The following is a 108,153-nucleotide window of genomic DNA, read 5'->3' on the forward strand; positions in this document are numbered from 1 at the left end:
CGCAGGGACGCTCCCGGTCTCCATGTGCGCGAGCAGGGTGAGCAGGCGCGTGTCCTGGTACTCGTCGCTCGCGGGGTCGACCCGGCCGTCGGGGGTCGACAGGCCGACCGCGAATCCGGCGTCGACGAACCCGACGGCGACGCTCGCCGCGGCGTCGGCGACGTCGTCGACCCGACCGCCGTCGGCCTCCGCGACCACCTCGACCTGGGCGCGGTCGTCCTCGGACCGGAACTCGCGGACGAGCAGGTCCTGGTCCGGCCGTTTCGCGCTCGACTTCCAGTGGACGTCCCGGAGCGGGTCGCCGCGCCGGTACGCGCGCAACTGGTCGAACTCGCGGTCGTCGGGGACCGCCGACTCCTCGCGGAGCGCGGAGACGGCCGTCGGCGTCGACACCTCTCGGACGGTCGGGAACACGAGCACCGTCTCCCGTATCCGGTGCGTGAACTCGCGGCGGAACAGGCCGAACACGTCCGTCGCGACGACGCGGACGGGACCGACCCGTCGCTCGCCGCGCTCGGCGAGTTCGACCTCGAACTCGACCGTCGTCTCGCCGACGTTCGTCTCGACGGTCTCGTCGGCGACGAGGCCGTCGTCCGTCTCCAGCGTAACGCTGGCGGCGAACGGGTTCGCCGCGGAGAACTCCAGCGCGACCGTCGCCGTCTCGCCCCGGAACCCGTGGGTCGGGACCGTCGTCGTCAGGTCCGGGTGGTCAGTGCGTTTCACCTGGACGAACCCCACCGCGAGCGCCACGACGACGGGTCCGACGACGGCGTTGAGCGACCGCGCGCCGAACGAAACCGCCATCGCCACCGAGAGCACCGCGACGCCGAGGAGGGCGAATCCGCGTCGCGTCAGCATCTCACTCCACCGGAACGCCGTCCAGGGCGTTCTCGACGACGGTGCGGCCGTGCTCGCCGCCCATCGCGCCGGACTCGCTGCGCACCCGGTGGGAGAGCACGGTGGGGGCTTCCGCCTTCACGTCGTCGGGGACGACGTACTCGCGGCCGCGAAGCACCGCCCGGGCCTGGGCCGCCCTGAGAACGGCGATGGAACCGCGGGGACTGACGCCGAGGCGACTGTGGTCGCGGGTGTAGTTCGCCAGTCGCGTGACGTAGTCCCGGACCGGCTTCTCCACCGTCACGTTCGCGACGGTCGCCTGCGCGCGACGCACGTCTCGCACGTTCGCGACCGGGTCGAGGCTCTGGATGGGGTGCTCGCCGACCATCCGGCGGAGCACCTCCGACTCGTCGTCGGGACTGGGGTAGCCCAGCGAGAGCTTCTTCATGAAGCGGTCGACTTCGGCGACGGGCAGTTCGTAGGTGCGGTCCTGTTCGACGGCGTTCTGCGTGGCGACGACGGTGAACGGTTTCGGCACCTCGTGGGTCTGGCCGTCGATGGTGACCTGCTCTTCCTCCATCGCCTCCAGCAGGGACGACTGGGTCTTCGGCGGTGCGCGATTTATCTCGTCGGCGAGGACGACGTTCCCGAACACGGGTCCGGGCTGGAACTCGAACTCGCGGGTCTTCTGGTTGAAGACGTTCACCCCGGTCACGTCGGAGGGTAACAGGTCGGGCGTGAACTGTACGCGGTTGAACGAACAGTCGATAGAGCAGGCGAGCGTCCGGGCGAGCATCGTCTTCCCGACGCCCGGAACGTCCTCGAGCAGGAGGTGGCCCTGTGCGAGCAGCGTCGTCAGCACCTGTTCGGCGACGTCGTGCTGGCCGACGATGACCTGCTCGATGTTGTCGATGACGCGATCGGCCAGGTCCGCTGCGTCCTCGACCGAAAGCGGGTCGGCGTACTCGTCCGGCGGTCGTTCCATCGATGTCGGCTTTGGGTCAGTGTTTGCTTCCGTCATACTCTGGGAACGCGTCGGGACGACGCTGGACGGGGACGGGCGGCATCCGAACCCGTGCGACCGGAATGCCCGTTTCAGCGACCAGTCCGTCGTGGGCGTCTACCTCGTTACTCGTACCTATGCGTACGTACCTTTGTAACTTTTGTCACTAACGAGACGGGTGTTTTTGCCTATCACCGATCGGAAAAGAACCGGCGGTGCGGACGGGGACGGCGGGACGCCGTCGCCCGCGTCGAACGCCCGCGTCGGGAATCGGACTCCCGTGGCGACTCACTCGTCGCTCGGTGCGAACTCGACGAGCGTCAGGTCGCGGTCGAGCATGCAGTAGTCGTGCGGCGGGTCGCCGACGACCTCGCTGATGCGGTACTCCTCGTCGAACTCCGCGCCCGCCGGCTCGCAGAACTCGTGGCTCGGACAGCCGGTGTGCGGGCAGGCCCCTTCGAGTTTCGCCTTGCTGCCGGCGTAGGCGTTCCGGGCGGCGACGTTCGCCCGCACGCTCGCGGGTTCGACTTCGACCGCCGTGACGCCGTCGTCGTGGACGCCGCAGGGGAGCGTCTGGGCACCGTCCCGGACGTCCGTGACGCGATACTTCACCCCCTCGGTGAGATTGAGACACTGGTCGCGGTAGGGACAGCCCTCGCAGGCGCTCGCCTCGCCCTGGTAGACGAACTCCCGACCCGCCTCGGCGAGGCGGGTCCCGACGAGCGTGATGGTCGACATGCCCGCCGGTAGGTGGCCACGCGGGTTAAGGCTCTCGCTCGCCCGCCCTCGCCGGCTTCCGCTACGCGGTCAGTGCTCGGCGTCGCGGCCCGTCAGCTCGTCGAGGCGGTCGAGATACTCCTCCCGGGGGACCTGGTAGGCGTCGCGGTAGTCGATTTCGCCCGCCGCGAACTCGGCGGCCAGGTCGACCGCGCCGTCGACGGCCGCCTCGCGGGAGTCGAACCGTCGCGTGCCCGGCAGTGAGACCTCCGGTTCGAGGTAGAACGTGACGTACCAGGCCTCGCCGGACCGTTCGCCCGGCGGCCGGTTCGGCGACCCCGGCGTGAGCGAGATGGTCGGCATGCACGGTGCGGGAAACGCCTGCGCGTCGAACACGTCCGGCCGGTACGCGAGGACGCACCGACCCTCGTGTTCGTCGTTCCAGACGGTCCACGACTCCGGGAGGTCCGACAGCGACATGCGCGAGGGTTGGCGACGGAGGCGGGTAAGCCGTGCGGTCCCGGCGGGATCGCGTCGGTCGGCGGGCGGGTGCAGGACTCGGACGATGGGCGCGGCGACCGCCGGAACGTCCCGCAGAACTTTGTCGAACGACCCCGAAACCCGCTCACATGGAGTTCCGAGTCGTCCAGGGCGACATCGCGGAACAGAGCGCGGACGTGCTGGTGAACGCGGCGGGCACCAGCCTCCGGATGGGCAGCGGCGTCGCGGGCGCGCTCCGCCGGGCCGCGAACGGCCCCATAAACGACGAGGCGACCTCGAAGGGTCCCGTCGACCTCGGCGGCGTCGCGGTGACCGACGCCTACGACCTGGACGCCGCCCACGTCGTCCACGCCGCGGCGATGCCCCACTACGGCGACGGCGAGGCGACCGCCGAGAGCGTCCGCGACGCGACGCACAACGCGCTCGAACGCGCCGACGACCTCGGTGCCGAGTCGATGGTGCTGCCGGCGCTCGGCTGCGGCGTCGCTGGCTTCGACCTCCGGGAGGGCGCGCGCATCATCTGCGAGACGATAGCGGGCTACGAGCCGTCGTCGCTGTCGGACGTGCGGGTCGTCGCCTACAGCGACGAGGAGTACGAGACGATATCGCGGGTGGCGTCCGAGGTGCGGGCGTAGCCCGACGGCACGTCCGGTCCGCGGGGAAAGCGCCCACGCGGTCGACACGACGCGCTGGCGGCAGGAGATTACGCGCGGCTCCGACCGTCGGCGGCGAAGCGACCCGAAAAATCGAGCGAATCGCGGAGAATCGGCGCGGGCCTTACAGCAGGTCCTCGACGTGGTCGGCGACCTCGTTCGGCGTGTCGCCGACGGGGACGCCCGCGTCGTTCAGTGCGTTGATCTTGGACTCGGCGGTGCCGGTCCCGCTGCCGGAGACGATGGCGCCCGCGTGGCCCATGCGCTTGCCCGGCGGGGCGGTGCGGCCGGCGATGAAGCCGGCGACCGGGGTGTCCATGTTCTCGGCGATGTACCGGGCGGCCTCCTCCTCGTCTTCGCCGCCGATTTCGCCGCACATGACGACCGCGTGGGTGTCAGGGTCGTTCTCGAACAGTTCGAGCGCGTCGGTGAAGTCCGTCCCGATGATGGGGTCGCCGCCGATGCCGACGGCGGTGCTCTGGCCGAGGCCGCGGTCGGTCAGGTTGTCGACGACCTGGTAGGTGAGGGTGCCCGAGCGGGAGACGAGACCGACGTTCCCCTCCGAGAAGATGTTGCCGGGGAGGATGCCGAGTTTCGACTCGCCGGGAGTGATGATGCCGGGGCAGTTCGGCCCGATGAGGCGGGTGTCGACCTCCGAGAGGCGCTTGTACACCTTGCTCATGTCCTGGGTCGGGATGCCCTCGGTGATGGCGACGACGAGGTCGAGCGGCGCGTCCAGCGCCTCGAAGCAGGCGTCGCCGGCGAACGCGGGCGGGACGAAGACGACGGAGGCGTCGGCGTCCTCCTCGCGGGCCGCCCGGTCGACGGTGTCGTAGACGGGCACGCCGTGGACTTCCTGGCCGCCCTTGCCCGGCACCGCGCCGGCCACGACGTTGGTGCCGTACTCGATCATCTGCTCGGCGTGGAACTTGCCCTCCCCGCCGGTGATACCCTGCACGATTACGCGGGTGTCGTCGTCGACGAGCACGCTCATGCTTCCACCTCCTCGGCGTTCTCGACCGTGCGCTGGACGGCGTCCTCCAGCGTCTCCTCGACCTGCACGAGGTCGGTGTTCAGTATCTCGCGACCCTCCTCCGCGTTGGTGCCCGCGAGGCGGACGACCACGGGCTTGGGAATCTCGTCCATTGATTCGAGTGCTTCGTTGATGCCGCGGGCGACCTCGTCGCCGCGCGTGATGCCGCCGAAGATGTTGAACACGACGGCGTCGACGTTCTCGTCGGCGAAGACCATGTCCAGCGCGTTCGTCACGCGCTCGGCCTTCGCGCCGCCGCCGATGTCGAGGAAGTTGGCTGGGTCGCCGCCGTAGTGGTCGACGAGGTCCAGCGTCGTCATCACCAGGCCGGCGCCGTTACCGATGATACCGACGTTGCCGTCGAGGCGGACGTAGTCGAAGCCGTACTCGTTGGCCTTGGCTTCGAGGTCGTCCTCGGCGGCCTCCTCCTCCATCTCGGCGATGTCGGGATGGCGGAACAGCGCGTCGTCGTCGACGTTGAGGACGGCGTCCGCGGCGACGACCTTGTCGTCGTCCGTGACCATCAGCGGGTTGATCTCGGCGTCGCTGGCGTCCTTGCTCTCCCAGAGGTCGTACAGCGTCGTCAGGACGCCGGCGACGTCGTTCGCCACCGCGCGGTCGACGCCGGCGTCGTAGACGGCCTTCCGGGCCTGGTAGGGATGCATCCCGAACGCCGGGTCGACGTGCTCCCGTGCGATGGCGTCGGGGTCCTCCTCGGCGACCTCCTCGATGTTGACGCCCCCCTTCGAGGAGACCATGGCGACGGGTTTCCCCTCGCCGCGGTCCATCGTCACGCCGACGTACAGTTCGTCGGTGAAGTCGACGGCCGCCTCGACCAGCACGCGGTCGACGTGGTAGCCCTTGAGGTCCATCCCGAGGATGGACTCGGCGGCGTCCTCGGCCTCCTCGCGGTCCTCCGCGAGCTTGATACCGCCGGCCTTGCCACGTCCGCCGACGTGTACCTGCGCCTTCACGGCGACGGGATAGCCGATGTCCTCCGCCGCACTGACGACCTCGTCGACGCTCTCTGCGAGCGTCGCGTCGGGCGTCGGAATCCCCGCGTCGGAGAACACCTCCTTCGCCTGGTACTCGTGTAGCTTCATGCACTGGGAAGGGGGTTCGCACGCCGCTTAAATCCCGTCGGTTCAGTTCGGACGCGGACGCGACGGTCGGCCGTGGTCCGGGAACGTTTATCCCTCTCGGTCTCCTCCGTCTAGGGAACCGATGGGCCTCTTCGAAAAGCTCGGGCGACAGGTCGAGCAGTTCAAGCAGACCGCGAAGAAGACAGCCGAGGAGAACGCGAGCTACCGGTGTCAGGCGTGTAACGAGCGGTTCGACGCCGATTACGACCGATGTCCGGAGTGCGGGGCGGAGCAGGTGACGCCGACGGAGACGGCGGAGTGAACGCCGACGCCGTCCGTATCGCTCTCGGACCGTAGCTCGCGGTAGAGACGACATCTGTATTCGGCGGGAGCCCGTCAACTGCTGATGATTCCGTTGCCAAACGGCGGTCGAGCGCTCCCGGGACCTCCGTAATCCATCCGTGCGCGACGCTTGCCTGCCGTCGCCCCACAGCTTCGACTGGGCCGACACGGTGGACCGACCTCGTTAGCCAGGCGCTTCGTCCCTGGAGATCCACTCCACCGCCGGCGTCGCGGTGACGCCGTGGACGAGCACCGATATCAGGACGACACAGCCGACCAGCGCCCAGAGGCGGTCGATGCCCGAGAACGATGCCTCGTTCATCGCGTAGGCGAGATAGAAGAACGACCCGAGTCCGCGGACGCCGAGGAAGGACATGACGGTCCGCTCGCGGATGTCGCGCTCGAACCCGAGGAGACCGACGAGACCGGACACCGGGCGCACGAGGAAGACGATAGCGAGCGCGACGACGACGTCCATCGGCGTGAGCGGGTCGAGGAGTCCCGTAACGAGTGCGCCGCCGAAAAGGATCATGAAGAACGCCATCATGACGTGTTCGCTCTTCTCGGCGAGGTCGTGCAGCGTCTTGTTGTACTCGTGTCTTCCCTCGTAGTGGCGGAGCACCAGCGCGCCGACGAAAACGGCGAGGAATCCGTAACCGTTTATCAGTTCGGTCACCCCGTAGATGAAGAGCGTCGCCCCCAGTGCCTCGAGTCCGCGAACCGACTCGGCGATGCGCCCGCGCACCGTGACACGGAAGACGAGGCGTCCGAGCGCCCATCCGAGAACGACACCCGCGACCAGCCCGACGGTGAGTTTGTAGAACACGTACTCGCCGACCCACTTGTCGATCCAGTTGGAGGGGTGGACGCCGTACTTGCTCATCACGATAGCGAGGTACGTGAACGGGAACGCGAGGCTGTCGTTGAGGCCGGCCTCCGAGGTGAGCGCGAACTGGACTTCCTGTCGCATCCCGGCCTCCTCTTCGAGCGGTTCCTCCTCCGTCCCTTCCATCGGCTCCTCGACCTGCACCTCCGAGGCGAGCACTGGATCCGTGGGGGCGATGACGGCCCCCAGGAGCATGGCGGTCGGAATCGCGAACGCAGCTACCCCCAGCCCAAAAGCGCCGCAGCGGCGATCGAGAGCGGCATCGTGAGCCCCAGCAGCCGCCACGTAGAACTCCACTCGCGGACGCTGGGGCTGCGGTCGAGTTTCAGTCCCGCACTCATGAGCGCGAGAATGACGCCCAACTCCGTTACTTTCTCTACCAGCACGCCGTTGCTCAACGGGTCCGGAATCTGGAGGATCTGCGCGCCGCCGAACACCAGCGCGCCGAATCCGACGTAGAAGATGGGAAGCGAGAGCGGTTGATTCGCAACGAGGCGAGGGATTATGACGATACCCAGTACTGCGAGACCGACCACTGCGAGAAAGAGCAGATACGGGTCGGGACTGAGTACTATGGGCTCAAATGCCATCACATCGACGCATGGCACTCGCGTAAATAGGTGTAGTGTTTGCGCAGCCAAGCGCAGCGGTCGACGGTCTCGATGCGCCGGTTTCTCCGAGGACGAGGAAAGCGAGTCGGCCCCGTCGGCTCCGCCCGAGCGTGAGTACCCCCTACGGAGCGAACCGGTCGTCGCGGCCCACGACTGCCCGGGGGACGCAAGTCTTATGTACAACTTAGTCCGTCAATGTACGATAATGGAGTCAACCAGCGACCTCGCACCCGCCGTGCGGTCCATCCTCCGGGCCGCCGAGACGCGGGCGACGCCGGACGAACGCGTGACGGTACGCCCGCGTTCGTTCCCGGACGCGCTCGCCGCGGCGACGACGGACGGTCGGGTGCCCGTCATCGCAGAGGTGAAACCGACGAGTCCGACGACGGACGGCGAGCGAGCGGACGACCCCGTCGAACTCGCGGAGGCGATGGTCGACGGCGGCGCGGCCGCGCTGTCGGTGCTGACCGAACCCGAGCACTTCGGCGGGTCGACCGATGCCCTCCGACGAGTGCGCGAGGCGGTCGACGTCCCCGTGCTCCGGAAGGACTTCCTGCTCCGCGAGGCGCAACTCGACGCCGTGGAAGCGGACCTCGTGTTGCTCGTCGCGCGGTTCGTCGACGACCTGCCCGGGCTCCTCCGGGCGGCCCGCGAGCGGGGCTTCCAGGCGCTCGTGGAGGTCCACACGCGCGAAGAACTACGTGAAGCGGTCGACGCCGGTGCCGAGATAATCGGCGTGAACAACCGCGACCTCGCGAAACTCGACGTGGACCTCGCCACGTTCGAGTCGGTCGCGCCGCACGCCCCCGAGGACGTGACGCTGGTCGCGGAGAGCGGCGTCGGGTCGCCGGCCGACGTCCGCCGGATGTGCGACGCCGGGGCCGACGCCCTGCTGGTCGGGAGCGCCATCATGGACGGGGACGTGACCGCCAACACCAGGAGGCTGGTGGACGCATGAGCGAGGACGGCGAGGCGCGAAGCGCCTCCGAACGAGCGGGCGGAGAACGGAGGACCGGCGAGCGCGCGACCGGGGACGGCGCGGGCAAGTTCGGCGACTACGGCGGCCAGTACGTTCCGGAGGTGCTGATGCCGGCGGTCGAGGAGCTGACCGACGCCTACGAGCGCTACGTCCTGGAGAACGAGGACGGCTTCATGGACGAGTTCCGCCGCCACCTCCGGGAGTTCGGCGGGCGGCCGACGCCGCTCTCGCACGCTGCGAACCTCTCCGAGCGCTACGGGTTCGACGTGTACCTCAAGCGCGAGGACCTGCTACACGGCGGCGCGCACAAGCTGAACAACGCCCTGGGGCAGGTGCTGCTCGCGAAGTACATGGGCAAAGAGCGCATCGTCGCCGAGACCGGCGCCGGCCAGCACGGCACCGCGACCGCGATGGCCTGCGCGTACCTCGACGTGCCCTGCGAGATATACATGGGCCGCACCGACGTGAACCGCCAGCGCCCGAACGTGTTCCGCATGCGCATCCACGACGCGGAGGTCACCCCCGTCGACGTGGGGTCGGGGACGCTGAAGGAGGCCATCAACGAGACGATGCGCGACTGGGCGACGAACGTGGAGGACACCCACTACGTCATCGGGAGCGTCGTCGGCCCCCACCCGTTCCCGGCGATGGTGCGGGAGTTCCAGTCGGTCGTCGGCGAGGAGGCCCGCGAGCAGAGCCTCGACCGCCTCGGTCGCCTCCCGGAGGCCGTCGTCGCCTGCGCCGGCGGCGGGTCGAACACGATGGGCGCGTTCGCCGAGTTTCTCGAAGACGAGGACGTCGACCTGCTGGCCGTCGAGGCGGGCGGGTCCGCCCTCGGCGTGGACGCCGAGGAGGGCTACGCGCCCAACTCCGCCTCCCTCTCGACCGGGACGGAGGGCGTCCTCCACGGGGCGCGCACGAAGCTCCTCCAGACCGAGGAGGGCCAGATAGTCGAGTCCCACTCCGTCAGCGCGGGGCTGGACTACGCCGGCGTCGGCCCCGAACTCGCCCACCTCGTCGACACCGGGCGCGTGACGCCCGTGAACGTCGACGACGACGCAGCGCTCGAGGCGTTCCACCGACTCTCCCGCGAGGAGGGCATCATCCCGGCGCTGGAATCGAGCCACGCCGTCGCCTACCTGGAGGAGTACGACGGCGACGGTCCGGTCGTGGTGAACGTCTCCGGGCGCGGCGACAAGGACTTAGACACCGTCATCGAGGAGTCGGACGCCCGCGACATCGAGAACTCGCCGACGATGGAGGTGTTCGAGGAGTGAGTCGGAGCAATCTCGCGGACGCGTTCGACGGCGACCCCGCCCTCGTCTCGTACGTCGTGGCGGGCGACCCGAGCGCCGAGGCGACGAAGGCCTACGTCGAGGCGCTCGTCGAGGGTGGCTCCGACGTCGTCGAACTCGGCCTGCCGTTCAGCGAACCGGTCGCGGAAGGCCCGACCATCCAGCGAGCCATCAAGCGCTCGCTCGACGCCGGGATGACGCCGGACGCCTACCTCGACCTCGTCGCCGACCTCGACGTGGACGCGCCGATAGTCTGCATGACGTACTACAACCTCATCCACCGGTACGGGGCCGGCGAGGCGGGAAGCACCTCGGGCCCAGGGCCGGAGGCGTTCGTCGCGGCCGCTGCCGAGGCCGGCGTCTCGGGATTCGTCGTCCCCGACCTGCCGGTCGACGAGTCGGGCCCGATGTACGAGGCCTGCCGCGAACACGGCGTCGACCTCGTCTTCATCGCCGCGCCGACGACGACCGAGGAGCGCCTCGAACGGATGCTCGACCGCACTTCGGGGTTCGTCTACGTGCAGGGTCGGGTCGGCACGACCGGCGCGCGCGAGGACGTGAGCGCCGACACGCACGGTAGCCTCGACCGCCTCGCGGACGCGGACGTGCCGAAGGCGGTCGGGTTCGGCATCTCGACGGGCGACCACGCCCGCGAAATCGTCGCGGGCGGCGCGGACGGCGTCATCGTCGGAAGCACGTACGTCGAGCGCATCGCCGAGGGCGTCGACAACGACCTGTCCACCGACGAGGTGGCCGACCGCCTGGAAGCGAAGGCGGCGGAACTCAAGTCCGGGGCGCGCGACGGAGCGGACGAAGGAGGGGACGCCCCGAGAGAAGTACCGGAATCGGAACGCACTTCATAACTGATTGCTACACTCTCACATACTATGAACGTCGGAACTGCGGCACGACTCGACCGCATCGGACGCGACGGGCGATACGTCGTCGTACCGATGGACCACGGTATCACACTCGGAGCAGTACGCGGGCTGAAAGACATCGAGGGGACCATCGACGCCGTGACGCGCGGCGGCGCGGACGCCGTCCTCACGCAGAAGGGCATCGCGCCCCGCGTCCACGACAACAAGAACGACGCCGGCTACGTCGTCCACCTGAACGCCTCGACGACCATCGGCCCGGACACCAACGACAAGCGCGCGACCGGCACCGTCGAGGAGGCCATCCGCGCCGGTGCCGACGCCGTCTCGTTCCACATCAACGTCGGTAGCGACCACGAACCCGACCAGATAACGGAACTCGCGGAGGTCAGCGAGGTGGCGAACCGCTTCGGGGTTCCCGTCCTCGCCATGTCGTACGCCCGCGGCCCGGGCGTCGACGAACACGACGCCGAGAGCCTCGGCCACGCGGTTCGCCTCGCCGAGGAACTCGGCGCGGACCTGGTGAAGACCGCCTACAGCCAGGACAGCGAGAGCTTCGAGCACGTCGTCGAATCGACGCGCCTCCCCGTCCTCATCGCCGGCGGCGAACCGGAGGGCGACCGTGCGACCCTCGACGCGGTCCGGGGTGCGATGGACGCGGGCGCGGCGGGCGTCTCCATCGGTCGCTCGGTCTTCCAGCACGACGACCCCGAAGCCATCGCCCAGGCGGTCGCGAGCGTCGTTCACGACGACCGGTCCGCCGCGGACGCGCTTCGCGAAGCGGGGCTGGCCGTCGAGGCGTAGCGGGAGTCCGGGGCGCGGCAACAACACGTACGGCGCTCGGCTACGTTGGGGGAGACGTGACCGACGACGTACGACGCGGCGTCATCGGGGCAGGGGTCCTGGGGTTCGGATTCAGCGCACTCATCGACGTCGTCGTCCTCCACCTGATACTGCGACTCCACCACCTCGTCTCGAACCGGTATCCCGTCTCGACGGTTCCGGGTCTGCGGACGAACGTGCTCGCGGACGGCCTCTTCTCGCTGGGAGCCATCCTCGTGATGGGCGTCGGTGCCGGCCTGCTCTGGCGGGCCGAGCGTCGCGCCGACCGACCGCTGCCGGTCCGGTCGCTGGCCGGCGCGGCGATAATCGGCATCGGCGGCTTCGACCTCTTCGACGTGGTCGTCAATCACGCGCTGCTCGGCCTCCACCACTCCACGCACGGGTCGAGCTACTACGACCCCCACTGGTTCGTCGTCAGCGTCCTGGTCGTCGTCGCCGGCGTCCTGGTGTACCGCGGCGGCGACCGCGCGGGAGGGTCCGGGGCGTGATCGGGGCTCCGTCCGTCGTCGCCCTGCACGGGGTCACGCCCCTCCCCGACGTTCCGCACTGGGCCGCGCTGTTCGCCGCCGTCTTCTGCTGCTGGACCGTCGTCGCCGTCGGCGCGTGGTGTGCGGACGCGCTGCTCGACCGTCTCGGGTGGTGACGCCGTCGCCAGCGAGGGCCGTCCCGCCCGCTGACGAGGGGTCGGCGACGAGAACGGGTTCCGCGACGCTCAGTCGAGTTGTTCACGCGTGCCCGGATACGCGACGAGGAGTCCCCCGACCAGCGTGACGTAGATGCCGCTTCCCGCGAAGTTCGTCATGTCCGCGAGCGCGATGAAGGTGATGACGCCACCGATAGCGGCCGTCCCGATGCTGCTCTTCCGGTCCCAGGGTCGGGCGTACGCTACCGCCGCCGCGACGATGCCGAGGACGAGCGTAATCGAACCGTCTACGTCGATTCCGGTGACCGACTGTCCCAGTATCGTGGCCCACGGCAGGAACGCGCCCGCCACGCTGAGCGCGCTTCCCGCGTACAGCGGGGTCAGCGACGGCTGTCCTATCCGACGTTCGGGGTCCGTCGCCTGAGCGTCGGAAACCGGGGTCTCGGCGGCCATCCCTCCGGCGTCACAGTCGGTACACGTGCTCAGTCCGTCGGCGATCTCCGTACCGCACTCCGTACAGTATGACATTACACACCAAATATAAGATAGGAATTATAAAAGATTGTATACTCCTCGACTCTGGAGTTCGTGGCGGAAAGAGAGTTAGAGGACGCTGGGAAGGTCCGCGAGCGACGAGAGCCGGTGCGTCGGTTCGTGGTCGAGCGCCCCTTCGACCGGTTGCGAGGGCGGAACCCACGCCGAGTCGATACCCAGGGCGTTCGCGCCGGCCACGTCGGCGGCCAGCGAGTCGCCGACGTGGAGCGTCTCCGCCGGTTCGACCCCGAGGGCGTCGAGCGCGCACTCGAACGGCGCGGGGTCGGGTTTCGCGTGGATTCCCGCTGCAGGGTCGCAGAACACCGTCGCGTCGAAGGCGTCGGTGAGGCCCAGCGCCTCTAGCTTCTCGGTCTGGGTCTGCTCGCTCCCGTTGGTGACCAGGGCGACGCGTCGGTCGTCGACGGCGGACAGCGCCGCCTCCGCGCCCGGCCGGAACGAGACCGCCGAGTGGTCGAGCAGGTCGTCGTACGTCGCGGCCAGCGTCGGTGCGTGGTCCGCGTCCACGCCCGCCCGTCGGGCGGCCTCGGCGAAGCAGAACTCGAAGAACTCGCGGTCGGATTCGACGGTCGGCGCGTCGTCGACGACGGCGTCGACGTCCGACGGGGTACAGTACTGCTCGACGCCCGCTCGCTCGAAGGTCTCCGCGAGCAACTCGTCGTGCGACTGGTCGTGTTCGCAGAGGGTGTGGTCGAGGTCGAACGTGACTGCGGCGGGACCTGCCATGGCCGTTCCTATCGAACAGGTGACCAAAAACGTTCCGAGACGGTCCACCTCGCCCGCCGCGTCCGGCGAGCGCGGAGTCGGCGTCGCGTCACGACCCGTGACCGCCGTCGGCGGCGGAGCGGGCCGGCACGCCGCCGGGCAACCGCTTCCCGGTGCTGACGAGGAGGTCGGTGGCGTACCGCGCGACGTCTATCTTGTCGTCGAGCATCCGCTCGCGCCGGCGCTGGTACGTCTCGAAGTCGGCCTCGCGGACGAGCGCCTTCGCCCTCGCGACGGCCTCCTCGTCGTCCGGCGTGGAGTGCAGCAGGCCGTACTCCTCCAGTTCGACGAAGTTCGTCATGTCGCCGTCGCCTGCGAACGACTGCGCGCGGACCGCTGGGGTGCCGAGCACCGCCGCCTCCGTCGCCATCGTCGCGGAGTCGCCGACGTAGCAGTCCGCGTAGTACAGCAGGTCGTGGACGAGGTCCGGCGTCACCGGCAGGCGGTACTCCGCGAACTCCTGCGGGAGGGCCGACTCGCTGGAGACGTACACCTCGCCGTGGTCGTCGAGGAAGGAGACCAGGTCGCGCTTGGCGGCGGGCGAGAACCCCGCCTCGCCCACGTCGTGGAGCGCACACCACTTCCGGAACCGGACGAAGAAGAAGCGCTCGTCGGGCTCGACCCCGTGCTCGCGCAGTCGCTCCGGGTCGGGGTCGAACCGCTCCGGGTGGAGGTAGGCGAGTTCGTGGTAGCCGTCGTAGCGGACGTGCTTGTCCCCGTAGTCCTCGCGGAACCGCCGCGGCGTGCAGACGAGATGCGCGAACGGCGTCGTGATGCGGTGGGACTGTGCGCCCTCGTTGTCTATCCAGACGACGCTGCGAGACCCGACCAGCGGCGCGACGTGCGCGACGGCGACGCCGCCGATGGCGGTCATCACGTCGGGGTCGATGCGCCGCGCCTCGCGGAACAGCCGGTACTCGTAGGTCAACTGGACCGTCGCCAGTTCCGCCAGCGAGTCGGCTTTCCCGGCGAGGACGGTGTGGTCGATACCGTACCGGTCCAGCAGGTCGAGCGCGACGTCCTTGTCGCGGGCGAACACGTGGACGTCGTGGCCGCGCCGCTTCAGTTCGGCGACGATGGGTCGGTAGAAGTGGACGTGGGCCGGATGCTGGATGGTGACGACGGCTCTCATTCGAGGACGCTCTCGTACACGTCGCGCAGTCGTTCGCCCATGCGTTCGAGGCTCACGTCGCGGGCGGCGGGACGCCCGTTCGACCGCCGCGGGTCCGCGAGCACGTCGACCAGGCCGGCGACGAGTTCCTCGTCGGAGTCGCAGACGTGCGACGGTTCGACGCCCGCCAGGCGTTCGCGCACGTCGCCCACGTCGGTGGTGACGACCGGTAGATTGCAGGCCATCGCCTCCTTCACCGAGTTCGGCGACCCCTCGCTCTTCGAGGGCAACAGGAGGACGTCGGCCGCGTTGTAGTAGGTCGACATCTCGTCGTGGGTGACGCCGGACACGGTCTGGAGTTCGACGGGGGCGTCGACGCGCTGGCTGGCGGCCTCCACGACGCGCTCGGCCCGCGGGAAGTCCTTGACCGTCCGCGACGGTGGGTACGGGAAGAGGACGTGGCGGGTCGACCGGTCCCAGCCCACCCTGTCGCGGGCCTGGGACTTCGACCCTGGACGGAACCGCTGGCAGTCGACGCCGTGGGGGATGACGTGGCAGGGAACGTCGAGCTCGGTCGCCATCTCCTCGGACATGACGACCACGGCGTCACAGCGGTGCGCACAGCGACGGCTCAGCCATCCGTACTCCCCGAACAGGTCGGACCCCCAGAGCGTGAGCACGACCGGTAGGTTCGGCTGGGCGAGCGCCATCGGTGCGGTCAGCCCGTAGTTCGCGTGTAGCAGGTCGTAGTCGTCGAACGCCGCCCGGAACACGGTCGGGAAGAATCGCAGGTAGTCGGTGGGCGAGCGTCGAGTGACGGACTCGTCCACGGCGTGGGTGTGCGTTCCCGGTGGTGCCAGCGTCTCGCTGCGGACGCCGTGGCCCCGGAGCACTCGCAACTGCTCCTTGTAGAAGCGAGCCTCGGTGTTCGTCACGAGGTTGAGCACCCGCAGAGAGTCGACCGTCGGACGGGTGTTCGACCCGGTAACTCCTCTCGACACGTTGGCCGTAGAATGGCCCGAGACGGCCTTTGTTATCCACCGCCTTCCGGCGGCCAGGACCGGCTTATTCGGCGCGTTGATGCGGCTTAAGTGGGAAGTTCGGTGCCCCGCGCCGGAAAACGACGGAAGCGACCGTGCGACGGACGAATGTTTTATCCCGGTTCGGCGAAGGCCGGAACGTTATGCCCGGTCCCCCCGGAAGAGATCCGAGGAGCGCCCGGAGCAACGAACGCCAGTCGTTCGCCGGACACGGGACCCGCACGACCGTCGAAAAAGACGGAATCGGACTCTTCATCGACGACGCCGTCTACGCGTTCGCCGACGTCTCCATCTCGTGCCGTCCGGTGCTCGCCGCGGACTACCGGCGCGACACCGACGCCACGCGGTCGACCGTCTCCTCGCTGCGCGTTGGGACGGCGTGCTCGGCCACGTCGACGATTATCTCGGTCAGATTCACCTTGTCGGCGACGTAGGCGTCGCGTTTCTCGCGCCAGCGCGCCTTCGCGGTGTCGTCCTCGACGAGTTCGACGGAGCGTTCGAGCACGTCGGAGAACGCTTGGCGGTTGTATATCAGCCCCTGGCGTTCGAGTTCGAGGAAGTTTCCCATGTCGGAGTCGCCGACGAACGAGTTCGACCGGATGGCGGGCGTCCCCAGCAGCGCGGCTTCGGTCACCATCGTCTGCGTGTCGGCGACGAGCAGGCTGGCCTCCGCCAGCGCGTCGTGGAGGCGGGCCGGGTGGAGGTCGAAGGCGCGCGCCCGCTCCGGGACGGTTCCGTCCGCCTCGTCGGAGACGAAGACGGTCGCGCGCTCGGCGAGTTCGGCGACGAGCCGGCGGCGCTTGTCCCGCGAGAACCCCGACTGCCCGACGTCGTGGTGGGAGCCGAACGCGTTGAACCGCAGGACGACGTAGCGCTCGTCCGGCCCGACCCCCAGCTCCTCGCGGATGCTCGGGTCGGGGTCGTACACCGCCGGGTGGAGGTACGCGAGCTCTTTGAACCCCTGGAACTCGTAGTGGTTCGTCCCGAGGTCCTTCCCGAACGTGTGCGGCGTGAGGAAGGTGTCGACGAACGGCCGGGCGGCCAGGTGGTCGAGCGTCGTCGGTTCGGAGTCGGCGACGACGACCACGGGCGTCCGCGATATGGCCCCGGCGTGGGCGGCGTACGACCCGACGCCGAAGACGAGGTCGGGGCGGTACTGCAGCGTCCGCCGGAAGATGGCGAGGTAGTGCTGCGGAAGCTCCCGGAGCAGCGAGTACTTCGTCGTGTCGCAGGCTCCGTACAGTTCGTGGGGCAGGTCGTAGTAGTCGAGCAGGGCGGCGGTACAGCCGTAGTCGCGCCCGAGGACGAGCACGTCGTGGCCCCGGTCGCGGAGTCGCTCGACCGCGTGCCGATAGAGGTGAACGTGTGCTGGGGTGTTCGTGAAGAACAGGTATCTCATCCCTGGACGAACTCGTAGGCGCGCTTCGCGGCGGCCATGGTCGTGCCGGACGACTCCACCAGGTAGTAGGGAACGAGGTCCGCGCCGAACTTCGCCTTGTACCGACAGAGCCGTTCGGTGTTGGCCCCCATCAGGTCGTACTCGGTCACGGAGTCGACCGGCGGGTCGTCGAGTATCTCCTCCACGATGCGCCAGTGGACGAGACTGTTGACGCTCGTCCCCTCGTAGACTGCGCGCGCGCCGCCCTGCCAGAAGTACGCCGCGTCGTTCGAGTAGAGGGCGGTGATGCCGCTGAGATACTCGCCGTCCCCGTCCCGGGCGACGTACGTCCGGGCGCGGTCGTCGAGGCCGCGCCAGAGGTCGCGGACGTACGGCCAGGGAAGCCCCAGATGCTCGTCCTGCTCGTCGTAGCGCGCGACGGTGTGTTCGTACACCGCCTGCGCGCCGTCGATCCCCTCGCGTTCGACGGTCACGTCCAGGTCGCGGGCGTCCCGTATCTCGCGGCGGAGGCTCTTGCTGAACGACTTCAGGACGGCGTCCGCGGTCGTCTCCGCCAGGTCGAGCCGGTAGGTGAAGTACGGTTCGACCCGGAGGTCGTCCCAGAGGTACGGTCGAGGGTCCCCGTACGCCGTGCCACAGAGCATCCGGAACAGGGTGAGGCCGTCGTCGACGCGCTCGCCGACCCGCGTCGCGAGGCCGTCGTCGACGCCGGCGCTCGCGAGGCGTTCGTCGAGCGCGAGGTCGGCTCCGACGCGGTCGAGCACCCGTTCGGTGAACTCGCGGTTGACTTTCTCACGCTTGCGTCGCTTGGGGCTCGTCGGCATGAGGATGGGGCCGAGGCGGGGTATCGCCAGTCCGGGCGGCGGCGAGAGCACGGCGGTCCCGAGCGACCGTTCCCGAACGACGAGCGGGAGCAGGCCGACGGCCTGTTGTCCCTTGAAACCGCCGAACAGTCGCAGGTCACCGGCAGCGTGGCTGTCGATGGCCGACAGCGCCGCCGGCAGGTGGAACGGTTCGAATCCGTCCGCCGGAAGCGCGTCGGCCCATTCGTCGAGGTCCAGACGTTCGACTCTCATTCGTCGTCTCGTTTCCAGATAGCCCCGGTTTCGACTTTGTTATCCCCCGCCTGCGGAAGAGAAGGGCGTCTCAGCGGAAGTTCAGGAGGCGGCTACGCCACCGAACCGGGAACGGAGACGGCGTCGACGGTCGACTACCGGTCGTTCACGCTGGCGACGCCGGCCGGTTCGTGGCGCGTCTCCACCAGTCTGTCGTGGAGGTCCGCCGGCGGACCGACCCACGCGCCGCGGTCCAGCGCTCCCTCCACCAGGCGGCGGTAGAGTCGCCGGTGGCCGGAGAACTCGTCGGCGAACATCCGCGGATGCCAGAGCGCGGTCATCACGGCGTCGTTCGCGGCCGCCTCGTCGAGCAGGCGTTCGCACTCGCGCCAGGCCGCCTCGAACTCCGCGTCGGGGTCGGGGAGCGCGATGTCCATCACCGTCAGCGGGAAGACCAGGAAGTCGTCGTCGAACGGGCGCTTCGGACGGTAGCCGTACTGGAAGCCGTACTCGCTGCTGGATCCGAGGCTGGTGTCGTAGTCGAGACCGACGGCGTCGTAGTGCTCCCACGTCTCGTCGCCGAGGCGGAGGTGGTGCTGGCGACCGCCGCGCACCTCGTGGCCCAGCGCGGCCTCCAGCGCTATCTTCTGCTCGCACAGCGCCTGGCGGTCGTCGCCGGAGTCGTAGGAGCCGTGGAGACCGATCTCCCACCCGCCGTCGTCGAGGTCGTGGAGGACCTCGAGCAGGTCCGCGTCGAAGATGTCGTAGCGCCCGAAGTGTTCGATCCAGTAGCGCGGCCGGAGCCACTTCCCGGGGGACTTCGCGAGGATGGACTCCTCCTGGAGCACGTAGAACGCCGACCGGACGCCGAGGTCGTCCTCGAGCGTCTTCACCGTCTCGAACTGCCACCAGGGGTTGTTGCCGGGCGCGAGCGCGGCGAGGTGGCTCGGGTCCCGGTCGGCGAGCGCGTAGTACGGCGCCTGCAGGCCCTTGTACGGCCGGTCGACGTCGTGCGTGAGACACAGCGCGAACTCGTGGTCGGGGAGGATATCAGCGGACACGGTCGCGTACCTCAGACTTCTCGACGGAGGTTTCCAGTATCTCGACGATGCGCTCTGCGGCGTGGCCGTCGCCGTACGGCTGTGGCTTCTCGTCGGGCGCGGTGGCGTCCGCGAGCGCGGCCCGGATTCGGTCGGCGTCGGCCCCGGCGAGCACGTTCCACCCGCTCTCGACGGTCTCCACCCACTCGGTCTCCTCGCGGAGGGTGACACAGGGCGTGTCGAGGAAGAACGCCTCCTTCTGGACGCCACCGGAGTCGGTGGCGACGACCGTGGCCGCGTCGAGCAGGGCGACGAACCGCCGGTAACCCACGGGGTCGACGAGCGTCAGTTCGCGGGCGGCCCGCTCGTAGTGACCGAACTCCCGGAGGCGGTCGGTCGTCCGCGGGTGAGCCGGGAGGACGACCGGCCGGGGGTCGTCCGCCAGCGCGTCGACGATGGCCGCGAGGCGGTCCGGGTCGTCGGCGTTGGCCTCCCGGTGGACCGTCGCGAGCACGAACTCGCGGTCCGTGACGCCGAAGTCGCCGAGCACGGAGCGGTCGGCGCGCTCTCGCGCCCACAGCAGGGCGTCGTACCCCACGTCGCCGGTGACGTGGACGCCCGCCGTGATGCCCTCGTCGCGGAGGTTCGACGCCGCCTCCCGCGAGGGTGCGAAGCAGAGGTCGGCGGCGTGGTCGGTGAGGACGCGGTTCGTCTCCTCCGGCATGTCGCTGCCGGAGCGCATCCCGGCCTCGACGTGCGCCAGCGCCGGGTCGAGCTTCGACGCGGCGATGGCGGCCGCCAGCGTCGAGTTGGTGTCGCCGTAGACGAGCACGACGTCGGGCGCTTCCGCCTCCACGGTCGCCGCCAGCCCCTCGAGCATCCGAGCGGTCTGGCGGCCGTGCGTGTCCGACCCGACGCCGAGGTTCTCGTCCGGTCGCGGGATGGCGAGCTCTTCGAAGAACACGTCCGACAGCGACTCGTCGTAGTGCTGGCCGGTGTGGACCAGCGTCTCCTCGTGGTCGCGGCGCAGTTCGCGGGAGACGACCGCGGCCTTGACGAACTGCGGACGCGCCCCGACGACGGTGAGCACCTTCATGGTTCCTCCCGGACGTGGAGGTCCTCGTCGTCCAGTCGGTCGAATATCGTCGCCAGCGCGAGCGTCAGCAGGCCGACCAGCGTCCGGGTCGCCGCGTCGCTCGTCCCGTCGTTGCCGTCGTCGCTGGCTCCCTCGCTATCCCCGCCCCGTCGCAGGGCTGCGACCAGCCCGGCCCCGGTTCCCACCGCCCCCAGACCGTACAGGAACGCGAGCGGGTGGCAGTCCCGTACGAGATACTTCGTCTTCAGCCGCCACAGGAAGTTGTGTGCCAGCAACGCCGAGAGCTTCGGAACGAACGTCGCGTACCGGATGTGGCTCTCCTCGTCGCCGTACACCGCCGGCATCGCCACGTCCGCGACGCGCATACCGGCGACGTTCAGGCGAACGAGCAGGGCGTTGGCGAAGCCGTAGTCGTCGTACACGTCCTCGACGTCGACGGCCTCGAGCGCCCGCAGCGAGATGGCGGTGTAGCCGTTCTGCGGGTCGACCACTCCCCAGTAGCCGCTAGCGACCTTCGTCAGGTAGGTGAGCAGCCAGTTGCCGAACGAGCGCCACCCCGACATCTCGCCCCGGTACTCGGGGTACGAGAGCCGGTCGCCCTTCGCGTAGTCGGCCCGACCGTCCACCACGGGTTCGACGACCCGTTCCAGCATCGCGGGGTCCATCTGGCCGTCGCCGGCCATCACCGCCGTCACGTCCATCCCGTCGTCGCGAGCGGCGCAGTAGCCCGTCTTGATGGCCGCGCCGACGCCGCGGTTCCGGCGGTGGCGGATCGGGACGACGCGGGGACCGTTCGCCACGCCGCCGTCGGACTCCACCTGTCGTCCGTCCGCGTCGTCCGCGACGTCCACCTCGCCCGCTCCGTCCACGAGTGCGCCGACCCGTTCGCGGTCGTCGTCCGCGCGAGCCGTTATCTCCGCCCACGTGTCGTCGGTCGAGCAGTCGTCGACGGCGTAGACGCGGTCGACGAAGTCGGGTACCGTGTCGATGACCCCGCCGACGAACGCCTCCTCGTTGTACGCCGGAACGACGACGGCGACCGTCTTGTCCTCGTACATCACTGCCCTCCGATGGTGTAGACGCGGTGGTCGGTCGCTCCGAGGTCCAGGGCCTGCCGCCCGTCCACGACGACCATCGGGTCGAAGGCGGTCCAGTCGACGCCCTCGAACTCCTCGTGGGCCGTCACGAGCACCGCGGCGTCCAGGTCGCGCTCGTGCAGTTCCGGCAGGCCGACCATCGTCGCGTCGAACCCGCCGGCGTCGGCGAGCATCGGGTCGACCGCCAGCACGTCGGCGCCGCGCTCCGCGAGGTCCGCACAGATGGGGCGGGCCGGCGTCGCTCGCGTCTCCTCGACGCCCGGCCGGTAGGTCAGTCCGAGGACGGCGACGGTCGCCCCCGGAAGCTCCCGGTCTTCGGCCGCCATCTCCTCGGCGAGCTTCTCGACCGTGAACGCCGGCATCGCGTCGTTGACCGAGCGGGCGGTCCGGAGCAGTGGCGTCTCGCGGTCGAACTGCGCCATTATGAAGTAGGGGTAGTAGGGGATACAGTGACCGCCGACGCCGGGCCCCGGTCGGTGGATGTCGCAGAACGGCTGCGTGTTCGCCGTTTCGATGGCGGCGTTGACGTTCACGTCCATCGCGTCGGCGAGCGTGGCGAGTTCGTTCGCCAGCGCGATGTTCACGTCGCGGTAGACGCCCTCGAACACCTTCACGGCCTCCGCCGCGGTCGCGGAGGGGACCTCGATGACCTCGTTGCTGGTCAGTTCGCCGTAGACGAGCGCCGCGACGCGCCCGCTCTCGTCGTCGACGCCGCCGACGACCTTCGGGTACGCCCCCCGGATGTCCTTCAGTGCGCGCCCGCTCGACGTCCGCTCCGGGCAGACCGCGAGGCCGAACTCCCCGCGGTCGAGGTGGCTCTCCTCGACGAGGAGGGGAAGCAGGCCCTCGCGCGCCGTGCCCGGCGGCACGGTGCACTCGACGACGACGAGGTCGCCCTGCTCCAGTCCGGCCGCGACGTCCTCGGCGACGGCCCGGAGGATGGCGAGGTCGGGTTCGCGGTCGTCGGTGATGGGCGTCGGCACGACGACGACGTGGACCGACGCGTCGCGGGCGGCCTCGGCCGGCGATTCGGTCGCGCGGAGCGCGCCGGACTCGACGGTCTCCGCGACGAGGTCGTCGAGGCCGGGTTCGCGGTCGACGTGGCAGTCGCCGCGGTTCACGCTCTCGACGACGTCCGGGTCGACGTCCGCCCCGACGACGTTACCGCAGGTCTCCGCGTACACCGCAGCGAGCGGTAGTCCCATCTTGCCGAGGCCGTAGACGGCCACCGGAATCTCGCCGGTGCGGAACGCGCCGCGCTGCTCGGCGGGCGAGGCGTCGCTGCCGTAGAGCGTCTGCAGTTCCCGCAGGCTCACCGGGGGCGCACCTCCGTCTCGGCCGCGACTCGCTCGCCGCTCGCCGCCAGGCCGTCGACGCGCCGGGCGAGTTCGACCACCCGGAGGCCGTCCTCTCCCGTCACGACCGGCGTTCCGTCCGTCGTCGCCGCGCGCACGAACGAGCGGAGTTCGTTCTTCAGCGGTTCGCCCGTCTCGACCGTCGGCCGCTCGACGATGCTCTCGTGGCGGTAGCGCAGGTCGCCGTTCTCCTCGATGTACTCCGGCGTCGAGTGGCGGTGTATCTCGACCGTCTGGTCGGTGTAGTCGACGTTCACCCGGCAGTCGGCCGCCGTGATGGAGAGGGTCCGCACCTTCTCCTGGGTGACCCTGCTCGCCGTGAGGCCGGCGACGACGCCGCTCTCGAACTCGATGTTCGCGCTCGCGTAGCGGTTGTCGCGCGCGCCCAGCGCCGCCACGGACTCGACGTCGTCGTCCACGAGCGACAGCAGCACGTCGATGTCGTGTATCATCAGGTCCATCACGGCGCTGTCGTCGACCGAGCGTCCCTCCGGCGGCGGTCCGAGTCGCCGGGCGTCGACCGCGATGATGTCGAGGCCGGAGACGATCTCGGAGAGCGTCCGGACCGCCGGGTTGAACCGCTCGATGTGGCCGACCTGCAGCGTCACGTCCGCGGCGCTGGCCTCGGCGAGCAGTTCCTTCCCCTCCGCGGGGTCGGCGACGAACGGCTTCTCGACGAGCGCGTCGACGCCGTGGTCGATGCAGTCACGGGTGACGGCGTAGTGGTACTCCGTCGGGACGGCGACGGAGGCGACGTCCGCCTCCAGGAGCGCCGCGTCCATCCCGACCGCTCGCGTCCCGTGGTCGCGCGCGACGGACTTCGCCGTCTCCTCGTCCGCGTCGTGGACGCCGACGAGGTTCACGTTCGGCAGTTCGCTGTACACCCGGGCGTGGTGGCGGCCCATGCTTCCGACGCCGAAGACCGCCGCGTTCACTGGCTCACTCATAGTCCTTGACTGCCCCCGCGATGGTCCGCACGTCGTCGCCGTCCAGCCCCGGATGGACCGGAAGCGACAGCACCTCGTCGGCGAGTCGCTCCGCGACGGGGGCCTCGGCGTCGACGTGACTGTACGCCGGCTGTTCGTGGATGGGCGTCGGGTAGTAGACGCCCGTGGCGACGCCCTCGTCCTCGAGGTGGTCCCGGAGCGCCGCGCGGTCGTCGGTCCGCACCGTGTACTGGTGGTAGACGTGTCGGCGACCGTCGGGTTCGACCGGCGTCGTCACCGACGACCGCTCCAGGCGGTCCGTGAGGTAGGCGGCGTTCGCGCGCCGCGCCTCGTTGAACTCCGGGAGACGCTCCAGCTGTGCCAGGCCGATGGCGGCCGCGACGGAGGTCATCCGGAAGTTGTGCCCGAGACGGACGTGGTCGTACGACGAGTGGTCGTCGCCCGTCGGCCGGCCGTGGTTGACGAAGCTCGCCGCGCGGTCGGCTACCTCGGGACGGTCGGTCGTCACCATCCCGCCCTCGCCCGTCGTCACGTTCTTCGTCGGGTAGAAGGAGAAGCAGGCGGCGTCGCCGAACGAGCCGACGCGCCGACCGTCGTACTCCGCGCCGTGGGCCTGGGCGGCGTCCTCGACCAGCGCGACGTCGTGGGCGTCGGCCACCTCGGCGAGCCGGTCCATCTCCGCCGGGAGGCCGTAGAGGTGGACGACGAGCACGGCGTCGGCGTCGTGCTCGCGGACGGCCGCCTCGACCGACTCGGGGTCGAGCGTGAACGTCTCCTCGTCGACGTCCGCGAAGACGGGGTCGGCCCCCGCCAGTCGGACGGCGTTCGCGCTGGCGACGAACGAGAACGGCGAGGTGACGACCGTGTCGCCCTCGCCGATTCCCAGCGCCTCGAACGCGGCGTGCAGCGCCGTCGTCCCGTTGTTCGTCGCGACGGCGTGGTCGGTTCCGCAGTAGTCGGCGAACGCCGCCTCGAACGCCCGGACCTCCGGACCGTCGGCGAGGTACCCGCTGTCGAGGACGTCGACGACGCGCTCGCGCTCGGCGTCGCCGATCTGTGGGTCCGCGACGGGAATCAAATCTCGTTCCCCCCCTGAAGGGAGTCGGGGAGCGGTCGGTGTTCGGCCGGCGCGCCGACCGCCAGCGTCTCGGACGGTACGTCGCTGGTGACCACCGCACCGGCGGCCACGAACGACCCCTCGCCGACCGTGACGTCGGGCAGGAGCGTGGCGTTCGCGCCGACCGAGACGTGGTCTTCGAGCGTCGGTCCCTCCATCTCCGACTCCTGTCGGATGGGGTAGGCGTCGTTCGTCAGGACGGCGCAGGGGCCGAGGAACACCTGGTCGCCGATGGTGGTGTTCGTCGGGACGTAGACGTTCGTCTGCATGCTCACGTGCGAACCGATACGACAGTGTCCGTCGACGACGGTGTTCGTTCCGACGACGACGTCGTCGCCGACGACCGTCTTCTCGCGCACCAGGGCACCGTGCCCGGTCGTGAAGCCGTCGCCGATTGCCACGTCGTCGTAGATGACCGTTCCCGACCGGATGGTCGCACCGTCGCCGATGACGGGCGGCTCGGAATCGTCGGCGTAGGAGTGTCCGACCGTCGCCTCGGGGTGGACGTCGTGGTTCTCGTCCCGGCGTTCGCTCACGGGCGATCACCTCGTCGTGTGTGCTGCTCGCGGGGTGTGACAGGGAATCGTTGGTTCATGGATGCTGGTCGTTCGGCCCGAATCCGTCGCCGTGGGGCGACGGGCGGCCGTTACCCTCCCCATGCCTACCTGTCCTCTTTGTTATACGCTGCCTGTCCGGCGGTAGCGCAAAACTAGCGCCGGAGACGTCGTGCGAATCGGCGGGGTCAGCCGACGAAGACCGAACCGAGCCGACGACTGGAGTAACCTCGGCGTGCGGCGTCGAACCGGTGAGCGTACGCGAGGCGTATCGCCCGCGAGCGGTCGGCTGACGCGTACGTACGGGCCACGTACCGACAGGGAGCGAGCGGACTAACGTCGAGCGGGGCGGTTTGGTCCGGTTTATCGACCGCGCCGAGACGGGCGTACGCGGCACACGTCCGGGCTACCGACCGACAGTACCTTGGTAACAAAGTAGGGAAACCGCGACAGACGGTGTATGCGGTGGTGGAACCCGTGACTACAGGGTGGTCACGATCCGGAACGGGGGTGTACTGTTTCCGATGATAGAGCGACAGTCTCGGTGCAATGGCTAGTTCCGGGCTCTCGCAGGACCAGGTATTCGAAGTTCTCAAGAGTCCCAGGCGGCGATACGCGCTCTACTACCTTCGGCGCGAAGGAGGGTCGGCCGAGCTATCGGACCTGACGGAGCAGGTCGCCGCGTGGGAGAACGACACCACGCCCGGCGAGCTGACGACCGAACAGCGCAAGCGAGTGTACATCTCGCTGTACCAGACGCATCTACCGAAGCTCGACGACGCCGACATCGTCGACTACGACGAGGACAGCGGCGAGATCACCCTGTCCAGACGTGCCAGAGAGCTCGACACCTACCTCGGCGACGTCTCCAGGCGGGAACTCCCCTGGGACCGATACTACCTGGCGCTCTCGCTGGCGAGCATCGCGCTCGTCGCTGGCGTCTGGCTCGAGGTGTACCCCTTCTCGACGCTGTCGGGGCTGACGGCGACGGCCATCGTCCTCGTCGTGTACGGCGCGTCGGCGCTCTTCCAGTATCTCTACTACCGTCACGGGGCCGGCCAGGAGACGCCACCCGAACTCCGGCGGGCTGACAGTCAGTGACGAGTCGTCGTCCGTGGCGCGGCGGTAACGTCGCGCAGGTCGTCGTTCGCGGGAGACCGCTGAATCGCGGGTCGACGCGGTCGAGAGGAGAGGCGGTGGGGCCGAAGCGAAGCGGGACCGAGTGGGTCTACAGCTGGTGTTCGAGGTTGCAGACCGCGTCGTCGTCGGCGAGGACGAACGCCTCGTCGCGCAGCATCTCCTCGTCGGCCGGGAGGAACATCAGCCTGTCCGGTCCGCTATCGCGCGTCCGGACGACCTCCCAGTCGTCGAGTTCGTAGTCGAGGTCGCGTTCGAGGTCGGGGTCGTCCGGCACCCGCCGCCAGTCGTTCCTGGAGGCGTTCCGACCGGGTGAGGACTCGTAGACCATCTCAGTTCTCACCCGGTTCGAGCGTGACGGTCGCGGGTCCGTCGACTTGGAAGCGAGTGAGCCGACCGGAGAAGCGGTAGCCGTCCTTCGCGTCGACGATGCGTCCGCTCACGCGCTTGCTCTCGACGGTGTCGTGGGCCTCGATGCGACCGGAGTCGCCGCTCCCCCGCACCTTGCCGCTCACGTCGAACGAGTACTCGCTGACCGCGTTCGGCGACCCCGAGCCGTCGACGACGAGTGCGTTCGGCAGTCCGGCCTCGCCGGACGCGACCTGCTCGCCGTCGATGAAGACGGTCGCCCTCCCGTCGATGTCGAGGTTCGTGACCGCGCCGCCGAAGCGGTAGCTGTCGGTGCCGCCGGCGACTGCTCCGGTCGCCGTCCCGTTCTCGACGTCGTCCTCGGCGTCTTTCGTCGCGCTCCGGTCCGTGCTCTTGCGGAGCTTGCCCGAGACGGTCAGCTCGTAGTTCGTCGTGGTTCCGGCGTCGGAGCTGGCGATGCTGATGACGTTCGGTAGTCCACGCCCGTTCGCTACCCTCCGTACGGTCGCCTGCGCGGCGTTGCCGGACGAGGAGCCGTCGGCGGACTGCTTGCCGGACCCGTTTCCGGACGACCGCTTGCCGGAGTTGCCACCGGTTCCGCTACCGCTGGCGGCCGCTTTCGCCGACATCGGGACGCCCTTCGGCGGTGTGAGGTCCGCGTCGTCGCCCGTCCGGGTGTTCGTCTTGGTCACCGAGCCGCCCTTCGCGGTGGCGACGGAGCCGACGACGTCGCAGTTCCGGAGGTGAGTTTCGCCGTACCACGACCAGATGGCGCGGGTGGTCGTCGAACCTGGCGCGGAGCAACCCTCGCCGCAGGGGTCGTTGCCGGTCGCGTCGACCACGGTGTCGGTCACGTTGCAGGGTCGTTCTTTCGCGTTCAGGCGGACGTTCGAGATGGTGTTCGCCGCGAAGTACGACGACTCGACGTGGAGGTTGCCGCCGTGTCCCTGCGCGCCGGGACCGGAGCCGTACAGACCGTTGTCGATGAACCCGGCGACGTGGACGTTACGGAACGTGATGGTGCCCTGGTGCGGCAGGTTGGCGTCCACCCAGATGCCGCCAGAGCCGCTGCGTGCGACCTGGCCGTCGCCCATGTAGACGTTCTCGATCAGGCCGGTGCCCTCCGCGGCGGCGACGCCGGGCGTCATGAGGTAGTGGCCACCCGGGTGCGTGCCCTTGAACCCGACGTTGCGGATGGTCCAGTTCGACCCGCTGGTGGTGACGAGGGCCGACGCGCCGTCGGCGGTCATGTCGATGAGTTTGTTCTCGAACGTCTCGCCGTCGCCCACGTCGATGGTCTTCGTCTCGCCCGCGGGGACGGTGATGGTGTCGTAGTTCGCCGCCGTCGCGGCGCCAGCCGCCGCGGCCGAGACCGCCGTCGCACCGGCGAGCTTCAGATACGAACGGCGGTCGATGAGACGGTCTCGTTTCGAATCGCGTACCGTTTCGTCGCGTGCCATGCGGCTTCAATGCTACGTTACTGATTCAAGAAGATACCGATTCCCACTCAATGCTAACGGGTCGATTTAAATAAAAACGGGAAAGAAGGATAGGCTCGTTATGCTCGCGTTTCGTCGAGAAACGGGGGATTACTTCCCGTTCGCCGCCTGCTCGGCGCTCTGGGGGACCTTCTTCGGAATCTTCGTCTTGGGGTTGCTACTGACGCCTGTCGTCGAAACGCTACCGCTGGTCGGTCCCTTCACCTCGGAGTTCTTCACGGCGACCTTCCCGCCGTGGAAACCTCCGTTGACGGCCTCGTACTCGGTGACGTTAACGTCGCAGTTCTTCACGGTAATCGGGACGTACCAGCCCCAGATTCCGCGCTTGTTCGGACCGTTGGAGTGGTGGATGGCGGCACCGTTGTTCTCGATGACGCTGTCTTTCACGTACGACCCCGGCGTCCCGAGGCGAACGTTGGCGATGTCGTTGCTCGCACAGTAACAGCTCTCGACCTTCACGGGACCGCCGGCGCCAGCGCCGTGTTTCGCGCCCGGTCCGCTGGCGTACAGTCCGTTGTTCGCGTACTTCTGGATGTTGCAGTGCCGGAAGGTCAGTTCGCCCTCGTGGGGCGTGTTGGCGTTCACCCAGACCGCACCAGGTTCGGCCTCGTTCGCGCTGTTCGTCTCCACGCCGTCGCCCATGTAGACGTTCTCGACGACGGCCTTGCCGCCGGACGAGACGCTCGGGATGAGGCTGAAGAAGCCGAAGGAGCTCGCGCCGCACTTGCCCTTGAACCCGACGTTGCGGATGGTCCAGTCGGAACCGGAGGCGTCGATCTTCGCCGCAGCCCCCTCGGCGCTCTGGTCGATGAGTTTGTTCTCGAACGTCTCGCCGTCGCCGACCGTGATGGCCTTCGTCTCGCCGGCGGGGACGGTAATCGTCTCGTACTGGCCCGCGTTCGACAGCCCGGTCGTCACGTTCGCTCCCACCGCGGCCGCCGTCGCTGCGCCCGCAAGACGGAGGTAGGACCGCCTGCTGACGGTGTTCTCGGATCGCTCGCTCGGGTTGCGATTCGTTTCGTTTCCGCGTTCGCTTTCCGTTCGCTCGCGTGTCGTTTCGTCGCGTGCCATGCAGCTTCAATGCTACCTTACTAGTTTAAGTAGATGACGATTACTGCCCAACGCCGGATTACGAATTTTAAAGCTACCGGCCGAATCGAAGACACCCCCGGTAGGACATCGTTACCGGACGGCTGAACGCTGAGCACCAGCCGGTACAAGTGAAGATGCTCCTGCTGGGGGCTCTCCCGGCGACAAGGAGCCCATAACAAAACGGACACGGGTGGTTTCGAACGTTAGCGGCCCGTTTCGAGGAGACAACCGATGAGCGTCGCCCAGAAACTTCGCAACGCGACCGTCGAGAGTACAGCAGCGTCCGAACGAAAGCGACACGCAGCCGCCCTCTTACCACCCGTCGCGGCAGCTCTCTCCGTGTATCTCGCCTACCTCCTCACCCATCCGCTTCCGGGGTACGGTGCGGGACTGTACGGTGCGATGGCCGAGGCGATACTCGCGAACGGGTACCGGCTCCCCGCGCGCGTCCCCCACTACACGTCCGGCGGGATTCCGTTCGCCTATCCGCCGCTGGGGTTCTACGGTCTGGCCGCGCTACTGGATCTGACCGGCCTCGACTACCTCACGCTCGTTCGCGTACTCCCCGGACTGTTCGCGCTGGGGTACGTCGTCGCCGCGTACTTCCTGGCGTACGAGCTGCTGGGGACGCGCCGCCGGGCGAGCGTCGCCGCCGCCGTCGTCGCCACCAGTCCGACCATCACGACGATGCATCTCACCGCAGGCGGCGTGGTCCGCGCACCCGCCTTCACCGTCCTCACGGCGGGACTGTACGCGGGGGTCCGCCTCTTCAGGACTCACCGTCGGCGCTGGCTCTACGCCGGCGTCGCCTGCTTCGCCGTCCTGTTGCTGACCCATCCCGTCAACGCCGCTTCCTTCGCGTTCAGCTACCTCTTCCTCTACGCCGTCCTGGACCGCACCCGACGAGGCCTCGCGTTCGGTGCCACCGTCGCGGTTGGCGGGTTCGTGCTGACGAGTCCCTGGTGGGCGACGGTCCTCGCGCGTCACGGTACTTCTGTATTCGCGCGCGCGAGCGGAACCCACGGCGGGCTCGGTCTCGAACCGCTCGGCCCCCTCCTGTTCTGGTACACGCCCAACCTCCCGTTTCCCTCGCTCTGGCACCTGCTCGTGCTGCTCGGCGGTTGTTACCTGCTCGCTCGCAGGAAGTTTCTCCTGCCGGGCTGGCTCGCCGTCTCCCTCCTCGTCTTCCCCGGCCGGGTGACGATGCTCGTCGGCGCGATGGTCGCCGCCGTCGGTCTCTGGGGCGCTGCGAGCGTCGCCACGACCCGGACGCGCTCGCTTCCGGTCAGCGCCCCCACGGTCGTCGTCGCCCTGCTCTGCCTGTACGGCGCGGGAACCGGCGCGATGCACGTCGCGAACTATCCGGGCGTCGACGACGCCACCGCGACCCAGTCGTACCTCGACGACGGCGACCTCGAGGCGATGCGGTGGGTCCAGTCCGAGACGCCGCCGGAGGCCTCGTTCGTGGTCGTCGGCGACGTCGGCGAGTGGTTCCCGCTGTTCGCCGAGCGGACGTCGCTGGTGAGCTACCGCGGGACCGAGTGGGAGGGACGGGCGACCCAGCAGCGCCACCTGCAGACGAAGCAGGCGCTGACGGACTGTCGCGACGCCGACTGCCTGACGGCGACGCTGGCCGAGCGCGGACTCTCCCCCGACTATCTCTACCTGCCCCGCGGGCAGTACTCCTCGCTGTACCGGATGCACGAGCAGTCGCCCGGGATGCGTCCGTCGCTCGCCGCCTCGGACCGCTATCGCATCGTCTACCGGAACCGCGACGCCGTGGTCGTCCGCGTCACCGACCTCCCTGCGGAGACGTGACGCCCGGCGTTCCGAACTGGCGACGGTCCCCGCGTCGCGCGACCGCTGCACCGGGGCCGGACCGGGCGCGCGGAAACGACCCGAACGCTCCGCGCCGACGCACGGACGAACGGCGCCGCCAGACGCGACGACGTCCGCGACCGGCGCCGGATATCGACGACGGCGGCGCGACAGTACGACTTCTCTACCGGAATTCCAGCGAGTGCATAACAAAGGCTGAAGCCGGGGTCTGAACGGACAGGATGGACAGCCAACCGTTGCAGACGCTGTTAGTCGGCATCGACGCCGGCTGTCGGTCCGTCCTCGACCCGCTCTTCGAGGACGGCGCTCTCCCGAACCTGCAGTCGATCTTCGACGACGGCACCGCCGCCCCACTGGAGTCCCAGGTCCCGCCGTGGACGCCGAGCGCGTGGCCCTCGCTGTACACCGGCGTCAATCCCGGCAAGCACGGGGTCTTCGGGTTTCTGGACTTCGACGGGTACGACTGGGACGTGGTCAACGCGACCTGCGTCCGCGAGCACGCCCTCTGGGAACTGCTGGACCGCTGCGGCCACTCGAGCGTCGTCGTCAACGTGCCCGTGACCAATCCGCCACGGGCGTTCGACGGCGCGCTCGTCCCGGGCTACACCGCGCCGGAGGACCCCACCTGCTACCCCGAGGGCGTCCTCGACGAGGTGCGCGACGCCATCGGCGACTACCGGGTGTACGCACCGCGAAACGTGGACGAAGACGAGGCGGTCGCGTGGTACCGGCGACTGGTCGGGATGCGCGGCGAGGCCTTCCGCTACCTCGTTTCCCGGTTCGAGCCGTCGTTCGGGTTCGTCCAGTTCCAGCAGACGGACACCGTGTTCCACGAGTATCCGGACGACGACGCGAAGGTTCGAGCGGTGTACGAGGCGGTCGACGAGCAGGTGGGGGCGATTCTGGACGACTGCGACCCCGACACCGTCCTCGTCGCCAGCGACCACGGCATCGGGCCGTACTCGGGGTACGAGTTCCGGGTCAACGACTTCCTGCGCGAGCAGGGGTACGTCGAGACGGCGCGGGGCGGCGACGGGATGCCCTCGTGGTCGACCATCGCCAGCGACGAACTCCAGCAGGGCGACGCCGGGAACGACCGCGGCCACGGTCTGCTGGAGCGCGGACTGGCCGTGAGCGCGAAGGTCGGCATCACCAGCCAGCGCATCGGGGCGGCGCTGGAACGCGCCGGCCTCGACGAGTTCGTCGCCGAACGCGTCCCCGAGAACCTGGTCCGGGCCGCCACCGAGCGCGTGGACTTCCCCTCGTCGAAGGCGTACGTCCGCGACCGCATCGAGTGCGGCGTCCGCATCAACCTCCGGGGGCGCGAACCGGACGGCGTCGTCTCCCCCGAGCGCTACCGATCGGTGCGGTCCGACCTCGTCGACGCGCTGGAGGGCGTTCGCACGCCCAGCGGGAACCGGGTCTTCGAGACGGTCGCGACCCGCGAGGCGTTCTTCGACGGACCGCACGTCGACAATGCCCCGGACGTGGTCACCGTCCCCACCGACTTCGACCAGTTCCTCTCCGCACAACTCCGGGGCACCCAGTTCGGCCAGCCCCGAGAGCCGTGGAACCACAAGCGCGACGGCATCGTCGCGGCGGCCGGCGCGGGCGTCGACCCCGACGCCGACCTCTCGGACGCCCACCTGTTCGACGTGGCTCCGACCGTGCTGGCCACGCTCGACGCGCCCGCGAGCGACCGGATGGACGGCGAGACGCTGCCGGTCGTCGAACCGGCGGGCGAGCAGAGTTACCCCGCGTACGACGCGGGCGAGACGGTCGCGACCGACGACGGCGACGTGGAAGCGCGGCTCGCCGACCTCGGGTACATAGAATAGATGAGCGTCACCATCGAACGGAACGGAATCAGAGTAGAGCGCGCGGACGAGGACCTCCTCGGCCGCTGGAACGACCTCGTGGAGCGGTCGCCCCAGGGCGACCTGTTCCACCGCCTGGACGCCCTCCGCGTCCAGGCCGACCACACGGGCGCCGACCTCCACCCTCTCGTGGGGTTCAAGGGACAGGAGCCGGTGGGGCTCTTCCCCGCCTTCACCATCACCAGGGGCGGCGTGGCGACCGCGTTCTCGCCGCCGCCGAACCTCTGGGTTCCCCACCTCGGTCCCGCCCTGCTGAACATGGAGAAGCTGAAGCGCCGGAAGGCCGAACGCCGCCACCGCCGGTTCGTCGACGGCTGCCTCGACTGGCTCGACCGGGAGTGCAACCCGAAGTACGTCCACGTCCGCACGGGCGGGCGATACGAGGACGTGCGCCCCTTCGAGTGGAACGAGTTCCAGGTCCAGCCCCGCCACACCTACGAGGTGGACCTGACGCGGAGCGAGGACGACCTGCTCGCGAGTTTCAGCAGCGACGCCCGGAGCAACGTCCGCACCGACGACGACCGCTACGAGATCCGCGTCGGCGGTGCCGACGCCATCCGGCGCATCGTCGGGCAGGTCGAGGCCCGCCACGAGGAACAGGGCGAGCCGTACACCCTCGATGCGGAGTTCGTCGTCGCGCTCCGCGACCGCCTCCCCGAGGGCGCGGTCCGGCCCTACGTCTGCGAGGTCGACGGCGAGTTCGCGGGCGGGATGGTCGCGCTGGCCGACGACGAACGCGTCTACCGCTGGCAGGGCGGCGCGAAGCACGACGCCGACGTCCCCGTCAACGACCTCGTCGACTGGGCCATCATGACCGACGCGATGGACGACGGCATCGCCCGGTACGACCTCGTCGGCGCGAACGAACAGCGCCTCTGCAGCTACAAGGCGAAGTTCGCGCCCGAACTCGTGCGCTACTACAGCGTCGAGCGCGGCACCCGGATGATGAACCTCCTCTCGGACGTGTACAAGCGGTTCCGCTGACGGTCCCGATTTTTTCGAGCGCAGCGTCGATTCTCTTCGACGACGATAGCTCGTCGGTCGTCGCGTATCGGAACTGCGGCGAGGTCGACGAAGGTAGCCGGGACGCCCGTCGCGACTCCGGGACCAGGCTCGGCCGGTAACGGTGTGTCAGCGCCGAGTGACGCGCGCCCGTCCCGGGAGTCCCGGCATTCCGTCGTAGAGCCAGAGGAGAAAGACTGCGCCCAGCAGCGCCAGTTCGAGCGCGACGTAGCCCGACAGCCCGGACTCCCCGAGACGCGCGAGGTAGTCGCCGAAGTACCGCGAGAACTGCGCGAGCAGTCCGGGACTCTCCGTCTCGGGCGGCGCGGGGACGACCGGCCAGAGGAGGAAGGCGACGTTCGGCGGTCGGCCGAGCAGTGCCGGGTAGACTACGTCGCCCACGAGGTGGGAGCAGTAGCCGACCGCGAACGCCACGCCGACGTCGGCGCGGTTCGCGCGGGCCGCCAGCGCGAGGGCGAACGCCGACAGCGGCGCGGCCGTCAGCAGGGAGTGCGCCAGCGAGTGCCCGCTCGGCAGCACCGACAGCGACCACGCCAGGGGCTTGTCGACGAGGTCGGGCAGTTGCGTGGCGACCACGAGGACGACGACCGCGTCGCTCCGGGGGGAGTGGCGCGCCACCAGGTGGCTGTACGCCGAGTAACAGAGATAGCCGACGGCGAGGTGTTCCCAGGGCCACATCGTCACCTCACCTCCGTCTCGAAGGTCGCGGTCACTGCTCTCCTCCGGACGCCGCGGTCACGTTGATCCAGATGTGGGCGTGCTGGTCGGCGTTGCTCTTCGACGGGTCCGCGGGCGGTTCGCCCTCGTAGAGGAGGTACGTCAGTCGCAGGTCCTCGCCCGTCATCGTCGGCTCGATGTGGTCCCGGGTCCGCCACGTCTTCCCGGCCGCGACGCTGTGCTGCGTGCGCCGGAGTTCCGTCTGTTCGACCACGCGTCCGCCCCCGCCCGCGGCCTCCTCGACGCGCTGGAGTTCGACGACGAGCGTGTACTCGACGGTGCGTCCCTCGTGGTTCTCGACGGCGACCGTGAGGTGCTCGTCCTCGCCCGCCGTGACGTTCTCGGGGTAGCCCGCCTCGACGAGGTCGCCGTCTTCCCCGCGCGTGAGCAGCGAGAGGTGCGAGAACCGCTCGCCGTCGGTCGGGACTGCGACGGCGAAGCCGATGCTCGCGGTCGCGGCCACGATCGCCAGCGCGAGCGCGACGTTCAGCGCCGCGTCGACGTCGTCCTCGTTGTCGGTGACGCTCTCGCGGAATCGCCCCGCCAGCGAGCGCAGCGGTACGTCGTACCGGTCGCCCGGGGGGATGCGCGCCCGCCGCACCGCACCGCCGACGACGCCGACGAACGTGAGACCGCTGACCGCCGCCAACACCGTCAGCGGGGTAAAGTCGACGCCGGCGAGCGAGAGCGCGACCCACAGCGGCGGGAGCAACGCGACGCTCGTCCCGAAGGCGAGCGCGAGCCGCTCGCCTGTGGTGATTCCCTGTTCCCGTCGCCCGGCGACCGTCCGCACCCAGCCGTCGACCTTCCCCGGACTGGACCCGGGAAACAGCGCGGCGAGAACGGCGTACCCCGGCGCGAAGAAGACGAGCGGCAGCCCGAGCGCGACGGCCAGCGGCGTTCCACGGACGAGCGGTTGGGAGAGCGCGAAGTTGACGACGCCGACGAAGGCGACCAGCGCGGCCAGGTCCAGGGGGAACGCCGCGAGCGCGCCGAACCGTTTCACCCCGGAGTCGGCCGCGTCGTGACTCATGGTCCCCCCCACCGACGCCTCGTCCTCGCTCGATGCAGCGTCCTCGCGCCGTGCTGGTCCGTCGTACGTCCGGGAGCCATGTCGTTCAACTCCCGTCGGCCTACCCCGGGACGGCACTTTGTTATCCTGCACGTACTCCGCGCAGCGGTGCGCTGAGGCGGTCGAGAGACGCTACACTGGCCGGACTCCGGGAACGCCGTTCGCGCAGTTCCGCCGACGCAAGTGGTGCTTACCGAGCGAAACGGAGCACATAACAAAGAGAGGTACCCGTGTATCCCCGTTGCAACCCCGGCGTGGGGTAACGCGAAACGACGGTGATCTCCCCTGAATTGGACACGCACGACCGACGACGGAGAGGTACAGGATTCCGAAGACGACGTCATGTTCGCGGTGGACACCGACGAGTGCGGTGGACGGTTCGCCGTCATCGCCGACGTGACCCGAGACGACGCCTGGATAACGATGCCCCTGTCCGAGACACAGTCTCTCTCGCAGTCCCGCTAGTTCGAGCGCTCTCCGCGTCGTCGGGGCCTCCCCGGCGAGTCGGCGCGAACGTGCTCGCTTCCCGTCTCGGTTCTGCGAACCAGGACTGGCGACACCGTCGGGGTCTCGCTGTCGCCGTCCGAAACCGTTTCCACGCTCGCTACCGAACGGTCGCGCGTGGACGTCGGAAACCCGGCGTCCGTGCTGACGGTTCATGGAAGGGTGGCTCAGTGGTAGAGCACCACCGTTTGACGGTGGGAGCCTGACAGGCTTCGCGTGGTTCGAATCCCGCCCCTTCCGCTGGCTGCGACGAACCCGAAGCGACAGCGACCGAAAACGAACGACTGGCTCGGAGCTGCGACGATTATCCCCGCGACTATCCCGGTCTGAATCGCCAGGTCGAGATTACCGGGTCCGGTTCGAGGAGTACGGGAGGAACGTCATCCCAGGAGATACCGAGTCCACGGATACCGCTCGACGAGCGGCTTCCCACCGACTTCGTACTGTTCGATGTACCGGTCGAGGCCGAGAATCCGGCCAGCACCGAAGGCAGCGACCGAGAGGAACACGAGCATGTACGCGAAGTCACCGTTGATGTAGCCGTGGGCGACGTCCCAGTTCCCGAGATAGAACAGCAGCATCATGAACGCGCCGAAGAACGCTGCGAGGCGCGTGACTGCGCCGAAGAGCAGACCGAGGCCGATGAGAACCTCTCCCCACGGCACAGCGACGTCGACGAAGTCCACGAACCACGGGGTGTTCCCCATCGCAACGAAGAGGTCGGCGACGGGGCTGCCGTTCGCCGGTGGTGCGTTCTGGAGATAGCCACTCGCGGAGAACTCGCCCGAGAGAACCTTGTCGAGACCGCTCTGGAAGAACGCCAGCCCTATCATGAGTCTCAGCGCGAGGATGAACCACACGCTCAGCGTGTGGAGTTTCCCTTCCGCCGTGAACCCTGCGACCGTGCTCCGGAGCTCTATCTCTCGAGATGCCATCATAGTGTCAACACGGACCATCGTTAAAGGTACTTCCCCGTTCGGTACGAAATCTAGGAGGTGTCTGTCGACCGGCGCGGTCGCCGCCACCGACCCGGCGGTGTCGTCGTCCGGTTCGCGCGGCGACGACCGGCGAAACGACGGTCGACCCGTCTCAGCGCGGGCCGATCGGCGTCCGTTCCGTGACCGGGTCCTCGGGTCGCAGGTCGGCCGCCACCTCGCCCATCGTCCGAACGGCGAGGTCGGTCGCCTCGCGCACGGCGTCGACGTGTTCGAGGACGGCGCGCAGTCGCCGGAAGTCCCGCTCGGCGACGAGGTCGCTCGGATGCAACCAGAGGTGGAAGACGCCCTCCTCGTCGGCGGCGCGGTCGATGCCGCGCTTGGCGGCCCTGAGCATCGGGTCGGCCCAGGTACGTTCGAGGACCGTCCGCGGCCACCCCTCGAAGCCGAAGAGGTACATCGACGCCGGGACGTTGACGAGTCCGTGGTCGTCGACCGTCGGCTCGACGAGTGGCGGCGTCGTCCCGCTCACCGTCAGGTCGACCGTCTTGGCGACGGACCGGAGCATCGCGTCGTCGTACCAGAGCGTCGGCCGGGTGCCGCGATAGCAGGTGAACCCGTACGCCGCGAGCACGTCGCGGTGCCCGACGTCGTTCCCCGGAAAGACGAACGACTGGAGCGAGAAACCGGCGTCGTCGGCGGCTTCGACGCTGGCCCGCGTCTCGGCGATCGCGACGTCGCGGGTCGTCCGCTCGTCGCCGAACTCCACGTGGGAGAACGTGTGGCCGCCGATCTCGTGGCCGGCGTCCGCGTCGGCGACGGCCTCGACCAGACCGTCGCCGAACCAGGGCGGCGCGGAGGCCGCCGACCCACCGGGGTCGTCGTCGAACCAGTCGTCGGTCGGCGTCGCGTGGTCTCCGTGCTCGCCGTCGCACTCCCGGAGGAACAGGTGGCCGACGATGGCCCACGTCGCGGGTACGTCGAACTCGTCCAGCAGGTCCAGCAGTCGTTCCCACGTCTCGGAAGCGACCGCACGGCGTTCGGGGACCTCCGACGAGTCGTGGAATCCCCACGCGAGTTCCGCATCTACGGAGAGAACGACAGCAGTCATTACTCGAGTGAGTGCGACCGGTCTGCGATTAAACCGCACAGACCGTTCACGCCGGTTCGGCCACGTAAGCCAAAGTTGTCCCCGGTCACTCCCCGGTTACGGGTCACCGTTCACTCCACGGTGACGCTCTTGGCGAGGTTGCGGGGTTTGTCGATGGATCTTCCGAGCAGGTCCGCCGCGTGGTACGACAGGAGCTGGAGCTGGACGTTGGCGAGCACGCCGGCCACGTCGGGATGGGTCTCCGGGACGGTCAGCACGGACTCGGCGTGGTCGAACGCCGCTTCGTCGTCGTCCGTCGCCACCGCGACGACGGGCGCGCCCCGGGCCTCGACTTCCTTCACGTTGCCCAGCGTCTTCTCGTGGTCTCGACCGTTGAAGACGGCGAACACGGGCGTCTCCGGCGTCACCAGCGCCAGCGGGCCGTGTTTCAGTTCGCCGGCCGCGAACCCCTCGGCGTGCTCGTAGGATATCTCCTTGAACTTGAGCGCGCCCTCCAGCGCGACGGGGAACCCGGTGTCTCGGCCGATGAAGAAGTAGGCGTCGCTGTCGCGGTACCGCTTCGCGACGCGGCGCGCCTTCGTGTAGTCGAGCACCTGCTGGACCTGGCCCGGCAGGTCCGAGAGCGCGGCGAACAGTTCCTCGACGTCGTCGCTTCGGCTCCCCGTCACGTCCCGCACCAGGCGCTCGCCGAGGAGAGTGAGTGACACGACTTGGGAGGAGAACGTCTTCGTCGCGGCCACGCCGATTTCCGGTCCGGCGCGGATAAAGAGCGCGTCGTCGCACTCGCGAGCCGCGGTCGACCCGACGACGTTCGTCACCGCGACGGTGCGCGCCCCGGCGGCCCTGGCTCGGCGGAGGGCCGCCAGCGTGTCGGCCGTCTCGCCGCTCTGGGTGACGCCGACGACCAGCGTCTCCCCGTCGACCGGCGGCGGCGACGTGGCGTACTCGCTGGCGAGGAAGGCCCGTGCAGGGACGTCGCGAGCCCCGAGGAGTCGAGCGCCGACGATACCGGCGTGGTAGGAGGTGCCGCAGGCGACGAACTGGACCCGGGAGACGTCCTCGAACGTGCCCGGCGGGAAATCCTCCAGCGCGACTTCCCCGGTCTGTGCGTCGATGCGCCCGCGGAGCGTCTGCCGGAGGGCCGTCGGCTGTTCGTGTATCTCCTTGAGCATGTAGTGGTCGTACCCCCCTTTGCCGGCGTCCTCGGGGTCCCAGTCGACCGTCTGGACCGTGCGCTCGACCGCGTTCCCGTCCAGGTCGGTGATGACGTGGCCGTCCGGTCGCGCGATGACCACGTCGCCGTCGTCGAGGTAGATGACGTCGTCGGTGAAATCGAGAAACGCCGGCACGTCGGACGCGAGGAAGTACTCACCGTCGTCGACGCCGACGACGAGCGGCGACCCGCTCCGGGTGGCGTACACCGCGTCGCTCTCCTCGACCAGCATGGCGACCGCGTAGCTCCCCGACAGCCGGCGGACCGTCCGCCGGAACGCCGTCTCGGGCGAGACGCCCTCGGCCAGATGTTCCTCGACCAGGTGCGGGATGACCTCCGTGTCGGTGTCGCTGTCGAAGACGTGGCCCCGCGCCCGGAGCTCCTCGCGGAGCGCCCCGTGGTTCTCGATGATGCCGTTGTGGACGACGGCGACGCGGTCGCCGCAACCGGTGTGCGGGTGGGCGTTCGCGTCGGTCGGCGGGCCGTGGGTGCTCCAGCGCGTGTGACCGATGCCGAGGCCACCGGAGGGCGTCTCGTCGGCCAGCACGTCCTTCAGCCGGGAGATCTCCCCTTCGCGCTTGAAGACCGCGGGGTCACCGCCGTTCTTCACCGCCAGTCCGGCCGAATCGTACCCCCTGTACTCCAGGTTCTCGAGACCGACCAGCAGTTCGTCGACCGCGTCGTCGGAGTCGCCGACGCAGGCGATGATGCCACACATCAGGCGACCACCCCCTGCGAAGCGGAGTCGTTCGAGCGCTCGGACGGCTCGCGGTTCGAGCGTCCAGACGTCCGGTCGACGGTGCTTCGGGCCGTTGCTGTCGTTCTGATGACTATCACTGCGTTCGAATGTGGAAAGATACGTTCAAACATACACACTCACCCCCCTGAGACTCCCTTCGATGGCACGCTCGACGACGGCGCTCTCGGACCGCCGTTCGCGACGGCGGTGTAGTCGTGCTGGACCGCTCATGGATACTCGACCGGTCCTGATTCGTACTGGTCCAGTGCGACCCGACTGAATAACGTTCGCCTAGCGTTCGGGAATCTCATAGGTAACTCGCCTCCGCTGTGTCCAGAGCACCTCAACAGGCCACTGTCGAGGGCCGAACGGTATCTATGAAACCCCGGTAACCACCTTTGTTATACGCTTGCTGAACTGTCCGCAGGGCCGGCCTATGAGCCATAGCTCCGCCGTACCCCGGCGACGGCGTCGGCCGAACGCCCGGCCAGTCCTCGCGGTCGAACGGAAAGAAGACGGCCTCAGGCGTGGATAGCGGACGGCTTGAGCCAGACGACGAAGTCGTCGCCCCGACGGACGACGCCGTCGACCGACTCGCTCTCGACGGACTCGTCCAGTTCCTCCTCGTCGACGCTCACGACCTGGCTCACCTCGTCGATGAGCCACCCAGTGCTGCCCTCCCCCTCCGTGTCGAAGACGACGACGCGGTCGCCCGTCTCGGAGTCGTCGAGTTCGAGCACGGTCTTCGGGTTGACGATGGTCGTGGTCGTCCCCCGGAGGTCCATCACGCCCTCGACGTGCGGTTTCGAGTTCGGTAACTGGGTCAGTTTCTCACGATCGACGATCTCGTCGACGTGCGCGATGTCGACGCAGTACCGTTTGTCCTCCAGACGGAAGACGAGCACCTGGACGTCTGCAACGCTTTTTGACATACCACCTCTTCCCCACGGTGCCTACTTTACTGTTCCGCCGTCCGGTAGTTCACCGGCTGCAACTCGCTCACCCGACCACATCTCTGTCCTCTTTTTGAACTCTTTCGATGTTGGTTCCGTCGAGTTAGTGGCGGTATCTTTTTATGGGGCGGTTATCAAACCCGATAACCGATGGGGTCCGTGGAACTGCTCCGGGTGCTCGGCAACAAGTACAACGCCGAAATCCTCAGCGCCACCAACGAGCCGAAGTCCGCCCAGGAGCTCAGCGACGAACTCGACATCCCGATCGCGACCAGCTACCGCCGCATCGAGGAACTCACGGAGGCCGACCTGCTCGAACTCTCGGGTCGGGAGTTCTCCGACGAAGGGCGACGAACGAAGGTGTACCGGCGCGACATCGACAGCCTCCAGGTGACGTTCGAGACCGACGACATAGACGTCACCATCGAGGACCGCCCCGAGGCGGAGAACTCGCTGGTCGACGTCTGGCGCGACCTCAAAAACGAGTGACGATGCAAACCATAGAACTACTCTACGTCGGTTTCAGCCTCACCCTCACCGTCGCGGGGCTCTCGATGGTCGGCTTCGCCGTCCGCGCCTACCAGCGGACGTCGCGTCGTGCGCTCTTGCATCTCTCCATCGGATTCACGCTCATCGTCGCAGCCGCCACCGCGACCACGGTGAGCGCGTTCCTCACGGGTTTCGAACGGACCCCCGTTCTCCTCTCGGTGAACTACCTGCTCACGACCGCCGGGTTCTTATCAGTTATATTTGGAATACTGTCGGACTGATATTCTACTGCTTCCAGCGTGAAGAAAACGGCCGCCCTGGGGCTGGAAACGTCTGTTCTAACGACCTGAGGACTCCTCCCTTCGAGCGCGGAGCGCATCGTCACACGAAAGTTATATTTTTGGCGCACGACACCAATCGCAAGCCGTGACCTCGCTGTTCACCCTGGAGAAGGAAAACGACGTCGACGAACTCACCTCGGTGCTCGAAGCGAGCGACAACGAGGGCGTCCGGCGTCGTGCCGCCGAGATACTCGGCGACGTCGACGCGCCGGACGAGGAGGTCGTCGACTCGCTGACCGTCGCCGCCCGCGAGGACGACGACGCCAGGGTGCGGGCAGCGGCCATCGACGCGCTGGACCAGCGCGAGGCGGTCGAACAGCTCATCGCCGCCATCGTCGGCGAGGAGGTCGACGGCGGCCAGGCGGAGTGGGCGCGAGCCGAGGAGCTGACGAACGCGCTCACGTCGAAGCAGCCGGAGCTGCGGATGGCCGCGGCGAACGTGCTCGGCCGCATCGGCAGTCGCTCGGCGACCGACGACCTCGTGAACCAACTCTCCGACCCCGACCATCGCGTCCGGGCCCGAGTGGCGAGAGCCCTCGGGCGACTGGAGGACAGGCGCGCCGTCTCGGCGCTCGCAGAACTGCGGAACGACGAGCAGGCCGAGGTGCGACGGGAGACCGCGGAGGCGCTCGGTCGGACGAAAGGCGACGAGGCGCTGGCGGCGCTGCTGGCGATGCTCGACGACTCTAGCGAGGCGGTGCGACGCATCGCCGCCGGCTCGCTGGGCGAGTTCGGAAGTCCGAGGGCGCTGGACGCGCTCGTGGGCCTCCTCGGAGACGACTCCGACACGGTCCGGCGAGCGGCGGTGTTCTCGCTCGTCGAACTGCTGTCGAACGTGCCCGCGGAACGGAGTCACGAACTGCGCCAGACGATGGTCGAGCGGTTGAGCGCGACCGACCACCGCGTCGTGGTCTCGTCGCTGGTCGAAATCCTGGAGGAGGGGTCGCAGGCCCACCAGCGGCGGAACGCCACCTGGCTGCTCGGGCGAGTCACCGGCAGCCAGAACCGCTGGGCGGCCATCGAGGCGCTGGTCGACGTGCTGGACGACGACGACGAGATGGCGGCCCAGTTCGCGGTGACCAGTCTGGCGACTATCGGCGGCGAGTCGGTCGAGACGGCGCTGCTCGAACTGCTCTCGAACAGGGAGGCAAGCACCGACGCGAAGGCGATGGCGGCGTTCGGCCTCGGCAAGGTCGGCGGCGAACGCGCCCGCAAGCGACTGGACGAACTGGTTGACCAGACCGACGACGAGGAGGTCCGCAAGCGAGCGTTCGCCGCCCTGTCGAAACTCGGCGGACGAGGGTAAGGTACCTTACCATTCGAATCGGAGGAGCGTTATCTCGTCTGAGATTTTACTAAAGTTTTATGTCCGGATGGTGTCTTGCTTCGCCAGAGATGGTCACGGACACGCTCGTTCGACTTTTGCAGGCTATCGGTGACGGCAGCGAGACGTCGGGAGAGTCTCAGAAACGAATCACGTTCGACGGCGGCACCGACACCGACGGCGTTTCGGTGTCGAAATTGACAGGCGTGTCGCCGGATTCGATCGACGACATCTACGGTGGCACCGACGCCGACGAGGAACTGCGGCGGGCGCAGGCCGACCACCTGGACGAACTGTTCACGAATCCGGACGCGGCCATCGGGAACGCCGCGACGCTGGGACGCAGACACGCGGACGCCGAGCTGTCGGGTGCGGTGTACGCCGCCACGTACGGCGCGGCGTTCGAGGAGATGACCGAGAAGATATTCGACCGCCTCGCCCACCGTCTCGGCGACGACAACGAGGCGGTGTCGAGCGAACTGCAGCGCGCTCAGTCGGAGCTCGTCGACGGTATCTGGGCGGGCGTCTCCGGGATGCAGGCCGGACTAGAGGCCCACGAGAGCAGCCGGACAGCCGGAGCCGACGAGGAGTTCGACGTCGACGACGACGACCTCCTCGACGGGCTCGGGGTCCCCGTGTTCATGATCTGTTCGGACGCCGAGGTTCGAGCGTGGAACAGCGCCATCGAGAACCTCACCGGCGTGACCGCCGAGGAGGCGAGCGAGTTCGACGACGTCTCCGAGGCGTTCTACTCGGACGGCCGTCGGACGAAGACGCTCGCGGAGAAAGTCGTCGAAGCACCGGAGAACGCCGACGAGGTCTTCGACGTCGAGCGGGCGGACGCCGAGCGCACCCTCTACCGGGACGAGGGGACGATGGTCGCCCCCGGCGGCGAAGAACGGAAGATAACGTTCGCCGCGAAACCGATCTACGAGGACGGCGAGCTGAAAGCGGTCGTCGAGACGGTGCGCGACCGGACGGAGGACGTCCGTCGTCACGAGAGCGTGACCGCGCTGGTCGAGGAGGTCGGGAGCACCCTGACGGCCATGCGGCAGGGCGACCTCTCTGCGCGCGCGGACTTCACCGACGAACACGGCGTGCTCGACGAACAGCTCGTCGGCGTCGCCGACCAGGTCGACGACATGGCCGAGCGCTTCGAGACGCTGGCGATGCGCGTCGACGACCAGGCCTCGGAGCTGGCGGATTCGGTCGAGGAGGCGTCGACGTCCGCCCACCAGATAGAGGACCGGGTGGACGAGCAGACGGAACTGCTGTCGATGGTCGCGACCGAGATGGAGAACTTCAGCGCGAGCATGCAGGAGGTCGCCGCGAGTTCGGACCAGGTCGCGTCCGCGGCGGAGCAGGCGAAAGCGGCCGCCGACAGCGGTCTCGACTCCAGCGAGGGGGCACGGGAGGCGACCGAGGAGGTCATCGAGATGAGCGACGACCTGGTGGAGACGGTGACGGAACTCGAGTCCCAGATGACCGAGATAGAGGGGGTCGTCGAAGTGATCGCCGAGGTGGCCGACCAGACGAACCTGCTCGCGCTGAACGCGAACATCGAGGCCGCCCGCGCGGGCGAGGCCGGCAGCGGGTTCGAAGTCGTCGCCGACGAGGTGAAAGAACTCGCCAACGAGACGCGCGAGCACACCGAGGAGATCGCCGAGCGCATCGAGGAGATACAGTCGCAGGCCAACGAGACCGTCGTCGCGGTCGAGGAGTCGAACGAACAGGTCCAGTACGCGGGCAGCGAGATCGAAGACGCGCTCATCGCACTGGAGGAGATCGCAGACGCGGTCGACGAGGCGGCGACCGGCGTGACGGAGGTCGCGGAGGCGAACGACGAGCAGGCCCAGAACGTCGAACAGGTGATGGCGACCGTCGAAGACGTTCGCGACACGACCGGCGAGGTCCAGGAGGCGACGGAGGACATCGTCGACGCGAGCAGGGAACAGACGACGGCGATCAACGAACTCGCCGAAAGAGTCGACGACCTGACCGCCGGATCGGCCGGTGAGCAGCAGGTCCTGGACGACTGACCTCGTTGGTTCTCACGTATGAGCGAAGGTGAACACAAGATAGCGGACACGCGGGGGAAGTTCCTTCAGGCGATGAAGGACGGTCACAAGATGACCGACGCCGACTGGACCAGTGGCCGCATCCTCCTGTCGAACAAGCGCCTCGTCCTCGCGGGCAACGAGGGCAAGCGAACCATCCAGCTCTCGGACATCGGGAGCATGAGCGGCCGGTACGACGTGAACCAGACGGTCGCCAGCGTGTCGGACTACCTGAGCATCGAGGTCGGCGACGACGTCCTGCTGGTCTCCTCGAACATGGACATCGACGAGTTCGAGGCGAAGCTCTACGGCGCGATGCTGAACCAGACGATGATCCTCACGAAACACCCCGCTGTCGAGGGGGGCGTCGTGCAGGACACCGACTGGGAGCGCGCCCGGGTGAAGATAGAGGTCGGCGAGGTCGGCATCGCCGTCGCCAGCGGCACCTTCATCCAGATCGAACTCGACGACGTCGGTCAGGTCGACACCGCGAAGCGGACGGTCGAGGGCGAGAGCCGGACCGTCCTCGAAGTCGAGCACACGGAGGGGGACACGAGCATCCAGACGTACATCTCGGGGAAGGCCCAGCGGTGTTCGCTGCTCGGTTCGCTGTTCCGGAAGGGCGAACAGCAGAGCAGGGCCGGCGTCGAACTCGACGAGATGGAGAAGGAGGTGCTGATGGCGCTGTACACCGGCGTCTCCTCGTTCGAGATTCCGGACTTCCTGGGAATGGACGTCGACCGCGTCGAGGAGATATTCGAGCGTCTCATCGAACTCGACGTCCTCGAAGAGGTCCGGAAGCGGCGCGAGGTCAGCCTGAAGACCCGCGGCCGGAACATCGCCAGCGAGTCCATCAGCGAGAAGTGACGACTCGCGGCTCTCCCGCGTCCTCACTCCGCGACGAGCGCGGCGTCCAGCACTTCCATGGGATGGCGAATCTCGTAGCCCGTCCCGTGTTCCATCTGCATCGCGCAGGTCGGGCACTCGGTCATGCCGGTCTCGCCGTCGACGCTCTCCATGTGGTCGAACATCTCCTCGCCGATGGCCATCGAGACGTCGTACTTCTCGGCCTTCCAGCCGTAGGTGCCGCTGATTCCCGAACAGGAGTCGCCGACGTCCTCGGGGTTCGCACCGTCGACGTCCGCGAGGAGTTCGACTGCCTGTCCGGCGATGCCCTGGTTGCGGGCGTGGCAGGGGGCGTGGTACGCCAGGTCGCCGAACTCCTCGTCCGGGACGTTCGACTCGGCGAGTTCGCCGGAGAGGTCCTCGTTCACCCGGAGATACTCGAGCGCCTCGTAGGTGTTCGCCGCGACCTTCGCCGTGCCGTCGAACGAGTACAGTTCGGGGTACTCCTGTCGGAGCGCCATCGAACAGGAGGTACAGGAACAGACGACGTCGTAGCCGCGCTCGACCAGCGCGGCCAGCGTCTCGACGTTGAACTTCGCGGCGCGGCGGGCGTCGTCTCCCATCCCGTTGGCGAACATCGGCGTGCCCGAGCAGCGCTGTTCCGGCACGGCGACCTCGTAGCCGAACGACTCGAACACGCGGACGAGCGCCTTCGCCACCTCCGGCGTGTTGTAGTTCGAGTAGTCGCCGTGGAAGTAGGCGACGCGCTTCTCGTCGTTCTCGACCGCTTCGCCACGCTCCTCCCGGGCCGCTCTCGCTCGGCGTTTCGAGGCCTCGCTGCCGCCTCGCTCGTCGAACCAGTCGCGGAACGTCTGCTCGGCGAAGGCGGGGAACTCCCGCTCGCTGGTGATACCGAGCAGCTTCTCGTTCACCCACTTCGTCACGGGATTACTCATGATCGCGTTCGTCAGGCGCGGGAACTTCGAGCCGAGCGGCGCGAGTCGCCCGTAGTTCGCCAGGATGCGGTTGCGGACGTACTCCCGCGAGAACTTGTCCATCTGCTCGTCGACGTACTCCTCGCGGGCCGAGTTGTGCATCTGGGAGAGCGGAACGTCCGAGGGGCAGGCGTCGTCACAGCGCATGCAGTTCGAACACGACATCACCGAAGAGTCGATGTCGTGGTCCTCCTTCCGCTTGAGCCGCCACTGTTCGGGCCCCTGGAACTTCGGCCCCGGGAAGTCGTCGTCGACCTCCGCGACGGGGCACTCCGTGTCGCAGGTCGAACACTTGTAACAGTCGTCGGACCCCGGTCTGAGGTCCATCGATTCGCCGGTGAACACGTCGGTGAGTTCGTCCTCTGTCATCGTTTCTCGCTCGTCTTCGTTTCGTCGGTCGGTTCGTCGGCGGCGCGTTCGTCGGTCGTCCGTCGCTCCACGCTCATCTCGCCGCCTCGCTCGCTCGCCGCCCCGCGACGACGCCGGTCGACAGCGAGACGCCGCTGCCGGACTTCTCGGCGGCGAAGTCGTACCCGCCGAGGACCGCGCCGGCGGCCCGGAGGTTGTCGAACGTCGGGTCGCCGTCCGCGTCCGCGGGCCGCAGGTCGTCGTCCGTCTCGACGCCGAACCGCGCGAACGGGTGGTCGCCGAAGGCGTCCTCGTCGAACCAGTCGTAGCGGTCGTCGGGCGCGGCGACGCGGCAGTCGAAAATCGGTTCGCGCACGCCGCTCCGGTCGGAGTCGATGCCTTTCCCCACCAGGCCGCCGGTCGCGAGCACGAACTGGTCGGCGTAGTGGGGAATGCGTGCCCCGTTGCGCTCGACGACGACCGCGTCGACGCGGTCGCGAGACTCTCCGGAGCGTTCGTGGTCCACGACGGGGTTCCCGGAGGTCAGCGCCACATTGGCCTCCCGCAGTGCGGCCTCGAAACGGGACTGGAGGCGCATCCCCGGCAGGCTCGGCGGGGCCATGGGCACCTCGAAGACGTCCGCGCCGAGCAGGGACCGCAGGTCGGCCCGCACCTCGTCGGGGTGGTCCAGGCCGAGCATCGCCGGGAAGCCGACGCGCTCGGCGTCGCCGAGATGGGGTTTCACTCGCTCGGCGAGCGCTTCCCGGGCGGGAACGGTCGTCGAGACGCCGGCGGGGCCGCCCGCCCGTTCGACGCGCTCGTTCTCGTCGAGCGCGCGGGCGAGTCTGGTGACGGCGGCGTCGGCGCGGAACCCGCCGGGGAACCGCGTGGTCGCGCCCCGGACCGCGAACGGAACCCCGGCGGCTTCGAGGTGGTCGGCGGCGAGCGCGGCGTCGAAGTCGACGACCGTCTCGAACCCCACGAGCACCGCGTCGCGGCGGTCGCTCGCGAGTCCCGCGCCGACGCTGTCGGGGTAGCGGGCGGTCGGCTTGACCGTCCCCCCGAACGTCGGCACGAGGGCGTTCCTGTCGGTGTGGTCGCCCGCGTAGCCGGCGACGTCGTCGAACAGGGCGAGTCCCTCGCGCACTCCCTCGACGCCGACCCGGCGGTAGGGGTGTTCGTCCGGGAGGTCGGGAATCGCGTCGAAGGGGTCGACGACGGGACCCTCGCCGCCCGGCGGGTAGCCGAGCACGTCGACCAGCCCGGAGGCCTGCCGGAGCGTGCTCTCCTTGTGACTGATGACCCGGACCTGCGCTCCGTCCCGGGCGGCGGCGAGCGCGGCGGTCAGCCCCGCGAGACCGCCGCCGACGACGACCACGTCGTCCTCAATCGCCATCCTTCCCTCCGGCGTCGAAGGCGGCGAAGTCGACGTCGCCCCCGTCCGCGGGGTCGCGGTCCCGGTTCATCGTCGTCGCGTGCAGCGCGTAGTTCAGGGCCGCCTGCGAGAGCTGTTCGCCCCAGAGCGCGTGGCGTTCGCCCTTCCAGCGCTCCTCGAAGAGGTCGTCGAGCGCGTCGCGGGCGGCGGGTTCGTCGTGCTCCGGGTGGAGTTCGGCGGCCATCCGGTGCGAGCAGAACCCGCCCTGGCAGTTGCCCATCGACGCCCGGGTGCGGATGCGCGTCGCGTTGAGGTCGGTGCCCGCGTCGTCGATGGCGTCCCGGAGTTCGGCGCGCGTGACCGCCTCGCAGTCACAGAGCACGGGGTTCGGGCCGTCGGTGTCGAGCACGTCGTCGGCCTTGCTGCCGAGGCGCTGGACGCTCCGGCGGCCGACCGGCGAGCGCAGGCCGAACTCGTCCATGTAGTCCCGGAGGACGTCGAAGTCCTCGCTGCCCGGCAGCGGCTCGTCGGCGGTCCGGCAGCGCGCCCGGACGCCCAGTTCGTCGCAGACGTGGTCGGTGACCGTCTCCGCCATCATCCGGTAGGTCGTGAACTTCCCGCCGACGATGCTCGCGAAGTTGTCGAGGCCGTCGCGGTCGGCGTGGTCGAGCAGGAAGAAGTCGCGGGTGATGTCGGTCGAGTCGGTCGTTCCCCGGCCCGGCGGTTCGTACAGCGGGCGGACGCCCCAGAACGAGCGCACGGTCCGCGAATCGCGGAGGACGGGCACCAGTTTCGCGAGTTCGTCTATCAGCAGGTCGACCTCCCACTCCTCTTCCGGGTACTCCGCGGGGTCCTCGACCTCCTCGTCGGTCGTGCCGAGGATGGCAGTGGTCTCGTGGGGGACGACGATGTCGGCGTCGCCTTTCGGTTTGCAGCGGTTGACCACGGTGTCGACCTGCCGGCAGTTCATCACGACCATCGCGCCCTTCGAGGGTCGGACCGCGACGTCGACGCCGGCCATGTCGGCGAGCTGACCGGCCCACGCGCCGGTCGCGTTGACGACGTACTCGGCGGTGATGCGTTCGGTGGTGCCGGGGGTGGCGTGGTCGCGCTTGCCCGGGCCGCTCGCGTGGCGCACCTCGACGCCGACCACCGTCTCGTCGTCGACGAGCACGTCGGTCACCTCGGCGTGCGTCTCGACGCGCCCGCCGTGGCGCTCGGCGTCGGCAGCGTTGGCGACGCAGAGCCGGAAGGGGTCGACGGCACCGTCCGGCACCGCGATGGCGCGTTCGACCTCCTCGGTCAGGTAGGGTTCGCGCTCGCGGGCCTCCCGGCCGGAGATGACCTCGGCGGGAATGCCGCAGTCCCGGCAGGCCGAGAGCTTTCGCTCGAAGTACTCGTCCGAATCCTCGGGCATCTGGACGAACAGCCCGCCCGTCATCTCGACGCAGTGGGCCGCGATGTCCCGGAGCACCTGATTCTCCTCGATGCACTCCCGTGCGCTCGCCGGGTCGGCGACGGCGTAGCGACCACCGCTGTGCAGCAGACCGTGCATCCGGCCGGTCGTGCCGTGGGTGAGATTCCCCTGCTCGACGAGCGTCACGTCGACTCCTCGCAGCGCGAGGTCACGGGCGATACCGCAACCCGTCGAACCACCCCCGACGACGAGGACCTCGGTGTCGGTCATTCGATGGACGATTGGACGGGGTTCACTTGAGGTTATCGCCAGATGCTGTCTCTCGGTTCGGATATTGAATGAAACAGGTAATAAATCAGCATGTTCCTGCACCTTTTATGAAGTTAACTATTTTATACTCTGGTTCCAACTGCATTCGTGTACGACGGCAACTAAACCGAGGATAACTTTCAAAATCAATTCACAAACGATGTCAACTCAGAACACATACGTCGGCGCCATCGACCAGGGAACGACCGGAACGCGGTTCATGGTCTTCGACCACGAGGGGACCGTCGTCACGGACGCCTACGAGACGCACGAACAGTACTACCCCGAACCCGGCTGGGTCGAACACGACCCCCTCGAAATCTGGGCGAACACCAAGACGGTCATCCAGTCGGCGCTCGCCGACGCGGACATCGAGGCCGACCAGCTCGCCGCCATCGGCGTGACGAACCAGCGCGAGACGACGCTGCTGTGGGACCGCGACACCGGCAAACCGGTCCACAACGCCATCGTCTGGCAGGACCGCCGGACGACCGACCGCGTCGAACGACTGGAAGCGGAGGACAAGGCCGAGACCATCCGAGCGAAGACCGGGCTCCAGCCGGACGCCTACTTCTCGGCCACCAAGGCCGAGTGGCTCCTCGAGAACGCCGACCCCATCAAGACCCAGCGCGCCCGGCCGGCGGACCTCCGGGAGCGCGCCGGGGACGGCGAAATCATGTTCGGCACCATCGACTCGTGGCTCATCTACAACCTCACCGGCGAGCACGTCACCGACGTGACGAACGCGAGTCGGACGATGCTGTTCGACATCCACGAGATGGACTGGGACGCCGACCTGCTCGACGAGTTCGGCGTCCCCGAGGCCTGCCTCCCCGAGGTCCGACCGTCCAGCGACGACGACTACTACGGAACCACGGACCCCGAGGGGTTCCTCGGAGCCGACGTGCCGGTCGCCGGCGCGCTCGGCGACCAGCAGGCGGCGCTGTTCGGCCAGACCTGCTTCGACGCGGGCGACGCCAAGAACACCTACGGCACGGGAAGCTTCTTCCTGCAGAACACGGGCAACGAGGCCGTCGACAGCGACCACGGCCTGCTGACGACGGTCGGCTTCCAGCGGTCCGGCGAACCGGTCCAGTACGCGCTCGAGGGCTCCATCTTCGTCACCGGCGCGGCCATCGAGTGGCTCGAAGACATGACGCTCATCGAGGACGCCGCCGAGACCGAACAGCTGGCCCGCGAGGCCGACTCGACGGACGGCGTCTACGTCGTCCCGGCGTTCACGGGACTGGGCGCACCCCACTGGGACCAGCGCGCCCGCGGCACCATCGTCGGGATGACCCGCGGCACCAGGCGCGAGCACATCGTCCGCGCCACCCTCGAATCAATCGCCTACCAGACCCGCGACGTGGCCGAGGCGATGGAGGCCGACAGCGGCATCGAGGTGGAGAGCCTGAAGGTCGACGGCGGCGCGGTGAAGAACAACTTCCTGTGTCAGCTACAGGCGGACATCATCGGCACGGACATCGTCCGGCCGGAGGTCGACGAAACGACCGCGCTGGGGTCGGCGTACGCCGCCGGTCTCGCGGTCGGCTACTGGGACGACCCCGACGAACTCCGGAGCAACTGGCGCGTCGACCGCGAGTTCGAACCCGAGATGGACGACGCCGAGGCCGACCGGATGTACGACCGGTGGAGCGACGCGGTCGAACGCTCCCGCGACTGGGCACGCGACAGTGATAACTGATGGCCTGGAGTGACCTCTGGGCGCTGGAGATGCTCCTCGCGGCGTTCGCCGGCGGCGCGTTCGGTGCCGCGCTCGGTGCGCTTCCAGCGTTCATCTTCACCGGATTCCTGGTCGTCGCGGGTGAGGCCGCCAACGTCGTCGGCAAGGCGGTCGCCGGGACCAGCGCGGGCACGGCGAGCGAACTCGCCGCGGTCGGCATCACGGGGTCCATCGCGTTCGGACCGCCGTTCTCCCCGGCTATCAGCTTCGGTGGCGGCGCGGCCGCGGCCGCCTACGCCTCGAAGAAGGGCTACATGGAGTCGGGCTTCGACTACCACAACGCGAAGGACATCGCGTTCGCGCTCGGGACGAAGCCGGACGTGCTCGCGGTCGGCGGCGCGTTCGGTATCCTCGGCTACTGGTTCACCGTCGCGTCCTCGACCCCCGGCATGCCGTACGACCCCATCGCCATGGGCGTCGTGCTCTCCGCGTTCGCACACCGCCTGGCGTTCGGCTACGACCTGATCGGCGACACCAGCACCGGCCTCCTCAACATGAAGCCGTTCGAGAAGGGCACCCGTCGCGTCATCGGCGAGACCGCGACGGCCGAGGACGGCGGGAACGACCCCGCGGCGGACGGCGGCACCGCGGAGGGTCGGTTCGTCGTCGAACCGTGGCTGCCCCACCAGTACGAGTGGGCCAACGTGGCGACCATCGGCCTGGTGGTCGGCATTCTCGCCGCGTTCATCGCCTACAAGACCGGGAGCCCGTTCCTCGCGTTCGGTATCAGTGCCGCGAGCCTCCTCTTCCTCAACTGCGGCGTCGAGAACATCCCGGTCACGCACCACATCAGCCTCCCTGCCAGCACCGCGGCGCTGGCGCTCGCGCCCGCCGGGGTGGCCGTCTCGCAGGTGCCGCCCGGAGAGGTCGCGGCCGCGGTTCCGCTGCTGCCCGCGCTCGCCGTCGGCGGCGTCTTCGGCGTCGTCAGCGCACTGGCGGGAGAAGTCGTCCAGCGGGTGTTCTACGCGCACGCCGACACCCACCTCGACCCGCCCGCGGCCGCCATCGTCGTCGGCACCTTCCTCGTCGCGGTGCTGGCGGCGGTCGGCGTGTTCCCCCAGGCCGTCTGGGTGCCGGTCCCCTGAACTGACTCGCTTTCCTTTTCGACGCTGCGCTCGTCGGTCCGTGAACGACCCTGTGGATACTTGACCCTCTCCGCCGTGGGGAACGTGGGGGTACGATGCAAGCAACGGAACCCGGGAACGGCGGGACCGGTCTCACTCGGCGGTCGTTTCTCGAGACCAGCGCGCTCGGGGCACTGGCGGCCGCGGGCGCGAGCACGTCGGCGAACGCGCAGGCCGAGACGTACCGGTTCGGCGGCGAGGTGGTCGCGTGGCACGGTCGCGAGCCGTCGTCGATAGCGAACACCGACAATCCGACGCTCCAGTTAGAGCCCGGACAGCAGTACCGGGTCGTCTGGGAGAACCTCGACGGCCAGCCGCACAACTTCACCATCAGGGACGACCAGGGCAACGAACTGGAGAGCACCGAGACGACGAGCGAGGAGGGAGCGACGCTGTCGCTGACGTTCACCGCCACGCCGGAGATGAGCGACTACATCTGTACCGTCCACCCGACGACGATGATCGGGGACATACAGATGCCGGGCGGCGGCGGCGGTGGGGACGGGGACGGCGGCGGAAACGGGATACCGACGGACGCGTACTTCTTCGCCGGCGCGGTCCTGCTGGCGTTCGTCTCGCCGCTCCTGTTCGCTATCGTCCTCCTGTTCGTCGGGACGGGCGACCGGGGACCGCCTGGCGAGTAGCCCTCTATATCGGAACGTATCGTTCCCGAGGAACGTTTTAGGGGGACCGTTCCCAGCCTCCAGTCGTGCTCGACAGTCTCCAGCGCGAAGTCGACCTGCTCGCACGCGCCCTCCGGACCCTCTCGTACATTAGCGAGAACGAACCGGTCGGCATCAGGCGCACCGCTGGCGCGACCGACTACGAACACCACGAGATTCGCATCGCTTTCCGTCTCCTCGAAGAGGAGGGACTCGTCGAGGCGACGGAGCGGGGCGCGGTGACGACGGACGCGGCGGCGGCGTTCCTCGGCGACTTCGACGACGACGTCGACGCCGTCGTCGCGTCGCTCGACGAACTCCCGTTTCCGGAGCGCGAACCGATGCACGCCGTCTGACCGGAAACGCCGACGTTCCGCATCTCGCCCGCACGGTCGGCACGCGCTCGTTGCTCGCCGGCGGTCGTCCGGCAGCCGCGACGCTCGCGCTCGTCGGTGGTCGACGCGACGCCCTGTCCGGGTCGCACGGGAGCGCACCGCCGCCTACAGTGCGGGCCGTTCGGCCGCCCTACAACAGCAGGAACAGCAGGTACGGCACGCCGAACAGCAGCGCGGTCATGACGGCCAGTATCAGCAGGTACGACCCGACGGTGCTGGCCGCGGTCAGCCACGTGGGGTGGTCGAAGTCTGCAGGGAGATTCATACGGAGACTTCGAGTACCCGACACCTAAACGCTACCGGACGCGGGCGACGGCGTTGCGACGTCCCCGTCAGCGCACGATGTCGCCGATGCGCCGCGGTTCGCCGCCGAGGTTCGGCTCCTCCTCGACCATCTGTAGCACCTCGTGGTCGGTCACGTCGAAGTAGGACTTCTGGGTCGCTTCCTCGACGAGGTCCTTCGAGAGCCGGAACTCCGTCCCCTGGTAGACTACGTCGACTCCGTCGTCGTCGAACGAGAGCGTTGTCATGTCACCGAGTTAGGCGCGGGCAGGTAAAAACGTACAGAAGTCGATGACGGTAGTTCGGGTCCTCGTGCCGACGGACCTCAGTCGACGCCGAGGTAGTCGCCGAGCGTCCGAAGTCCCGCCGGGTCGCGGCCGAAGACCGACGCGTCCCCGTCCGCAGTGGTGTTGTCGAACTGCAGCGAGCGATACTGGTCGGGGCCCATCGGGAATCCGGGCACCGCGCCCATCACCGTCAGCCCGAGCCGCGCGAGGACCATCGGAACCGGCAGGACGACGAGCGACTTCCCCTCGGCGCGGTAGATTCGCTTCGCCACCTCCGCGAGGGTGAGCACCTCGGGACCGCCTATCTCGTACGTCTCGCCGCCGTGACCGTCCTCGACGGCCGCGCTGGCCAGCATCGGCGCGAGGTCGCCGACCCAGACCGGCTGAAATCGAGTTCTCCCGCCGCCGGGCAGTCCCGTCACGTACGGCGTCGTCAGCTTCTTCGTGAACGCGACGAACTCGCCGCCGTCGCCGAACACGACCGATGGCCGGAAGACCGTCCAGTCGAGCGACGACGCGCGGACGACTTCCTCGGCCGCGCCCTTGGCCCGGATGTACGCCGTCGCGCCGTCCGGGTCCGCGCCGAGCGCGCTCATCTGGACGAGTCGGGGGACGCCGTGGTCCTCGGCGGCCGCGACGACGTTCTCCGTCCCGCCGAGGTGGACGGCCTCGTGGCTCGTGCCGCGCGGCGGCTGGAACAGCGGCGACAGCGCGACGAGGTTGACGACGGCGTCGCGGTCCGCGAACGCTCCCGCGATGGATTCGTACTCGGTCACGTCGCCCGATACCGTCTCGACACCGGCGGGCAGGTCCGCCTCGTCGGGCGAGCGCGAGAGCGCGGCCACCTCGTGGCCGCGGTCGTGGAGTTCCCGCGCGAGCGCCGTGCCGACGAACCCGCTACCGCCGACGAGTAAGACTCTCATGGCAGACAGTTGGCCCCGGAGGGTCTTTGCGTCACCCCGTGGCGTTCGTGACGCACCGTGTCGTGCCGGTTCGCTGAGTGGCTCCTCGGTTCGGCAGCCTACGTTTCCCGACATTTATGCCCGGCGGGTACCTAGTCGCTTCCGGATGGCGCGCTCCGAAGACGCGGAGGAATCGACGGTCGCCGACGTCGCGGACCTCTCTCCGCTCGCCTGGCGACTGCTCAGGGTCGCCGCGGGGTACGAACAGCGCGCCATAGAGCGCGAACTGGACGACCTGATGCAGGCGCACGTGTCGATGCTGGAGAACGGGACCCGGGCGCTCTCGGCGTCCCGCCGTCGGGAACTCTTCGACCTCTACGCCGCGGAACTCGACGCCGACCAGATTCGGTCCATCGCGGACAACTTCTGAAACGCTGTACCGTCGCCATAGCGACTCGGACGCCGACCGACCGAGTCTCCGACTGGTGAGATGGTCTCACACGGCAACCGAAAATATTAATCGTTACATCCCGGTAATCGCCGGTGTATCAATGATACAATTCAGACCGTCGAGTCCACGCGGACGAATCGTGACGTTCGTGGTCGCGCTCCTCGGAACGGCCGTCCTCGCGTTCGGGCCGAACCCCGAGGGCCTCTCGCTCCGGGGACAGTACGCGCTCGCGACGATGTTCTTCGCCGGGTCGCTCTGGGTGACCGGGGCCTTCCCGCTCGCCGTGACGGCGCTCTCGATACCCGTCCTGCTCACCACCTTCGGGGTGTACCCGGACCTGGACGCGGCCCTCGTGGGGTTCGCCGACCACCTCATCTTCCTCTTCGTCGCCGGGTTCATGCTGGCGAACGCGCTCCAGAAGTACGACATCGACCGCCGCATCGCGCTGTGGATACTGTCCGTGATGGGCACCTCGCCTCGCCGCCTCGTCCTCTCGGTCATGGTGGCCACCGCCTTCCTCTCGATGTGGGTGTCAAACACTGCGACGACGGCCATGATGACGCCCATCGCCGTGGGCGTACTCGCACAGGTCGTCGGTCAGGAGGGCGTCGTCGAGGCCGCCACGAACGTCGACGACGTCGACTCGGAGGTCACCACGGACGGCGGCATCGCCGCGGACGACGGCTTCCGGAACATCCAGGTCGCGATGCTGCTGGGGACGGCCTACGCCGCGAGCGTCGGCGGCGTCGGGACGCTCATCGGGACGCCGCCGAACGCGGTGCTGGCGTCGCAGTTGAACGAGATGCTCGGCTACGAGGTCGGGTTCGCCCAGTGGATGCTCATCGGCCTCCCCATCGTCGTCATCACCCTTCCCATCATCTGGTACGTGCTCACGTACTGGCTCTACCCGCCGGAGATCGACGACGTGAGCGACGCACGCGATGAAGCCAAGCAGTATCTCGCGGAGGAGGGGAACCTCGGCCCGCGCGGTCGTCGCGTCGCCGTCATCTTCACCGCGACCGCGCTGCTGTGGGTGGTCGGCGGACTGGACGATTTCGTCGCCCCGGCGCTCCCCGACGCGTGGGCGGTCACGCTGTTCGGTGGCGACGGGCCGAGCGTCATGGGCGTCGAGGGCCATCAGGGAGTCCTCTACTACGTGATGGTCGGTCTCGCGTCTATTCCGGCGCTCGTGCTCGCGGACACGATGGAGTGGGACGAACTCGTCGACATCGACTGGGGGACGATCCTCCTGTTCGGTGGCGGTATCGCGCTGGCCGACGCGCTCGACGCGACGGGCGCGACGAAGTGGATCGCCGACTCCGTCTTCGGGTCGCTGACCGGCGCACCCATCGTCCTCGTGGTGGCCGTCGTCGTCCTGCTCGTCATCTTCCTGACCGAGATGACCTCGAACACGGCGACGGCGACCATCATCGCGCCGCTCCTCATCAGCATCGGGAGCGTCTTCGCCGCCACGCTCGGTCTCACCGACGTCGCCGCGGCCGTCTTCCTCTCCGTCTCCGGGACCATCGCGGCGAGTTTCGCGTTCGCGCTTCCGGTCGCGACGCCCCCCAACGCCATCGTCTTCGGTAGCGGCTACCTCAAACAGAGCCAGATGATGCGCGCCGGCGTCCTCCTGAACCTGCTCATGACCGCCATCCTCACAGGTCTCATCTGGCTGCTGTTCCGGTTCGTCTGGCCGCAGGTGCTCTGGTAGGCCGACGGAACCGGGACGCGAACACGGCGCAGGGAGTGGACCCGACGAACTCGCCGGGGACCGCGACCGTCGGGAGAACGGCTCGCCGACCCGGCTAGTCGTGGCAGGTCGAGGTGATGCGGATGCCCTCGTCGCCGGCCTCGATGTGGATGTCGTCGCGCCGGCAGTCGCCCATCTGCCACTTCGCCGTTTGCCACATGTCGTCGCTCACTCCGGCGCTCACCTGGTAGGTGCCCGCTTCGAAGAGTCCCTTCCGTCGCGCGACGTCGCCCGGCAGGAGCGTGAACTCCTCGTTGTACTCGGACTCGGAGTCGGCGCCGTCGACGTTCACGTCCACCGTCCGTTGCTCCTCGAAGTAACTCCGGACCACGAGTCCGACCGGTCGGGAGCGTTTCTCTCCGCCGTCGACTGGAACGAGCTCTGCGAGGCAGCCGCCGAGACCGGCGACGCTGGCGACACCGAGAACTTCGACGAATCGACGGCGGTCCATGTCACGGTGACGTTTGGCACATCTACGACATAAAGCTTCCTTCGGGCCGACGATACGTAACGACCGTGACATCCGGAGTCGGTGAATCGGCTTCGCCGACCGACGGCTCGTGAGCGTCTAGAAGCGACGGAGACGCGAGCTATCACCTGAGCTTCGACGACCGAAGGCTTATTTCGCGCGCTGGGTTATCTGGAGGTATGACCTCCGTCTCTCCGCGTTCCGGGCCTCGCTCGCTGCGACAGTCGACATCCCGTCGGCCGGACGATGACGCTTGACGATCTCTGGTTTCTCGCAACCAGGGCAGAGCAGCGCGCCGAACAGGCGTACCACCGCTTGACGGACACGTACTCGCAGTTTCTGGAGTTCTCGCGCACCTACGACGTGTCGCGCCGACGGTTTCGGACGCTCGCGCGCCGGGTCGACGACACCGGCGCACCGTACGGGGCGCACACGGTCGTCTACCAGCCCTCCGGTGAACTCCTGCTCGTCTGGCACGAGGGCGTCGACATGTGGGTCCTCCCCGGCGGCGGCGTCCACGACGACGAGTCCTACCGCGAAGCGGCCGAGCGGGAACTCCACGAGGAAGCCGGTCTCGAAGCCGAGTACGAGGGACTGGCCATCGCGACGCGGATTTCCATCGAGTGCGGCGAGTACTCGACGTGGGGCGTCCTGCCGACGTTCCAGGCCCGCGCCGAGACGACGGCGCCGACCGTCGACGACCCCGAGGGCGAGATAACGGACGCGAAGTGGTTCCGGGAACTGCCGGAGAACACCCGCGACCGCGACCAGTTGCGGACGTGGCGGGAACGGACGCTTCGCTGACTCACTCCTCGCCGTGCGTGACGCCCTCGCGCGCGTCGGCGTTCATCCGGCGGAGCGCCGCCCGGGCGTTGCCCGACTCGTAGCCGAAGAGCACGTTCTCGGCGTAGGCGTCGGCCACCTCCGCCGCGTGGATGAGGTCGTCGACGTCGATGTCCACGGCGTACAGTTCGACGCTGAAGGGCGTATCGAGGACGTCTTCGAACCCGCTGGCGATGACCTCGAGCCAGTAGGTCGTCGAGTAGGCCATGTCGTACAGCGGGACGACGAACTCGTCGACGTGTTCGGCGAGCGCGTCCAGGTCCAGCCCGGCGCGCTCGTAGAGGTGGCCGGGGTAGGGGTCGGGGTAGAGCGTGAAGTAGGTCGTTCCGGGGATGCGGTCGGTCGCCTCGGCGACGAACTCGGTGACGACGTTCGCGCGCCACTCCATCCGGTCGTCGTACTCGCTGTCGGCGAACCGCTCGTTGCACGTCTCGCAGTGACAGTACTCCGCCCGCGGGAACCCCACGTCGTCCAGGCGCACGTCGGGGTTCGCCGCGGCGCAGTCCTCGACCATCTCCAGCAGCCCCTCCCGGTAGGCGTCCCGCGTCGGACAGACGTACCCCCAGTCGAAGTACGGCTGGTCGCGCGTCGCGCGCTCGCCGTCCTCGCTCACCGGGACGAGCGAGGGGTCCCGCTCGGCCGCCGCGCTGTCGCCGAAACAGGAGACCATGTTCACGCCCGTCTCGACCGGTTCCGTCGCCCGCCCGGTCACGTCCTTGACCTCGTAGAACCCCAGGTCGAACTCCGCCCACTCGAGTTCCTCCGGGTTCCGCGTCACCACGCCGTACATGTCGCTTCGGGTTTGGCGTCCCGGCCGGTAAGCCGTTTCGGACTCGTAGAGGAGTCCGGTCGAACCAGTCCGAGCGCGGTGGCGGCATCGTTTCACCGGACGTCGGCCCGTTCCTCGGCGGAGCACTGAATATCCCGCCCGTCGTCGAAGCGTGCATGGTCGAAGCGGGCCGCGTCGCGGTGGTCCACTACACGGGGCGACTCTCGAACGGCGACGTGTTCGACACGACGGACGTGGACGTGGCGCTCGACTCGGGCGTCTACCACGACCACCGCGACTACAAACCACTGGAGTTCCGGGTCGGGGAAGACAAGGTCATCGCCGGACTCGACGAGGCCGTCCGGTCGATGGACGTCGGGGAGGAACGCACCGTCGAACTCGACCCCGGGGACGCGTTCGGCGAGTACAGCGAGGAGCGAGTCGTCGAGATGCCCCGGGACGAACTGGAGGAGCGGAGCGACGCCACCGCCGAGGAGGGCGACCTCGTCCGTAGCGACACCGGTGAGACCGGCTGGATCGTCGACGTCGGCGAGGAGAACGTGACGGTGGACTTCAACCACGAACTCGCGGGCGAAGCGGTCGAACTGGAAATCCGCGTGCTGGAGGCCCACGGCGGGGAGTAATCACCATTCGAATGCCGGCGATGCAGTCGCGGCGCGACCGGCGGGTCAGCTTCCGCCGGTGGTCGTGGTCGTCGTCCCTTCCTCCGTCGTGGTCGTCGTCTCTCCTTCCGTCGTGGTCGTCGTCTCTCCTTCCGTCGTGGTCGTCTCCTCCTCCGTCGTGGTCGTCTCCGTGCCCCCCTCGCTCTGGACCGTCACGGTCACGCCCAGCGGTTCGTACGCGGTCGCAGCGTAGCCGTCGACGTTCCAGGGGTACTTGTCGTCCGTGATGGCCTGGAGGCCCTCCTCCGGACTGGAGATGGTCGCCGGCTGCGTTCGGTCCTGCTCGTCGGTCGCCCGCGCGTAGAGGGTGTGCTCGCCCTGGTCCGGGTCCGACCAGACGTAACGGAACTGCCGCCAGGCGTACGGACCGAGCTGCGGGCCGAAGAACTCCGCCTCGTTCCACGACTCGCCGCCGTCGGTCGACACCTCGACGGTCTGGACGGCGTCGTCGCCCGCCCACGCGACGCCGACGACCTCTATCTGGCCGCCGGGACCGGGGGAGACGGTCTCGTCCCCGCTCGGATAGCCGATGATGGACTTGACCATCTGGTCGTAGAGGTACGGCTGGCCGATCTCCTCGACGCCCATCTGCTCCTGGGTGTCGAAGACGTCGATAGAGCGGTTCTGCTGTAGCTCCTCGTCCTCCGGGATGATGCGGTAGGAGTACTGCTGCCAGTGGGTGTACAGTTGCTGGTCGCCCTCCTCCCACTGGTCGCCGAACACCATCATCTCCATGACGTGCATCCTGTCGACCCACTTCACGTTGTTGTTGCCGAACCACCCCGGCACGAGCAGGCGCACCGGGAAGCCGTGGTCGCTGTTCATGGGTCGGCCGTTCATCTCGTAGGCCAGCAGGCAGTCCTCCATCACCTTCTCCATCGGTATCGAGCGCGTGAAGATGTCCTCGCCGTCGGGCGCGTCGCCGCCCATCACGGAGAGCCACATCCCCGAATCCGTGTTCGCGCCGTACGCCTCCAGTATCTCGCCGACCGGCGTCCCCGTCCAGACCGTGTTGCCGACCGCGCCGAACGTCCACTGGTTGCCGCCCACCTGCGGTTCGAAGTACGACCGCCCGTTGCCCGAGCACTGCATCGTGTGCGTGACCGTCTCCGTCGAGTAGTCGTTCCGTATCTCGTCCATCGACAGTTCGACTTCCTCGTCGACCATCCCCGTCAGGGAGACGGTCCACTCGCTCGCGTCGATGTCCGGCGTCGGATAGTGGTTGCGGATGTAATGTTCGGTTCGCGGCGTGACGAAGCTTCGGTAGGTGCTCTTGCTCGCCGCTTCCGCGTTCTCGGGCTCCGGTGACAGGATTCGCAGTCCCGGATACTGCTCTTCGAGGCTGACCTCCCCCTGCTGTCCGTCCCCCTGGGTCGTCTGCGTCGTGGTCTGTCCCGCTGCGTTCCCGGCCAGCACGCCGACGCCGGCCAGCGACCCGGCCGCCATCATGTACTTTCGCCGACTCAGGTAGCGCTCTCTCCCCCTCGCGTCAGTGTCGTTTTCCTCCCCCGGCATACCCGCCAATCGTCGGCGTATTTCCTGATAAAACTACGTCTGCGGTCAGGTTCCGACGGGAATTAATCGAAGCTCGAAGCGCCGAAAATCGTACGAGACCCCTCGCCGACCGGTCCGAGACGTAGCGGTCGTCCGGTCCGGAGCGACTTCCGTTCGCCGTCCGGAGCCCCGTCGCCAGCGTCGTTCTACTCGGAGACGACGACCGTCCCGATCATCCCCTGGTCGGCGTGCGGTTCGCAGACGTAGACGTACTCGCCCGGAACCGTGAACGTGTGCTCGAACGTCGTCCCGACCTCGTTGATGCTGTAGTGTGCGTCGCCCTCGTAGGAGCCGAACGGCTCCGCGTCCTCCGGGATCGATATCTTCTCGGACGCCCCCGGCTTCGTCGTCACGTTGTGTCCCGCGCTCTCGAACGTCCAGCGCACCGTGTCCCCGACCGATATCTCGACGGTCTCCGGGACGAACCGGAGTCGACCCTCGGGTCCGACCGCTACCTCGGTGACCTGCCCGTCCGCGGCCGTTCCGGTCGTCTCCTCCTCGGTCGTCGTTTCGCCTTCCTCTCCAGTCGTCGTCTCGCCCGTTCCTTCGGTCGTCGTCTCTCCCACTTCGTCGGTCGTCTCCGCTTCCGTGAACGGTCGTTCGGTCGTCTCCTCGCCCGGTGACCTCACGGGACCGGGACAGCCGGCGAGCGACCCCGCGGCTCCCACTATCGTCGCGTACGTCAAGAACTGTCGCCTGTTCATCTCCCCCACCTGCGCCGCCGTTCATCGTCTTCGGGCAAAAGCGCTCCGCCGGGGTTCGCCCCGGTTCGGACCGAAGGAAAATGGTCAGTTCAGCTGCCAGATTTCGTAGTTGAGCACCGTCGCGAACGCCACCCACACGAGGTACGGCACCAGCAGCAGCGCCGCCCGGCGGTCGACGCGCGCGAACAGCGCTATCGTCGCGACGATGGCGGCGAGCAGCGCGACGATGACCGCCAGTCCGCCCGCCGGCCACTGCATGCCGAAGAACACGAGCGTCCAGGAGGCGTTCAGCGCGAGTTGCACCGCGAACGCTCCGAGCGCCAGTCGGTCCCGCTCGCCTCGCCAGACGAGATACAGTGCGACGCCCATCAGGAGGTACAGCGTCGTCCACACCGGCCCGAACACCCAGTTGGGCGGCGTGAACGCCGGTTGCTGGACCGTCGTGTACCACCCCGAAACGTCGTCAGCGGTGAGGAAGGCGGGCACGATACCCGCGAGCTCGCAGACGACGATAGCCGCGAGCAGGCCGGGCAGGTCGTCGCGCGAGAAATCGGAACGGCCGGCGATGGTACTCATGGCCGTACGTACGCGCTCCCCTCCTGTAGTTCTGTGGCCGACCGAGTTGGGTCCCGGCCGAAACTACTCCAGCGACTCCGCATACGCGACGTCCACCTCGGTCGCCGTCGGGCGCTCGCCGTCTAACGCTATCTGCCACCCGTGCAGGACGGTCGGGTCGTCCAGTGCGTTCGTGAGCTTCGTCCGCACGTCCAGCACGTCGACCCCGTAGTAGTCGTTCGGGACGCCGTGGAGATACTGCAACGCGGTCCGGAACAGCGACCGCATCCCGCCGTCGTCCTCGAAGTCGAAGTGCTTGTACGCGCCGGCCGCGACCTGGACCATCCCGTGGAGGAACTTCGATTCGGGGCGGCCGCTGCCGTAGTTGTACCACTCGTCCTCGAAGCAGTCGTGGCTCTCGTGGAACTCGCCGGCGTTGTAGAGGCGCACGCCGTGCACCGTCGCCTGCCGGAGGGTGTCGTGCTCCCAGCGACCCTCACCGGGGAGCCAGCCGGCCGGATTGCCCGAAATCGGCGGCCCGACGCTCGGGTCGCGCGTGTGGTCGTCCATACCCCTTCGTACGGACTGCGTACCCCTGTCGTTTTCCCCGCCTCGCCGCGACGGGGGAGCGAAAGAGGGCGACCGTGGGGGTCGTCGGGAGTCAGACCGCGATGGAGGCCGGTGGTGCGCGCGTTACCTTGTAGTCACCACTTTCGCGGACGCCGATGACCGCCCACTCGTACTCCGGATTCAGTTCCCGTACCCGTTCGCGGAGTCGCGCGGCGTGTTCTTCCCACGTCACGAAACACCGGAGGTCGCCTCGCTCCGGCGCGTCGGAACCGTCGGTGAGCGCCGTCACGTGCACTTCTCGCCACTTCCGTTTGGCCCGGAACTCGTCGCCGTCTTCGAGCACTTCGTACCCGAGATCGTTGAATATCGACTTGGCCTCCTCGACCGGTGGCGTGTTAACAGGGGCCATTCGTTCGACGATACCACACGCCGCATAATAAATGTTCTTGCACGCTTGGGCGTGCAACGAGCTACTCCGAAGAACGGGTCAGCGTCGACCGGCGTAGCGATACTCGCGGGGCGGCACGGACCGGCGGAACGTCCGGACCAGCCTCGACGTCGTCGACTCCTCCTCGGTCACTCGTGGGCGGCGTCCCACTCCGTCGCCTTCCGGAGGTTCTCACACCGGTTGCATTTGATTCGCCCCATCGTATCCATCGCCGTGTCGAGCGTCTCGCAGTGGCCACAGTAGTAGCCGTACCGGCGCTCGCGCTCCGGAGAGCGATAGACGACGAAGAAGGGACCTTTCGAACCGCGCTCGCCGTCCTGCCGGCTGACGTACAGCGTCTCGCCGTCCGGCGTCGTCGTTTCCTCCATCGCCGCCGACTTGTCGCTCCATCGGTTTAGGGCTACTGGAGGTCGCTTCACGCCGACTTCCCGCGTCGGCGTTCCGGCTCACTTCGCCACTAAAACGCTCCGGCACGTATCGTACTCGCTCGTCTCCCGTCGGCTCTGCTCCGAAATCGGATACCTAATTACTTAGGCGCGGCCCTTTTTGTGCTTACTGCCTAGCGTAGCACTATGAGTTCTGATTCGCCAGGGAAGCCGGATTTCGGTCCGGAAGACGGCGACGAAGTGAGCAGTCCTGACCTCGACACAGTCATGGAACTGCTCGCAGACCGCCGTCGGCGATACGTGCTGTACTACCTGCAGGAGGAGGGGTCGGCAGACGTCGCCGAACTCGCGGAACAGCTCGCTCGATGGGAAGGCGAACGTTCCGAGAAGCACCGACAGCGAATCACCACGGAGCTGTACCACAAACATCTCCCGAAGATGGGCGAACAGGGCGTCATCGAGGTCGGCGACGAGGTCCAGTTCGTCGACCTCACGCCGCCGTTCGAGGAGTACCTCGACCTCGCCGCCAGGCAGGAACGACCGCTGTAACGCCGTCCGTTCTCGCCACCTCAGTCGGACTCGTACTCCGCCCAGATGTATCGCGTCGCCCAGCTCCGGTACGGCCGCCACGCCTCGGCGATGTCGCGCATCTCCGACCGGGAGAGGTCTCCACCGTCGGCGTAGAGTCGTTCGATGCCGCGCCGGACCGCCAGGTCGCCGAGCGGGAGCACGTCCGGTCGCTCCAGCACGAAGATGAGGTACATCCGGGCGGTCCACTCGCCGATTCCCTTGATGTCGGTGAGCTGGTCTATCACCTCCTCGTCCGAGCGTTCGGCCAGCCCCTCCCGGGTGAGGTCGTTCTCGCGGAACGCTCGCGCGGCGTTCCGGACGTACTCGACTTTCGTGCGCGAGAGCCCGGCGTCCCGGAGTGCGTCGGCCTCGGCCTCCAGGACGGTCGCCGGGTTCACTTCCTGGTCGAGCACCGCGAACACCCGCTCTTTGACCGCGGCAGCGCTGGCCGTCGATAGCTGCTGGTTGATTATCGAGACCACGAGTCGCTCGTACTCGGTCCACTCCGGTTCCGTGTAGGGGTCGTGTTCGTCGAGCAGTTCGGCCATCACGGGGTCGTCCCGCAGCGTCGCTTCGATGTCCTCGTCCATGCGTAGCTGGTAGGATGCCGGGTAAGCGTTCGCGCGGAAAAAAGGCGTCGTCCCTACTCTTCGAGTTCGTTCTCCTCGTCGCGGTCCACGCGCCGCCGCACGTCGACCTGGTAGTTCTCCAGAATGTCCCGGCCCAGGAGGACGGGGTAGTCCATGTGGCCCCGGTCCTCGATGCTGGCCGTGACCGTGTGGCGATTGCCGCCGACGCCGATGACCACGTCGACGACCGGCCGGGACTTGCTCGACTTCCGGCTACCCGACTTCACCCTGGTCATGCTCTTTATCGGTCCCGCGCCGATTTCCGCAGCGAGTTTCGTGTCGATGCTCGACCGGGTCGCGCCGGTGTCCGCCTTGGCCGTGACGGTCTCGGAGCCGCTGGTACCGGAGACGAGCACCTGCTCCGTGTAGCCGATGACCAGCGGTTCGCCGGACTCGGGACTCCTGCTGACGGGTTTGCAGTCCGGCACCGAGTCGTCGAGCGTCGCCGCGAGTTCCTCGACGCGCTCGCGGTCGACGGTGCCGCCGGCCTCTTCGATGGCGAGCTGGGCGATGTAGGGGGCGGCGCTCCGGCCGGTCGCCTCGTACAGGCCCTTGAACCCCGCCGTCGGATTGACTTCGAGGACGTACCAGCCGTCGTGACCCTCGATGAGGTCGACCCCGGCGTAGTCGAGTCCGATGACCTCCGCGGAGCGACGGGCGATCTCCGGGACGTTCTCAGGCAGGTTTTCGGACATGTCCTCGACGTCGCCGCCGAGCGCGACGTTGGTCCGCCAGTCGTTTTCGGGCGCGTACCGGTTCATCGCGCCGACGATCCGGTCGCCGACCACGTACACACGCAGGTCGCGGTGACGTTCGTTGTCGCGCTCGATGAGTTCCTGGAGGAACGCCTGGCGCTGGCCCACCTGGGGGTTGACCATCTCGTCCGGACCGACCTTCCAGGTGCCGCCGCCGTGAGTGCCGATGGCGGTCTTGTACACCGCCTCCTCGCCGAACGCGCCACGGCCGTCGTTGAGCCGACCGTCGTCCAGCGCCAGCAGGGCGTCCGGAACCCTGATGCCGGCGTCCGAGAGCGCCGTCGCGGTCGAGAACTTGTGGATAGCCGTCATCACCGAGCAGGGCCTGTTGAGAATCGGGCAGATGGAGTCGTAGACGTTCGCCAGTCCGAGCGCCTCGGAGGGCTGTTCGGTGTTCGAGAGCAACAGCCGGTTCGCGACGATGTCGACCTCCGGTTCGCGGACTATCTCGTCGTCCGCGATGTGAACCGCCGTGTTCTCCTGGCGGAGCCACTCGGGCTCGTGTCCGAGGTCCTCGACGGCGTTCAGGATCGCTTTCGTCTCTTTGCTGTTGTGAAGACTGAGCACCCCGACGCGTACGTTCGAGCCATCAACAACCATGTGAATCTACGTTTCGTCCGATACGACTTAAAACGTTCCCAGATTCTTTGAACCGAAAACGTCGGCGGCCAGAAATTTTTTGCCGGCCCTGCCCGGGTAGTGCCACCTTTTTGTACGCTGACTTCTCAATGAGGGACATGGCCGGGACCGAAGCGGCGGCGGAAGCGTTCACCTACAACGGCGGCATCGTCGAACCGGGTGAGACCCAGAACATCCGGTACGGCATCAGCGAGACCTATCTCGGCGACCCGGTGCGCATCCCCGTCACTATCGTCAACAGCGAACGGCCGGGACCGACGGTCTTCCTGTCGGCGGCCGCCCACGGCGACGAACTCAACGGTATCGAGGTCGTCCGCGAAGTGGCCCACGAGTGGAACCACGACGAACTGCGGGGCACCATCGTCTGTCTGCCCGTGCTGAACGTCCCCGGCTTCCTCGCCCAGCAGCGGTACCTGCCGATATACGACCGCGACCTGAACCGCTCGTTCCCCGGCCGCGAGGGGTCGACGAGCGCGAAACGGATGGCCGACCAGATATACCGCAACTTCATCGAACCGTGCGACTTCGGCATCGACTTCCACACGTCGACGCGCGGTCGGACCAACATGCTCCACGCCCGCGCGGACATGGACGACCCCGACGTCGCCAGACTCGCCAACGCCTTCGGGACGAACGTCATCATCTCCTCGTCCGGTTCCTCCGGGATGCTCCGGCGCGAGGCGTCGAAGGACGGCACGCCCGCCATCACCATCGAGATGGGCGAAGCACACCGCTTCCAGCGCGAGTTCATCGACCGGGCGCTGGAGGGCGTGATGAGCGTCTTCGCGGAGTACGACCTCCATCCCGACGACCCCGTGAAGTGGCCCGGCTGGCGGACCGTCATCGACGACGAGAAGGAGAAGACGTGGCTGCGCGCGGACGCCGGCGGCCTCGTCGAGATGCACTACGACCGCGGGTCGCTCGTCTACGAGGGGACGCCCATCTGCACCATCACGAACCCGTTCAAGACCGAGAACGACCCCGTGGAAGCGCCCTTCACCGGGCTACTCGTCGGCATCCTCGAGAACCCGGTCGTCTACCCGGGTAATCCGCTGTGTCACATCGTCGAACTGAACGCCGACACGCGGCGGGCGCTCAAGCGCGAGCGCTCGCGCCGCGAGTCGGAGGGCGACGCACAGCCCCCCGGCTATCTCGCGGGTCGAGAGAGCGAGAACGGCGGTCGGTAGCGCGACGGGACGTGCCGACCGACGCGGTCGTAGTCGAGCCCCGGTTCCACGCGCCCGAACGGTGCGTGTGCGCGAGGGACACGACTCCGGCGCCAGCGAATCACATTACCGCCGGGAGAACGCCGGAAAATCTCCTTACGTAACTTCTATTTGCCCCCGGTCCAGAGTTTCCGAGTGGCATGAGTCAAACGTACGACCGGGGCCTCGTCGAGGACTTCGGGCGCTGGCGGGAGTTCACCGCCGGCATGTGGGCCTGGGTTTTCCACAAGTTCACGGGGTGGGTGCTCATCGGCTACCTGTTCACGCACATCGCCGTCCTGAGCACGTCCACCACGGGAGCGGGAGCCTACAAGGCTACCCTCCAGGGCCTCGAGAGTCTCCTCATCGTTCGCATCGGCGAGGTCGGGCTGCTGGCCGTCGCCGTCTTTCACATTCTGAACGGCGTCCGGCTGTTGTTCGTCGACCTCGGCGTGGGTCTGGAAGCACAGGACAAGAGTTTCTACGCCTCGCTGGTCGTGACCGCGGTCATCGTCCTGGCGAGCGTGCCGACGTTCATGGAAGGGGTGCTCTGAGATGGCCGAACGCTACTCCTCCTTCGAGAGCGGGAGTCTGACGTGGTTGCTCCAGCGCGTGACGGCGGCGTTCCTCGTCGCCGTGCTGGCGTTCCACTTCTTCCTGCTCCACTTCGTCCACCACCCCTCCGAGATCACGTTCGCCGGAACGTCCGCGCGCATGAGCCAGTGGGGTTACTTCACCACGATGGTGCTGTTCCTCGTCACCGCGGCGTTCCACGGCGTCAACGGCGTCTACGCCGCACTGCTCAACCAGGGACTCACCGGGACGCAGAAGACCGTCGTCAAGTGGGTGCTGATAGTCGCCGGCGTCCTGCTGTCGGCGCAGGGAACCTACGTGGCGCTCGTAATGAACGGAATCATATCATGAGTATGCAAACGACCGAAGAAGACGAGGCAGAGACGCACTACCACCAGTCCGCGGACGACCGGCCGCACGACGAGAAGGTCCGCCAGCAGTCCGGGGCGCAGGAAGCGGTCGCGTCCGCCGAGCAGACGGTTCACCTGAAGGTGTTCCGCTACGACCCCGAGATAGAGGGGAAACACGAGCCGCGGTTCGACGACTTCCACGTCCCCTTCGAGAAGGGGATGACGGTCCTGGACGCGCTCATCTACGCCCGGGACCGGTTCGACACGACGCTGACCTTCCGGCACTCCTGCCGGCAGGCCATCTGCGGCAGCGACGCGCTGTTCATCAACGGCCGCCAGCGACTCGGCTGCAAGACCCAGATCGCGGATCTGGACGGCCCGGTTCGGATCGAACCGCTCCCCCACGCCGAGGTCGTCAAGGACCTGGTCGTCGACATGGAGCACTTCTACGACCAGATGCACGCCGTCGAGCCGTACTTCCAGACGGACGAGAAACCTACCGACGAACTGGAAGAGCAGCGCCAGAGCCGCGAGAATCGCGAGAAGGTCAAGATGTCGACGCGCTGCATCTGGTGTGGCGCGTGCATGTCCTCGTGTAACATCGCCGCCGGCGACAACGAGTATCTCGGCCCGGCCGCGCTCAACAAGGCCTACCGGTTCGCCATGGACGAACGCGAGGGCGAACGGCAGCACGAAAAGCGGCTCGAACACCTCGACCAGGAGCACGGCGTCTGGCGCTGTCAGACCCAGTTCTCCTGTACGAACGTCTGTCCGAAGGACATCCCGCTGACCGAGCACATCCAGGAACTCAAGCGCTCGGCGGTGAAGAACAACCTCAAGTTCTGGTAACCCGAAATCACACACATGCACGAACACGACGTCGTCGTCGTCGGTGCGGGCGGTGCGGGGCTTCGCGCGGCCATCGCGGCCCACGAGGAGGGGGCCGACGTGGCCATCGTGACGAAGCTCCATCCCGTGCGAAGCCACACCGGCGCGGCAGAAGGCGGTATCAACGCGGCGCTCCGGGAGGGCGACTCCTGGGAGAAACACGCCTACGACACGATGAAGGGGTCGGACTACCTCGGTGACGCGCCAGCCATCGAGACCCTGACCAAGGACAGTCCCGAGGAGACCATCCAGCTCGAACACTGGGGGATGGCGTTCTCCCGCGAGGACGACGGCCGGGTGTCCCAGCGACCGTTCGGCGGTCTGTCCTTCCCGCGGACGACCTACGCCGGGGCCGAGACGGGCCACCACCTGCTGCACACGATGTACGAACAGCTCGTCAAGCGGGGCATCACGGTGTACGACGAGTGGTACGTCTCCCGGCTCGCCGTCACGGACCACGACGACCCCGAGGACCGGGACTGTCACGGCGTCGTCGCCTACGACATCAAGTCCGGCAACGTCGAGGGGTTCGTCGCCCGCAACGGGGTCATCCTCGCGACGGGTGGTCTCGGCCAGGTGTACGACCACACGACGAACGCCGTCGCCAACACCGGCGACGGGGCCGCGATGGCCTACCGGGCCGGCGTCCCGCTGGAGGACATGGAGTTCATCCAGTTCCACCCGACGACGCTCCCCTCGACCGGCGTCCTCATCACCGAGGGGGTCCGCGGCGAGGGCGGTATCCTCTACAACAGCGAGGGCGAGCGGTTCATGTTCGAGCGCGGGTACGCCAACAACGTCGGCGAACTCGCGTCCCGCGACGTGGTCGCTCGCGCCGAACTGACGGAGGTCAACGAGGGTCGCGGTATCGACGACGACCACGTCCACCTGGACATGCGCCACCTCGGCGAGGAGCGCATCATGGACCGCCTGGAGAACATCGTCCACCTCGCGGAGGACTTCGAGGGCGTCGACCCGCTCGAGGAGCCGATGCCGGTCAAACCCGGACAGCACTACGCGATGGGCGGCATCGAGACCGACGAGAACGGCGAGACCTGCATCTCCGGTCTCTACGCCGCCGGCGAGTGCGCCTGCGTCTCCGTCCACGGGTCGAACCGCCTGGGCGGTAACGCGCTGCCTGAACTCATCGTCTTCGGCGCGCGCGCCGGCCGGCACGCCGCGGGCACCGACCTCGGCGAGGCCGAAATCACGACGGGTCGCACCGAGGACACCGAACCCGGCGAGGTGGAGACGCCCGTCGCGCCCGGTGCGGTCGAGACCAACGAGGACGTCGCGGCCGACGGCGCGGGCGAGACCGAGGCCGACGGCAGCGTGACGCTCACCGACCCCGGTCAGACCGTCGAGAGCGCGGTCCAGAACGAACGGACTCGCGTCGAGCGCCTCCTCGAGAAGGACGAGGGCATCCAGCAGGCCGAGGTCCGCGAGGACCTCCAGAAGACGATGACCGACTACGTCAACGTCTTCCGCAACGAGGACGGCCTCAAGCAGGCGCTGGCGGAGATTCGCGAGGTCCGCGAGCGGTACCAGGACGTCTACGTCAACGACCCGTCGCGGACGTTCAACACCGACCTCGTCCAGACCATCGAGATGCGCAACCTCATCGACCTCGCGGAGGCCATCACGCTCGGCGCGCTCGCCCGCGACGAGTTCCGCGGCGCCCACTGGCGCCAGGAACACCAGGAGCGCAAGGACGACGAGTGGCTCAAGCACACGCTGCTGTCGTGGAACGGCGGCGACCCCGAACTCTGGTACAAGCCGGTCATCCTCGAAGGCGAGGACAAGGAGTACGAGCCGAAGGTCCGTAGCTACTGAATCGCCGTTCTTCCTCTCCGTCGTTCGTCTCGAACTTCGCCGCTATCGACGGTCAGCCGTGGAATCTCACTCCATGTAGCCGAGTCCGCGCAGGCGGTCCTCGACGTCGTCGAAGTCTGCGTCGACTGCCTCCGAGGCGGACTGGCCGTACTCGCGCTGGGACACCGCGCCGCGGCCGGCCATCGAGTGCGGGTCGAATATCTCCTTGAGCACCCGACCGTCGGCGTTCGCCGGGATGGGCTCGTCCAGCGCGTGGAGGACCGTCGGAGCCACGTCGGCGACGCTGGCGTCGGTGGGGGTCGCGCCGCTCTCGATGCTTGGCCCCCACGCGAGGAAGACGCCCTCCGGGCGGTGGCTGGCGACCTTGCTCCCGCTGTCGGAGAACACGGTGCGGGTGAGCTTCGACCCCGGTTCGTACTCCTCGATGCCACGTACGATGAGGTCGGGCGAGTGCGGGTCGTTCGGGAACAGGTCCTCGCCGTCGAGCACCCGGAGCGCGCGCTCGTCCGTCTCGGGGTCGGTCGTGGCCTCGAACAGCGACCGGAGCTCCGTCTTCACGTCCTCGACGTCGCCCGGGTCGACGACGCCGGGGTCGAACCGCGTCGTGTCGTTGACGTAGCAGTTGCCGGAGCCGTGGACGAACGCCATTGTCTCGTCGAAGTCCACGTCGTAGAGGTTGTGGTCGCCCGGGACCTGCGAGGCGACGGTGTCGACCAGCGAGCGCGGGAGGTGTTCGACCAGGGCCTCCTCGCTCACGCCGAGTCGGGCGAGGGTGCTCTCGATGGTCGTCTTCGTCACGCCGAACCGGGCCAGCACGCCCCGGGTGCCGTCGCCGCCCTTGCGCGCCAGGAACCCCTCCTGCTCCAGCAGCGTGTTCACCGAGACGATGGTCGAGATGGGGCCGAAGCCGTGGTCGGACGCGACGAAGAGGATGGCGTCGCGGTCGGCGACGTACTCCATCACCTCGCCGACCACGTCGTCGAGTTCGCGGTAGTGTTCGAGCAGCGCCGCCTCGTCCCAGACGAGATGCTGGAGGCGGTCCGGCGCGGTGTAGACGAAGAAGAAGAGTCGCCACTCCTCGCGGTCCATCAGCAGGCGCATCAACCGTCGACGGGTGGCCAGGAGCGAGGAGAGTTCCTCGCGGAACTCCTCCGGTCGGTCGCGGTACTCGTCCCACGAGAGGCCGACGCGATACTCGGGGATTTTCTCGGCTATCTCGTCGGCGAGGCCGTCGGGATGCGTGGCCCGCTCGTCCATCTGGGGGGTCATCATCCCGGAGACGAGCGTGCCGTCGACCTCGTCGGCCGGATAGGTCATCGGGACGTTGCCGACGACGGCGGGCGAGAGCACGTCCCAGAGTTCGGGCTGGCGCACGTCGGCGCTGGTGTTCATCCGGTGCGTGTAGTTCGATTCGAGGTGCTGGAACCCGTAGACGCCGTGTTTGTCCGGCCAGACGCCGGTGGCGATAGTCGGCCAGGCCAGCGGCGTCGCCGCCGGCGTCGTGCTCGACAGCGCCCCGGCCGCTCCCTCCGCGGCGAGTCGCTCCAGGTTCGGAAGTTCTCCCGCCTGTATCCACGTGCTGAGCAGGTCCCAGGGGACGCCGTCGAGTCCGAGGACGAACGCCCGGTCGGGACTGGTCGTGTCCATCGACATAATCGCTTGCTCCGTCGGACTACTTGCGTCGGTTTTGTTATGCGCCGATTGGCCCCCGTTGGGCCGTGCTTTCCCGAGGCCGCGGACCGGAACGCCGTCGGTCTTCGATTCGAAGGCCTCGCCGGCCCCAGCGTCGCCCTTCGGTGGGGAAAGCCGGTCCTGAATGTTCGCCGACGCCGGGCGAATCGCCGGTCGACGGTCACGGCCGCCGCGGAGTCACGCGTCGAACGACGGCGCAGTCGCCGACCGACGGCGTCCCCGCGTAGACACGGTAGCGTCGCGGGGCAGTGACGAAGTCTCGAACGCGCGCCCGCCTGCCGGAGTTCGAGACGTCGAGGAGACGGGGCGTCCGAAGGTCCGGCGGGCGCGCTCAGGCCAGGATGCCGACGACGCGGCGGACGTCGAGCAGGCCGCTGAACACGGCGAGGGCGGCCCAGACGACCACGCCGAGCAGGACGACGCCGGCGAGCGAGAGGGGGCCGGAGACGTACGGGAGCGCGACCAGGACCGCGCCGGACATCGCGACGGTGATGGCACAGACGAAGGCGACGTGGCGCAGGAGCCGCGGAATCGCCAGCGAGAGTTCGGCGTGGACGACCGCGAGGTTGACGGCGACGTAGACGGAGTGCGTGGCGACCGTCGCCATCGCCGCGCCGAACGCCCCGAACGCGGGGATCAGGAGCAGGTTCAGCAGGAAGTTCGCGACCGAGGTGCCGCCCTTCGCCAGCGCGCGCTCCCGCGCCCGGCCGAGGAAGTCCAGCGCGTCGCTCGTGATGAACGTTATCGCCTGGAGGACGACGTAACCGGCGAACGCCTGCACGACCGGGACGGCCGCGCTGTACGTCGCACCGAAGACGGTCACGACCGCCGGGTCGGCGACGAGCACCATCCCCGCCGCGGCGGGGACGTACAGCAGCAGGGTGTGTTCGAGCGTCGTCTCGTAGAGCCGCGCCGCGCTCTTCGTCTCGCCGTCCGCTTTCTGCTCGCCGTAGGTCGGCGAGACGGTGAACCCGAGCGACGCCGCCGGCGTCTGGACGAACGTCGATATCTGCTTCGCGAGGTAGTAGTAGCTGACCGCGACGGGGCCGATCAGCACGCCGACGAGGATAGTGTCGACGCGCTTGTCGAGCACGTTCGCGCCCCGGGTCGCGGTCAGCGGCACGCTGTACCGCAGGACCCGGCGGGCGAGTCCGGACTCGACCGCGTCGGAGGCGGCGCGTTCGTGGTCCCGGTAGAACTTCCAGTAGAGCAGGCCGACGCCGACGGCGGCGGCCAGCGCGTAACTCACCACGTAACCCGCGAGCGCGCCGGCCGCACCGCCGAGCGCGACCACGCCGAGGGTGACGAACGCGAGCAGACAGACGCTCCCGGTCGCCCGGGTGACCGCGCTGTACGTGACGCGATTGAACCCCTGGAACGCGATGACGGCGAACGTCGACAGCGAGTAGACGGCGACGTACACGCCGCCGATGCCGAGCAGCGGTGCGAGGTCCGGATGTCCGACCAGGCGGGCGACCCGGCCGCCGAACAGCACGAATCCGGCGACGACGGCGAAGGTAGCGACGAGCCGGTAGCCGAGCGCGGTCCGGAGGACGTGGGGAATCTGTCCGGGGTCGGTCTCGCGGTACTCGGTGACGTACCGGGCGGCCGACTTCGCGAGGCCGAGGTCGGCGAACAGGCCGGCGACGCCGCAGACGGCGAGCACCGTGCCGAGGAGACCGTACTCCGCGTTCGTCAGCAGGAAGCGCGTCAGCAGGACCACGAGCAGACCGTTGGCCACGACGTGGGCGGCGCGCGCCCCGAGCGTCGCTTTGAATCCGCGGGCGAGCCGTTTCGCGTCCATCATTCGCTCCCGTTCACGTAGTACAGCTGGAAGCCGCCGCCGGACTGGACGCGGGAGACGCCGGGGTGGGCTTCGAGGCTCCTGAAGCCGCGAGCGGGGAAGCGCAACCCGTCGTACACCCGTAGCTCACGCTGACGGGCGGCGTCCGTTACCGGCAGATACCGCGGACCGTCGTAGTACCGGGCGATGCGACCTGCGGTGAAGTTCTGCCCGGTGGCGTTGAACCCGCCGTAGATGGCAGTGCCGGTGAAGTCGAGGCGCTTGTTCTCCCGGTAGCCCAGCACCCCGTCGCCGTATCGCTCGGCGGGCGACCGGAGGCCGACGAACCGTGCGTCGCCCCGGTGGTCGAACGCCGTTCCGTAGCCCGTCATCGACCCCTGGGTGACGTGGCCGGACGGCTGGTAGATGTAGGGGGAGTGAAACACGGTGAGCAGCGACAGCGTGAGCAGTACGACGACGACGACGCCGGCCACGAGCGGGACGGGGTCCCCGTTCGGCGCGCGAGCCTCGACGACGTCGACGGTCCGGGCGACCGCGATGGCCCCGAGCATCGTCACGGGTACCATGATGAACCCGAGGACGCGGAAGTGGAACTGCGAGTAACTCGTCGCGAGGAAGACGCCGAACAGGCCGAACAGCGGCACGAGGCCGACGGCGAGATACTTGCTGAACGCGTTCACGTCGGCGTCCCGGAACCGACCGAAGAATCCCACGAGCAGCAGTATCCCGGCGAGTCCGCAGAACACCCCGGTGACGAGAAACATCTTCAGGAACAGCGCCTCGAAGCTCCCGCCGATCTGGGAGAGACTGGCGGCCCGCTGACCGATGTCACCCCCCGCGGACGGGTCCGTCGCGATGCGGACGATGAGGGCCCGCGTCGCGCCCGACGACCGCTCGTGGCGGGGCGCCCACAGCAGGAAGATCGCCAGCAGGAACGCCGTCTGGCCGTACATGGCGCGGTGGCGGGCGATGGCGTGGCCCTTGCGGAACCGCCGATAGACGAACTGGACGAAGACGATGCCCCCGAACAGCAAGGCGGCGTTGACCGCCTGCTGCGGATGGACGAACACGATGGCGGCCGACGTGAGCGCGAGCAGCGTCCCGAAGGAGGTCCCGAACGGCGGCACGCTCGGTCCGTCGACGTTCGTGATGTACTTCGTCGCGACGAAGAGCATCAGGGGGAAAAACAGGATGGCCTGGGAGGTGGGGTGTGCGAGGAGGAACACGCTGATGCTGTTGATGGGCAACAGCAGGAACCCGCCCAGGGCGGCGAACGTCGTCGCCCGGTGGTCGCCCGTAACCGTCCGCACCGCGAGCGGGACGAAGACGATGAACAGCAGCGCGAACGCGACGACCATCAGCATGAGACCGTCGCGCAGCGGGAGACCGGTCGCCTCGCTGATGACGATGGCGATGGAGTGGGTGCCGGGGTACAGGAGGTCGTAGGCGGCCATCTTCCCGCCGGCGATGTCTTTCGCCCAGCCGAGGTGGGTCAGCGAGTCGCCCGCGCCGTAGAAGTGATACCCCCGGAGGACCGGCAAGGCGGTGACCGCGAGCGTCGCGACGCCGCCGAGCACCAGCGCGAGCGACCGGTACCAGTCCGGCGAGGCGCAGGCGACCCCGACCGAGACTACCAGTGCGAGGCCGATGCCGGCCCAGAACGCGAGCGGCGTCGCCGAGTAGATGGACAGTTCGTACGCCCGCGCCGGGTCGGCGTGGGCCGCGACCACGCCGACGGCCAGTGCCGCGAACCCGGCGGCGAGCGCACTCTTCTCCAGTCGGTGTGAGTGCGTCCGAACCATTCGCTCGTCCCCGGCGACGCCGGTCGCACCCTTTGTTATGCACCCCCTGTTGCCGCAGAACCGACCGTAACGCTCGGCTCTCCCCCGACGGGCAGTTCGAGGCCGTGCCGGCGACCGGTTCGTCGCCGGGTGTCGCGCTCCTCGACCAGCTGCCGAGAATCGCGCCGAGGCACCGGTTCGACGGACGCCACGGTCGTCGACGAGCGCGACGTCCCGCCCGGGACGCTGCTCGACGCAGTGGCGCACACCCGAGACTTTTCGTCCCGGCCTCCGTCGGGCCGACCATGACCGGCGTCGTCTTCTTCGCCAGCGAGGACCGCGAACGAACCGTCTCGTTCTACACCGACCGCCTCGGCGCGGACGTGTGGCTCGAACAGCCCGACTGCACCGTCCTCAAGTACGACAACATGCTCTTCGGATTCTGCGAGCGCGAGTCCGCGGACACGGACGGCACCGTCACCTTCGTCACCGACGACCGGGCGGGCGTCGACGCGCTCCACGAGGAACTGGCCGACCGCGCTCGCGGCGACCCCGTCGAGAACGAGCGCTACGACATCTACCAGTTCTTCGCGGACGACCCCGAAGGTCGCACCGTCGAAGTGCAGACGTTCCTCCACGAGACGGACCCCGTCTGACGCCACCCGTCGAGGCCGGCGTCGGACAGCACCGAACCGACAGTGGGATGTAGCCGCTCGTGACTAACGCCGGCATGGACGATTTCGAGTACGCGACGGAGATCGAGGTCCGGTATCGCGACCTCGACACGATGGGCCACGTCAACAACGCCGTCTACGCCACGTTTCTCGAACAGGCGCGCATGGACTACTTCCGCGACGTCGTCGGCGCGGAACTCGAGGACGTCGGCGGCGTCATCGCCCACCTCGAAATCGACTACCGCCAGGCCGTCACGCTCGACGACGACGTGACCGTCGCCGTTCGCGTCCCCGAACTCGGCGAGTCCAGCATCCCGATGGAGTACGAGATCCTCGCGGACGGCGAGGTGGCCGCGACCGCGGAGGTCGTCCAGGTCGCCGTCGACCCCGAGACGCGCGAGTCGCGGTCGCTCCCCGAGCTCTGGCGCGACCGCATCAGTACGTACGAGGGCCTCTGAGTTCGCGGACTCCCGGCGCTACTTCTCGTGCAATCGCGTCCAGGAGAACGGACCAGCCACGGCTGGTCGGTGTCGGTTCGGTAGGATTGTGCGTGGGTGCAGTCCCGATGTGGGAGGGCACCTTGCATCGTTCGTGGCGAGTGTCGCCGTGCGATGCGTGGGACCGGATTTGAACCGGCGGACCCCTACGGGACAGCGCCCTCAACGCTGCGCCGTTGGCCTAGCTTGGCTACCCACGCTCGCAGTCACTTTCCGCACTCGGTGGTAGATGGTGCCCCGATAAAAGGCCTTTCATTTGCTCGCAGTCCGGTGGTCGTTCACGCGCCGTACTGCCCCGGGCGTACTTCGATGTCGGTCACTCTCGACGCCGACGTATCGGCGTTCGCTCATTAAATTCATTCGTCCGCGCGAAGATATCCCGGGCGATGCTCGATCGCCTGCTCGATCGCTTCCGAAACACCCGCATCGACTACGTCTGCTCGGACTGCGCGCGGGCGTTCGACCTGCCGTACGACGCCTGCCCGATTTGCGAGGAGGGCGACCTCCATCGCGTCGTGAACTGACCGGGGCGAGCGACGCCGACGCGACGAGCGGGTAGGATAACGCGTATGTCGGGTCGGCCCCAACGCCGTCACATGAACTGGACAGCGCGGAACCACGTCCCGGCACTGACCGCCGTCCTCTCCGTCGTCTCTCTCGCGCTCGTGTTCGCCGCGGCGCTCGGGGTCGTTCCGCAGGGGGCGCTCCCGCACGCCCCCGCCGCGGTGCTCGCCGCCATCCCGCACGTCAACGCCGCAATCAGCGCCGTCGCCATCGTCGTCATCGCGGGCGCGTGGCGAGCGATTCGCCGCGGGAACGTCGACCGGCACCGCAGCGGCATGCTGGCAGGACTCGTCCTGTTCGTCGCGTTCCTCGCGCTGTACCTCTACAAGGTCGCGCTGGAGGGGCCGACGCAGTTCCCCGGCCCCGCCGCCGTCGAGCGGTTCGTCTACTTCCCGATACTGGGCGTCCACGTCCTGCTGGCGGTGGTCTGCATCCCCCTGCTATACTACGTCCTGCTGCTGGCGCTCACGCGCCCGGTCGGCACGCTCTCGGAGACGAACCACCCCCGCATCGGCCGCGTCGCCGCCTCGCTCTGGCTGATATCGTTCTTCCTCGGCGTGGTGGTCTACCTGCTGCTGTACGTGGCGTACTGACAGGGACGAGGATTCGGGCGGCCGGTGGAAAACCGAGGCCGTCAGTCGTCCGCGCCGGCCGACGACCCGCCGTCGATGACGGGGCGGCTCACCTCGCGGTCGGTCTCCTCGCCGTCTATCTCGTAGGGGTACTCGCCGGTGACACAGCCCATGCAGAGGTCGCCGCGGTCGGCCCCCAGCGCGTCCGCGACCGCCTCCCGGGAGAGGTACGCGAGGCTATCGGCGTCGATGGCGTCGCCGATCTCCTCGACGGACTTGTCGGAGGCGATGAGTTCCTCGCGGGTCGCCATGTCGATGCCGAGGTAACAGGGGGCCACGATGGGCGGCGCGCCGATGCGCATGTGGACCGCCTCCGCCCCGCAGTCTTTGAGCAACTGGACGAGCTGCGTCGAGGTGGTGCCCCGGACGATGCTGTCGTCGATGAGCGTCACCGTCTTCCCCTCGACCGTCGACTTGATGGGGTTGAGCTTCAGGCGGACGGCGCGCTCGCGCTCGTCCTGGGTCGGCATGATGAACGTGCGACCGACGTACCGGTTCTTCATCAGCCCCTCGGCGAACTCGACGCCGGCCCCGTTGTCCTGGGCCGCCTCGGCGTACCCCGAGGCGAACGCCCGACCGGAGTCCGGCACCGGCATCACGACGTCGGTGTCGATGCCGCTCTCCTCCCAGAGGTTGCGTCCGAGCTCCCGCCGCACCTCGTAGACGAGGTTGCCGTCGATGACGCTGTCCGGCCGCGCGAAGTAGACGTGCTCGAAGAAGCAGTGAGCCGGCCGGTCGCGCTCGACCAGCTGGTAGCTGTCGAACCCCTCGCCGTCGGGGTGGAGGACGACGAGTTCGCCGGGACGGACGTCCCGGACGAGTTCGCCGTCGATGGTGTCGATGGCCGCCGACTCGCTGGCGACGACGTACCCGTCTTCGACCGTCCCGATACAGAGCGGACGGTTCCCGGCGGGGTCCCGGACCCCGAGCACGGTGTCGTCGTGCATGATGGCCAGCGAGTAGGAGCCGTGGATGCGGCTCATCGTTCGCTTGACCGCCCGGACGAGGTCCGATTCCAGCAGGTTGCGAGCGAGGTCGTGGGCGATGACCTCGGTGTCGCCGTCGGAGGTGAACGCGTGGCCCAGTCCGGCCAGCTCCTCGCGAATCTCTTCGGAGTTGACGAGGTTGCCGTTGTGCGATAGCGCGAGCGAGCCGCTCTTGAACGAGACGGTGAACGGCTGCGCGCAGCTCTCGTCGACGCTGCCCGCGGTGGGATACCGGACGTGACCGATGCCCGCGCTCCCCGCGAGTCCGTCGACGTCGTCGGTGTCGAACGCGTCGCCGACGAGACCCATCTCGACGTGGCTGTGCTGCTGGAACCCGTCGTGGGTGACGATTCCCGCAGACTCCTGGCCGCGGTGCTGGAGGGCGTACAGCGAGTAGTAGAGGGGTCGCGCGGCGTCCCGGTCGGCGAGCGACGCGCCGACGACGCCGCACTTCTCTGTCGGGCCGTCGAAGGATCCGTCCCGGCCATCTGGCATAGCTACTCATAGTGCGGGCCAGTAGTAAAAAGCCTCGTTATCGTGTCGTATTCTTCCGTTCCCAAGCTGGATTTATGCACGAACGTGCCCATCAGACGTCCGGTCGGCGTACCCGTCTCTCTTCCGGCGTCGACGACGGAGTGGACGACAGCCGCGGCTACCGAGTAGAGAGCGAGAGAAAGGGAGGAGGCGACTCAGTTGTCGCCCGTCTTGCCTTGCCACTCGTAGTCGCGTCGCTTGCTCGACTTGCCGAAGCCACACGACGAGCACTTCTTTTTCTTCACGTGGTAGGACTTCTCGCCGCAGCGGCGACATTTCACGTGCGTCGTCTTGTTCTTCTTCCCCTGGCTAGGCGTTCCTGCACCGGTCATGGATTGATAGAAACGACGTTATCGCCGCGTATAATGGTTGTGTCTTCGTCCGCCGCGTCCTCGATGACGAGGTTCATGTGCTGGTCGTAGCCGGTCAGCGTTCCGGTGTACTCCTCGCCGCCCTTCAGACGCACCGTCACTTCGCTATTCAGCGACGCTTCGAGCACGTCAAGCGGTCGTCCACTCATATGACAATTCCCACTGGTTGCGTTCTTAAACGTACCGGATGTAACTCGGGCGAAGCGACGACGTCGCGGCCCTCGACGACGCTCAGACGTCGACGGCGAACTCGTCGCGGTCCTCGGCGCGCTCGGCGAACGCGGCCAGCAGGTCGGCCGCCGCGTCGAGGTCCTCGGTGTCGACGATCTCCGCCGGCGTGTGCATGTACCGGTTCGGCAGGCCGAGGTTGAGCGAGGGGATGCCGCCGCGGGCGGTGTAGAACGCGTCGGCGTCCGTGCCCGTGCTGATGCCTGCGGCCTGCAGTTGCACGTCGATGCCGGCGTCGTCGGCCGCGGCGCGCACCGCGGCGACGACCTCGGGGTGGTTGGCGCTCCCACGAGCGACGACCGGGCCGCCGCCCAGGTCGACGTTCAGGTCCTTGAACCGCTCCTCGCCCGTCACGTCGGGACTGTCCATGGCGTGCGTGACGTCGACGGCGACGACGGCGTCCGGGTCGAGGTCGAAACCGACCATCGTGGCCCCTTTCAGACCGACCTCCTCCTGGACGGTGCTGACGGCGTACACCGTCGCGTCGACGCCGCGCTCGGCCGCGCGGCGCAGGGCCTCCGCCGCGGTCCACGTCCCGACGCGGTTGTCCATCCCGCGGGCGGCGACGCGACTGCCGTGCAGGTCCGACAGCGTCTGTCGGACGGTGACCGGGTCGCCCACGTCGACGAGTTCCTCGGCTTCCGCCTCGCTCTCTGCGCCGACGTCGACGTGCTGTTCGTCCACGTCCTCGACGTCCTCGTCGCCCTCCCGGAGGTGGATGGCGGCCTGACCGACGACGCCGGGGACGACGCCGTCGTCGGTGTGGACCTCGACGTGCTGGCCCTTGGTCACGGTGTGGTCCGACCCGCCGATGCGGCCGACGCGGAGGAACCCGTCCTCGTCGACGCCGGCGACCATCAGCCCTATCTCGTCGGCGTGGCCCGCGAACGCCAGTTCCGGGCCGTCGCCGTGCAGAACCGCGACGGCGTTGCCGTACTCGTCGGTCCGTACCTCGTCGGCGAACTCGGAGACGTAGTCGACCCAGACGCGCTGTCCCGCCGTCTCGAATCCGGAGGGACTCGGCGTCGTCAGCAAGTCGTCGAGAAAGGCGCGCTGTCGTTCGTCCATATCGGCACGCGGGAACGTGACGTATTCAATCCCTCGCATCGTCCGCCGTCTCGATTCCGGAGGCCCGGTGCCGTCGGACCGCCGAGCGAGACGACCCCCAGAACCGATAAGGGCCGTCTCGTCGAACGGGAAGGTATGGGGATTCTCGAACTCCACTTCCACGATTCGCAGTTCACGCTCGACGTCGGCAGAGGCGACGGAGACGGCGTCCTCTCGCTCGGCGGCGAAACGACGGAGACCGGGGGAGACAGCGACGGACGGCCGCCGATAACCGGGAAGCTGATGCCGCTGCTCGTGGTCCTCGTCGCCGTCGGAGTGACCGTGCTGCGGCAGCGACGCCGACGCAGGGCGGAGTGAGGACGCGAGCGGTCGGAGCCGTCGAGAGACGCCGAACCTACTTCCTGTCCAGACGCGAGAGGCCGTGCCAGATGGCGTCGACCATCCGCTCCTCGCCGGTTCCGTCGGCGTCGTCCCAGCCGCGGGCGAGCGCGTCCTCCAGCACCGCGAGGTCGTGGTTCTCGAAGTTGTTCATCCCGCGGAACGATTCGAGGGCGGCGCGCTCGCTCTCGCCGAACGCGCTCGACGGCGTCCCGTCGTAGAACCCGAGGTCGGCGAGCGTCGCGGCGACGGATTCGGCCGTCTCCCCCGATAGCTCCCGCGTCTCCTCCGGTTCCTCGCGCTCTAGCAGCGTCACGTCGTATATCTTGAACACCCGCTCCAGTTCCTCGATGGGGGTCTCGTGGTCGTCGACGCGCACGTCGACCCAGCGGTCGTTCTTCCCGTCGTAGCCGCCGCCGGGCTTGACGACGTAGAGGGCGGCGCTCTGTTCGCCGCGCTTGTCGCCGCCGGCCTCGTTGCCCGCGTGGAGCGCCGCGATGAGCCGCTCGGGGAGGCCGCGGTTCGCGGTTTTACCGTTCTCCTCGAACGCCTCCGCCATCGCTTCGAGCGTCTCGCGGTTCTCCAGGATGTTCCCCTGGACCGTGTACTGTTCGCCCTGGACGTCGCTGGCGTGGTCGAAACACTCCTCGCCCGTGAACGCCGCGACGGAGCCGTCCCGGCCGACGACGCCGACCTGTCGCTGGGCGGCCTCCGGGTCGTCGTCGGTCAGCGCCTCGACGACGTCGTCCGCCGACGCGCCCTGCCGGAGCAGGTCCAGTCCGTCCGGACCGTACGCGACGTTTGCGAAGCTCTGGGTGGCTATCGCGCCCGCGTCGGCGCTGGCGAACGGGACGACTGCACCGACGCCGACGAACTTCGACTGGACGGCGACGCCGACCGCGTCCCGTTCGGGGTCGCGCGCGACGATGGAGAACGTCGAGGGTCGTGGCATATCGGTCTCCTCGGACGCCACCCCGAAAAACGTTGAGCCTCGACGGTCCGTCGTATCGTCACGTCTGGCGACGTTTTCCGGTCGGAGCGCGTACGTCCGGCGTGCGCACCGCAGTACTGCTCGTGCTCGTCGCACTGTTTCCCGTCGGCGTCGCCGGCCACGCGCCGGACGCGTTCTCGCCGTCGGCCTGCGACCCGGACGCCCGCGTGACGCTCCAGAACCAGTCGGTGACCGAAGCGGCCGGAGCCGCGACGGTGACCGACGCGACGCTCGAAACCGGCGGGTTCGTCGTCCTCACGCCCGACCCCGACGCGTCGGCGGGCGAGATGCGCGTCGTCGGCGTCTCGTCGTACCTCCCGCCGGGGACTCACGCGAACGTGACCGTCGGGCTGGACGCGCCGCTCGACCGACCCCGCCGCCTCTCCGCGGTCGTCCTCGAAGACGCCAGCGGCGACCGAGTCGCCGACTTCGACGGCTCCGACGAGTTCGCCCGCGACGGCTGCGGCGGCCGAGTCGTCGACGCCGCGACCCTCCGCCCGGTCTGCGGTCGCGCCGACTAGCGCTTTCCCTCCTTGTGCGCGGTGAGGGGCTGGCGCGCGACCAGTTCGCAGTCGAACGCGGGATGCTCGACGAAGTGGTGGACCAGCATGTGTCGGCGACCGCCGGTCAGCCCCGTCTCGCCGACGTCGGCGGCGGTGAACTCGGTCGGGAGACGCTCGTACCGCCGGGAGAGCGCCTCGAAGCTCTCGAACACCTTCCGGTGACCCGACGAGTCGGCTCCCCGGCGCGAGACGACGTAGCAGCCGTCCTCCCGGTGCTCGCCGACCGTGTGGACGAACTCGCGGCGCTCCGTCAGCGCCGCCCCGAGCGCTTCCCGCAACCGGTCGGCCTGGCGTCTCGACAGCACCTCGGTCTCGCCGGCCACGGTCACCTCGACCGCGCCGCCCGCGCTCGACACCGACACCCGCGGCTGGTCGGCGCGTGACGCGTCGTCGGTGGCAGAAGCGTCGCTACGCTCGCGGGAGAATTTCTCGATCAGCCGCCGACCGACGGCTTCCTCTATCCTCCGGACTCACGAGGGATTCGCTCGTCATCGCACTCCCCAGTAGTTCCTCTCGACTGATAAATTTACGGGACCGGCGGGTCGCGCGCCGGTCGACCGGTGGTCCAACCGACAGAACTTTTCGAGGTGCAGCGCTACGAACGTTGCGTGAACGTACGGGGAACGGTCGTCGAACCGGGCGAAGTGCGGACGGTCAGCACGCAGTACGGCGACCGCGACCTCGCCGAGGTGGTCGTTCGGCGCGACGACGGCGAGTCGACGACGGTGACGCTGTGGGGGAAGTGGACCGAGACGGCCGACCTCCTCGAGGAGGACATGGAACTGCTCGTGACCGACGTGGACGAGGACAAGTACCGCGGCGAGACGCGGTACGCGACGGGCGAGGAGTCGTACGTCGTCGTCGAGCCCTCGTTCCTGGTGAACGTGACCGACGTCCGGTCGTGGGTGCAGTGTCCGCGGATGTACTACCTGAACAAGCTGTCGGGCGTCCCGCTGAACTACCCCGTGGTCAAGGGGACCATCGTCCACGAGGTGTTCGGGGACCTGCTCCGGGGGCGCGACCTCGACGACGCCATCGACGAGCGCGTCGAGGAGGCCGGCCTCGAACTCGGGCTGCTCGGCCGCGAGGCCGACGAGGTGGCCGGCGAGGTGCGCCAGAACGCGAAGGCCATCGAGGGGTGGCTCGAACAGGGCGCGCTCACCGAAGAGGACCAGTGGCGCAGCGAGTACACGCTCATCAGCGAGCGGTTCGGCATCAAGGGGCGGGCCGACGCGCTCCGGCGGGGGATGCCCGTCGAACTGAAGACGGGGAAGAACACCAAGCGGGACCCCCGGTTCCAGGACAAGATTCAGGCGGCCTGTTACGCCCTGCTGCTCCAGGAACGCGACGTGCCCGCCGACACGGGGACCCTGCTGTACACCAAGAACTCGACGCTCGACCGCAACGAGGCGACGGGCGACCTCTCGCCCGCCAAGGAGTTCTCCGTCGGCCGGGGGTTGCTGGAGTTCGTCGTCCGGACGCGCAACGAGATCGCCGCGATGGAGTTCGACTACGGCGTTCCGACGGGCTACGAGGCGGACGCGACCTGCGCGCACTGTTTCGAACAGGACACCTGCATGGTCGTCTCCGGTCGCCTCGACCAGACGTCGAAGGCCGGGCAGGTCGGTACTGCGATTCCCGACGAGGAACAGGAGTACTTCGAGGCGCAGTACCGGGCCATCGAGGCGGAGCGCCGCGAGGTCCACCGCGAGTACGCCAAGCTCTGGGAGCAGACCGCCGAGGAGCGCGCCGACGCCGACAAAGCGCTGATAGACCTCGAACCCGCGGACCAGGAGGAGATAGAAGACGAGCGCTGGCGACTGCGCGCCCGCCGCACCGACGACGCCGTCTCGAAGATACGGGAGGGCGACGTGGTGATCGCCAGCGACGGCCACCCCGTCCACGGCCACGCCGAACTGGCGCGGGTGAAAGAACTCGGCGAGGAGGTCGTCGTCACGACCGACGAACCCGTGGAGTTGCGCCGACTGGACGTCTACCCCTCCGAACTGAGCGCCGACCGGATGCTCACGGCGTTGCACGACTGCCTTCTGAAGGGCGACGCCGACCGGAAGGACGTGCTCTTCGGCCGTCGAGAGCCCGAATTCGGGGGTGGCGAGGCGGGACGGGCCTCGGTGGAAGCGAGCGGTGAGCGGAGCGAACCGCGAGCCGGTGAAGAGACGTACATCGCGAACAACGAGAGCCAGAACGCCGCCGTGAACCTCGCGGTGAACGCCGAGGACTGCGCGCTCATCCACGGCCCGCCCGGCACGGGCAAGACGTACACCATCGCCCGCACCGTCCGGGCGCTCGTCGAGCGCGGAAACCGGGTCCTCCTGTCGGCGTTCACGAACCGCGCCGTGGACAACGCCCTCGAAGCGCTGCGCGACCAGGGGTTCGAAGACATCGTCCGCGTCGGGACGGAGAACGGCGTCCGCGAGGACATGCAGGACCTGCGACTGGAACACGGCGGCGACCCCGGCGAGCGCGTCGCCGAACTCCGCGGTGCGAGCGTCGTGGCCGCGACGACGGCCACCTGCGGGTCGCGGGTGATGCGCGAACAGGAGTTCGACGTCGCGCTCGTCGACGAGGCCTCGCAGTTGACCGAACCGGCGACGCTCGCGGCCATCAACCTTGCCGAACGGTTCGTCCTCGTCGGCGACCACCACCAGTTGCCGCCGGTCGTTCGGGCCGAGGGCGCGGAGCGCGCGAGCGGAGAGCGAGACGAACCGCGAGCGAGCGACCTCGGCGAGTCGCTGTTCGAGCGCCTCGTCGAGCGCTACCCGGACGCCTCGGTGATGCTCGAACGCCAGTACCGGATGGCCCAGCGCATCCAGGCGTTCTCCTCCCGAGAGTTCTACGACGGCGCGCTCCGTCCGGCGGACGGCGAGACCGCCGCCCAGCGGGTCGACGACCTGCCGGGCGTCGACGGCGACGCGCTGCCCGACCGCCTCCGGAACGCCGTATCGTTCGTCGACCCCGACGGGACGACGGTCGGGAACACGAACCCGGCGGAGGCCGAACGCGTGCGCGAAATCGTCGAGCGGTTCGTCGAGGCGGGCGTCGCCGTCGAGGACGTGGGCGTCATCGCGCCGTTCCGGGCGCAGGTCGCGGAGATATCGCGGCGCGTCCCGGACGACGTGACGGTCGACACCGTCGACCGCTTCCAGGGGTCGAGCGAGGAGGTCATCGTCGTCTCGTTCGTCGCCACGGGCGACCTGGACAGCCCCATCTTCGAGGACTACCGTCGAGTGAACGTCGCGCTGACGCGGGCGAAGAAGTCGCTCGTGCTCGTCGGCGACGAGGCCGCGCTCCGGTCGCGGGACCTCTACGACCGCATGGTCGACTGGGCGGGAGCGGAGCGGTAACCGGTCCGCGTCGACGCGTTCCGATGCTCCGCGCTCCGCCGGCCGCGACGATTCGCGCCCAGTCGACGCGGATTCGTTCGCCCTCGCGGTCGTAATACTCGCTCTTCCCGACCGTTACCGTAACCCGGACGCGCCGCGAGGCGGCCGTCTCGGGGCGGAACGAGGGGCGGTCGCGCCAGAAGGGAGGATTTTTGGACGGCGATTGAGAGGCGGCACGCATGGCATGGCTCCCGGACCCGCTGGTCGACGCGTGGCGGGTCCTCACGGCGGTGGGCGACGAGCGCATCGCACCCGGCGTCGTCGTTGCCGACCTGTTCGTCGCGGGACTCCTGCTGGTCGCCGGCTGGTACGTCTCCCAGCTGGTCGTCCGGTTCGTGGGCCGGCGAGTCGCGCGGCGGTTCCAGCGCCCGAGCGTCCGCAAGACCATCCTCCGGAGCGTCCGGGGCGTGGTGCTGTTCGTCGCGGTGACGCTCGCCGCCGGTCGGCTGGGGTTCCACGTGTCGAACGTCGTGCTGTCGGTGACGGTGTTCTCCGCGGTGCTCGGCCTCGTGCTCGCACCCCTCGTCGGTAGCGTCGTCAACGGCCTGTTCGTGCTCGCGGACCAGCCCTACGAGATCGGCGACATGATCGAACTCGTGGACAACGGCTCGCCCACCGGCGGCACCCGCGGCTACGTCGAGGACATCACCCTGCGGTACACGAAGGTTTTCACGCTCCAGAACACGTTCCTCGTCATCCCGAACGCGACGATGCGCGAGCGCGACGTGATAAACTACTCCGCCGAGGACACGCGCTCGCGGCTCTCGCTGGAACTGCTGGTGACCTACGAGGGGGACTTAGACGAGGCGCGAGCCATCATGGAGCGGGCGGCCCGCCAGACCCGCGAGGTGGTCGAGACCGGCCCGGACATCCGCATCGGGAGCGCTCGCTACCCGAGCGCGCCGGTGTCGTACATCAAGGAGTTCGCCGACCACGGCATCCTGCTCGAACTGCAGTACTGGGTGAAAGACCCCTACTACGTCGGCCGGGTGCGTTCGAAGATACAGGAACAGATATGGGCGGACCTCGACGACGCGGACGTGGAGATAGCCTACCCCCACTCCCACCTCGTGTTCGACGACACGAGCGGCACCGCGCGCGTCTCGGTCGACCCGGAGCGCGGTGGCGTTCCCCCTCGACGCGAGTCGGCCGAGGAGGCGCGCCACGACTCGCCGGGCGAGTCCGAGAGGCGCTAGCCGACGGTGACGAGTTCGCAGTCGACCTTCTCGTCGAGGAACGCTTCGATGTCCGGGTCGCCGATGATGCGACGAATCGTCCGCCGCCAGCGCCCCACCTGCTTGCGACCGATGACGACCACGTCCGCGTCGGTCGCCACGATCTCCTCCAGGATGGTCTCCTCGACCAGGAACCCCTCGCGCACGACGAACCGGACGCGGGCGAACTGGTCGGACGCCCGTTCGACCCCCCGCTTCAGGTCGCGTCGCGTCACGTCGTCGCCACGATGGTAGAGGTTGACGTGGAGGACGGTCAGGTCGGCGTCGCGCTCGTCGGCCAGGTCTATCGCCGACGCGAGCGTCCGCTTTGAGTGTGCCGACAGCGGATACCGGACCGGTACGAGGACGCGGGACATGTCATAGTGGACGCCGCGCGGCGGTGAGTACCTTACTATCCCCGGTCGACCTCGACGCCTGCTGTCGATTCTACCGTTCGACGACCCGACCCTCGACGGACGGGCCGATACCCGTCTCGCGGGCGTACTCGACGAGCACCTCGTACTGGACGTCGCCCGTCGCGACCCGCTGGGACTCCTCGATGGCCGGGAACTCGTCGTCGGTGTGGAGCACGTAGTCGCTGGTCGCCACGGTGTAGGTCGCCGACGGGTCGAGCGGTTCGCCGTCGACGCGGACGACCTCGACGGTCCCGGCGTCGCGGTCCCAGGCGAGTTCGGCCCCGCTGACGTGGGCGTGGAACCAGCCGTCCTCGGCGAACCCGAGCGAGCCGTCGACCGCCTGCCGGAGCGCAGCGCGGAGTCGCTCGCCGGAGAGTTCCGCGACGGCGACCGGTTCCTCGAAGGGGAGCAGGCTCACGAGGTCCGCGACGGTGACCTCCCCCTGGATGGGGTCGCCGCTCCGGATACCGCCGCTGTTCTGGAGGGCGACGTCCGCGCCGGTCGCCCAGCGGTAGGCGTCGGCGACGAAGTTGCCGACGCGACTCTCGCCGCCGAACAGGGTGGCCTCCGTGCGCACCAGCGGCTCCTCGACCGAGGCGACTACCTCGTCCAGTCCCGCGGCCGCCATGCGTTCGCGGAGCGCGCGGGCGACCTCGTTCGCGCGCCGAGCGTCGCCCGTCTCGTGGCGCGTCGCCGTCCCCGCCTCCAGGTCGACCTCCAGCACCGCGCGACCGCCGTCGCCGGGTCGCGTGACGAGCGTCCCGTCGACGCGGTCGATTCGCTCCGTCGGAACGTGACCGCCGAGGACGGCGTCGGCGTCGACCGCCGCGGCGAGGTCGTCGTCGCCCCGGCCGAGATGCGACAGGACGACGACGCGGTCGACGCCGCGCGCCCGGAGGTCAGCGACCGCTTCCCCGGCCGCCGCGACGGGGTCGGCGAACGTCAGGTCGGTCGCCTGGGGGTTCAGCGAGGCGGTCCGGGGCGTCGTGACGCCCGTGAAGCCGACGCGCGTTCCGTCCGCTTCGAGGACGGCCGTGCGCCGGGTCAGGTCGGCGGCGAAGCGCTCGCCGTCCCGAAAGACGTTCGCCGTCACCCAGGTCTGGGGCGACTCGGCGACGACGTCGCGGACGGCCGCGGGGCCGTAGTCGAAGTCGTGGTTGCCGAACGTCGCCACGTCCGGTTCGACGGCCGAGAAGAGGTCGAGCGCCTGTCGCCCCTCGGTGACCAGCGCCAGCACGCCCGGCGAGGTGTTGTCACCGGTGCCGACCAGCAGGGCGTCCTCGCCGTCCAGCTGACCCAGACGGCCCGCGAGACGGCCGATGCGGCCCGGGTCGTCGTAGGCGTTCTCGACGTCGGAGTACTGGAGGAGACGCATCGACGGAGCGTCTCGGCGTCGAGATAAATGGGCTTCGACTCGGCGCGAGACGCCTCGACCGCGCCGACGACCCCCGTCCGGGTCGCCGGTGAGACCGACACGTTGATTTGCTCACCGTGACACGTACTACCTATGCGGATCCGAGACTGGCAGGACATCCTCCAGGACGTCGTCGAGCGGGACGTCGACCCAGAGGGCTGGCGCGCGACCGGGGGAACCCGGGCGGAGGGCGTCGGCGAGGACCTCTACGTCGGCCACCCGAACGCCGGCGTCTACCACCTGAAGACGTACGCCAAGAACCCCTTCGAGGTGCGCGGCGTCGGCGCGCGCGTCGCTCGAAGTCTGGACGACGAGATCGGCTCCTACCTCCCGCGGGAGGACTACCGGGAGGGCCGGTTCGCGGTCCAGCACCCCGACGCCGCCCCGGGCGACGAAGAGGAGGCCGAGGAGCGCGCCAAACGGCTCGAAGAGACCATCAAGGCTCACGCGGACGCGCCGACGAACCGGGCCGATCTGTTCGACGACGTGATGGAGGCGATGGAGAGCCCCGCCTTCGGACCGATGGACTACGACAACTACGACCGTCCGGACGCGGTCGAGGACCTCGCCGCGACGTTCGAGGAAGCCGAGGAACTGCTGGACGCCGAACTGGACGACCTCATCGACGAGGACGAGGTCGGCAAGGGCTTCCAGTAGCGGTCGTCTCTTCTCCGGGACTTCGCGCCCGCGAGGTTCTCCGGTGGTCGGTCGAGGGGACCAGCGCGTCGGTGAGGAACGGCGCGTCGGTAGTCGATGGAGGGCGAAACGTCTCCGGGTGTGGTGGCCGTCGCGCCGACGGCGGCGGCGTCGCCGCCGCGGTTCCGGGCAGGGGCATGGTGGGGCGCACTCGACCGCGAGCAGTGCACCCGGTTCGGACCACAGTCGCGTACGGTAAAACCTTTCAGTAGACTCAAACGCCCGTTTGACATTCCCGAGAGCGAGTCGGCTGGCTTTAAGCACGTGCTCGACCACTGCCCTCGCATGGGGGCCGAAGAGACTATTCGAGAGTACTACGAGGCGCTCCGGCGCGGCGAACCGCTGTACCCCTACTTCGCCGAACGCGACGACGCGACGAAGTTCGGCGTCGGCGAACGACTGGTCGGGTACGACGCCATCGCCGAGGGACTGCGCGAGCAGAGTCGGACGACGGACGACTGGACCGTCGAGAGTTCGGCCCTCGGGGTGGTCGAACGCGACGACGTGGCGCGGTTCACGGACGACGTGGCGCTGTCGTGGACCGACGTGGAGGCGGGCGAACGCCGTTCGTTCGACACGCGCTGGAGCGGGACGCTCGAACGACGCGACGGGGAGTGGCTGTTCACCAGCATGCACGTCAGCGCTCCGCACGAGCTATAGATGGTCGGACCCATCAGCGAAGAGGAGCGCACGACGGCGATGATGCGCCTGAAGGTGGGCATCGTCGGTCTGGTCGCCGTGTCGGGCGCACTCGTCGCCTTCCACGGCGGTGCCGGACCGCTCGGCATCGCCGCCGCGCTCGTCCTCGGACTGGTCGTCGGGGCGGCGCTGACGTGGTACATCGGCTGGATACTGTAGCGGCGGCCGCGGCCTTTTCGCACCCCGTCTTCGACCGCACGAACGTGATGGCCGAGTCGACCGGGCGACGGTACTCCCGACCTCAAGGAGACCATCGAGGAGATGTACAACGAGGCGTCCGACGCGCAGTAAGCGTCGGAGAGCGACCCGCCGTTTTCCTCGCCGTCCCGACGCCGGCTACCCTTGGACGCGAGCCATCCACTTCTGCGGATGGTCGAGTTCGTCGGCGGTGGGCAGGTTGTCCGGCGCGTCCCACACCCGGGTCGCGCCGTCGATGCCGCGGGCGGCGACGACGTGTTCGAAGAACGCCTTGCCCCGCTCGTACTGGCGGCGCTTGAGGCCGAGTCCGAGCAGGCGGCGAACGAGTTTCGAGAGCGGATTCATCCCGCGGCGGCGGGCCTCGATTTTGGCCCGGAGGTCGGCGTACTCCTCGTCGAACGCCTCGTCCATCAGCAGTTCGGCGTACCCCTCGACCGCGGTCATCGCGGCGTCGAGTTCGCGGAACGCCTCGCGGTCGACGCCGCCGCTGGCGAGCGCCTCGATGCCGGACTCCATCCGGGATTCGAGGTGGTCGGAGAGCCACGGCGCAGCACCGAACTCGGCGGCGTGGGTCACCTCGTGGAACGCGATCCAGCGCCGGAAGCGGTCGAAGTCCGTGTCGAGTTCGTCCGCGATGCGTTCGATGTTCGGATGGACGAAGTACAGCGCGTGGTCGTCGCCCTCCGCGAGCAGCAGCGGGTCGTACTGTCCGAGGACGTTGGTGCCCAGCACGGAGAGCATCACTGACATCGTCCCCGTGTTGACGACGCGGGCGACGCCGGGGAGGGCGGGCGGTCCGTGCTCCTCGATCGGTTTCATCACCTGTCGGAAGGTGTTGACGTTGGCGTCGATCCAGTGGTGTCGGTTCTGTATCTCGACGGTCGCCGGCACGTCGAAGTCGACGCCGGAAACCTCGCGAACACGAGTGCGAGCGTCGCGGACGTCGGCCGCGTACCCCGACCGTTCGGCGGGCGAGAGTGCGATAGAACCGGGATCCGTCGACGCCTTCGCCGCCTCGGTGACGGCGTCCCAGTCGATGGGGCCGGTCCCGGACGCCCCGGTGACCGCCCGGACGCTACGGTAGAGATTCACGATTCCACGTTGGATTCCGTTCGACAAAATCCTTCTGTCCCGGCGGCGGGACGTCGCGTCGCGACTGGAACGGGGACGAGGTTCGAGCGGCCCGCGTTCGTCGGTCGTCGTCGCTCCGGTTCCGTCACCCCCGGACTGATGTGCGACGAAGTCCAAGCCAGGGGTATGAGAGACGAAGAGGAGATCCGCGAGCAGTACGAGTTCCTCGAGGAGCATCTCGACAGCGAGGACATGCGCCACGAGGGCGTCAGGGAGATGTTCACCTACTACAAACGCGCGCTCGGCTGGGTGCTCGAAGAGGAGCACATCTGAGTAGCTTTCGGGTACCCCACCCGTGTAACCGAGGGCGTTAGGTTTATGATGGTGGGTCGTCTTGCTCTAAGTGACGCTTCGCTTTGGAGGGCCGAAGCGTCAGCGGGGACCAATTCAGGGCGGCAAGCGGTTCGCGGGGTCTTTTCGCCCCCGCGTGTTCCGCTTTCCTTTCGATACTACGATTCGAGCGACTGCGTTCTCTCCCGTCGACGATTCACGTTCGCGTAGCCTCGGCCGTGGCGCGAGAAGAAACCGTTCGCGGGTCGGTCGCGGTCGTTACTCGATGTCGAGCGACCCGTCGGCGCCGTCGTCGCCTTCCTTCCACTCGATCTCCAGTTCGAGGCTCAGTTCGTCGCGACCATCCCCGGTCTCGCGTTCGGACTTCACTTCGAACGTCGGGCGTTCGGGCGGCGTGAGCGTCACCGTCTGGTCGCCGGAGGTGAGCGTCACCGATTCGCCGTCCTCGAGTTTGTCGGCGACCGTCCGGAGGTAGGCCGCTATCTCGCTGCGGCTCTGGTTCTGTTCCGTCTCGAACAGCACTTCTTCAGGCATAACGTAACGTACGTTCCCGACGCTGATAAGTGTACAGTCGTCGCCGTCCGAGATTCGGGTCCGGTCGGTCCGTCCGAGCGTTCCCGGCGTCCCGAGCGGGACGACACCGCTGGCTCCATTTCCCGAACATTATCATACCGTTATATTTATTTCACCAATGATAGAATGGGTGATATCGACGATGAACGATCTGACGGGATTCCAGCGGGACATACTGTACGTCATCTCGGGCCACGGCGAACCACACGGACTCGCCATCAAGGAGGACCTCGAGGAGTACTACGACGTCAACGTCCACCACGGCCGGCTCTATCCGAATCTCGACACGCTGGTCGAGAAGGAACTCGTCGAGAAGGGCGAACGCGACCAGCGGACGAACTACTACACGCTCACCGACGGCGGTGAGGCCGCCATCGCGAACCGCCGGCAGTGGGAAGACCGTTTCGTCGACCTCTGAGACGTCCCACCGGTTTCGGGCCGAGTCGGTGCCGACTCGACGGCAGTCACTTCTGGTCCTCGCCTGGCGACGGCGTGCCCACCGGCTCCGACCCGTCGGCGTCCTCCCCTTTCGATGCGGAGTCGGTTCCCCCCTGTCCGGATTCGTTCGCCGCGTCGCTACCCGCTTCGTCCGCGTCGACCGGTTCCGACCCGGTCTCGGGGACGTCGCCGCGATCTCGCGGCTGCCGTGCTGTCCCGTGTCCCTCGTTGAGATACGTCGGGTCGACCGCCCACGGTTTTATCGGCCGGCCGGCGAGCAGTTCCGGGAGGACGATCTCGCCGAAGTGGACGACGAGTACGAGTATCATCGGACCGAGGAAGATGCCGTACCAGCCGAACAGCAGCGGCCCGAAGATGTACGCCAGCATCACCATCCCGACGTGGAGGTTGCGTCCGGAGACGTACGGTCGGAGGACGAGGTCCGGGATGGTGTCGACGATGACGAGCGAGACGAGGAAGAACACGACCGGGAACCAGATGACGGTCGGGTCGCGCAGGAGCAGCGTCTCCGCGCCGACGTACGCGCTCACCGGGAAGTACACCAGCTTCATCCCGACGACCGGGATGAGACTCGCGACGCCGGTGAGCAGGCCGAGCAGCGTCGGATACGGGATGGACAGTCCCGCCGGTGCGACGTAGTCCAGCACGTTGTAGGAGATTGCGCCGATGGTCCCGGTCAGCAGGGCGTTGAGGATGTTGCCGAAGAAGATGCTGTTGAAGTCGGTGTCGACGCGCGTCACGTACGAGTCGAGGACGCCCTCGCTGTCCGAGAAGGTGCGCCGGAACCACCGCGAGAGCTTGTGGTCGTCCCGGAGCAGGTAGAAGGCGATGGCGATCATGACGAACAGATGCAGTACGGCAGTGCCGACGAACCCGATGTACCCCAGCGTGGAGCCGAACACGTCCTGGGCGAGTTTCGTGTCTATCCCGCCCGACAGGAGGGTTCCGGGACTCTGGACGATGTTCGAGACGTCCGCGTACGGCTGGATCGGTTCGGGCAACTCCTGAATGTTGGTCCGCCCGGCGAACTTGCGGAGTTCCTGAATCGCGATGGCGCCGGTGTACGTCATCAGCAGGAGGGCGGGCAGGGCGAGCGCGAAGAGGGCGATGGCGGCCGCGAGACTCGGCGGTCCGATTCGTCGCTTGAGCCGGTCGTACACCGGGCGGGTCGAGTAGTAGATGAAGATGCCGAAAACGAACGTGCCGATGAACGAGTAGACGATGTACAGCGCCGTGACGCCGAGGGCCGCACCGATGGTCCACCACGCGGCGCGAGATTTGTCGACGTTCCAACCTTCGATCATACGGAAGGGTTGGACCACGACGCAAAAAGCGTTCGTGCGCGACGTCGGCCACTGGAGCTTTCAATGCAGAACGTCGGGCGCGAAAAGTACCTCGTCCCCGGAAAGAGTCCCGACGGCGACTGACGAGTCCGTCGCCGAACGACCCGGCGACCGACGGTCCTCGACGGTCGACCGCGAACGGAGGAACGGCTGGCGAGACGGGACGGGAGCGCAGTCCCGTGGCGGGAGTTCGGACCGCGTTACAGGGTGAGCGGCCCGTCGAGTTCCAGGGTGACCCCTTCCCGGCGGGCGCGCTCGCGGACTGCGGCGAGGGCGGGTCGGACCTTCGACTCGTCGGCGACGCTGTCGAACTCGACGGTGACGGTACCCGCTCCGAGGAACGCCGCCGTACGGATGCACTCCCGTACGCGGTCGGCCTCGTCCTGCGTGGCGTACGAGCAGGACTCGTCGAAGCAGGCTTCGACCGTGACGCCAGCGGGGACGAGGTCGTTCGCGTCGAGGGCGCTCTGGAGGTCGCGCAGGTCGTCTCGCGTCGAGGGTAGCGCGGTGGCGTCGAGGGTCACGGGTGTTACGTCTGCGGGTCGGCAGCGTTCGATCGCGTGTTCCACGTCGGGACTCGAAGTGGCGCTCATCGTACCCACCAATACCTGGTAGGTATACAAAAAGGTTTGTGTATGCTCTGTAGTAATGCGGCGGTCGTTCGCCGTCGACCCTCCGACCCGGAGGGTCCGGACCCGGGACGCAATTTTTACGCGAAGGTCACGTAACCGCTAGCATGGACCGCGACGTTCACCCCGCCGTCGCCGACGCCGCGGAGAGCATCGCGTCGATGGAAATCCGCGGTGCGGCGGCCATCGCGGACGCCGCCGCCGAGGCGCTGGGCGAGCGAGCGGCGGCCAGCGAGGCCGACTCACCGGCGGCGTTCCGCGCGGAGATGCGCGCGGCCGCTCGACGCCTGCACGAGACGCGGCCGACCGCCGTCAGCCTCCCGAACGCTCTGCGGTACGTCCTCCGGGACATGGAAGGCGACACCGTCGAACGCCTGCGCCGGAGCGTCGAGAGCAGCGCCACCGAGTTCCGCCACCAGCTCGACCAGGCGCAGGACAACCTCGGCCAGATCGGCGCGAACCGGCTCCGGGACGGCGACACCATCATGACCCACTGCCACTCGACGGACGCCCTCTCCTGCGTTCGCCACGCGCTCGACGACGGCAAGGAACTGACCGCCGTCGTCAAGGAGACGCGACCGCGCGAGCAGGGTCACATCACCGCCCGCCATCTTCGGGAGCTGGGCGTGCCAGTCACGCTGATCGTCGACAACGCCGCGCGCCGGTATCTCGACGACGTCGACCACGTACTCGTCGGCGCGGACTCCATCGCCGCCGACGGCAGCGTCATCAACAAGATAGGAACCTCCGGTCTGGCCGTCAACGCTCGCGAACGCGGCGTTCCCGTCGTGGTCGCCGCCCAGACGCTGAAGCTCCACCCGGCGACGATGACCGGCCACACCGTCGAGATAGAGATGCGAGACGAGAGCGAGGTGCTCGCCGACGACGAGCGCTCGGACATCGGCCGGGGAGCAGACGACCCCGACCTCGCCGTCGAGAACCCGGCGTTCGACGTGACGCCGCCGCGCCACGTCGACGCCATCGTCACCGAACGCGGCCAGTTCCCGCCCGAGAGCATCGTCACGCTGATGCGGGAACTGTTCGGCGACCAGCACGGCGAGGAGCCGTGGGAAGAAACGCTCCAGTGAGACGCCCGCTCCCGGGTCCCGCGTTCGTTTCGCCCGGAACCGGGCGGACCAGCGTCGACCGGTGAGCGCCGTCCCCGCTTTCGCTCCGCTGGCACGGCCTGCGATGCGTTTCTCGAAACGACTTCCGGTGTCGTCGACCCCCTCACACTATTTCTTCTGTATTTATTAGTACTAATCCTTAAGTTAATTATTTATATAAATGAGGTGAACGTTGAAGTGTATGGTACAGAACAACGTGCAAGCGTTCCTGTCCGAGCATCCGCGAATGATTGGCGTCCTGTTCACCGTCGGCCTGGCGCTGATGCAGGCCGGAAGCGTAATCGCAGCGACCGCGAACACTACCAATGGGCCGTAGATAGTCAGCCGTCGGTCAACGAAAAGTCGTCGCTCCAGTAGAGTCGTCCATCCATCTCGACGGGGAGTAGTTCGAGGTCGAGAGCGTCGTCGACTTCCTCGGCGGACAACTCGAAGCGCGGTCTCGAACCGGGTACGAGATACCGCGTCGGGGACTCCTCCAGAATCGAGGACACCATCGACCCTATCCCGTAGCTGGAGGCGACGAACGTGTGGTGTTCGAGGAGATAGCAGTCTTCCTCGCGACGAATCTGGAACATCGCCGGAACGCCGCTCTCGCTCTGACAGAGCGTCAGACCGCCGTCGCCGATGGTGACGTACTCCACCGAGACGAGCACCTCGTCCTTCGCGAGGCCGAGCGCGGTTCGAAGCGAGAACCCGCAACTCAGCAACCGAGCGAGCGCTCGACCGACGTTCGTCGCCGAACTGTTGATGACCTCCGCGAGCGTCACGACGCCGCCGCGACTGCCCTTCTCGACCAGCATCTCGCCCTGCCGGTAGGAGCGACAGGCGTTCAGGAGGAAGGCGTCGACGTTCACGTCGTCGAGCGACCGGGCGTCGAGGTAGCCGTCGGCGCAGAGGAACCCTTCGTCGTCGACGTGGCCGATGTAGTGGAGGAAATCGGCCGACGTCTCGAACAGGGTCGCCAGCTCGTCTGCGGTCGTCCGCTCGTGTATCGACACGTCGAACGTGATGAGGTCGCGCAGGCCGTAGAACTCCCCGACGACGTTCTCGTCGGCCATCGCCGAATCGTTACAGACGACGTGTACCGTCAGCGCCGAGTCATCCGGCGGCGTGTGGTCGACCTTCCGTCGGAGCGATTCGAGCGTGACCTTGTTCGCCCCGATGGGGTATCCGCTCCCCACCCACGCGTGTTCGACCGTGTCCGCCGCCTGGACCTGGAACATCTCGTCGTCGTCCCAGTTCCACTCGTCGCTCGTGCTACGGGTGAACTCGCCGTCAGCGACGGCCGCCGTGGTGCGTGCCCGGGTGAAGTCGTCGAACGTCTCCGGCGTCGGTTCGACGCTGGCGACGTCGGGCCGCCGGGGCGTCCGCACGAGCGAGAGTTCGTCGGCGAAGTAGGGGAGCGCGGGGAGGTTCTCCGCCGTCGGCACGACGTCGGTCGTCAGGTGCCAGTCCAGCACGTACGGTTCGAGCGTCTCGAAGGGCACGGAGAGGTACGCGTCCAGTTGCGCGGCGAGCGACCGCCCGTAGAGGTCGGCGAAGTCGAGGTCCACGAGCGATTCGACCTGCTCGCGCTCGTACAGGTCGACGTCGTAGTACCCCTCGGTGCGGGTGAGGCAGTCGAGGAAGAACGACTGCCGGAGAACGCGATTGACCGTCGTCTCGTACCCGTCCGGACCGTCCAGGGAGCGTTCGACCCCGTCCGCGACCAGGCGCGGTTCGTCGCCGGGAACGACCGCCGCTCCCAGGTAGTAGGCGAGCGAAGCCGCGGGATAGACGTACTCCCGTTCGGGTGGCATCACGAGTTCGACGCCCGTCTCCGGACGCTCCACGCCGTCCGGAACGTCGAACGACTTCCCGCGTTCGACGAGCGGCGGGTGACCCCGGAGCGTCGGGAACGACCGCTCGCACGAGGTCGTCTTCAGCGCCGAACCGAGCAACGACACCGCCTTCATCGCGTCCTCGACGTCGTCGGTGACGGTTATCGTCCCGGTCGGCCGTTCGTGAAACGACCGCGTGCCGACGCGAGGGCGACGGGAGCCGTCGAATCGAATCGTGACGGACGTCTCGTCGTGGTTCAGCTCCAGTTCGCCCCGGACGGCGACGTAGAGCTTCATCGGCGTGCTCTGGAGTTCGAGCAGGTAGTCGTCGGCGGGAAGCGACCGGTCGTCGAACGTCGTCGCGTCGACGCTTATCTCGCCGTCCTGCGTGCGGACGACCACCGAGAGGTAGTTCGGAATCTCGACCGCCGTGGTCTCGAACGCCACGGCGGCGTCGACCGGGAAGTAGAACTCGTCCGTCGCGGTCGGCTCCGGGGCGACGGGGTCGTCGGTGTAGAGTTCGAACCGGGCGTTCTCGATGGGGTCGAAGACAGCGATTCCCGGCCGCCTGTCGAGCGTGTCGAACTCCATGCGTGTTCCTCTCCTCTACAGTTCGACCCACATCGTCGTCGCGTCGAGTTCCGGCACGTGCCAGCGCTGTTCGGGGTTCCGGCCCGGACGCTTCCGGAGTTCGATACGCACGTCGAAAAGCGGCGTCAGCGCCGCGACGACGTCCTCGTCGTCCGGAACGCGGAGGTGATAGTGAGCCATTCCGTGGACGCCGCGGACGGTGGCGGCGAGCGTGCGAAGGTGGCGTTTCGTCGCCGCGAGGTCGCGCTGTACCAGCGGGGAGAGCGAGTCGACGCCGACCCGCAGTCGTGCGGGGTCGAGTCCGTCGGCGCGCTCCTCGAAGAACCCTATCGCGGTCTGCAGCTCCTCGCAGAGCTGTCCGACGTCGTTGCGCTCCGGTGGCCCGAGGTTGGACGTGACCGACGTCGCGTCGGCCGGAATCGACCGTTCGCAGTTGCGCTGGTCGACGACCCACGTCGTCGAGTCGTCGACCGACGCGCCGTCCGGCAGCCGCGACCCGGGGGCGGCGACCGTCCGGTCGACGAGTGCGAGCGTTCGATACCGGTCCGTCCCGCGGCCGAAGAGCGTGCGAGAGGCCGTCGCCGAGACGCTGTCCGGAACGTCTCCGGTCACGAGGAGGTTACTACCACGCTCCTTGAGCCTCCGTAGCCAGGCGTGGAAGTCGGGGTGGTCGGCGTCCCCGCAAGACCGGAGCACTGAAACCATATATTATGTGCCGGTACTATTACAAATAAACATTCGGGTCACGGCCACGCTACACGGAGTCACGTCCGCGCTACTCGGGGTCCCGTCCGCGTCGCGCTCGGTAGTGTCCGCACTTCGACACGGCGGCATCGAGAGGGCGCGGTTCCCGCCGGCGTTCCCAGCGTCCGACCACAAACCTTTCCCGGAACCCCTTCCCTTGTCGGGACATGGTGCTTCCCTCGGGATTCGCGCTCCCGCCGCTACCGTACCTGTTCGTGCTGTTACTGGCGGTCGGAGTCGTCGGGGGGACGCTCTGGCGCGTGTCGCCTCCCGTCGGCGAGCGCACCGTCGTCGCGTTCGCTCCGTGGATCGTCGTCGGCTCCGGCCTCCACGCCCTCTACCAGGTCCGACTCCCGCCGGCGGTCGTCGAACCGCTGCTCGGAACGCCCGCCGTGTATCTCACGACGTTCGCCGTCGCCGGGACTGTGTGGCTGGCCGTCTTCTCCCTGTCCTCGCTGCCGGTGGCGCGCACGCTCGCCGTAACCGGCATCGCCGCGGTGCTGCCCGTCGTGGGTCTGGGTGTCCAGTACGGCGTGGCGAACGGAAGCCTGCGGCTGTTCTGGCCGTTCGTCGGGCTCGTCACCGCCGTCGTGCTCACCGGCCTGCTGTGGGGCGGGACGCGGTATCTCTACCCCGACGTCGCTGTCGTCACGGGTGCGGTCGGCGCGCTCGTGCTGTTCGGCCACTCCCTCGACGCCGTCTCGACGGCGGTCGGCATCGACGTACTGAACTTCGGCGAGCGGACGCCCGTCTCCCGGCTCATCCTCGAGTTCGCCCACGGGTTGCCGACCGCGGACGTCATCGGCGTCGGCTGGCTGTTCGTGCTCGTGAAGGTCGCGCTGGCGGAGTTCATCGTCGTCCTCTTCGCCGACTACGTGGCCGAGGAACCGACGGAGGGCTACCTGCTGCTCGGTCTGGTCGCGGCCGTCGGCCTCGGTCCGGGCGCGTACAACCTGCTGCTGTTCGCCATCGCGCCGCCCGTCTGAGCCAGCAGGACTTTTTACGGACGCGGGCCTACGGAAACGGTATGTTCCCCGCGAACAGCTCAGTATGGTCGAGGTAGTCACCGCAGGTCACGTCAACTGGGACGTGACCCTCCGGGTGGACGCCCTGCCGGAACCGGACGGGGAAGCCCGCATCGAATCCCAGCATCGCTCCGGCGGGGGCAGCGCCGGGAACGTCGCCGTCGCGCTCGCGGGCATGGACGTCTCGACGGGCGTCGTCGGGAGCGTCGGTACCGACGAACAGGGACGGCTCGCGCGTCGGGAACTGGAGCGTGCGGGGGTCGACGTCTCGCACCTGCCGTCGGTCGAAGGGATGGAGACGACGACGAAGTACCTCGTCGTCGACGACACCGGCGAGGTGATGGTGCTGGGCAACGAGGGCGCGAACGAGGCGATAACGCCGGACGACGTCGACGCCGACTACGTGGCGGCGGCCGACCACCTCCACCTGACGAGCCAGCGCCCCGACACCGCCGCGAGGCTCGCCGCCGTCGCGACGGACGCCGGCGTCCCCGTCAGTTTCGACCCCGGACGCCGCCTCTGCGACCGCGACTTCGACGAGGCGCTCGCGTACTCCGACGTCGTCTTCCTCAACGACCTGGAGGCGGAGACGCTGCTGGACCGGGACCTCGAACACCCCTCCCTGGAACTCGACGGACGCGTCGTCGTCGTCAAACGCGGGAGCGACGGGGCACACGTCGACACGACCGACGGGGCGTACACCCACCCGGGATTCGGCGTCGACACCGTCGACACCACGGGCGCGGGCGACGCCTTCGCCGCGGGATTCCTGGCCGTCCTCCTGGAGTCCGGGCCGGACTACGAACGCGCCCTGGAGTTCGCGAACGCCTGCGGCGCGCTGGCGTCGATGGAAGAGGGCGCTCGCACCGCGCCGACGCGAGACCGGGTCGCGGCGTTTCTCGACGAGCAGTTCTAGATCTCGTTCGACCCACCAGCGCTCTGGACCTGCCAGCCCCCTTCGATGCCGCAGGCCTCCCGCACCTCGAACGCTATCGCCGTCTCCGGTCCCATCCGGTCGCCGCCCTCGACGTCCTCGACGCGCAGTGGCACGTCCAGCGTGTTGCCACAGCAGCCGACGCCGACGAACTCCTCCCACTCGTCGCCCGCCGTCACCCGACCCTTCGTCTTGCGGAGGAACGCCCGGAACGACGGTTTCTCCACCTGGAACCGGCCCCAGTCGCTCAGGTCCTCGGGGTAGGAGACGACGACCCGACTCGCCGCGTCGCCGTCGACCGGCGTCTCCTGACTCCCGGTCTCGTCCGTCGCGGTCTCTTCGGTGGCCATGTCAGATGGTAGGTGCTCGACCGGTTTAGGGCTTCCCGCCCCGGGGACCACCCTGCCACTTCGACGCCGACGAGGACGTACGGGCAGGCGGGACCACGCCGTCGGGCGTCGCGCCGGAACGATTAGTATCCGACGTACGTGAAGTGGGAAACGTGAGCGAACCATCCACGTCGCCGACCGTGCTCGTGCTCCGACGGGGAACCCACGGCATGCCCGTCGCCGAGTACGCCGAGGAACTGCGCGAGCGCTTGCCCGGAGTCGAGGTACGGCGCGCCGAGACGCCGTCCGAGGAGCGCGAACTCGTCGCCGACGCCGAGATCGTGACCGGGATGAGCATCGACGAGGAGCTACTGGAGCGCGCCGACGACCTCCGACTGTTCGCCTGTGCGTACGCCGGGACGGGACACCTGCCGCTGGACGCGCTCGAATCGCGGGGCGTCGCCGTGACGAACGCCTCCGGCGTCCACGGACCGAACATCGGCGAACACGTCGTCGGAGCCGTCCTCTCCTTCGTCCGCGGGTTCCACGAGGCGTGGCGGCGCCAGCAGCGCCGCGAGTGGCGACACTTCCGCGCCCGCGAACTGCAGGGCAGCACCGTCACCGTGGTCGGCCTGGGAGCCATCGGTCACGCCGTCGTCGAGCGACTGGACGGGTTCGGCGTCGAGACGCTCGGGGTGCGGTACTCCCCGGAGAAGGGCGGCCCGACGGACGAGGTGTTCGGCTTCGACGAGTTCCACGACGCGCTGGCCCGCACCGACTTCCTCGTGCTGGCCTGCCCCCTGACCGACGAGACCCGCGGACTCGTCGGAGCCGAGGAGTTCGACACGCTCCCGCCAGACGCCCTGCTCGTCAACGTCGCCCGCGGCAAGGTCGTCGAGACGGACGCGCTGGTGTCGGCGCTCCGCGGCAACCAGATAGACGGTGCGGCACTGGACGTGACCGACCCCGAACCGCTCCCGGAGGACCACCCACTCTGGAACTTCGAGAACGTCACCATAACGCCGCACAACGCCGGCCACACGCCGGAGTACTACGCGCGCCTCGCGGACGTCGTCGCCGGGAACGTAGAGCGCGTCGTGGCGACGGGCGAGTACGACGACCTCGACAATCGGGTCGCGTAGCGCGAGCGGCGTCTCGCGCCACCGTCTCCCGCCCACGTGTGTCGGATGTGACCTGTCGCCGTCGATGACCCGCGTCCCGGGTTGCACAGCTTTATATGGCAGAAGGGGCAATCCTCCCACGCCGACGGACGACGCTTTTCTCGTCGTGTGTCGGCATGGACTGTGCCCCTCGTCGCAGTGGACCCTTGGTCGGGAGGTCCAATCTGCTCCCGGGAGCACTTTCCCTCCTCGTCGTCTCCAATCGCGACACCCCCCTTTCGAGAACGCCGCAGTCGTGACTCTCCGTCGAGACGAATCGGCCACAGTCGGGGACTCGGACGAGTCGACCGCGGGCGAGAGACGCTACCGACACGAGCGACGCGAGCAACCGGCCTGATGCGAGCGCTCGCACGGCCGATACCCGACGACCGTTCGATTTTTCCTCCAGGTCGTCCAGGCGAACGCATGGACGTCAGAGAGTTGACGGACGAGTCCGAACGACGCGAGACCGTTCCGATTCTCCGCCAGTTGTGGGACGACGCTGCCCCCGAGGAGGTGCTGGAGTGGACCGGCGACGACGAGTACCACCTGTTCGGCGGGTTCGTCGACGGCGAACTGGTCGGAGTGGCCGGCGTCCTCGTCGCGGGCGTCCTCCACCACGCTCGCCACGCGTGGCTCTACGACCTGGTCGTGGACGAACCCCGGAGAGGGGAGGGACACGGCCGCGCGCTCGTGGCGTTCGTCGAGCGATGGGCCGACGAGCGAAACTGTGAGTACGTCGCGCTGGCCTCGCCGCTCGGGAAAGACGACGTTCACGACTACTACCAGGAACAGCGCTACGAGAAGTGGGGCTACGTCATCGAGAAGGAACTTTGAGAGCGACGCCGCGAGACCGACGTTCGGCTACGTCGACGTGGCCGTACCGGTCTGTCGCGTCCCGTTCCGACGAGGTTGCGACGATGAGAGCCTTCCGGCCACGCATCGCGGTCAGTCGTCGTCGGAAGTCTTGATGTCCGCCGACAGGCCCTGCGCCATCTCGATGTCCTTCGAGTTGTTTATCGTCCAGGCGGTGCGCTCGGTGACCGCCTCGATGGCTTCGCGAGCGCTCGGATAGCCGTTGCCGGACTTTTTGACGCCGCCGAACGGTAGCTGGACCTCCGCGCCGATGCACGGCAGGTTCGCATAGGCGAGACCGAGTTCGGCGTGGTCGCGGAAGTGGTTTATCTGGCGGTAGTCCTCGCTGATGATAGCGCCGGCGAGGCCGTACGGCGTGTCGTTGTGGATCTCGACCGCGTCCTCGATGTCACCCGAGTAGCTCATCAGCGCCACGTGCGGGCCGAAGACCTCTTCTTTGATGCAGCGGAGGTCGGGGTCGTAGTCGACCTCGTAGACGAACGGACCCACCCAGTAGCCGTCCTCGTGGCCCTCCGGAATCTCGCTGTCGTCGAGTTCCTCGCGGTCGACCAGTACGTTCGCGCCCTCCTGGCGGGCGAGGTCGTTGTACTTGCCGAACTTCTCGACCTGCTCCTCGTTGACGAGCGGCCCCATGAACGTGTCCTCGTCGAGCGGGTCGCCGACGGAGACGTCCTCCGCGAGGTCGACGAAGCGTTCCTTGAACTCGTCGTAGACGTCCTCGTGGACGATGAGGCGCTCGCTGGAGACGCAGCGCTGGCCCGTCGTCTTGAACGAGGACATGATGGCCGAGTGGACGGCGGTGTCGAGGTCGGCCTCCTCGGTGATGACGATGCCGTTCTTGCCGCCCATCTCGCAGGCCGCGAGCTTGCCGGGTTCGCCGCCGACCTTCCCCGCGATCTTGTGCCCGACCTCCGAGGAGCCCGTGAAGAGGACGGTGTCGACGCGGCTGTCTTCGACGATGGCGTTGCCGGCGTCGCCGAAGCCCTGGACCATGTTGAACACGCCGTCGGGGATGCCCGCGTCCTCGAGCATCTCGGCGACGATCTGGCCGCACCACGGCGTCTGCTCGGCGGGCTTCCAGACGACGGTGTTACCCTCGACGAGCGCGAGCGCCATGTGCCAGAACGGGATGGCGACCGGGAAGTTCCACGGCGTGATACAGCCGACGATGCCGCGGGGTTTCCGGCGCATGTAGGCGTCTTTGCTCGGAATCTCCGACGGCACCACGTCGCCGTGGGGGTGGCGGGCGTTGCCCGCGGCCCACTCGACCATGTGTGCGGCC

Annotated in this window: 114 protein-coding genes, 2 tRNA genes and 1 pseudogene (2 of these 117 only partly in view); 52 read left to right on the forward strand and 65 right to left on the reverse strand. The window is 68.2% G+C overall.

What is annotated here, in order from left to right; all coding sequences use genetic code 11:
- From ACTF4R_RS01200 to ACTF4R_RS01215, 4 genes are all read right to left on the reverse strand, one after another.
- Positions 1 to 858, reverse strand: the 5' portion of a protein-coding gene (locus ACTF4R_RS01200) for a DUF58 domain-containing protein (protein ID WP_440005604.1). Its footprint begins 282 nt before the window's first position; the window shows 858 of its 1,140 coding nt (coding positions 1–858); the start codon lies at positions 856 to 858; its stop codon lies off the left edge, out of view.
- Between the two features lies 1 nt (position 859).
- Entirely contained in the window at positions 860 to 1,858 is a 999-nt protein-coding gene (locus tag ACTF4R_RS01205) for an AAA family ATPase (RefSeq protein WP_440005606.1), read from the reverse strand.
- A gap of 270 nt (positions 1,859 to 2,128) precedes the next feature.
- Positions 2,129 to 2,578 carry a UPF0179 family protein gene (locus ACTF4R_RS01210; protein ID WP_433623700.1) on the reverse strand — a complete coding sequence of 150 codons (450 nt, stop codon included), beginning with the start codon at positions 2,576 to 2,578 and terminating at the stop codon, positions 2,129 to 2,131.
- A gap of 69 nt (positions 2,579 to 2,647) precedes the next feature.
- The gene (locus tag ACTF4R_RS01215; protein ID WP_440005608.1) at positions 2,648 to 3,037 is read right to left on the reverse strand and encodes a DUF5820 family protein; all 390 of its coding nucleotides are present in this window, start codon (positions 3,035 to 3,037) and stop codon (positions 2,648 to 2,650) included.
- A gap of 149 nt (positions 3,038 to 3,186) precedes the next feature.
- Between ACTF4R_RS01215 and ACTF4R_RS01220 the strand changes: the two genes are divergently transcribed.
- Positions 3,187 to 3,693, forward strand: coding sequence for a macro domain-containing protein (locus ACTF4R_RS01220; protein ID WP_440005610.1), 507 nt, complete (start codon positions 3,187 to 3,189; stop codon positions 3,691 to 3,693).
- Positions 3,694 to 3,835: 142 nt separating this feature from the next.
- Here the strand turns inward: ACTF4R_RS01220 and sucD are convergent, their stop codons facing one another.
- On the reverse strand, positions 3,836 to 4,705 hold the full coding sequence (sucD, locus tag ACTF4R_RS01225; protein ID WP_440005612.1) for a succinate--CoA ligase subunit alpha: 870 nt from the start codon (positions 4,703 to 4,705) through the stop codon (positions 3,836 to 3,838).
- On the reverse strand, positions 4,702 to 5,847 hold the full coding sequence (sucC, locus tag ACTF4R_RS01230) for an ADP-forming succinate--CoA ligase subunit beta (RefSeq protein WP_440005614.1): 1,146 nt from the start codon (positions 5,845 to 5,847) through the stop codon (positions 4,702 to 4,704). Before sucC ends, sucD begins: the two co-directional genes overlap by 4 nt.
- A gap of 121 nt (positions 5,848 to 5,968) precedes the next feature.
- Here sucC and ACTF4R_RS01235 point away from each other — a divergent pair, with 121 nt between their 5' ends.
- Positions 5,969 to 6,148, forward strand: a complete 180-nt coding sequence (locus ACTF4R_RS01235) for a hypothetical protein (RefSeq protein WP_440005616.1) — start codon at positions 5,969 to 5,971, stop codon at positions 6,146 to 6,148.
- A gap of 204 nt (positions 6,149 to 6,352) precedes the next feature.
- Here the strand turns inward: ACTF4R_RS01235 and ACTF4R_RS01240 are convergent.
- Positions 6,353 to 7,644, reverse strand: a pseudogene (locus ACTF4R_RS01240) (cation:proton antiporter).
- A gap of 226 nt (positions 7,645 to 7,870) precedes the next feature.
- Between ACTF4R_RS01240 and trpC the strand changes: the two are divergent.
- The 6 genes from trpC to ACTF4R_RS01270 all read left to right on the forward strand — a co-directional run bounded on the left by trpC (position 7,871) and on the right by ACTF4R_RS01270 (position 12,303).
- Complete coding sequence (gene trpC / locus ACTF4R_RS01245) at positions 7,871 to 8,623, forward strand: indole-3-glycerol phosphate synthase (RefSeq protein WP_440005618.1); 753 nt, start codon at positions 7,871 to 7,873, stop codon at positions 8,621 to 8,623.
- Positions 8,624 to 8,751: 128 nt separating this feature from the next.
- Complete coding sequence (gene trpB / locus ACTF4R_RS01250) at positions 8,752 to 9,921, forward strand: tryptophan synthase subunit beta (protein ID WP_440006657.1); 1,170 nt, start codon at positions 8,752 to 8,754, stop codon at positions 9,919 to 9,921.
- Complete coding sequence (gene trpA / locus ACTF4R_RS01255; protein ID WP_440005620.1) at positions 9,918 to 10,802, forward strand: tryptophan synthase subunit alpha; 885 nt, start codon at positions 9,918 to 9,920, stop codon at positions 10,800 to 10,802. The genes trpB and trpA overlap by 4 nt, the downstream gene beginning before the upstream one ends.
- Before the next feature lie 24 nt (positions 10,803 to 10,826).
- On the forward strand, positions 10,827 to 11,621 hold the full coding sequence (locus ACTF4R_RS01260; RefSeq protein ID WP_440005622.1) for a 2-amino-3,7-dideoxy-D-threo-hept-6-ulosonate synthase: 795 nt from the start codon (positions 10,827 to 10,829) through the stop codon (positions 11,619 to 11,621).
- Positions 11,622 to 11,677: 56 nt separating this feature from the next.
- Complete coding sequence (locus ACTF4R_RS01265) at positions 11,678 to 12,148, forward strand: DUF2243 domain-containing protein (RefSeq protein WP_440005624.1); 471 nt, start codon at positions 11,678 to 11,680, stop codon at positions 12,146 to 12,148.
- Complete coding sequence (locus tag ACTF4R_RS01270; RefSeq protein WP_440005626.1) at positions 12,145 to 12,303, forward strand: hypothetical protein; 159 nt, start codon at positions 12,145 to 12,147, stop codon at positions 12,301 to 12,303. The genes ACTF4R_RS01265 and ACTF4R_RS01270 overlap by 4 nt, the downstream gene beginning before the upstream one ends.
- Positions 12,304 to 12,372: 69 nt before the next feature.
- Here the strand turns inward: ACTF4R_RS01270 and ACTF4R_RS01275 are convergent, their stop codons facing one another.
- The 13 genes from ACTF4R_RS01275 to ACTF4R_RS01335 form a co-directional block, all read right to left on the reverse strand.
- Positions 12,373 to 12,831 carry a hypothetical protein gene (locus tag ACTF4R_RS01275; protein ID WP_440005627.1) on the reverse strand — a complete coding sequence of 153 codons (459 nt, stop codon included), beginning with the start codon at positions 12,829 to 12,831 and terminating at the stop codon, positions 12,373 to 12,375.
- Positions 12,832 to 12,906: 75 nt separating this feature from the next.
- Positions 12,907 to 13,581, reverse strand: coding sequence for an HAD family hydrolase (locus ACTF4R_RS01280; RefSeq protein ID WP_440005628.1), 675 nt, complete (start codon positions 13,579 to 13,581; stop codon positions 12,907 to 12,909).
- 88 nt (positions 13,582 to 13,669) lie between these two features.
- Positions 13,670 to 14,752, reverse strand: coding sequence for a DUF354 domain-containing protein (locus tag ACTF4R_RS01285; protein ID WP_440005630.1), 1,083 nt, complete (start codon positions 14,750 to 14,752; stop codon positions 13,670 to 13,672).
- Positions 14,749 to 15,684, reverse strand: a complete 936-nt coding sequence (locus ACTF4R_RS01290) for a glycosyltransferase family 4 protein (protein WP_440006658.1) — start codon at positions 15,682 to 15,684, stop codon at positions 14,749 to 14,751. Before ACTF4R_RS01290 ends, ACTF4R_RS01285 begins: the two co-directional genes overlap by 4 nt.
- A 406-nt stretch (positions 15,685 to 16,090) precedes the next feature.
- Complete coding sequence (locus ACTF4R_RS01295) at positions 16,091 to 17,170, reverse strand: DUF354 domain-containing protein (protein ID WP_440005632.1); 1,080 nt, start codon at positions 17,168 to 17,170, stop codon at positions 16,091 to 16,093.
- Positions 17,167 to 18,246: a GNAT family N-acetyltransferase gene (locus ACTF4R_RS01300; protein ID WP_440005634.1), complete on the reverse strand. Its 1,080-nt coding sequence runs from the start codon at positions 18,244 to 18,246 to the stop codon at positions 17,167 to 17,169. The genes ACTF4R_RS01295 and ACTF4R_RS01300 overlap by 4 nt, the downstream gene beginning before the upstream one ends.
- 134 nt (positions 18,247 to 18,380) lie before the next feature.
- The gene (locus tag ACTF4R_RS01305) at positions 18,381 to 19,286 is read right to left on the reverse strand and encodes a polysaccharide deacetylase family protein (protein WP_440005636.1); all 906 of its coding nucleotides are present in this window, start codon (positions 19,284 to 19,286) and stop codon (positions 18,381 to 18,383) included.
- Positions 19,276 to 20,361, reverse strand: a complete 1,086-nt coding sequence (gene wecB / locus ACTF4R_RS01310) for a non-hydrolyzing UDP-N-acetylglucosamine 2-epimerase (protein WP_440005638.1) — start codon at positions 20,359 to 20,361, stop codon at positions 19,276 to 19,278. Before wecB ends, ACTF4R_RS01305 begins: the two co-directional genes overlap by 11 nt.
- Positions 20,358 to 21,419 carry a glycosyltransferase family 2 protein gene (locus ACTF4R_RS01315; RefSeq protein ID WP_440005640.1) on the reverse strand — a complete coding sequence of 354 codons (1,062 nt, stop codon included), beginning with the start codon at positions 21,417 to 21,419 and terminating at the stop codon, positions 20,358 to 20,360. The genes wecB and ACTF4R_RS01315 overlap by 4 nt, the downstream gene beginning before the upstream one ends.
- A complete protein-coding gene (locus ACTF4R_RS01320; protein WP_440005641.1) occupies positions 21,419 to 22,774 on the reverse strand; it encodes a nucleotide sugar dehydrogenase in 1,356 nt (451 codons plus the stop codon). Before ACTF4R_RS01320 ends, ACTF4R_RS01315 begins: the two co-directional genes overlap by 1 nt.
- A complete protein-coding gene (locus tag ACTF4R_RS01325) occupies positions 22,771 to 23,760 on the reverse strand; it encodes a Gfo/Idh/MocA family oxidoreductase (RefSeq protein WP_440005643.1) in 990 nt (329 codons plus the stop codon). The genes ACTF4R_RS01320 and ACTF4R_RS01325 overlap by 4 nt, the downstream gene beginning before the upstream one ends.
- Positions 23,753 to 24,838, reverse strand: a complete 1,086-nt coding sequence (locus tag ACTF4R_RS01330; RefSeq protein WP_440005645.1) for a DegT/DnrJ/EryC1/StrS family aminotransferase — start codon at positions 24,836 to 24,838, stop codon at positions 23,753 to 23,755. Before ACTF4R_RS01330 ends, ACTF4R_RS01325 begins: the two co-directional genes overlap by 8 nt.
- Positions 24,835 to 25,413, reverse strand: a complete 579-nt coding sequence (locus ACTF4R_RS01335; RefSeq protein WP_440005647.1) for an acyltransferase — start codon at positions 25,411 to 25,413, stop codon at positions 24,835 to 24,837. Before ACTF4R_RS01335 ends, ACTF4R_RS01330 begins: the two co-directional genes overlap by 4 nt.
- 567 nt (positions 25,414 to 25,980) lie before the next feature.
- Between ACTF4R_RS01335 and ACTF4R_RS01340 the strand changes: the two genes are divergently transcribed.
- Positions 25,981 to 26,532 (forward strand): DUF7344 domain-containing protein, encoded by a 552-nt coding sequence (locus ACTF4R_RS01340; protein ID WP_440005649.1) that lies wholly within the window; start codon positions 25,981 to 25,983, stop codon positions 26,530 to 26,532.
- Between the two features lie 127 nt (positions 26,533 to 26,659).
- Here the strand turns inward: ACTF4R_RS01340 and ACTF4R_RS01345 are convergent, their stop codons facing one another.
- From ACTF4R_RS01345 to ACTF4R_RS01355, 3 genes are all read right to left on the reverse strand, one after another.
- Positions 26,660 to 26,899 (reverse strand): hypothetical protein, encoded by a 240-nt coding sequence (locus tag ACTF4R_RS01345; protein WP_440005650.1) that lies wholly within the window; start codon positions 26,897 to 26,899, stop codon positions 26,660 to 26,662.
- Between the two features lies 1 nt (position 26,900).
- A complete protein-coding gene (locus tag ACTF4R_RS01350) occupies positions 26,901 to 28,397 on the reverse strand; it encodes a hypothetical protein (protein WP_440005652.1) in 1,497 nt (498 codons plus the stop codon).
- A gap of 129 nt (positions 28,398 to 28,526) precedes the next feature.
- On the reverse strand, positions 28,527 to 29,507 hold the full coding sequence (locus ACTF4R_RS01355) for a hypothetical protein (protein WP_440005653.1): 981 nt from the start codon (positions 29,505 to 29,507) through the stop codon (positions 28,527 to 28,529).
- Between the two features lie 252 nt (positions 29,508 to 29,759).
- Between ACTF4R_RS01355 and ACTF4R_RS01360 the strand changes: the two genes are divergently transcribed.
- The 3 genes from ACTF4R_RS01360 to ACTF4R_RS01370 all read left to right on the forward strand — a co-directional run bounded on the left by ACTF4R_RS01360 (position 29,760) and on the right by ACTF4R_RS01370 (position 34,228).
- A complete protein-coding gene (locus ACTF4R_RS01360; RefSeq protein ID WP_440005655.1) occupies positions 29,760 to 31,346 on the forward strand; it encodes an ArnT family glycosyltransferase in 1,587 nt (528 codons plus the stop codon).
- 242 nt (positions 31,347 to 31,588) lie between these two features.
- On the forward strand, positions 31,589 to 33,205 hold the full coding sequence (locus ACTF4R_RS01365) for an alkaline phosphatase family protein (RefSeq protein WP_440005657.1): 1,617 nt from the start codon (positions 31,589 to 31,591) through the stop codon (positions 33,203 to 33,205).
- Positions 33,206 to 34,228 carry a lipid II:glycine glycyltransferase FemX gene (locus tag ACTF4R_RS01370; protein WP_440005659.1) on the forward strand — a complete coding sequence of 341 codons (1,023 nt, stop codon included), beginning with the start codon at positions 33,206 to 33,208 and terminating at the stop codon, positions 34,226 to 34,228.
- Between the two features lie 147 nt (positions 34,229 to 34,375).
- On the opposite strand, the gene ACTF4R_RS01375 is transcribed toward ACTF4R_RS01370, so the two are convergent.
- Both ACTF4R_RS01375 and ACTF4R_RS01380 read right to left on the reverse strand, forming a co-directional pair.
- On the reverse strand, positions 34,376 to 34,945 hold the full coding sequence (locus tag ACTF4R_RS01375) for a metal-dependent hydrolase (protein WP_440005661.1): 570 nt from the start codon (positions 34,943 to 34,945) through the stop codon (positions 34,376 to 34,378).
- A gap of 31 nt (positions 34,946 to 34,976) precedes the next feature.
- Positions 34,977 to 36,017, reverse strand: coding sequence for a DUF1616 domain-containing protein (locus ACTF4R_RS01380; protein WP_440005662.1), 1,041 nt, complete (start codon positions 36,015 to 36,017; stop codon positions 34,977 to 34,979).
- A 324-nt stretch (positions 36,018 to 36,341) separates the two neighbouring features.
- Between ACTF4R_RS01380 and ACTF4R_RS01385 the strand changes: the two genes are divergently transcribed.
- Positions 36,342 to 36,521 (forward strand): DUF7556 family protein, encoded by a 180-nt coding sequence (locus tag ACTF4R_RS01385; RefSeq protein ID WP_440006660.1) that lies wholly within the window; start codon positions 36,342 to 36,344, stop codon positions 36,519 to 36,521.
- 195 nt (positions 36,522 to 36,716) lie between these two features.
- Positions 36,717 to 36,800, forward strand: a tRNA-Gln gene (locus tag ACTF4R_RS01390).
- Between the two features lie 140 nt (positions 36,801 to 36,940).
- On the opposite strand, the gene ACTF4R_RS01395 is transcribed toward ACTF4R_RS01390, so the two are convergent.
- The 4 genes from ACTF4R_RS01395 to ACTF4R_RS01410 form a co-directional block, all read right to left on the reverse strand.
- Complete coding sequence (locus ACTF4R_RS01395; protein WP_440006662.1) at positions 36,941 to 37,495, reverse strand: DoxX family protein; 555 nt, start codon at positions 37,493 to 37,495, stop codon at positions 36,941 to 36,943.
- 154 nt (positions 37,496 to 37,649) lie between these two features.
- The gene (locus ACTF4R_RS01400; RefSeq protein WP_440005663.1) at positions 37,650 to 38,606 is read right to left on the reverse strand and encodes a polysaccharide deacetylase family protein; all 957 of its coding nucleotides are present in this window, start codon (positions 38,604 to 38,606) and stop codon (positions 37,650 to 37,652) included.
- 110 nt (positions 38,607 to 38,716) lie between these two features.
- A complete protein-coding gene (gene glmS, locus ACTF4R_RS01405; protein WP_440005664.1) occupies positions 38,717 to 40,537 on the reverse strand; it encodes a glutamine--fructose-6-phosphate transaminase (isomerizing) in 1,821 nt (606 codons plus the stop codon).
- A 542-nt stretch (positions 40,538 to 41,079) separates the two neighbouring features.
- Entirely contained in the window at positions 41,080 to 41,490 is a 411-nt protein-coding gene (locus tag ACTF4R_RS01410) for a chemotaxis protein CheW (RefSeq protein WP_440005665.1), read from the reverse strand.
- A gap of 171 nt (positions 41,491 to 41,661) precedes the next feature.
- Here ACTF4R_RS01410 and ACTF4R_RS01415 point away from each other — a divergent pair, with 171 nt between their 5' ends.
- The 5 genes from ACTF4R_RS01415 (at position 41,662) to ACTF4R_RS01435 (ending at position 46,589) form a co-directional block, all read left to right on the forward strand.
- A complete protein-coding gene (locus tag ACTF4R_RS01415) occupies positions 41,662 to 42,000 on the forward strand; it encodes a helix-turn-helix domain-containing protein (protein WP_433623778.1) in 339 nt (112 codons plus the stop codon).
- Positions 42,001 to 42,002: 2 nt separating this feature from the next.
- Positions 42,003 to 42,281: a DUF7521 family protein gene (locus tag ACTF4R_RS01420; RefSeq protein ID WP_440005667.1), complete on the forward strand. Its 279-nt coding sequence runs from the start codon at positions 42,003 to 42,005 to the stop codon at positions 42,279 to 42,281.
- Between the two features lie 145 nt (positions 42,282 to 42,426).
- Positions 42,427 to 43,647 (forward strand): HEAT repeat domain-containing protein, encoded by a 1,221-nt coding sequence (locus ACTF4R_RS01425; RefSeq protein ID WP_440005668.1) that lies wholly within the window; start codon positions 42,427 to 42,429, stop codon positions 43,645 to 43,647.
- Positions 43,648 to 43,736: 89 nt separating this feature from the next.
- A complete protein-coding gene (locus ACTF4R_RS01430) occupies positions 43,737 to 45,704 on the forward strand; it encodes a methyl-accepting chemotaxis protein (protein WP_440005670.1) in 1,968 nt (655 codons plus the stop codon).
- 18 nt (positions 45,705 to 45,722) lie between these two features.
- Positions 45,723 to 46,589: a CheF family chemotaxis protein gene (locus tag ACTF4R_RS01435; RefSeq protein ID WP_440005672.1), complete on the forward strand. Its 867-nt coding sequence runs from the start codon at positions 45,723 to 45,725 to the stop codon at positions 46,587 to 46,589.
- Between the two features lie 23 nt (positions 46,590 to 46,612).
- Here the strand turns inward: ACTF4R_RS01435 and ACTF4R_RS01440 are convergent, their stop codons facing one another.
- The 3 genes from ACTF4R_RS01440 to glpA form a co-directional block, all read right to left on the reverse strand.
- On the reverse strand, positions 46,613 to 47,932 hold the full coding sequence (locus ACTF4R_RS01440) for an anaerobic glycerol-3-phosphate dehydrogenase subunit C (protein ID WP_440005673.1): 1,320 nt from the start codon (positions 47,930 to 47,932) through the stop codon (positions 46,613 to 46,615).
- A gap of 73 nt (positions 47,933 to 48,005) precedes the next feature.
- Positions 48,006 to 49,307, reverse strand: a complete 1,302-nt coding sequence (glpB, locus tag ACTF4R_RS01445; RefSeq protein WP_440005675.1) for a glycerol-3-phosphate dehydrogenase subunit GlpB — start codon at positions 49,305 to 49,307, stop codon at positions 48,006 to 48,008.
- Positions 49,297 to 50,973: an anaerobic glycerol-3-phosphate dehydrogenase subunit GlpA gene (gene glpA / locus ACTF4R_RS01450; protein WP_440005677.1), complete on the reverse strand. Its 1,677-nt coding sequence runs from the start codon at positions 50,971 to 50,973 to the stop codon at positions 49,297 to 49,299. Before glpA ends, glpB begins: the two co-directional genes overlap by 11 nt.
- 199 nt (positions 50,974 to 51,172) lie before the next feature.
- On the opposite strand from glpA, the gene glpK reads away from it, so the two are divergent.
- From glpK to ACTF4R_RS01470, 4 genes are all read left to right on the forward strand, one after another.
- The gene (gene glpK / locus ACTF4R_RS01455) at positions 51,173 to 52,717 is read left to right on the forward strand and encodes a glycerol kinase GlpK (protein ID WP_440005679.1); all 1,545 of its coding nucleotides are present in this window, start codon (positions 51,173 to 51,175) and stop codon (positions 52,715 to 52,717) included.
- The gene (locus tag ACTF4R_RS01460) at positions 52,717 to 53,841 is read left to right on the forward strand and encodes a DUF7973 family transport facilitator (protein ID WP_440005681.1); all 1,125 of its coding nucleotides are present in this window, start codon (positions 52,717 to 52,719) and stop codon (positions 53,839 to 53,841) included. The genes glpK and ACTF4R_RS01460 overlap by 1 nt, the downstream gene beginning before the upstream one ends.
- 95 nt (positions 53,842 to 53,936) lie before the next feature.
- Entirely contained in the window at positions 53,937 to 54,524 is a 588-nt protein-coding gene (locus tag ACTF4R_RS01465) for a cupredoxin domain-containing protein (RefSeq protein WP_440005682.1), read from the forward strand.
- A 65-nt stretch (positions 54,525 to 54,589) separates the two neighbouring features.
- The gene (locus ACTF4R_RS01470) at positions 54,590 to 54,898 is read left to right on the forward strand and encodes a hypothetical protein (RefSeq protein WP_440005684.1); all 309 of its coding nucleotides are present in this window, start codon (positions 54,590 to 54,592) and stop codon (positions 54,896 to 54,898) included.
- Positions 54,899 to 55,067: 169 nt separating this feature from the next.
- On the opposite strand, the gene ACTF4R_RS01475 is transcribed toward ACTF4R_RS01470, so the two are convergent.
- The 3 genes from ACTF4R_RS01475 to ACTF4R_RS01485 all read right to left on the reverse strand — a co-directional run bounded on the left by ACTF4R_RS01475 (position 55,068) and on the right by ACTF4R_RS01485 (position 56,429).
- Entirely contained in the window at positions 55,068 to 55,202 is a 135-nt protein-coding gene (locus ACTF4R_RS01475) for a hypothetical protein (RefSeq protein ID WP_440005686.1), read from the reverse strand.
- A gap of 67 nt (positions 55,203 to 55,269) precedes the next feature.
- Positions 55,270 to 55,467, reverse strand: coding sequence for a DUF5800 family protein (locus tag ACTF4R_RS01480; RefSeq protein ID WP_113275471.1), 198 nt, complete (start codon positions 55,465 to 55,467; stop codon positions 55,270 to 55,272).
- Between the two features lie 77 nt (positions 55,468 to 55,544).
- Positions 55,545 to 56,429, reverse strand: a complete 885-nt coding sequence (locus tag ACTF4R_RS01485; protein WP_440005687.1) for a complex I NDUFA9 subunit family protein — start codon at positions 56,427 to 56,429, stop codon at positions 55,545 to 55,547.
- Between the two features lie 145 nt (positions 56,430 to 56,574).
- Here ACTF4R_RS01485 and ACTF4R_RS01490 point away from each other — a divergent pair, with 145 nt between their 5' ends.
- Positions 56,575 to 56,838 carry a hypothetical protein gene (locus ACTF4R_RS01490; protein WP_440005689.1) on the forward strand — a complete coding sequence of 88 codons (264 nt, stop codon included), beginning with the start codon at positions 56,575 to 56,577 and terminating at the stop codon, positions 56,836 to 56,838.
- A 121-nt stretch (positions 56,839 to 56,959) separates the two neighbouring features.
- Complete coding sequence (locus ACTF4R_RS01495; protein WP_440005691.1) at positions 56,960 to 58,573, forward strand: SLC13 family permease; 1,614 nt, start codon at positions 56,960 to 56,962, stop codon at positions 58,571 to 58,573.
- Positions 58,574 to 58,667: 94 nt separating this feature from the next.
- On the opposite strand, the gene ACTF4R_RS01500 is transcribed toward ACTF4R_RS01495, so the two are convergent.
- Positions 58,668 to 59,063, reverse strand: a complete 396-nt coding sequence (locus ACTF4R_RS01500) for an Ig-like domain-containing protein (RefSeq protein ID WP_440005693.1) — start codon at positions 59,061 to 59,063, stop codon at positions 58,668 to 58,670.
- A gap of 264 nt (positions 59,064 to 59,327) precedes the next feature.
- Here ACTF4R_RS01500 and ACTF4R_RS01505 point away from each other — a divergent pair, with 264 nt between their 5' ends.
- Positions 59,328 to 59,885 carry an NUDIX hydrolase gene (locus tag ACTF4R_RS01505; protein WP_440005695.1) on the forward strand — a complete coding sequence of 186 codons (558 nt, stop codon included), beginning with the start codon at positions 59,328 to 59,330 and terminating at the stop codon, positions 59,883 to 59,885.
- Between the two features lies 1 nt (position 59,886).
- Here the strand turns inward: ACTF4R_RS01505 and ACTF4R_RS01510 are convergent, their stop codons facing one another.
- Positions 59,887 to 60,714 carry an acyl-CoA synthetase family protein gene (locus ACTF4R_RS01510; protein ID WP_440005697.1) on the reverse strand — a complete coding sequence of 276 codons (828 nt, stop codon included), beginning with the start codon at positions 60,712 to 60,714 and terminating at the stop codon, positions 59,887 to 59,889.
- 155 nt (positions 60,715 to 60,869) lie between these two features.
- Between ACTF4R_RS01510 and ACTF4R_RS01515 the strand changes: the two genes are divergently transcribed.
- Positions 60,870 to 61,337, forward strand: a complete 468-nt coding sequence (locus ACTF4R_RS01515) for an FKBP-type peptidyl-prolyl cis-trans isomerase (protein WP_440005699.1) — start codon at positions 60,870 to 60,872, stop codon at positions 61,335 to 61,337.
- A 45-nt stretch (positions 61,338 to 61,382) separates the two neighbouring features.
- On the opposite strand, the gene ACTF4R_RS01520 is transcribed toward ACTF4R_RS01515, so the two are convergent.
- From ACTF4R_RS01520 to ACTF4R_RS01545, 6 genes are all read right to left on the reverse strand, one after another.
- On the reverse strand, positions 61,383 to 62,891 hold the full coding sequence (locus ACTF4R_RS01520) for a sulfite oxidase (protein WP_440005701.1): 1,509 nt from the start codon (positions 62,889 to 62,891) through the stop codon (positions 61,383 to 61,385).
- Between the two features lie 185 nt (positions 62,892 to 63,076).
- A complete protein-coding gene (locus tag ACTF4R_RS01525) occupies positions 63,077 to 63,634 on the reverse strand; it encodes a plastocyanin/azurin family copper-binding protein (RefSeq protein WP_440005703.1) in 558 nt (185 codons plus the stop codon).
- An 84-nt stretch (positions 63,635 to 63,718) separates the two neighbouring features.
- Positions 63,719 to 64,210, reverse strand: coding sequence for a TspO/MBR family protein (locus ACTF4R_RS01530; RefSeq protein ID WP_440005705.1), 492 nt, complete (start codon positions 64,208 to 64,210; stop codon positions 63,719 to 63,721).
- A gap of 63 nt (positions 64,211 to 64,273) precedes the next feature.
- The gene (locus tag ACTF4R_RS01535) at positions 64,274 to 64,759 is read right to left on the reverse strand and encodes a DUF309 domain-containing protein (protein WP_440005707.1); all 486 of its coding nucleotides are present in this window, start codon (positions 64,757 to 64,759) and stop codon (positions 64,274 to 64,276) included.
- A 91-nt stretch (positions 64,760 to 64,850) separates the two neighbouring features.
- Entirely contained in the window at positions 64,851 to 65,168 is a 318-nt protein-coding gene (locus tag ACTF4R_RS01540) for a DUF7116 family protein (protein ID WP_440005709.1), read from the reverse strand.
- Between the two features lie 167 nt (positions 65,169 to 65,335).
- Entirely contained in the window at positions 65,336 to 65,575 is a 240-nt protein-coding gene (locus ACTF4R_RS01545) for a DUF5816 domain-containing protein (RefSeq protein WP_113275478.1), read from the reverse strand.
- Positions 65,576 to 65,779: 204 nt separating this feature from the next.
- Here ACTF4R_RS01545 and ACTF4R_RS01550 point away from each other — a divergent pair, with 204 nt between their 5' ends.
- Positions 65,780 to 66,142: a DUF7344 domain-containing protein gene (locus tag ACTF4R_RS01550; protein ID WP_440005711.1), complete on the forward strand. Its 363-nt coding sequence runs from the start codon at positions 65,780 to 65,782 to the stop codon at positions 66,140 to 66,142.
- A 20-nt stretch (positions 66,143 to 66,162) separates the two neighbouring features.
- Here ACTF4R_RS01550 and ACTF4R_RS01555 read toward each other — a convergent pair whose 3' ends face one another.
- Both ACTF4R_RS01555 and ACTF4R_RS01560 read right to left on the reverse strand, forming a co-directional pair.
- On the reverse strand, positions 66,163 to 66,753 hold the full coding sequence (locus tag ACTF4R_RS01555) for a DNA-3-methyladenine glycosylase family protein (protein ID WP_440005713.1): 591 nt from the start codon (positions 66,751 to 66,753) through the stop codon (positions 66,163 to 66,165).
- Between the two features lie 53 nt (positions 66,754 to 66,806).
- Positions 66,807 to 68,147, reverse strand: a complete 1,341-nt coding sequence (locus tag ACTF4R_RS01560) for an ATP-grasp domain-containing protein (RefSeq protein ID WP_440005714.1) — start codon at positions 68,145 to 68,147, stop codon at positions 66,807 to 66,809.
- Between the two features lie 137 nt (positions 68,148 to 68,284).
- Between ACTF4R_RS01560 and ACTF4R_RS01565 the strand changes: the two genes are divergently transcribed.
- From ACTF4R_RS01565 to ACTF4R_RS01585, 5 genes are all read left to right on the forward strand, one after another.
- The gene (locus tag ACTF4R_RS01565; RefSeq protein ID WP_440005716.1) at positions 68,285 to 69,373 is read left to right on the forward strand and encodes a succinylglutamate desuccinylase/aspartoacylase family protein; all 1,089 of its coding nucleotides are present in this window, start codon (positions 68,285 to 68,287) and stop codon (positions 69,371 to 69,373) included.
- Positions 69,374 to 69,552: 179 nt separating this feature from the next.
- Positions 69,553 to 69,945 carry a succinate dehydrogenase, cytochrome b556 subunit gene (gene sdhC, locus ACTF4R_RS01570; protein ID WP_440005718.1) on the forward strand — a complete coding sequence of 131 codons (393 nt, stop codon included), beginning with the start codon at positions 69,553 to 69,555 and terminating at the stop codon, positions 69,943 to 69,945.
- Between the two features lies 1 nt (position 69,946).
- Entirely contained in the window at positions 69,947 to 70,315 is a 369-nt protein-coding gene (locus ACTF4R_RS01575; RefSeq protein WP_440005720.1) for a succinate dehydrogenase hydrophobic membrane anchor subunit, read from the forward strand.
- Positions 70,312 to 71,163 carry a succinate dehydrogenase/fumarate reductase iron-sulfur subunit gene (locus ACTF4R_RS01580; RefSeq protein ID WP_433623853.1) on the forward strand — a complete coding sequence of 284 codons (852 nt, stop codon included), beginning with the start codon at positions 70,312 to 70,314 and terminating at the stop codon, positions 71,161 to 71,163. Before ACTF4R_RS01575 ends, ACTF4R_RS01580 begins: the two co-directional genes overlap by 4 nt.
- Positions 71,164 to 71,178: 15 nt before the next feature.
- On the forward strand, positions 71,179 to 73,035 hold the full coding sequence (locus ACTF4R_RS01585; protein ID WP_440005722.1) for an FAD-binding protein: 1,857 nt from the start codon (positions 71,179 to 71,181) through the stop codon (positions 73,033 to 73,035).
- A 66-nt stretch (positions 73,036 to 73,101) separates the two neighbouring features.
- Here the strand turns inward: ACTF4R_RS01585 and ACTF4R_RS01590 are convergent, their stop codons facing one another.
- The 3 genes from ACTF4R_RS01590 to ACTF4R_RS01600 form a co-directional block, all read right to left on the reverse strand.
- Entirely contained in the window at positions 73,102 to 74,688 is a 1,587-nt protein-coding gene (locus ACTF4R_RS01590) for an alkaline phosphatase family protein (RefSeq protein ID WP_440005723.1), read from the reverse strand.
- Positions 74,689 to 75,058: 370 nt separating this feature from the next.
- The gene (locus ACTF4R_RS01595) at positions 75,059 to 76,531 is read right to left on the reverse strand and encodes an oligosaccharide flippase family protein (RefSeq protein WP_440006664.1); all 1,473 of its coding nucleotides are present in this window, start codon (positions 76,529 to 76,531) and stop codon (positions 75,059 to 75,061) included.
- Positions 76,531 to 78,333, reverse strand: coding sequence for a hypothetical protein (locus ACTF4R_RS01600; RefSeq protein WP_440005724.1), 1,803 nt, complete (start codon positions 78,331 to 78,333; stop codon positions 76,531 to 76,533). The genes ACTF4R_RS01595 and ACTF4R_RS01600 overlap by 1 nt, the downstream gene beginning before the upstream one ends.
- 284 nt (positions 78,334 to 78,617) lie before the next feature.
- Here ACTF4R_RS01600 and ACTF4R_RS01605 point away from each other — a divergent pair, with 284 nt between their 5' ends.
- The gene (locus ACTF4R_RS01605) at positions 78,618 to 78,968 is read left to right on the forward strand and encodes a VOC family protein (RefSeq protein WP_440005726.1); all 351 of its coding nucleotides are present in this window, start codon (positions 78,618 to 78,620) and stop codon (positions 78,966 to 78,968) included.
- Between the two features lie 74 nt (positions 78,969 to 79,042).
- A complete protein-coding gene (locus tag ACTF4R_RS01610; RefSeq protein ID WP_440005728.1) occupies positions 79,043 to 79,444 on the forward strand; it encodes an acyl-CoA thioesterase in 402 nt (133 codons plus the stop codon).
- A gap of 154 nt (positions 79,445 to 79,598) precedes the next feature.
- Here the strand turns inward: ACTF4R_RS01610 and ACTF4R_RS01615 are convergent.
- Positions 79,599 to 79,683 (reverse strand) — tRNA-Leu (locus ACTF4R_RS01615).
- Positions 79,684 to 79,869: 186 nt separating this feature from the next.
- Between ACTF4R_RS01615 and ACTF4R_RS01620 the strand changes: the two genes are divergently transcribed.
- Both ACTF4R_RS01620 and ACTF4R_RS01625 read left to right on the forward strand, forming a co-directional pair.
- On the forward strand, positions 79,870 to 80,007 hold the full coding sequence (locus ACTF4R_RS01620) for a hypothetical protein (protein ID WP_440005729.1): 138 nt from the start codon (positions 79,870 to 79,872) through the stop codon (positions 80,005 to 80,007).
- Between the two features lie 72 nt (positions 80,008 to 80,079).
- Positions 80,080 to 80,640, forward strand: a complete 561-nt coding sequence (locus ACTF4R_RS01625; RefSeq protein ID WP_440005731.1) for a DUF420 domain-containing protein — start codon at positions 80,080 to 80,082, stop codon at positions 80,638 to 80,640.
- Positions 80,641 to 80,681: 41 nt separating this feature from the next.
- Here ACTF4R_RS01625 and purF read toward each other — a convergent pair whose 3' ends face one another.
- From purF to ACTF4R_RS01645, 4 genes are all read right to left on the reverse strand, one after another.
- Complete coding sequence (gene purF, locus ACTF4R_RS01630) at positions 80,682 to 82,160, reverse strand: amidophosphoribosyltransferase (RefSeq protein WP_440005732.1); 1,479 nt, start codon at positions 82,158 to 82,160, stop codon at positions 80,682 to 80,684.
- Between the two features lie 194 nt (positions 82,161 to 82,354).
- Positions 82,355 to 82,531, reverse strand: coding sequence for a 50S ribosomal protein L37e (locus ACTF4R_RS01635; RefSeq protein ID WP_433623875.1), 177 nt, complete (start codon positions 82,529 to 82,531; stop codon positions 82,355 to 82,357).
- Positions 82,528 to 82,719 carry an LSM domain-containing protein gene (locus ACTF4R_RS01640; protein ID WP_113275493.1) on the reverse strand — a complete coding sequence of 64 codons (192 nt, stop codon included), beginning with the start codon at positions 82,717 to 82,719 and terminating at the stop codon, positions 82,528 to 82,530. Before ACTF4R_RS01640 ends, ACTF4R_RS01635 begins: the two co-directional genes overlap by 4 nt.
- Before the next feature lie 82 nt (positions 82,720 to 82,801).
- The gene (locus ACTF4R_RS01645; RefSeq protein WP_440005734.1) at positions 82,802 to 83,866 is read right to left on the reverse strand and encodes a M20/M25/M40 family metallo-hydrolase; all 1,065 of its coding nucleotides are present in this window, start codon (positions 83,864 to 83,866) and stop codon (positions 82,802 to 82,804) included.
- 135 nt (positions 83,867 to 84,001) lie between these two features.
- Between ACTF4R_RS01645 and ACTF4R_RS01650 the strand changes: the two genes are divergently transcribed.
- Complete coding sequence (locus tag ACTF4R_RS01650; protein WP_440005736.1) at positions 84,002 to 84,223, forward strand: hypothetical protein; 222 nt, start codon at positions 84,002 to 84,004, stop codon at positions 84,221 to 84,223.
- Positions 84,224 to 84,260: 37 nt separating this feature from the next.
- Here ACTF4R_RS01650 and ACTF4R_RS01655 read toward each other — a convergent pair whose 3' ends face one another.
- Positions 84,261 to 85,196 carry a DUF1028 domain-containing protein gene (locus ACTF4R_RS01655; protein ID WP_440005737.1) on the reverse strand — a complete coding sequence of 312 codons (936 nt, stop codon included), beginning with the start codon at positions 85,194 to 85,196 and terminating at the stop codon, positions 84,261 to 84,263.
- A 101-nt stretch (positions 85,197 to 85,297) separates the two neighbouring features.
- Between ACTF4R_RS01655 and ACTF4R_RS01660 the strand changes: the two genes are divergently transcribed.
- Positions 85,298 to 85,756, forward strand: coding sequence for a DUF7282 domain-containing protein (locus ACTF4R_RS01660; protein WP_440005739.1), 459 nt, complete (start codon positions 85,298 to 85,300; stop codon positions 85,754 to 85,756).
- Here the strand turns inward: ACTF4R_RS01660 and ACTF4R_RS01665 are convergent.
- Entirely contained in the window at positions 85,753 to 86,160 is a 408-nt protein-coding gene (locus ACTF4R_RS01665) for a DUF7528 family protein (protein WP_440005741.1), read from the reverse strand. The two genes, ACTF4R_RS01660 and ACTF4R_RS01665, sit on opposite strands and share 4 nt — an antisense overlap.
- A 246-nt stretch (positions 86,161 to 86,406) precedes the next feature.
- Between ACTF4R_RS01665 and ACTF4R_RS01670 the strand changes: the two genes are divergently transcribed.
- Both ACTF4R_RS01670 and ACTF4R_RS01675 read left to right on the forward strand, forming a co-directional pair.
- Complete coding sequence (locus ACTF4R_RS01670; RefSeq protein ID WP_440005743.1) at positions 86,407 to 89,163, forward strand: AAA domain-containing protein; 2,757 nt, start codon at positions 86,407 to 86,409, stop codon at positions 89,161 to 89,163.
- A 218-nt stretch (positions 89,164 to 89,381) separates the two neighbouring features.
- Positions 89,382 to 90,398 carry a mechanosensitive ion channel family protein gene (locus ACTF4R_RS01675; protein WP_440005744.1) on the forward strand — a complete coding sequence of 339 codons (1,017 nt, stop codon included), beginning with the start codon at positions 89,382 to 89,384 and terminating at the stop codon, positions 90,396 to 90,398.
- Here the strand turns inward: ACTF4R_RS01675 and ACTF4R_RS01680 are convergent.
- Both ACTF4R_RS01680 and ACTF4R_RS01685 read right to left on the reverse strand, forming a co-directional pair.
- Positions 90,395 to 90,793 carry a universal stress protein gene (locus ACTF4R_RS01680; protein ID WP_440005746.1) on the reverse strand — a complete coding sequence of 133 codons (399 nt, stop codon included), beginning with the start codon at positions 90,791 to 90,793 and terminating at the stop codon, positions 90,395 to 90,397. The genes ACTF4R_RS01675 and ACTF4R_RS01680 overlap by 4 nt on opposite strands.
- A gap of 70 nt (positions 90,794 to 90,863) precedes the next feature.
- Positions 90,864 to 92,207 carry a bifunctional metallophosphatase/5'-nucleotidase gene (locus ACTF4R_RS01685; protein ID WP_440005748.1) on the reverse strand — a complete coding sequence of 448 codons (1,344 nt, stop codon included), beginning with the start codon at positions 92,205 to 92,207 and terminating at the stop codon, positions 90,864 to 90,866.
- Between the two features lie 132 nt (positions 92,208 to 92,339).
- On the opposite strand from ACTF4R_RS01685, the gene ACTF4R_RS01690 reads away from it, so the two are divergent.
- The 3 genes from ACTF4R_RS01690 to ACTF4R_RS01700 all read left to right on the forward strand — a co-directional run bounded on the left by ACTF4R_RS01690 (position 92,340) and on the right by ACTF4R_RS01700 (position 93,800).
- Entirely contained in the window at positions 92,340 to 92,903 is a 564-nt protein-coding gene (locus tag ACTF4R_RS01690) for a hypothetical protein (protein ID WP_433623895.1), read from the forward strand.
- 324 nt (positions 92,904 to 93,227) lie between these two features.
- Positions 93,228 to 93,602: a YybH family protein gene (locus ACTF4R_RS01695; RefSeq protein ID WP_440005749.1), complete on the forward strand. Its 375-nt coding sequence runs from the start codon at positions 93,228 to 93,230 to the stop codon at positions 93,600 to 93,602.
- Positions 93,603 to 93,800 carry a hypothetical protein gene (locus ACTF4R_RS01700; protein WP_440005751.1) on the forward strand — a complete coding sequence of 66 codons (198 nt, stop codon included), beginning with the start codon at positions 93,603 to 93,605 and terminating at the stop codon, positions 93,798 to 93,800.
- Between the two features lie 177 nt (positions 93,801 to 93,977).
- Here ACTF4R_RS01700 and ACTF4R_RS01705 read toward each other — a convergent pair whose 3' ends face one another.
- On the reverse strand, positions 93,978 to 94,931 hold the full coding sequence (locus tag ACTF4R_RS01705) for a zinc-dependent metalloprotease (protein WP_440005752.1): 954 nt from the start codon (positions 94,929 to 94,931) through the stop codon (positions 93,978 to 93,980).
- Positions 94,932 to 95,096: 165 nt separating this feature from the next.
- Between ACTF4R_RS01705 and ACTF4R_RS01710 the strand changes: the two genes are divergently transcribed.
- Positions 95,097 to 95,243 carry a hypothetical protein gene (locus ACTF4R_RS01710; protein WP_433623905.1) on the forward strand — a complete coding sequence of 49 codons (147 nt, stop codon included), beginning with the start codon at positions 95,097 to 95,099 and terminating at the stop codon, positions 95,241 to 95,243.
- A 276-nt stretch (positions 95,244 to 95,519) separates the two neighbouring features.
- Here ACTF4R_RS01710 and ACTF4R_RS01715 read toward each other — a convergent pair whose 3' ends face one another.
- On the reverse strand, positions 95,520 to 95,795 hold the full coding sequence (locus tag ACTF4R_RS01715) for an amphi-Trp domain-containing protein (protein ID WP_440005754.1): 276 nt from the start codon (positions 95,793 to 95,795) through the stop codon (positions 95,520 to 95,522).
- Positions 95,796 to 95,976: 181 nt separating this feature from the next.
- Between ACTF4R_RS01715 and ACTF4R_RS01720 the strand changes: the two genes are divergently transcribed.
- Complete coding sequence (locus ACTF4R_RS01720) at positions 95,977 to 96,252, forward strand: PadR family transcriptional regulator (protein WP_113276148.1); 276 nt, start codon at positions 95,977 to 95,979, stop codon at positions 96,250 to 96,252.
- Between the two features lie 46 nt (positions 96,253 to 96,298).
- On the opposite strand, the gene ACTF4R_RS01725 is transcribed toward ACTF4R_RS01720, so the two are convergent.
- Both ACTF4R_RS01725 and ACTF4R_RS01730 read right to left on the reverse strand, forming a co-directional pair.
- On the reverse strand, positions 96,299 to 97,597 hold the full coding sequence (locus ACTF4R_RS01725; RefSeq protein ID WP_440005756.1) for an AI-2E family transporter: 1,299 nt from the start codon (positions 97,595 to 97,597) through the stop codon (positions 96,299 to 96,301).
- Positions 97,598 to 97,836: 239 nt separating this feature from the next.
- The gene (locus ACTF4R_RS01730) at positions 97,837 to 98,229 is read right to left on the reverse strand and encodes a DUF7961 family protein (RefSeq protein ID WP_433623911.1); all 393 of its coding nucleotides are present in this window, start codon (positions 98,227 to 98,229) and stop codon (positions 97,837 to 97,839) included.
- 143 nt (positions 98,230 to 98,372) lie between these two features.
- On the opposite strand from ACTF4R_RS01730, the gene ACTF4R_RS01735 reads away from it, so the two are divergent.
- Entirely contained in the window at positions 98,373 to 99,353 is a 981-nt protein-coding gene (locus ACTF4R_RS01735) for a ribose 1,5-bisphosphate isomerase (RefSeq protein WP_440005758.1), read from the forward strand.
- A 220-nt stretch (positions 99,354 to 99,573) separates the two neighbouring features.
- Complete coding sequence (locus ACTF4R_RS01740) at positions 99,574 to 99,708, forward strand: DUF7503 family protein (RefSeq protein WP_440005760.1); 135 nt, start codon at positions 99,574 to 99,576, stop codon at positions 99,706 to 99,708.
- A 4-nt stretch (positions 99,709 to 99,712) separates the two neighbouring features.
- Here the strand turns inward: ACTF4R_RS01740 and ACTF4R_RS01745 are convergent, their stop codons facing one another.
- Together ACTF4R_RS01745 and ACTF4R_RS01750 are read right to left on the reverse strand one after the other, a co-directional pair.
- Positions 99,713 to 101,803, reverse strand: coding sequence for a hypothetical protein (locus tag ACTF4R_RS01745; protein WP_440005762.1), 2,091 nt, complete (start codon positions 101,801 to 101,803; stop codon positions 99,713 to 99,715).
- A 15-nt stretch (positions 101,804 to 101,818) separates the two neighbouring features.
- Positions 101,819 to 102,508 (reverse strand): DUF7504 family protein, encoded by a 690-nt coding sequence (locus tag ACTF4R_RS01750; protein WP_440005764.1) that lies wholly within the window; start codon positions 102,506 to 102,508, stop codon positions 101,819 to 101,821.
- A gap of 206 nt (positions 102,509 to 102,714) precedes the next feature.
- On the opposite strand from ACTF4R_RS01750, the gene ACTF4R_RS01755 reads away from it, so the two are divergent.
- Entirely contained in the window at positions 102,715 to 103,533 is an 819-nt protein-coding gene (locus ACTF4R_RS01755) for a DUF63 family protein (protein WP_440005766.1), read from the forward strand.
- Between the two features lie 64 nt (positions 103,534 to 103,597).
- Positions 103,598 to 104,488, forward strand: coding sequence for an ATP-dependent ribose-1-phosphate kinase (locus ACTF4R_RS01760; protein WP_440005768.1), 891 nt, complete (start codon positions 103,598 to 103,600; stop codon positions 104,486 to 104,488).
- On the opposite strand, the gene ACTF4R_RS01765 is transcribed toward ACTF4R_RS01760, so the two are convergent.
- Positions 104,485 to 104,856, reverse strand: coding sequence for a DUF7968 family protein (locus ACTF4R_RS01765; protein WP_440005770.1), 372 nt, complete (start codon positions 104,854 to 104,856; stop codon positions 104,485 to 104,487). The two genes, ACTF4R_RS01760 and ACTF4R_RS01765, sit on opposite strands and share 4 nt — an antisense overlap.
- Positions 104,857 to 105,065: 209 nt before the next feature.
- On the opposite strand from ACTF4R_RS01765, the gene ACTF4R_RS01770 reads away from it, so the two are divergent.
- Positions 105,066 to 105,977, forward strand: coding sequence for a D-2-hydroxyacid dehydrogenase (locus ACTF4R_RS01770; RefSeq protein WP_440006666.1), 912 nt, complete (start codon positions 105,066 to 105,068; stop codon positions 105,975 to 105,977).
- Between the two features lie 444 nt (positions 105,978 to 106,421).
- A complete protein-coding gene (locus ACTF4R_RS01775; RefSeq protein WP_433623927.1) occupies positions 106,422 to 106,832 on the forward strand; it encodes a GNAT family N-acetyltransferase in 411 nt (136 codons plus the stop codon).
- Between the two features lie 111 nt (positions 106,833 to 106,943).
- Here ACTF4R_RS01775 and ACTF4R_RS01780 read toward each other — a convergent pair whose 3' ends face one another.
- Positions 106,944 to 108,153, reverse strand: the 3' portion of a protein-coding gene (locus tag ACTF4R_RS01780; protein ID WP_440005772.1) for an aldehyde dehydrogenase family protein. It continues 329 nt past the right edge of the window; the window shows 1,210 of its 1,539 coding nt (coding positions 330–1,539); the start codon falls outside the window, past its right edge — the gene reads right to left on this strand; its stop codon occupies positions 106,944 to 106,946.

Source organism: Halomicrococcus pelagicus (assembly GCF_051917725.1).
Classification (GTDB): Archaea; Halobacteriota; Halobacteria; order Halobacteriales; family Haladaptataceae; genus Halomicrococcus.

Excerpts from the sequence above, each read along its gene's own strand:
- ACTF4R_RS01300 (WP_440005634.1), bottom strand. The coding sequence starts at position 18,246 with ATGAGAGTCGAACGTCTGGACCTCGACGAATGGGCCGACGCGCTTCCG.
- ACTF4R_RS01275 (WP_440005627.1), bottom strand. The coding sequence starts at position 12,831 with ATGTCATACTGTACGGAGTGCGGTACGGAGATCGCCGACGGACTGAGC.
- ACTF4R_RS01690 (WP_433623895.1), top strand. The coding sequence starts at position 92,340 with ATGCGGATCCGAGACTGGCAGGACATCCTCCAGGACGTCGTCGAGCGG.
- ACTF4R_RS01700 (WP_440005751.1), top strand. The coding sequence starts at position 93,603 with ATGGTCGGACCCATCAGCGAAGAGGAGCGCACGACGGCGATGATGCGC.
- ACTF4R_RS01410 (WP_440005665.1), bottom strand. The coding sequence starts at position 41,490 with ATGTCAAAAAGCGTTGCAGACGTCCAGGTGCTCGTCTTCCGTCTGGAG.
- ACTF4R_RS01635 (WP_433623875.1), bottom strand. The coding sequence starts at position 82,531 with ATGACCGGTGCAGGAACGCCTAGCCAGGGGAAGAAGAACAAGACGACG.
- ACTF4R_RS01725 (WP_440005756.1), bottom strand. The coding sequence starts at position 97,597 with ATGATCGAAGGTTGGAACGTCGACAAATCTCGCGCCGCGTGGTGGACC.
- ACTF4R_RS01595 (WP_440006664.1), bottom strand. The coding sequence starts at position 76,531 with ATGGACGCGAAACGGCTCGCCCGCGGATTCAAAGCGACGCTCGGGGCG.
- ACTF4R_RS01515 (WP_440005699.1), top strand. The coding sequence starts at position 60,870 with ATGGTCGAAGCGGGCCGCGTCGCGGTGGTCCACTACACGGGGCGACTC.
- ACTF4R_RS01675 (WP_440005744.1), top strand. The coding sequence starts at position 89,382 with ATGGCATGGCTCCCGGACCCGCTGGTCGACGCGTGGCGGGTCCTCACG.
- ACTF4R_RS01625 (WP_440005731.1), top strand. The coding sequence starts at position 80,080 with ATGAACTGGACAGCGCGGAACCACGTCCCGGCACTGACCGCCGTCCTC.
- ACTF4R_RS01375 (WP_440005661.1), bottom strand. The coding sequence starts at position 34,945 with ATGTGGCCCTGGGAACACCTCGCCGTCGGCTATCTCTGTTACTCGGCG.
- ACTF4R_RS01215 (WP_440005608.1), bottom strand. The coding sequence starts at position 3,037 with ATGTCGCTGTCGGACCTCCCGGAGTCGTGGACCGTCTGGAACGACGAA.
- ACTF4R_RS01210 (WP_433623700.1), bottom strand. The coding sequence starts at position 2,578 with ATGTCGACCATCACGCTCGTCGGGACCCGCCTCGCCGAGGCGGGTCGG.
- ACTF4R_RS01575 (WP_440005720.1), top strand. The coding sequence starts at position 69,947 with ATGGCCGAACGCTACTCCTCCTTCGAGAGCGGGAGTCTGACGTGGTTG.
- ACTF4R_RS01510 (WP_440005697.1), bottom strand. The coding sequence starts at position 60,714 with ATGTACGGCGTGGTGACGCGGAACCCGGAGGAACTCGAGTGGGCGGAG.
- ACTF4R_RS01480 (WP_113275471.1), bottom strand. The coding sequence starts at position 55,467 with ATGACAACGCTCTCGTTCGACGACGACGGAGTCGACGTAGTCTACCAG.
- ACTF4R_RS01600 (WP_440005724.1), bottom strand. The coding sequence starts at position 78,333 with ATGGTTCGGACGCACTCACACCGACTGGAGAAGAGTGCGCTCGCCGCC.
- ACTF4R_RS01735 (WP_440005758.1), top strand. The coding sequence starts at position 98,373 with ATGGACCGCGACGTTCACCCCGCCGTCGCCGACGCCGCGGAGAGCATC.
- ACTF4R_RS01280 (WP_440005628.1), bottom strand. The coding sequence starts at position 13,581 with ATGGCAGGTCCCGCCGCAGTCACGTTCGACCTCGACCACACCCTCTGC.
- ACTF4R_RS01345 (WP_440005650.1), bottom strand. The coding sequence starts at position 26,899 with ATGGTCTACGAGTCCTCACCCGGTCGGAACGCCTCCAGGAACGACTGG.
- ACTF4R_RS01420 (WP_440005667.1), top strand. The coding sequence starts at position 42,003 with ATGCAAACCATAGAACTACTCTACGTCGGTTTCAGCCTCACCCTCACC.
- ACTF4R_RS01680 (WP_440005746.1), bottom strand. The coding sequence starts at position 90,793 with ATGTCCCGCGTCCTCGTACCGGTCCGGTATCCGCTGTCGGCACACTCA.
- ACTF4R_RS01645 (WP_440005734.1), bottom strand. The coding sequence starts at position 83,866 with ATGGACGAACGACAGCGCGCCTTTCTCGACGACTTGCTGACGACGCCG.
- ACTF4R_RS01545 (WP_113275478.1), bottom strand. The coding sequence starts at position 65,575 with ATGGAGGAAACGACGACGCCGGACGGCGAGACGCTGTACGTCAGCCGG.
- ACTF4R_RS01550 (WP_440005711.1), top strand. The coding sequence starts at position 65,780 with ATGAGTTCTGATTCGCCAGGGAAGCCGGATTTCGGTCCGGAAGACGGC.
- ACTF4R_RS01505 (WP_440005695.1), top strand. The coding sequence starts at position 59,328 with ATGACGCTTGACGATCTCTGGTTTCTCGCAACCAGGGCAGAGCAGCGC.
- ACTF4R_RS01580 (WP_433623853.1), top strand. The coding sequence starts at position 70,312 with ATGAGTATGCAAACGACCGAAGAAGACGAGGCAGAGACGCACTACCAC.
- glmS (WP_440005664.1), bottom strand. The coding sequence starts at position 40,537 with ATGTGTGGCATCATCGCCTGCGTCGGCGACTCCGACGACGCGGTCGAC.
- ACTF4R_RS01525 (WP_440005703.1), bottom strand. The coding sequence starts at position 63,634 with ATGAACAGGCGACAGTTCTTGACGTACGCGACGATAGTGGGAGCCGCG.
- glpA (WP_440005677.1), bottom strand. The coding sequence starts at position 50,973 with ATGACCGACACCGAGGTCCTCGTCGTCGGGGGTGGTTCGACGGGTTGC.
- ACTF4R_RS01620 (WP_440005729.1), top strand. The coding sequence starts at position 79,870 with ATGCTCGATCGCCTGCTCGATCGCTTCCGAAACACCCGCATCGACTAC.
- ACTF4R_RS01770 (WP_440006666.1), top strand. The coding sequence starts at position 105,066 with ATGCCCGTCGCCGAGTACGCCGAGGAACTGCGCGAGCGCTTGCCCGGA.
- ACTF4R_RS01695 (WP_440005749.1), top strand. The coding sequence starts at position 93,228 with ATGGGGGCCGAAGAGACTATTCGAGAGTACTACGAGGCGCTCCGGCGC.
- ACTF4R_RS01720 (WP_113276148.1), top strand. The coding sequence starts at position 95,977 with ATGAACGATCTGACGGGATTCCAGCGGGACATACTGTACGTCATCTCG.
- ACTF4R_RS01435 (WP_440005672.1), top strand. The coding sequence starts at position 45,723 with ATGAGCGAAGGTGAACACAAGATAGCGGACACGCGGGGGAAGTTCCTT.
- ACTF4R_RS01205 (WP_440005606.1), bottom strand. The coding sequence starts at position 1,858 with ATGACGGAAGCAAACACTGACCCAAAGCCGACATCGATGGAACGACCG.
- ACTF4R_RS01340 (WP_440005649.1), top strand. The coding sequence starts at position 25,981 with ATGGCTAGTTCCGGGCTCTCGCAGGACCAGGTATTCGAAGTTCTCAAG.
- ACTF4R_RS01400 (WP_440005663.1), bottom strand. The coding sequence starts at position 38,606 with ATGACTGCTGTCGTTCTCTCCGTAGATGCGGAACTCGCGTGGGGATTC.
- ACTF4R_RS01650 (WP_440005736.1), top strand. The coding sequence starts at position 84,002 with ATGGGGATTCTCGAACTCCACTTCCACGATTCGCAGTTCACGCTCGAC.
- ACTF4R_RS01715 (WP_440005754.1), bottom strand. The coding sequence starts at position 95,795 with ATGCCTGAAGAAGTGCTGTTCGAGACGGAACAGAACCAGAGCCGCAGC.
- ACTF4R_RS01295 (WP_440005632.1), bottom strand. The coding sequence starts at position 17,170 with ATGAGATACCTGTTCTTCACGAACACCCCAGCACACGTTCACCTCTAT.
- ACTF4R_RS01730 (WP_433623911.1), bottom strand. The coding sequence starts at position 98,229 with ATGAGCGCCACTTCGAGTCCCGACGTGGAACACGCGATCGAACGCTGC.
- ACTF4R_RS01745 (WP_440005762.1), bottom strand. The coding sequence starts at position 101,803 with ATGGAGTTCGACACGCTCGACAGGCGGCCGGGAATCGCTGTCTTCGAC.
- ACTF4R_RS01765 (WP_440005770.1), bottom strand. The coding sequence starts at position 104,856 with ATGGCCACCGAAGAGACCGCGACGGACGAGACCGGGAGTCAGGAGACG.
- glpK (WP_440005679.1), top strand. The coding sequence starts at position 51,173 with ATGTCAACTCAGAACACATACGTCGGCGCCATCGACCAGGGAACGACC.
- ACTF4R_RS01500 (WP_440005693.1), bottom strand. The coding sequence starts at position 59,063 with ATGGACCGCCGTCGATTCGTCGAAGTTCTCGGTGTCGCCAGCGTCGCC.
- ACTF4R_RS01530 (WP_440005705.1), bottom strand. The coding sequence starts at position 64,210 with ATGAGTACCATCGCCGGCCGTTCCGATTTCTCGCGCGACGACCTGCCC.
- ACTF4R_RS01520 (WP_440005701.1), bottom strand. The coding sequence starts at position 62,891 with ATGCCGGGGGAGGAAAACGACACTGACGCGAGGGGGAGAGAGCGCTAC.
- ACTF4R_RS01465 (WP_440005682.1), top strand. The coding sequence starts at position 53,937 with ATGCAAGCAACGGAACCCGGGAACGGCGGGACCGGTCTCACTCGGCGG.
- ACTF4R_RS01365 (WP_440005657.1), top strand. The coding sequence starts at position 31,589 with ATGGACAGCCAACCGTTGCAGACGCTGTTAGTCGGCATCGACGCCGGC.
- ACTF4R_RS01370 (WP_440005659.1), top strand. The coding sequence starts at position 33,206 with ATGAGCGTCACCATCGAACGGAACGGAATCAGAGTAGAGCGCGCGGAC.
- ACTF4R_RS01490 (WP_440005689.1), top strand. The coding sequence starts at position 56,575 with ATGGCGCGCTCCGAAGACGCGGAGGAATCGACGGTCGCCGACGTCGCG.
- ACTF4R_RS01350 (WP_440005652.1), bottom strand. The coding sequence starts at position 28,397 with ATGGCACGCGACGAAACGGTACGCGATTCGAAACGAGACCGTCTCATC.
- ACTF4R_RS01315 (WP_440005640.1), bottom strand. The coding sequence starts at position 21,419 with ATGTACGAGGACAAGACGGTCGCCGTCGTCGTTCCGGCGTACAACGAG.
- ACTF4R_RS01325 (WP_440005643.1), bottom strand. The coding sequence starts at position 23,760 with ATGAGTGAGCCAGTGAACGCGGCGGTCTTCGGCGTCGGAAGCATGGGC.
- ACTF4R_RS01495 (WP_440005691.1), top strand. The coding sequence starts at position 56,960 with ATGATACAATTCAGACCGTCGAGTCCACGCGGACGAATCGTGACGTTC.
- sucC (WP_440005614.1), bottom strand. The coding sequence starts at position 5,847 with ATGAAGCTACACGAGTACCAGGCGAAGGAGGTGTTCTCCGACGCGGGG.
- ACTF4R_RS01285 (WP_440005630.1), bottom strand. The coding sequence starts at position 14,752 with ATGAGAGCCGTCGTCACCATCCAGCATCCGGCCCACGTCCACTTCTAC.
- ACTF4R_RS01555 (WP_440005713.1), bottom strand. The coding sequence starts at position 66,753 with ATGGACGAGGACATCGAAGCGACGCTGCGGGACGACCCCGTGATGGCC.
- ACTF4R_RS01430 (WP_440005670.1), top strand. The coding sequence starts at position 43,737 with ATGGTCACGGACACGCTCGTTCGACTTTTGCAGGCTATCGGTGACGGC.
- ACTF4R_RS01535 (WP_440005707.1), bottom strand. The coding sequence starts at position 64,759 with ATGGACGACCACACGCGCGACCCGAGCGTCGGGCCGCCGATTTCGGGC.
- ACTF4R_RS01485 (WP_440005687.1), bottom strand. The coding sequence starts at position 56,429 with ATGAGAGTCTTACTCGTCGGCGGTAGCGGGTTCGTCGGCACGGCGCTC.
- glpB (WP_440005675.1), bottom strand. The coding sequence starts at position 49,307 with ATGGCGATTGAGGACGACGTGGTCGTCGTCGGCGGCGGTCTCGCGGGG.
- ACTF4R_RS01685 (WP_440005748.1), bottom strand. The coding sequence starts at position 92,207 with ATGCGTCTCCTCCAGTACTCCGACGTCGAGAACGCCTACGACGACCCG.
- ACTF4R_RS01260 (WP_440005622.1), top strand. The coding sequence starts at position 10,827 with ATGAACGTCGGAACTGCGGCACGACTCGACCGCATCGGACGCGACGGG.
- ACTF4R_RS01655 (WP_440005737.1), bottom strand. The coding sequence starts at position 85,196 with ATGCCACGACCCTCGACGTTCTCCATCGTCGCGCGCGACCCCGAACGG.
- ACTF4R_RS01565 (WP_440005716.1), top strand. The coding sequence starts at position 68,285 with ATGGCCGGGACCGAAGCGGCGGCGGAAGCGTTCACCTACAACGGCGGC.
- sucD (WP_440005612.1), bottom strand. The coding sequence starts at position 4,705 with ATGAGCGTGCTCGTCGACGACGACACCCGCGTAATCGTGCAGGGTATC.
- ACTF4R_RS01440 (WP_440005673.1), bottom strand. The coding sequence starts at position 47,932 with ATGACAGAGGACGAACTCACCGACGTGTTCACCGGCGAATCGATGGAC.
- ACTF4R_RS01235 (WP_440005616.1), top strand. The coding sequence starts at position 5,969 with ATGGGCCTCTTCGAAAAGCTCGGGCGACAGGTCGAGCAGTTCAAGCAG.
- trpC (WP_440005618.1), top strand. The coding sequence starts at position 7,871 with ATGGAGTCAACCAGCGACCTCGCACCCGCCGTGCGGTCCATCCTCCGG.
- ACTF4R_RS01755 (WP_440005766.1), top strand. The coding sequence starts at position 102,715 with ATGGTGCTTCCCTCGGGATTCGCGCTCCCGCCGCTACCGTACCTGTTC.
- ACTF4R_RS01355 (WP_440005653.1), bottom strand. The coding sequence starts at position 29,507 with ATGGCACGCGACGAAACGACACGCGAGCGAACGGAAAGCGAACGCGGA.
- wecB (WP_440005638.1), bottom strand. The coding sequence starts at position 20,361 with ATGAAGGTGCTCACCGTCGTCGGGGCGCGTCCGCAGTTCGTCAAGGCC.
- ACTF4R_RS01590 (WP_440005723.1), bottom strand. The coding sequence starts at position 74,688 with ATGTCGATGGACACGACCAGTCCCGACCGGGCGTTCGTCCTCGGACTC.
- ACTF4R_RS01710 (WP_433623905.1), top strand. The coding sequence starts at position 95,097 with ATGAGAGACGAAGAGGAGATCCGCGAGCAGTACGAGTTCCTCGAGGAG.
- ACTF4R_RS01560 (WP_440005714.1), bottom strand. The coding sequence starts at position 68,147 with ATGGTTGTTGATGGCTCGAACGTACGCGTCGGGGTGCTCAGTCTTCAC.
- ACTF4R_RS01760 (WP_440005768.1), top strand. The coding sequence starts at position 103,598 with ATGGTCGAGGTAGTCACCGCAGGTCACGTCAACTGGGACGTGACCCTC.
- trpB (WP_440006657.1), top strand. The coding sequence starts at position 8,752 with ATGCCGGCGGTCGAGGAGCTGACCGACGCCTACGAGCGCTACGTCCTG.
- ACTF4R_RS01360 (WP_440005655.1), top strand. The coding sequence starts at position 29,760 with ATGAGCGTCGCCCAGAAACTTCGCAACGCGACCGTCGAGAGTACAGCA.
- ACTF4R_RS01585 (WP_440005722.1), top strand. The coding sequence starts at position 71,179 with ATGCACGAACACGACGTCGTCGTCGTCGGTGCGGGCGGTGCGGGGCTT.
- ACTF4R_RS01540 (WP_440005709.1), bottom strand. The coding sequence starts at position 65,168 with ATGGCCCCTGTTAACACGCCACCGGTCGAGGAGGCCAAGTCGATATTC.
- ACTF4R_RS01740 (WP_440005760.1), top strand. The coding sequence starts at position 99,574 with ATGGTACAGAACAACGTGCAAGCGTTCCTGTCCGAGCATCCGCGAATG.
- ACTF4R_RS01415 (WP_433623778.1), top strand. The coding sequence starts at position 41,662 with ATGGGGTCCGTGGAACTGCTCCGGGTGCTCGGCAACAAGTACAACGCC.
- ACTF4R_RS01610 (WP_440005728.1), top strand. The coding sequence starts at position 79,043 with ATGGACGATTTCGAGTACGCGACGGAGATCGAGGTCCGGTATCGCGAC.
- sdhC (WP_440005718.1), top strand. The coding sequence starts at position 69,553 with ATGAGTCAAACGTACGACCGGGGCCTCGTCGAGGACTTCGGGCGCTGG.
- ACTF4R_RS01750 (WP_440005764.1), bottom strand. The coding sequence starts at position 102,508 with ATGGTTTCAGTGCTCCGGTCTTGCGGGGACGCCGACCACCCCGACTTC.
- ACTF4R_RS01460 (WP_440005681.1), top strand. The coding sequence starts at position 52,717 with ATGGCCTGGAGTGACCTCTGGGCGCTGGAGATGCTCCTCGCGGCGTTC.
- ACTF4R_RS01775 (WP_433623927.1), top strand. The coding sequence starts at position 106,422 with ATGGACGTCAGAGAGTTGACGGACGAGTCCGAACGACGCGAGACCGTT.
- ACTF4R_RS01380 (WP_440005662.1), bottom strand. The coding sequence starts at position 36,017 with ATGAGTCACGACGCGGCCGACTCCGGGGTGAAACGGTTCGGCGCGCTC.
- ACTF4R_RS01640 (WP_113275493.1), bottom strand. The coding sequence starts at position 82,719 with ATGAGTGGACGACCGCTTGACGTGCTCGAAGCGTCGCTGAATAGCGAA.
- ACTF4R_RS01605 (WP_440005726.1), top strand. The coding sequence starts at position 78,618 with ATGACCGGCGTCGTCTTCTTCGCCAGCGAGGACCGCGAACGAACCGTC.
- ACTF4R_RS01395 (WP_440006662.1), bottom strand. The coding sequence starts at position 37,495 with ATGGCATCTCGAGAGATAGAGCTCCGGAGCACGGTCGCAGGGTTCACG.
- ACTF4R_RS01220 (WP_440005610.1), top strand. The coding sequence starts at position 3,187 with ATGGAGTTCCGAGTCGTCCAGGGCGACATCGCGGAACAGAGCGCGGAC.
- purF (WP_440005732.1), bottom strand. The coding sequence starts at position 82,160 with ATGCCAGATGGCCGGGACGGATCCTTCGACGGCCCGACAGAGAAGTGC.
- ACTF4R_RS01475 (WP_440005686.1), bottom strand. The coding sequence starts at position 55,202 with ATGAATCTCCCTGCAGACTTCGACCACCCCACGTGGCTGACCGCGGCC.